Genomic DNA, 89579 nt, shown 5'->3' with positions numbered 1-89579 from the left:
AGAGCCAGAGCCAGAGCCAGAGCCAGAGCCAGAGCCAGAGCCAGAGCCAGAGCCACAACTTTCGAGCCATCATTCAAGCTATGCAGAAATACGCGCGGCTGAGTTTGAGGTTCCGAATCTTGAGGATGTTCAAAAACTCCTGAGTCGTTTAGAGGCAACTAATGTAGTAGAAGATCTGAATCTAGATGAATTGATGGATCAAAATACTCAGAAAATCGCCCAGCAAGAAGACATGCAGGTGTTTGACGTCGCGGTGGCATCTGCTCAATTGTTTGAAGAACCAGAAATTCAAGATTGGAACCTTCCAGAACCTGAATTATCCATTGCTGTCGAACCTCAAGTTGTATCACAGCAAATTGAACAGCAACAAGTTGAAGCTGAACAACCAGCAATTAAGCCTGAAGAGACTGAGCTTGAATCTCCTAAAATTGAGACGGTTGTTGAACTCGAAACTCAAGCTGGAGGTATTGACAAGTTTACTTCGTGGGAAAGCACGGCTCGAACGGAAGATTTCCAAGCCTTGTATTTTGAAGTTAATGGTGTGACCTTCGCTGTGCCGCTTGATGAGCTAGGTGGTATCCATCGCCTTGAAGAGTTAAGTCACATTATTGGTAAGCCAGCCTGGTATCTAGGGTTGCAAACCAACCGTGAAAATCAGCTAGATGTGGTCGATACCGCAAAATGGGTGATGCCTGAGAAACTATCGGGTGACGAATATAAAGAAAACTATCAATATATAGTGATGCTTGGAGATAGCTTATGGGGACTTGCGAGTACCGAGCTTAAAGGCACAGAGCTGTTGAACGCAGATAAAGTACGTTGGCGAGAAATGGCAGGAAAACGTCCATGGCTCGCCGGTATGGTTAAAGAAAAAATGTGTGCTTTGATCCATGTCGAAGCATTAGTCGCCATGTTAAACGCAGGGCTAGATGTAAAAGCATTGAGCTAGTACTACGATTGGTACAATAAACGCATCAAGTTAATAATAGTGGTCGGTAACGACGACAAGAGGATTATCTATGTCTCATATGAGTGAAGTTGAAGTAAGAAAAGATCCAACCAATGATGAAGTACTTCAATGGGTAACATTCCAGCTGGAAGAAGAAACTTACGGCATTAATGTAATGCAGGTTCGTGAAGTACTACGCTATAGCGAAATTGCCCCAGTACCAGGTGCTCCAGACTATGTTTTAGGTATTATCAACCTACGTGGCAATGTTGTTACCGTGATCGACACTCGTTCTCGCTTTGGTTTGATGCAAGGTGAAATCACAGATAACACTCGTATTATCGTTATTGAATCTGAGCGTCAAGTGATTGGTATTCTAGTGGATAGCGTTGCTGAAGTGGTTTACTTACGTTCTTCTGAGATCGATACGACACCAAGTGTTGGTACCGATGAAAGTGCTAAGTTTATCCAAGGTGTAAGCAACCGTGATGGCAAGCTGCTTATCTTAGTAGATCTTAATAAGCTACTAAGCGAAGACGAATGGGATGAGATGGCTCACCTGTAATGTTTGAAGCGCTTTCTTTAACCCCTGTTGCTCTTCTCTCTGGAGTTGGGGTTTTTACGTTATTTGTCATGCTTTTGATTAGCAAAGTAAAACGTGCGATTCAAAAACAACTCGAGCAATCACGTCTGCAAGTTCGTAACTTGGACAAGGAGCTTCAAAAATCGAGTAAGCAGTTACTTGAAGTTCGCTCTGTTGTGGTTGGCTTGGGCCAGAAAGTGACAGAACAGCAAGACCTGATAAAGCACTTGAATGAACGTATTGTTGAGTTGGAACATGCGGACAACGACGGACGTTTGTACACACGTGCAACGAAAATGGTTCAGCTTGGCGCTGGGATCAACGAACTTATTGAAGAGTGCGAATTACCAAAAGCTGAAGCTGAGCTGATGATGTCTCTGCAAAATAAGCTTGCAGGTAAAGAAAAAATTCCTTCTTTAAGAAGCGATCCTACATTGTTTGATGAAAAACCAGCAGACTCTCGCGATCGTAGAGATAGCCCCCGACGTCGTTAAATTGAGCGCTCATTGCGTATTTAACTGTTGATGTTTACCACGCACTCCTCTTAAAAAGAAGCTTCGGCTTCTTTTTTTATACCTAGTATTTATTTATAGAACGATGTTTATAAGTACTTGTATCTAAGAGGGTATCCGCCTGGTAAATAAAAATGTGTAAATTGTGATGCAGCGGTAACAGTTTCTTACGGAGTTTGTTCTATCGAAAACGCCTAGTCCTATTTTGTCACCATATTGGTGTGCTACTATAGCCCTCTCTTTACTCGACTAAATTTACCTATGCTAGAAGTCTCAAATTTAACTGCTATTCGTGACGACAGGGTTCTGTTTGAATCGTTGTCTTTTCAATTGAAACCAGGTGAACTGGTTCAAGTTGAAGGTCGTAACGGTACCGGGAAAACGACGCTCCTTAGGATTATTACTGGCTTAGGTGATCGTGATGAAGGCACCATCTCTTGGGATGGTGAGTCTATCGAAACGAGTCGAGATGCTTACCACCAAAATTTGCTTTTTCTTGGACACCAAACTGGCGTGAAGCGTGAGCTTAGTGCCTATGAGAACCTTAGTTTTTATCAAACGATTCACAGCGGTGGAATGAATAAGGAAGAGCTTTACCATGCGCTGACTCAAGTTGGCCTTGCTGGTAGGGAAGATGTCCCAGCAGGGCAACTGTCGGCTGGTCAACAGCGCCGCGTTGCATTGGCTCGTCTTTGGCTGAGTAAGCAAATGCTGTGGATTCTCGATGAGCCTCTAACTGCTATTGATAAGCAGGGCGTAAAAGTTCTGGAGTCTCTATTTTCTCAGCATGCAGACAACGGTGGCATTGTGCTGTTAACCACACACCAAGATATGTTTGCTGATAGCCCGAAACTAAGAAAAATAAAGTTGGGTGAATAATATGATCTCTTCAATGACCACGATTATCCGACGTGAACTGCTTATCGCATTCCGACGTCAAGCGGATATCTTCAACCCTCTGTGGTTCTTCATCATTGTTATAACTCTTTTCCCTTTGAGTATTGGTCCTGAGCCAAACCTACTTGCACGTATCGCGGCGGGGATTGTTTGGGTAGCTGCTTTACTCTCTGCATTGCTCTCTTTAGAGCGCCTTTTTCGGGATGATTTTCAAGATGGTGCCCTTGAGCAGATGATGCTGATGCCCATCCCGTTGCAGTTGGTAGTATTGTCCAAGGTCATAGCACACTGGTTATTGACCGGGTTACCATTAATTTTGATCAGTCCGTTATTGGCAGTGCTGCTGTCTTTGGATTTCGATACTTGGTTGTCGGTTGTTTTAACGTTATTGGTTGGTACTCCTGTATTGAGTTTTATTGGTGCGATTGGGGTCGCTTTAACAGTAGGGCTTCAAAAGGGGGGCGTACTTTTAAGTTTGCTTATTTTGCCGTTGTATATCCCAATTCTAATCTTTGCTACATCAGCGATTGATGCGGCAGCGCTGGGCATTGCGTATAACGGACAATTAGCAGTACTAGGGGCAATGCTAATGGGGGCAATGACGCTTACTCCTTTTGCTATTAGTGCCGCACTGAGAGTAAGTGTTAACTAAAGACCACTACCACTTTGTATATTCAAGGTGAACGATTTCAAACTTTCAAACTCAAAGAGTGACTGGAAGAAGCTCCAAACCAAATAAATTATAATAATTATAGCTGTGATAGCTGTAAGCAATATGAAGTAAGAGTGAGATTACAACATGTGGAAATGGCTCCATCCCTATGCCAAAGCAGAAACCTCATATCAGCTTGCTGGTAAACTTCTGCCATGGTTCTCTATCCTAGCGTTATTGTGTCTATCCGCCGGTACGGTATGGGGGCTAGCATTTGCGCCTTCCGACTACCAACAAGGTGATAGCTTCCGAATTATTTATATCCATGTTCCGTCAGCAATTTGGTCTATGGGCGCTTATATGTCTATGGCAATTGCGGCCTTTATTGGCTTGGTATGGCAAGTAAGGTTATCTGACATGGCGGCGTTGGCAATGGCACCTATTGGTGCTGTGTTTACTTTTATCGCTCTTTTGACTGGTGCGGTTTGGGGGAAACCAATGTGGGGTGCTTGGTGGGTTTGGGACGCACGTTTAACCTCGGAGCTTATTTTACTGTTCCTATATTTAGGTGTGATTGCATTGCACCACGCTTTTGATGATCAGAAAACAGCGGCAAAAGCGGCGGGTATTCTGGCTATCGTGGGTGTGGTTAACCTACCGATTATTCACTTCTCTGTTGAATGGTGGAATACACTTCACCAAGGTGCCACGATCACCAAGTTCGACAAGCCTTCTATTTCAAGTGACATGCTATGGCCGCTTCTTCTTAACACTTTCGGCTTCGCCTTTTTCTTTGGTGCTGTGACCATGATTCGTTTCCGAAACGAAATAATCAGCAAAGAAAGTCACCGTCCATGGGTTCGCAAGCTTGCGGCCGAAAAAGCGTAGTAGGGTAGGTAATTATGTATTTTGAATCTTTGAGTGATTTCCTTGCCATGGGTGGCTACGCCTCATATGTATGGAGTGCATTTGGAATCACATTCCTCGCGATGACCATTTTACTCGTAACAAGTATTCGTCGTGGTAAGCAATTACTAAATGAAGTACAAGCTAAGATTGATCGTCAAGCTCGTATCGATGCAGCAAAAAATATGGAGAACACTCTATGAACCCTAGACGCAAAAAGAGACTGGGCATTGTTTTAGCGATCTTTTTTGGTATCAGTGCGACTGTTGGATTGATGGTTTACGCACTCAACCAGAACATGGATCTGTTCTACACACCAACTGAGTTGGTCAACGGCAAAGACGGCAAAAAACCTGAAGTTGGTCAACGTCTACGTATTGGAGGCATGGTCGTAGTCGGCTCTGTAAGCCGTGATAATGAATCATTACGTGTAAGCTTCGATTTAGCTGATGTAGGCCCTAAAGTAACAATTCTATACGATGGTATCCTCCCTGATCTTTTTAGAGAAGGTCAAGGGATTGTTGCTCAGGGTGTTCTAAAAGATGCTACGACTATTGAAGCGTTCGAGGTGTTGGCAAAGCACGATGAAGAGTATATGCCTTCAGAGGTTGCCGAAGCCATGAAGAAAACCCATGAGCCTTTGCAATACACAACTGAACAAAAAGAAGGAAGTGTTCAATGATAGCCGAAATCGGCCATTTTGCCATGATCCTGTCTTTGGGGCTGGCATTGCTATTGAGTGTGCTCCCATTGTACGGAGCCTCTCGAAATAACACGTTATTGATGAATAGTGCACGACCGTTGTCGTGGGGCATGTTCGGATTCCTAGCTATTTCATTCGTTATTTTGTGCTACGCGTTCTACACCAATGATTTTACGATTCAATACGTCGCAAGTAACTCGAACAGCCAGCTGCCTTGGTACTACCGAATTACGGCGGTTTGGGGCGCTCACGAAGGTTCATTACTGCTTTGGGTTCTTATCCAAGCGGGCTGGACAGTTGCAGTAGCGACGTTTAGCCGTGGTATGCCTCAAGAGTCTGTGGCTCGCGTACTGGCTATCATGGGTTTGATTACTGTCGGCTTCTTGCTGTTCATTATCGTAACGTCTAACCCTTTCCTACGTACATTACCTTTCTTCCCTGTAGATGGCCGTGACTTGAACCCACTACTGCAAGACCCGGGTTTGATTATTCACCCGCCAATGCTTTACATGGGTTATGTAGGTTTCTCTGTTGCGTTCTCTTTCGCAATCGCTTCTCTAATGAGTGGTCGTCTTGATACGGCATGGGCTCGTTGGTCGCGTCCTTGGACAATCGCAGCTTGGTTATTCCTAACGGTAGGTATCGCACTAGGTTCATGGTGGGCTTACTACGAACTTGGCTGGGGTGGCTGGTGGTTCTGGGATCCAGTAGAAAACGCTTCATTCATGCCTTGGTTGGCTGGGACTGCTCTAATGCACTCACTAGCGGTAACCGAAAAGCGTGGCACATTCAAAGCTTGGACAGTATTGCTGGCTATCTCTGCATTCTCACTAAGCTTACTAGGTACATTCTTAGTTCGTTCGGGCATCTTGGTATCGGTTCACGCATTCGCGTCGGATCCTGCTCGTGGTATGTTTATTCTAGGTTTCCTAGTCTTTGTTATCGGTGGTTCACTGCTGTTATTCGCGGTTAAAGGCGCATCGGTTCGTGTTCGCGGCAACTTCGATCTGGTTTCTCGTGAAAACGCACTGCTTGGTAACAACATCTTATTGATTGCAGCGCTTGTGGTTGTGCTAGTCGGTACGCTACTGCCATTAGTTCACAAACAGTTAGGCTTGGGCTCGGTATCTATCGGTGCACCATTCTTTGATATGTTGTTCTTCTGGTTAATGATCCCGTTCTCGTTCTTGCTTGGTATCGGTCCTCTGATCCGCTGGAAACGCGACAATCTATCCAAGCTTGTTAAACCAATGCTGATTTCAGGTGCATTCTCACTAGGTTTGAGTGTACTAATGGTTACTCTATTGGCTGACCGCTTCAGTGGTACTGCGTTTGCTGGTTGGGTCATGGCGTTCTGGATCATCTTCATGCATGGTTTTGAGCTGCATGAGCGTGCGACTCACCGTCATACGTTTATGAAAGGTTTGACTAAGCTACCTCGTAGCCACTGGGCGATGATGTGTGGTCACATCGGTTTAGCCGTGACAGTGATTGGTATCGCGATGGTGCAAAACTACAGTATCGAACGCGATGTACGCTTAGCACCCGGCGAAAGCTATCAACTTGAAGAGTATAGCTTCCTGTTTACCGGCGTTCGTGACAAAGATGGTCCTAACTACGATGGTTACATTGCTGACTTTGAAATCACTAAAGAAGGCAAATACATCAACACGCTTCATGCGGAAAAACGTTTCTACACCACAGCTAAATCTATGATGACAGAAGCTGCGATCGACCGTGGTGTAACACGCGACCTATACATCGCAATGGGTGAGCGTTTGGACGACAATAAATCTTGGGCTGTTCGTATCTACTACAAACCGTTTGTACGTTGGATCTGGGCGGGTTCTTTGATCATGTCTCTTGGTGGTGTTATCGCTATCAGTGACCGTCGTTACCGTTTTCGTAAGCCAGTGAAAAAGTCGGCTAAAGAGCAGGAGGCTTAGTTCGAATGAACAAGAAGATTTTATTCATTCCATTGATTGCGTTCATGGTGCTAGCTGGAGTCTTTGCAACGCAATTGATGCGCAACCAGTCGGGCGATGATCCGACTAAACTGGAATCCGTATTGATTGGCAAAACGGTTCCTGAGTTTCGTCTAGAAGACTTAGAGCAACCGGGCAAGCTTCACGACCAAGTGATCTTTAAGGGCGAGCCATTACTTCTTAACGTGTGGGCAACGTGGTGTCCTACCTGTTATGCAGAGCACTCTTACCTGAACAAGCTTGCGGATCAAGGCGTTAAGATCATTGGTCTTAACTACAAAGATGACCGTAACAAGGCTGTCGGTTGGTTAAACGAGCTGGGTAACCCGTACTTGATCAGTCTATTTGATGGTAACGGTATGCTAGGTCTAGACCTAGGTGTGTATGGTGCGCCTGAGACCTTCTTGATTGATGCTAACGGCGTCGTTCGTTACCGCCATGTTGGTGATGTGAATCCAACTAACTGGGCGTCGACGCTTGAGCCGATGTATCAAGATTTGTTGGAGGAAGCGAAATGATTAAAAAGACATTGATTACTCTATTCGCGACGTTTGCAATTTCGGCAACGGCTTTTGCGGCACCTATCGAATTTCATGAGTTTGATAATGTAGACCAAGAGCAGCAATTCAAAGAGTTGAGTAACACGCTACGTTGTCCTAAATGTCAGAACAACACCATTGGTGATTCGAATGCTGAGTTAGCGGTCGATTTACGCCAAAAAGTGTACGAGATGACAAAAGACGGTAAGTCGAAGCAAGACATCATTGATTACATGATTGCTCGCTATGGTAACTTTGTTACTTACAATCCACCTCTGACACTAGCAACTTCAATCCTTTGGGTTGGTCCGTTTGCAGTGGTTGTTGTTGGATTTGGTTTGATCATTTTACGCAGCAGAAAGTCAAAATCGAAAGCGGCAGTAGAGTCAGATAAAGACTGGGATGCAGACAAAGAAGCACGTTTAAAAGCGTTACTCGACGAAGAGAACGACGGAGATAAACAGTAATGACTCTATTTTGGATTTCTACCATTATCCTTTCGCTAGCGGCAATTCTCTTAATTGTTCTACCCTTCATTAACAAGAAGGCGAACAACGACGAAATGCTTCGCGACGAGTTGAACAAAGCATTCTATAAAGACCGCCTCGTTGAGTTAGAGGTAGAAGCAGAAGAAGGCCTTGTTGATAACCAGCAGGAATTGATCGCTGATTTGAAACAGTCTCTGCTTGATGATGTTCCTGCACAAGAAGAGATGAAGAAGACTCAAATCTCTACGCTTGGCGTTGTTGTACCGTCGATAATTCTGGTTGTAGTTGTGACGTATGGTATGTACTTTAAGTTTGGTGCGCTAGACAAAGTTCAACACTGGCAAGAAGTGAGTTCGAACCTTCCTGAGTTGTCTAAAAAGTTGATGTCATCAGAAGGTGGCGCGTTAACGGATGATGAACTCGAAGATTTGACGCTAGCGCTTCGTACTCGTCTTCACTATCAACCTAAAGACTCAACGGGTTGGTTGCTTCTTGGTCGTATTGCACTGGCTAACCGCGATGCTGAAACAGCAAAAGATTCTATGGAACGAGCGTATAAGCTTGAGCCTAAGAATGAAGATGTTCAGTTAGGTTTCGCACAAGCACTGATGCTTTCGCCTGATGAAGCCGATCAGAACCAAGCTCGCTTGATTTTGAGCCGTTTGATTCAAAACGATTACGTTGATCTTCGTGTGTTCTCATTGCTAGCGTTCGATGCATTTGAGCGTCAAGATTACCCAGGTGCTGTGAAGTACTGGAGTATCATGCAGCAGATGATTGGTCCTCAAGACAGTCGCTACGAAATGTTGTCACGCAGTATTGAAAGTGCTCAGAAGAAAATGGGCAATGCCATGGGCGTTGACCAAGGTAAGAGTGTAGCGGTAACGCTTGAGATATCTGGTGAAGTGAATGCTGATCCTAATTCAGTGTTGGTAGTATCAATACACAGAGCGGATGGCTCGCCAATGCCGGTTGCTGCGGCTCGTTACCCACTGGGGACTTTCCCTCGTACTGTTGTGCTTGATGATGGTAACAGCATGTTGGAAGGCCAAAAATTGTCTAGCCTTGAAACTCTGATGGTTAGAGCTAGGCTTGATACCGATGGTAATGTTTCAACTCGCGATGGTGATTGGTACGGTGAGAGTGAAGTGGTTGAACTGGGTGCTCCAGTGACCATTGATATCAACAAACAATATTAATCATCACTTTGCATAGGTGTTAGCTATTCCGATTTGTTGATAAACGGTATAGACTTACGCAACAATTGAGGCCAGCGATTGCTGGCCTTTTTATTATTATATGAATTCCTTATGGAAAAGGTGATATGTCTAGCAGTGTTTTAAGACTCTCGAGTTTACTTTTTATCGCTAGCTTAACGGTGGGTTGTTCTAGCGCGCCAGATGAAAGCGCTTACGATAATAACCTTGAAACTTCTGAATACGTCGTAGAATCCCACCCTAATGATCCTTTTGAAGGGTTCAACAGAGCGATGTGGGATCTCAACTACGAGTATCTAGACCCTTACTTGGTTCGTCCTGTTTCTCTTGCCTATGTTGATTATACTCCTGTGCCCATTCGCTCTGGTATTTCCAATTTTCTAGCCAACTTAGACGAACCATCAAGCATGGTGAACAACCTCATTATGGGCCATGGTGAAAAAGCACTCGACCATTTCAATCGTTTTTGGATTAACTCAACGATTGGTTTGTTAGGCTTGATCGATATTGCCAGCGAAGCAGGGATCACTAAGTTTGATGACAAATCATTTTCTGATGCGATTGGTCATCATGGAGTAGGAAATGGCCCTTATTTTATGGTGCCAGGTTACGGCCCATTGACGACTCGTGAAGTAACGGACACCGTCGATGGTTTGTATGTGCCTCTCTCTTTCTTGAACTTCTGGGCGAGCTTGGGCAAGTGGGCATTTGAAGGTATGGAGACTCGGGCTCAATTAGTTTCTCAAGAAGCCCAATTGGATGACTCTCCGGATCCATACGCATTAACACGTGACGTCTACATTCAACGCCGTGACTTCAAAGCCGAAATCGAACCGGAAGAAGTCGATCTTGAAGAAGAAGACTTCATCGATGGTTATCTAGAAGATTACTAGAAACATGATTTAGAAAATCGATAAAAGAAAGGCTCGATGTTGAAAACAACATCGAGCCTTTTTAATGCTTATGACTTTAGATTAAGTCAAACAGATTAGAAGCGGTAGTTGGCTTGGATACCCACTAGCCAAACATTACCAGTTGTTGTACCAACAAATTGACCACCAACGGCTTCAGCAGTATCGTCAGATGCATAGCCACGTGATTCCGTGATTGGAGCATCCTTAGCAATAATGTATGTAAAGCCAGCATCAAATGACAATTGCTCAGACCATTGGTAACCAGCACCAACACTTAACCAAGTGCGGTCTGTTTCTGGGATAGTAATAGTACGGTTTTTGTCACTTACTGCTGAGGTATCGTAAGCAATACCGGTACGTAGCGCTAGCTTAGGATCAATTTGGTAAGTTGCACCTAAAGCAAAGCGGTAGTTATCCTCCCAATTTTCGACTTTAACTGTATGGCTGCCAGATGTGCCTAGCTCTGCTTGCAGTTTCTCGAATGAACTCCAATCCGTCCAGTTGAAACTAGCGTGAAGTGCTAAGGCTTTAGTCAGTTGATGGAAACTTGCGAGTTCTGCTGTTGCAGGAAGTGCTAACATCATATGGCCGTTGGCACGTTGACCTTGTGCCATCTTAAAGCCTATCCCCTCAGCGTGACCTTCCAATTTCAGTTCAACCTCAGATTTGTAGGCAAAACCTATACGGTGGTCTTCGTTGATCTGCCACGCTGTACCTACTTGCCAACCCCAAGCCGTGTCATCACCTTCCATATATTTTAGTGTTGTACCTGCAGGAACGGAGATTGGCATTTTATTTGAGTCTAGTGCGACTGCGTTTTTTGCTGGTGCAGTCGCACCGAAGCTACCTTCACCCATAACGTAACGAATGCCACCACCAATGCTAACTTGCTCAACAAGTTGATAAGCAAAGTTTAGGTTAGCTTCTTTAGTGATTACGCTTGCTTCGTTGCCGAAGTGAGAGGCGTTAAAGTCATCACCTAAATTAGTTTCCATGCCATAGTTCGTGCCAAATGCAAGACCAATAGCAAACTTTTCGTTGTAACGGTGAGAAATGTAAAGGTTAGGGATAATGGCATCATCTGCGAAATCGTTTGAAGATGCTTGGCTTGTACCTATCGCAGGGTGAGCGTGGTTTACTTCACCTTTAACATCAATGTTAGGGTTAACGTAGATAGCACCAACAGAAACTTGTGTACCTTCTAGGTAAGTCAACATTGCAGGGTTGCGCCATTGTGCGTCCGCACCGTCTGCGATTGCAGCTTCCCCCGCGTATGCACGGCCAAGGCCTGTAGCTGAGTATTCTGCTAATTGAAAACCTGCCGCTTGAGTCACGGTAGAAGTCGAAAGTAGTCCAACTGCCACTGCAGCAGATAGAAGAGTCTTATTCATTTTCATTGTGATGTTCGCTGAATCATAAGTATTTAGTGACATGATTCTACGTTTAGAGTTATTACTTTAAAAACGAAATTCGAATAAAACAGTGTTTTAGGGATTTAATTGTCAAATGTGCCGAATTATTAGGTAAATAGCCTGAATGTTTCGGCTGTGTTGCGAAATTTGAGCGTACAGGTGTAGGCATATTTTGCCTCTGCAGCCTACACCTGTAAGCCTAAATCGATGCCAGTCAGTGGTTTAAGTAACAAAAAAGGGTCGCGTGATGCGACCCTTTGGATATTTATAACCTAGCTTATATTAGAAGCTGCGGCTGTATTGTAGACCTAGTAGGATTGCATCAGCGTGTGTTGTCGCGTTGACACCAGTTGAAAGCCCTGTTCCTAACTGTGTGTTTTCTGATACATTTACATCATCACCCATTAAGTATGTGAAACCGAAGTCAACATTAGAAACTGTATCAATGTGGTATGTGAAACCTGCAGAGAACCACTGACGATCAGAGTCTGGTACAGAGATAGAAGTTAGATCGTCTTGTGCGCTCGTGTCATACATATAACCAGTACGTAGTGTCCAAGTATCGTTTAGGTAGTAAGTACCACCAATTGCGTAGTGCCAACCGTCTTGCCATTGGTATTGTTTTGCATACGTTGAACCAAGTGGTGAACCTTGTAGGTTGTCAAAGTCAATCTGATCGAATGCACCCCAACCAATCCACTGTACAGAATAGTGAACTGCGAATTTAGTATCTTCGATTTTGTGGTAACCAGAGAATTCAGCAATGTCGGGTAGAGGTAGAGTAATTTCCTGCCCTTTGTCATCTTTAGCTGTAATTTCAGGGCTGTAACGGTACGATAGACCAAAACGGTTGTTTTCATCTAGTTCATACACAGTACCCACGTTAAAGCCTACTGCCCAACCATCAGCTTCATCAACATCAACTAACGTTGTTCCAGCTGGGACTAAGCCACCACTAGCGACTCCTAGAGCCGCACTTGTTTCTCTTTTCATCGTGCCTTGGCCGTAAATCAGGTCTAAACCTGCACCGAAACTCCATTGTTCACTTAGGCGATATGACCCAGCAAGACCAAAGTTAATGCTCTTAACATCAGTTAGGCCGCCGTATTCAGCTGCAGTGTAGCTGTCATCAAACTCAGTCTTTGTAGCAAAATTTGAATATGCATTCACACCCCAAGCAAATTTATCATTTACTGGGACGATAAGGTGGATATTGGGTGCAATAGAAGTGTCACCGACATCATCAGTATTGGCAACTGGGATTGGGCTGCCGTTAATATTGTATTCAGCATCTTTGACTTCAATCATTGAAGTAATACTTTCAAAACCAAGAGAAAGCTCAGTTTTATCAAACAGTGCCATTGCTGCAGGGTTACGTGCCATTACTGACGCGTTATCTGCGATTACTGCATCACCAGCGAAAGCACGGCCGATGCCGGTTGCTGATTGTGCGTTGATTTGGAAACCTGCTGCCATCGCTTGCGAAGACGCCAGTGTAATTGTTACTGCTAAAAGAGACTTTTTAAACAGACGCGTGTTGTTGGTAGTCATTTATTTATTCCTTTATATATCCGCCTCTACAGGGCGATTAATTTGAGCAATTGCTCAATGGTGGCTGATCCTATTCGCAAGTATACGATATACAAATCCGACCATTGAAAAATTTGAGTGGAAAATTATGGAAATGACGCCTATCTGGCACGAAAATGGTGAGAAATGCTTATTTTTAGAGTTTTAACTCTAGTGGTATTGGCTCTGTGAATGGTTTTAGGGTTTGTTATAAATAAAGCCCAGCAATATCAAGAGTATAGTTGCTGGGCCTTTTATTACGGGGCTTTGAGAGCGAATTAGCTCATAGGTTTGATCATTTTGGTAAGCTTTTCGGCGATCTTAGAAATGTCCTCACCATTCTCACCTACAAGGATCAAACTGCTGCCATCCACGGGGGTTACCGAACCGGACATGCCTTTTTCATCAAAGTCGATAGGTTTGTCTGTCGGAATACCGGTTAAAAACAACGTTACTTTGCCTTTTGCGCCTTGGAAGACCATATGTACCGCGTTGGATTTACCAAAGCCACAGTGGTTTAGGTAATAGACGTGGTAAGGGAAAGCATCATCAAACTGAAAAGAAAATGGATTCATTTTTGCGTTGATCTGCTGCGATGTGACCTGTTCATCGATGCCACTAACAAAACTCTTTTCATCAACAACGTGCTTCATTGCTGTATCAGCCAAACTTGCTTGTGCGGGTGAAATGAATGCATTGCCCCAGTTAACTTGGCCAACTAATAAACCAGCAATGAATGCCACTGAAGCAGCCATCGCCATTGCTCGTCGAGCAAAAGTTGGCCTTACTACTTTACTTTCTTCGCTTGAGGTCTGATTGAACAGAATACGGTCAGCAAGATCGTCTGGCACATCTACGTTCATTGCAGCGTGGATCTGTTTATCAAGCGATAGTACATCGTCTAAGAAGTTACTATTGGCTTCGCTATTCGCGGCTGCATCAACAATATCTTGTGTACGCTGTTTAGGTTCCGACAATACACGACGACGAAATTCCAAATCATCCATTATGTTGCCCCCTTTCTGCCTCTTCTGTATCCAGCATCTCTTTCAATTGATTTCGAGCTCTGAATAAACGTGTCATTACCGTGTTTTTGTTGAGATCGAGAATGTCCGCTATCTCATCACCACTAAACCCACCAATGACTTGTAAGAAGAGCGGTTCACGGTAGTCAATTTCAAGTTTCATGATCTGAGCTTGCAACCACAGATGTTGATGGTGCGGGTCATCACTGACACTAGCATCGTTACCATGATCATCGATATCAACCAGATCAAATTGTTTACGTTCAAAACGTCGAGCGTTCTCGCGTCTCAAGATAGTAATCAGCCAAGATTTAGCAGCTTTTTCATCTTGTAGGCTATCGAGTGACTTCCATGCACGAAGGCAAGTCTCTTGCACTAAATCCTCGGCAATGCTTTTGTCTTTACATAACCAATAGGCGTAGCGAAAGAGGTCACGATGATAGGCACGCACGAGTGCTTCGTATTTTCTTTGTTTGTCCATATCAGAGTTGACCGGACGCTTGGCTGTTTTCTTTCCAAACATTTTTATTATTGACACACGAGCCTCCATAATTGCTCTGCGTATAGCTGTCTCTATACGTTGTGCTTCGTTTTTATATTCTGTTTCGTTTTCAGAGCGAACGATCGGCAGGAATTCGTAAAATCACATTAAAATTGATCTACTTCAAAATCTAAGGCCTCGAACAAGTTATAGTACACCTTGTCGTCTAGTTAGTCATTCGTGGCTAGCATGTTGAGCAAGACGACACTTCCTTTTGAAGGCTGACTTTACTTTCTCCTAATCAGGAAACTGATTATTTCAATTGGCGTCAAGTTAATTGCTTTATACACATTCCAACCACACAGCTTTGTGTGGTTTTTTTTTGCCTCAAGAAAACTATTCCCTACAAAGCGATAACAGTATTTGCTCACAATAGTTTAGTCTCTAACGACAACCTTCCTCCAAAAAAGATTCGCCTGAATGTGCTGTCATATTTTCAAGCAGTGAGATACTCGTATCACGTTTATTTAAACGCTCGTTTGATTTAATTAACAACTTCTTTACAATGATTCAGGTCAGACCTCTTAACTTTAAGGAGAAACCATGGGCAAACAGGAAGTCAAAACGCGTTCTGGAGAACGTGTTGCCGTTGTCGCTGGGTTACGAACCCCATTCGCTCGTCAGAGCACAGAATTTAGTCAAGTGCCTGCGGTCGACTTAGGCAAAATGGTTGTGAGCGAAATGCTTGCAAGAACTGATGTCGATCCTGCGCTTATCGAACAAGTTGTGTTCGGCCAAGTTGTTCAGATGCCGGAAGCGCCGAACATTGCGCGTGAAATCGTGTTGGGTACCGGCATGGACATCAATACTGATGCCTACAGTGTCACACGAGCATGTGCGACCAGCTTCCAAGCGGCAGTCAACGTGACCGAAAGCATTATGGCTGGCGCAATTGATGTCGGTATTGCGGGCGGTGCGGACTCTTCTTCTGTATTGCCTATCGGTGTTTCGAAAAAGTTAGCGGCAAATCTATTAGCGCTGAGTAAAACGAAAACTATGGGTCAAAAGCTGAAAATTCTTAAAACGCTTTCCGTAAAAGATTTGATGCCAGTACCACCTGCAGTTGCAGAGTACTCGACCGGTTTATCCATGGGACAAACGGCTGAGCAAATGGCTAAGACGCATGGTATTACTCGCGAAGCTCAAGACGCCCTTGCTCACCGTTCTCACTCTTTGGCTTCTCAGGCATGGAAAGAAGGCAAGATTAAAGGCGAAGTGATGACGGCCTTCCCGGCGCCTTACAAAAAGTATCTAGCGGAAGACAACAACATTCGCCACGACTCAACGGTTGAAGGTTACGCCAAGCTGCGCCCTGCATTTGATAGAAAGTACGGCAGTGTAACCGCTGCTAATGCAACGCCGCTGACTGATGGCGGTGCTGCAGTGATGTTGATGCGCGAAGGTAAAGCGAAGGAGCTAGGCCTAGAAGTACTTGGCTATATTCGTGGTTATGCGTTCTCAGCGATTGGTGTTGAAACAGATATGCTGATGGGCCCGACGTATGCGACCTCACAAGTATTGAAGAATACAGGTTTAGATTTGTCAGACTTAACACTGATCGAGATGCACGAAGCATTCGCTGCCCAAGTTTTGGCTAACGTTAAAATGTTTGCGAGCGATGAGTTTGCACAGAAGAATCTTGGCCGCGATAAAGCGATCGGTGAGATTGATATGGAGAAGTTCAACGTGCTGGGTAGCTCGATTGCTTACGGACACCCGTTTGCGGCGACTGGCGCGCGCATGATGACTCAAACACTACGTGAACTGAAACGTCGCGGTGGCGGCTTGGCACTGAACACAGCTTGCGCGGCTGGTGGTTTAGGTGCAGCAATGATCTTGGAGGTAGAATAATGTCTACGACTCTTGATGCAACAACAGAAAAAGAAACAGTCGCTCAACCAGATTCAACGTCTGCGACTGAATCAACCAAAAAGAAAGCGACAGCATTTACTCTTAATATCGATGAGCAAGATATTGCTTGGTTAGCGATTGATGTACCAAACGAGAAAATGAACACGCTGCAAGCGGCTTTTGCTGAAGAAATGAAAGCCATCTTCGAGCAGCTAAAAGAAAAGCAGAGCCGAGTTAAGGGCCTAATCGTTCATTCCCTTAAGCCAGATAACTTTATCGCTGGTGCCGATGTAAGAATGCTTGATGCGTGTAAAACGGCTGACGAAGCACAGTCTCTGGCTCGCCAAGGGCAGGAGATGTTTCAAACTCTGTCTGAACTGCCGTACCCAGTAGTCGCAGCGATTCACGGCCCATGTTTAGGCGGTGGTTTAGAGCTCGCACTGGCGTGTGATTACCGCGTATGTACCGATTCAGATAAGACTCGCCTTGGTCTGCCAGAAGTACAGTTAGGTCTGTTACCAGGCTCGGGCGGTACACAGCGTCTGCCTCGCCTTATCGGTTTGCTGCCATCTCTCGACCTAATCCTAACGGGCAAGCAACTGCGCGCTAAAAAAGCGAAATCGCTTGGTGTTGTGGATGCTTGTGTCCCAGATACGATTTTACTTGAAGTGGCGAAAAGCTTTGTTGAAAAGAATACGGGCAGCAAAAAAGGTAAGCGTCTTGCGTCTAAAAGCCAAGCTTCGACCAAAGAAAAGCTGATTTCACGTAACGGCCTTGGTCGCAAAGTAATTTTTGAACAAGCTTCTAAGAAGACCAATCAGAAAACACGCGGCAATTACCCAGCAGCAGATGCGATTCTAGACGTGATTCGTTATGGCCTTGAGAATGGCTTTGACAAAGGTCTTCAGTATGAAGCGAAGCGTTTCTCAGAACTGGTTATGACTTCAGAATCTAAAGCTCTTCGTTCGATTTTCTTTGCGACTACGGAAATGAAAAAAGAACACGGCGCAGACGCAGAACCAAAAGCGGTTAAGCGTGTTGGTGTGCTTGGCGGCGGTCTTATGGGGGCAGGCATCAGCCATGTCAGCGTTGCTAAAGCGAAAGTACCTGTGCGCATTAAAGACGTATCAAATGAAGGTGTGCTGAACGCGCTTAACTATAACTTCAAGTTGTTCGATAAGCAGCGTAAGCGTCGCATACTGAGCCGAGCGGGCCTCGAAAGTAAGATGCTTCAGCTTTCTGGTGGTATCGACTTTACCAGTTTTAATCACACTGATGTGGTGATTGAAGCGGTATTTGAAGACCTCGACCTTAAGCAGTCAATGGTTGCGGACATCGAAGCCAATGCCAAGCCAGAGACTATTTTCGCAACGAATACGTCTTCACTGCCAATCCATAAGATTGCAGAGAAGGCGCAGCGACCAGAAAACGTGGTCGGTCTTCACTACTTCAGCCCTGCAGAAAAAATGCCGCTGGTAGAAGTTATTCCACATGAAACAACCTCTGAAGAGACGATCTCGACGGTGGTTGCATTAGCGAAGAAGCAAGGTAAAACGCCGATTGTTGTGAAAGATACGGCTGGTTTTTATGTGAACCGTATTCTTGCTCCGTACATGAACGAAGCAGCGCACTTGCTACTAGCGAACGAGCCGATTGAAAAGCTCGACAGCACGTTACTGGACTTCGGTTTCCCGGTTGGCCCTATCACCTTACTAGATGAGGTGGGTGTTGATATCGGTGCGAAGATCATTCCGATTTTAGTGAATGAGCTTGGCGACCGTTTCCAAGGCCCTGATGTGTTCGATATTCTGTTGAATGACAACCGTAAAGGCCGTAAGAGTGGTAAAGGTTTCTACACTTACAAAGGGAAGAAGAAGGAAGTTGATAAGTCAGTTTACAAGCTGCTTAAGCTGCAACCAGATCCTAAGTTGAGCGATAACGATATCGCGATGCGCTGTGTGTTACCTATGCTTAACGAAGCGGTTCGTTGTTTGGACTATGGCATTATCCGCAGTCCTCGTGATGGCGATATTGGCGCTATTTTCGGTATCGGTTTCCCTCCATTCCTAGGTGGTCCGTTCCGTTATATGGATCAAATCGGCATTAAGTCACTGGTTGAGATGATGAATGACTTCGCTAAGAAGTACGGTGATCGTTTTGCGCCATGTGATGGCCTACTGACACGCGCTGGTTTGGATGAGTCTTTCTACAAGTAACTCTCTATAAAAGTAACTTTCAAGCACATTGATTATCAAGCCCGTATCAAGCAATTGATACGGGCTTTTTTAGTTTATTCTGGTTTGTATTCCAGTCTTATTAACCAAGCTGGCAGTCTTTAGGTCGTAACTGAAACTCATCAATCGAACCTATTTCCACACCCGCTGACAGCTTCTCTTCGTCCTGATGAGCATTACCGTGAGCGTGCATAATTAGACGATTGGCCGTGCGTGGCTTCAGTTGGCTAACCACAAAACGCATCATGTCCGAGCGAGTCAACTCTTTAAGCTCTTCCAATACACGCTCTCTTTGGTTGAACTCAATATCTTTATTACCTATAGCAACCCATAAGCGCTGAGCACGACCGCGCAAAGTCGTATCAGGCGTTGAAATCTGATTCCAAAGGCCACGTTTACTGCTGTGCCATTGGTAGTCATTCAGCTCCAACAGCACCATGTAAAAGGCATTGAGGAACTCATCTATTGAGGCTAACAAGTCTGCCGGAGCGGCATTTGGTGATTGCACGTACAACACAATACCTGGATGTCGGTTGAGCGGCATATTGCCAGTGCCGACCATATAGCCTAGCTGCTGCTTGGTACGAATCTCATGGAAGAAGGTGGCTGACATCAAATGGTTGGCCAATGAATACAGCGCAATATTTTTAGGTGAAATATCAGCACATTGGTAGTAAACCACGATGGCAGAATCATCCTGATTACACATGACTTCACGCTGGAAGCTACCATTTTCACCCAGCATGATTAGCGGTCGCAGTGACTCTTCATAAGCTTGATCTTGGACACGTAATGTATCTTTTAACGTTTCAGCCATCTTGAGAGCATCCGCTTGCCTCCAATCGCCATACACAAACATCTCAACATGAAGTTCGGCTAATATCGATTGAACAAATGAGGACAACTCATCGACTTCAATAGTATCTAGCGCTTCAATTAGAACCGAATAAGGAGGGTTATTTGGTTGCAGTATCCCAGTCATGGCATTAAACAGTTGTGAAAGAGGGCGATCTTGCGACGCATTGCTCCAACCCCTAAGCAGTTGGTGCTTAATGGTTTCGAAGCGGGCTGGACTAAATTCACGAGCTTGAAAGCGTTCAAGGATCATATTTAGCAATTGCGGTTGCTTTTCGCTAAATCCAGAAAGAGTCAGGGTTACCCCTCCTTGATGGGTATACATATTGTAACCCATACCCGCGATTTCAGCTTGATAGGTATCTTTCTCTAGAGAATCCAAAAACATCTCTACACATAAGCGTGTTTTGACGATGTTTCTAGGACTGGCTACTGAATGTGGGCTATCGATAGCGATATAAACGACACCTTTTGGTACTCGAAATTGATGGTCTTGCAGGTGCCACAGTTTAAATCCATCCAACTTTTCTAATAGTAGAGGATACTTAGCGTCACCTTCGAGCTCTGCCGGATCCAAGTCGTAGCAAATAAATGGGTTTTTGCTTGGAAGCTCAAACTGCCAACCAGGATTAATGCACATAAAGCTTTGAGTTTGCTCTGGGCTAAAAGGTGTCACTGAGTAGGGCGTGTAGTACCATTTTGCTTTTCTATCATACTCGAAGCCTTGAGCCACAATGGTCGCGCGCATGTTGTCGGCGGTTAAGTAGGGGAGTAAAGAACGCTGTAATTCGTCATCGAAATGTGACATTTTATAGTCGCCATACACCACATCTTGTTTTTGATAGTGTTGCATGTTGAGCACCAAATGGCTGACTAAATCAAGTGGCCTTGCTGGCTCTTGAAAGCGGAACGCTGATTCTAACACAGCGCGTTTTTCTAGATAACGCCACTCTTCAATGCCCTGCTGTTTAATCAACTTGATGTATTGAAACACTGCTTGGATGATGTTATCGGTTTTGGTTAAACCTTCGATGGTCAACGAGCAACTGACGGTGAAATCACGATAGTTACTGCCACTTGCGCCACCACCGGCTGAGAGAGAAGTGATCCAACCTTTCTCTTTCAACTGCATCATTAAACTGCCTTCACCTTCGTAACCTAAAAGGTGAGCAAAGAACGACAAGGGCTTAACGCCGTAGTGTTCGTCCATGCTTGGCATAGGAAAGGTGAGTATGAGTTTGCGTACTTCTTTTATTGGTTCGACGTGTACTTGAACGCCTGTGCTTAACTCGCCAATAATTGGTTCTTGAACTTTTTTACCTTGCAGGTTGTGATTGGTAATTGAGCTAAAGCGTTCCTCAACCCAGCCTTGCATTTTATCTAATGATTGATCGCCAGACAGTGTCAGCGTCATTAGGTCTGCAGAATATTGTTGCTGGTGGAACGATAAGATCTCTTGGCGAATCGTCTCACCGTCTCTGTCTCCTAACGTATCGATATTACCGACAGAAAACTTCGAGAATGGATGATTGTGATTCACCAGCTCTTTGGTCACTTGGTACAAGCGTCGTGAATCGTCGTTGAGTTTCATTTTATATTCTGAATCAACCGCTTGACGTTCTTTATCTAATGCTTCTTCATTGAACAGGGGAGCAGTAAAAAATTGGCTGAAGCGATCGAGTGCGGTTTCAAATGCATTCAATTCAACATCAAAAAAGAAGCAGGTGTGCTCTGTGCCCGTCCATGCATTGTTGCTACCGCCATGTTGGCTGATAAAGCTTTGGAACTCTCCGACCTTTGGGTACTTTTCAGTTCCCAAAAATAGCATATGCTCTAAGTAGTGAGCTAAACCCTCTCGGTCTGTAGGGTCATCAAAGTGCCCCACATTAACGGCGAGTGCGGCTGCGGCTTTTTGAGCATTTGGGTCCTGAACTAACAGTACGCGTAACCCGTTATTTAAGGTTATGTAACGGTATTGATGTTCATCATTGGGGCTTAAGTGCACAGGAGCATCTCCAGAGAAGGTGGTTTTTAAATTATGTACCCGATGATTCGGCGTGCAAACGTTGTGATCATTTTTTGGGATATGAAGAGATTTTTAGCGGCTTAAAAATCATCTTTTATCGATTTTTATCAGTAATTTATTTTCTTTTAATAAGATTGTTAAGAAAGTCGAACTCTTTAGCAAGTGACTTGATATAATTATTTATATAGACTGCGTTTTCTCTGGACTGAGAGCCAAACGCTAAGTAGCGTATCGTTGATATAGGATATATCAACTCTCGAAATGTTACGTAGACAGGATTGAGCATGAAAGTATTCATAATGCGTCACGGTGAAGCAGAACATTTTGCAAACTCTGATGCAGAACGAGCGTTAACTCAGCGCGGTAAAATGGCGTCTCTTGCGGTTGCTCAAGCGGCAAATGAGCAAGGCATAAGTCAATTTGATAAAGTACTTGTAAGCCCCTACTTAAGAGCACAAGAAACGTGGTTAGAGATCTCTCAGGTGTTTTCTGCAAAGAAAGTTGAAACCTGTGATGATATTACTCCTTATGGAATGTCCAACGACGTGTTTGATTTTACCTTAGCGATGGCGGAGGTGGAAAAGCTAGAGACCATTTTATTTGTGTCTCATTTACCTTTAGTGGGCTACTTAACTGCGGAGTTCGCAACGGGTATGGCGCCACCTATGTTTCCGACTTCAGGTTTGGCCTGTATCGATTTTGAGCTAGAGACACAAAGAGGCGAGTTACTTTGGAATATTAATCCATAGGCGAGGCTTTAGAGAAGCTGCATGCTGAAAGGTAACAAAGAAAAGGGTATCCCAATTATTTGAGATACCCTTTGCTGTATTTGACGTTGGAATTCTTAACAGGCCAACAGATCATTTCTCAGGGATCGAAATTAAAACCAACAGTGCACCATGGCCACCAAACTCTAATGGCGCTTGATGAAAAGCCATTATGTCCGGGTGCTGCGCTAACCACAAAGGCACCTTTTGTTTAAGGATGTGTTTACCAATACCATGTTGAACGCAGGCACACGCCACGCTCTCTTTTACGCAGTGGGCAATCATTGCACCTAATTCGCGTTTCGCTTCTTGTTGAGTCATACCGTGCATATCGAGATACACATCTGGTACGTAGACACCACGACGCAGGCGCTTCACCTCATATTTAGAGACATCATCACGCGCATAACGTGTTGGGCCGTCTTCGCTAAGGTGCGGAATAAATTCATCCGAGAAATAAAACTCGCTGTCACTGGCTTGTCTCGCCGTTCGCGTAATTTCTTTTTGCTTGGCATTTCTTTTTGGCTGCTGGACTATGGTATCCTGTCGCAACTTTTTAACGCCCTTTACTGCATCATTGAATAGGGCGAAATCGTCATCGAAGTCGGTGTCTTTTTTGCTCATCAGGTTATGAATTCTAATTAGAAACGTAATTAGCGGTATTGTAGCGCTTTTCGGAGACAATTTTGGATAAGATTTTTGTAGAAGAAGCGGTATCAGAACTACACACGCTTCAAGATGTGATTCGTTGGACTGTTAGCCGCTTTAATGCAGCGGGCCTATTTTATGGTCACGGCACTGATAACGCGTGGGATGAGGCGGTACAACTTATTTTACCTACTCTTTATCTGCCGATTGATGTTCCTTCGCATGTGATGAACTCTCGTTTAACAAGCAGCGAACGTCTGCGTATTGTTGAGCGCGTGATCAAGCGTATCAATGATCGTACACCAACGGCTTACCTAACCAACAAAGCTTGGTTCTGTGGCCTTGAGTTCTTTGTTGACGAGCGTGTTCTTGTGCCTCGTTCTCCAATTGGTGAGCTGATCGAAGCTCAATTTCAACCTTGGTTAACTGAAGAACCTGTTCGTATCATGGATATGTGTACGGGTAGTGGCTGTATTGCGATTGCATGTGCTCATGCTTTCCCTGATGCAGAAGTGGATGCGATTGATATCTCTACTGACGCACTTCAAGTTGCAGAGCAGAACGTTCAAGATCACGGCATGGAGCAACAAGTGTTCCCAATCCGTTCAGATCTTTTCCGTGATTTGCCAAAAGAAAAATACAACCTGATCGTATCGAATCCACCTTACGTGGACGAAGAAGATATGAACAGCCTGCCAGATGAGTTCACACACGAACCAGAACTTGGCCTAGCTGCAGGTACAGACGGACTTAAATTGGTTCGCCGCATCTTAGCAAACGCACCAGACTACCTAACTGATGATGGTATTCTGATCTGTGAAGTTGGCAACTCAATGGTTCATATGATGGATCAGTACCCGGAGCTTCCATTCACTTGGATTGAATTCTCAAACGGTGGTCACGGTGTATTCATGATCACTCGCGAGCAGTTAGTGGCTTGCGCAGATGAGTTCTCTATCTACAAAGACTAAGCTTTGTATCGAAAAAGCTTTTTTGATTAGATTCGGGTTACCTTCGTTATTAGAGAAACCCGCTCTGTATTAATTTAAACGCCATGCAGCAATGCATGGCGTTTTTTATTGCCTACATTTTGGATATCGGGGCTTAGCGTTGAGGATTCGTTGCATATTATTTAGTTGCTTAATATGAATAACTATCACATATTAACGGTCAATGTTTAGTCGTTTTAGTGAGTTAAGGAGAATTCGCGATGAGCTTTGATACATGGATTTATTATTTATTAGCGGTGCTGATCTTAACGGCTTCGCCCGGGCCAAGCTCTTTATTATGCATGACCAAAGGTGTGCAATCTGGCTTTAAATTATCGATATTTACCGCGCTGGGTAGCTTAACTGCGATTACTGGAATTCTAACCTTATCGTTTACCGGGCTAGGGGTGATTATTGCTTCGTCTGAAATGGTATTTAATGTCATAAAATGGACTGGTGCGGCTTATCTTATTTATCTCGGTTGGAAGTCGCTACGGTCAAGTCAGCAAGATTATGACAACCTGTCGACTCAACAATCCGATTCTAATTCTGTTAAAGAAAGTGCTGCGCAGCATTACTTAAGTGGTTTCATTGTTGGTGCGAGCAATCCCAAAGCTATCCTATTTTTTACCGCACTTTTCCCTCAATTTATTGACCCATCGATAGCGCTATTTCCTCAATTTGTGGTGTTCGCTTTGACCTTCGTTGTCATGGAATTGTCTTGGTTATTGGTCTACGCCTACCTAGGTGCAAAATCATCAACTTGGTTATTTGCCAAGGGTCGAGCCAAGGTATTTAACCGTGTTACAGGGGGCGTGTTTATTGGTGCAGGAGCGCTACTTTCGACGACAAGCCGAGCATAACTTTTCGATTTATCAAAGGGCTGAATAGTTACAGAAAATTCTTAATGCTGTCATAAAAGGTTAATATTAATATGCTTGCTGATTTTATCGAAAAGCCGATATATTGTAGTTACACCATCACGTTCTCAAGGAGAGACATATGCAGCATCAAGAAATGATTCAACACAGTAACTTTGGCGTTATCAGCCGCACTTGGCTTTTCTCTACCCTGTCTCTAGTGGGTATTCTTGCTCTAATGTAGTCAGCTTTATGGCTCTATATTTTTAGTTTTTATTATGGACACACTTGTTAAAAAGTCTTCAAAGTTAGAACTCTTCCTCTCTTAAATGTGGCTCTTCTCATCAGGCTAGCCACTTAACCTTTTCTTAGCTGTATCTTTCTCTCAGTAACCTTTTTCTCTGAATAATCTCTTTGTCTGATTAACCCCTTACCTGAAAAGACTCACTGCATAACCTGATCTGAAGTTGTTATTAAACTGTGATAATCTTAAGTTATCTTTTATCTACAGTGTATCTCTCATGTCTGTCTGGGATTCTATTTCATTTAACAATCGATTTACTGCATTACCTCGACTGTTCTATACCCCAATTCAACCTACACCGCTCAGCAATGTCCAATGGCTCGCATGGAACCATAACCTTGCGGATGAACTCGGCTTTCCGTCATTTGATGTTGCTTCAGAGGAATTGCTTGAGACATTGTCGGGCAAGGTTGAACCTGAGCAGTTTTCGCCTGTAGCAATGAAATACGCAGGTCACCAGTTTGGTTCTTATAACCCGGACTTAGGTGATGGAAGAGGGCTGTTATTAGCTCAAGTTGTCGCTAAAAGTGGCGAAACGTTCGATTTACACCTCAAAGGGGCAGGTAAAACGCCTTATTCTCGTATGGGGGATGGACGCGCTGTTATTCGATCAACGGTTCGCGAGTACTTATGTAGCGAAGCAATGGCGGGGCTTAATATCCCAACCACACGTGCATTAGCCATGATGACCAGTGACACGCCAGTTTATCGTGAGAAGCAAGAGTGGGGCGCATTGTTGGTGCGTGCTGCTGAGTCACATATCCGTTTCGGTCACTTTGAACACCTGTTTTATACCAATCAGTTGGCAGAACATAAATTATTGGCCGATAAAGTCATCGAATGGCACTTTCCAGAATGCCTCGATGAAGAGAAGCCCTACGCTGCCATGTTTAATGAGATTGTTGATCGCACTGCGGAAATGGTCGCGTTGTGGCAAGCGAATGGTTTTGCTCATGGCGTGATGAACACCGATAACATGTCGATTATCGGGCAAACATTCGATTACGGGCCATTCGCCTTCCTTGACGAATACGACCCTCGCTTGATCTGTAATCACTCGGATTACCAAGGGCGCTATGCCTTTAATCAGCAACCAAGAATAGGGCTTTGGAACCTGTCGGCACTGGCTCACTCACTTTCTCCGCTGGTTGATAAGGCCGACTTAGAGGCGGCTTTAGAGCAGTACGAACCGCAAATGAACGGTTATTTCAGCCAGATGATGCGTCGTAAATTGGGGCTGCTTTCGAAACAAGAAGGCGACAGTCGTTTGTTCGAATCTATGTTCGAGCTGATGTCACAAAATAAAGCCGACTACCCAAGGTTCTTTAGAACGCTGTCTAACCTAGACACCTTGTCGCCACAAGAAGTGATTGATTTGGTTATCGACCGAGAGGCCGCAAAACTGTGGGTAGATAACTACTTACAACGCTGCGAACTGGAAGAGGGTTCAGTCGCCGAGCGCTGCGAAAAGATGAGGCAAGTAAACCCTAAATTCATCCTTAGAAACTACCTAGCTCAGCTAGCTATCGACAAAGCAGAGCGCGGTGATAGCAGCGACATTGACGCTTTGATGGTGGTACTGGCAGATCCTTATGCGGAACACCCTGACTACGAACATCTTGCCGCGTTACCACCAGAGTGGGGCAAAGCGATGGAGATAAGCTGCTCGTCATAATCAGCTACTCATGACAATCGACTGCTCTTGATAGCCAACTGTACGTGATAACTAACTAGCAGCGGGTTAAGTCGTTAAGATTCAGATAGAGGTCATCAAGTTGTGATCTCTATCTGTTCGTTCTTCTAACTTTACAAACATGTCAATAATCAAACAATCGGCCAGCCTATACACTATGTGAATAAGTTGTAAATTTAATAGGTTTGGGCGATGCCAACAAATACTCGAATTCTCGTGGTGGATGATGATCAAGAAATCCGCGAGCTGCTGGAAGAGTACCTCACAAAATCTGGTTTCGATGTTTCTTCTGTGGGAGACGGTGTTGAACTAGAAGCTCATCTGCAAAACCAAGGTTATCCAGACCTGATTCTGCTTGATGTGATGCTACCCGGTGACGACGGTTTTACCTTGTGTAAACGCGTCCGTAAGCAATCGAATGTGCCCATCATCATGCTGACTGCGGTATCGGATGAAACCGACCAGATTATCGGATTAGAAATTGGTGCAGATGATTATATTGCAAAACCGTTTAGCCCTCGCCAGTTAATGGCACGTATCAAAGCGTTATTGCGCCGCGTTCAAGTGGTGGATGACAAGCCAAGTGATGCACTGCCAAAGCAGATTGTTTTTGGTGATTGGACGCTTGATACATTAGCGCATCGAATTTCCCACAATGAAAACTCGGAAGAGATGGATTTGTCGGGCAGTGATTTTTCTCTGTTGATGTTGTTCTTAACTCGCCCTAACGAAGTTCTCGACCGCGACACCATCTCTTTCGCCACCAGAGGCCGGGAAGCGTTGCCTTTTGAACGTGGCATTGATGTGCAGCTTAGTCGCCTGAGAAGCCGATTGGGCGACAGTGGTAAATACCCTCACTACATCAAAACCATGCGCGGCAATGGCTATATCCTCGCTGTGCCTGTTCAGTATGAACACTGATAATCAAGCGCTGTTAATGAACACCTTGCCAATGAAGTATTTTCTATGAACTGGATGAGTCGATTAAAACCAAACTCCTTGGTTGCAAGAACATTGCTACTGACCTTGTTAGCCGTGGTGATTGCTCAGGGGATCGCAACGTCTATTTGGTATAGCGAATCCAAACACAAAGAGTTGGAAGGGATTCGTTCTGCCTCCGAGAGCATGGCTAATATGTTCGCCTCGACAGTGACTTTCTTTCAGTCTCTACCCGTCAAATATCGTCATATCGTATTAGATCAGATCCGCAATATGGGCGGTACGCGCTTCTTCGTCTCTTTCAATAAAGAGGCTTTGATTGTCGAACCGATCCCTGATACCCGTTTAAAAACCGCCTCGATTGAAGCGATAGAGAGTGTTTTGAGTAGCAAGCTCAATAAAGTGGAATCAGTTCGGGTTGATTTCTCTCGCCCTGAACATCTTCGTTTGCTTAAAAATGACATCTACTTGAGCGATCTCCCGCGATCGTGGGCACATCACACACTAACCTTAGAGCCTCTTAATCCGCCGATTTTGGTTGTTCAGATAGAATTAGCCAGTCATGAATGGGTGTATATAGCCGCGTTGTTACCGGCGCCTTACGTCAAACTCGACGATACGATTCTCGGTCGTGAACAGGTGATTTTCTTAGTTTCTTCAACGCTTATTCTGCTGGTTCTAACTTACTTGATGATTCGTCGCCAAGTGCGTCCTCTTAAAAAGTTAGCAAGAGCCGCCAATGAGATGAGTATGGATATTCAGCAGCCGCCACTTAATGAAGAAGGGGCAACGGAACTGGTCACCGCGACTCGGGCCTTTAATCGTATGCAGCAACGTATTCGCCGCTATGTTGCTGACCGAGAACACCTTTTTTCAGCTATCTCCCATGACTTAAAGACTCCGATAACCCGTCTTAGGTTACGTGCTGAGTTATTGGAGAGTGAAGTAAAGAAAGATAAGTTCAACAAAGATCTGGATGAGCTTGAGATGATGGTGAAGGGCGCTTTGCAGGCGGTAAGAGACACCGACTTGCACGAAAATAATGCCGTTATTGATCTCAACGAGATGGTGCTTTCAGTGATTGAATCGCATAACCAGTATCAGACAACGGTTGAGTTTGAGCATGCTTCTGTAGAGCCATTGGTCGCGAAACCACTGGCGATAAAGCGTGTACTGACCAACTTAATCGACAACGCGGTTAAGTATGGCTCATCAGCAGTTGTTGAAATCAGCGGCGATGATCTTTGGGTGGTCGTGACCATTCAAGACCGTGGTCTCGGTATTCCAGAAGATAAGTTAGAGCTAGTCTTTGAGCCTTACTTTAGGTTAGCAACGGATGATCAAGGACACGGTCTTGGCCTCGGGATCTGCCGAAATATCCTGCATGGACACGGCGGAGATCTCATTATTCGCAACTCCTCTCAAGGTGGCTTAGAAGCCAAAGTCTATATCCCGACAGGCTTAGAAGTGTAATGTAACAATTGTGTTACATAAGGCTTACCTTTTGTTTCAATCCTAAAAATCAAAATAAGTAGACTCTTTATTGAACCGGACGTCGAGTCCGCTAAACATGGAAGATTATAATGAAAATCAATAAAACCCTACTTACTCTATCTCTTCTTGCTGCCTCAACATTTTCTCAAGCTGGTGAAGTGGAAGTGCTTCACTGGTGGACTGCCGGTGGCGAAGCGAAATCCGCAGCGGTACTGAAAGAGATGATTGAAGAACAAGGCCATACTTGGAAAGATTTCGCTGTTGCTGGTGGCGGTGGTGAAAGTGCGATGACTGTTTTGAAAACTCGAGCAGTGTCGGGCAACCCGCCATCTGCCGCGCAGATCAAAGGTCATGATATTCAAGAGTGGGGTGGTTTAGGTTTTCTAACGTCTCTCGATGCAACTGCGAAACAAGAAAAATGGGATGAGCTACTGCCAGAAGTTGTCACTAAAGTGATGAAGTGGGATGGCGAATATGTGGCGGTTCCTGTCAACGTTCACCGTGTTAACTGGCTATGGGCGAACCCTGTTGTTTTAGAAAAATCAGGAGTGACGGTTCCAACTACGTTAGATGAGTTCTTTGTTGCCGCAGACAAGATTAAAGCGGCTGGCTTCATTCCACTGGCTCACGGTGGTCAACCTTGGCAAGACGCGACCGTATTCGAAGCGGTGGCTCTTGATGTTCTAGGCAGTGAAGATTACAACAAAGCGTTCGTTGATCTGGATATGGACGTGTTATCTGGCGACAAAATGGTGGAAGTGTTCACCAAGTTCAAAAAGATGCGTGACTACATCGACAGCAACTCTCCAGGTCGTGATTGGAACGTAGCAACTTCAATGGTTATCAATGGCGAAGCCGCGATGCAGATCATGGGTGACTGGGCGAAAGGCGAATTTACTGCGGCAGGCAAAGTACCGGGTAAAGACTACATCTGTGCTCCGGCTCCAGGTACTGATGGTCAATTCACTTTCAACATCGATAGCTTTGCGTTCTTTGAGCTGAATGACAAAGAGAACCAAGAAGCGCAGCAAGATTTAGCGAAAACCATTCTTACTAAAGATTTCCAAGAAGTCTTCAACCTTAACAAGGGTTCTATCCCTGTACGTCTAGATATGGACATGTCTAAGTTTGACCAATGTGCGTTGGATTCAATGGCAACCTTCAAAGCGAGTGCGGAGTCTGGCGATCTTGTTCCGAGTATGGCTCACGGCCTAGCGACAACAAGCTACGCTCAAGGCGCGATTTACGACGTGGTAACCAACTTCTTCAACGAGAAAGATGCCGATCCAAAAGAAGCGGCGGCTAAGTTAGCGAAAGCTGTGAAAGCGGCTATCTAATCTAACTTGATAAGCGACACACAACGCACGTCAGTGACGGGTTGTGTTGCTTTACCAAACCCCCAGGGTGGGTAGGCTCGTAGGGAGCCTATCTACTCTTCACTCCCAATTCTGATATGCGTGATGCTGATGTGGTGCCGAAAGGTAAGCCATCGGCTCGATTGTGCAACAAGGATAAGTTATGGAGCATGTTTTGACTGAGTCGACTCCAAAACCCACAAGGAGCCAGCCTGCACCGAAACCGAGTTTTGCTGACAGGTTGCAACATTGGTTACCTAAAATAGTACTGGCGCCGACCGCGTTAGTGACCGTGGTGTGTATCTACGGCTATATATTTTGGACGGCAGCGCTGTCGTTCACTAACTCTCGATTTCTGCCAAGTTTTAACTTCGTTGGTTTAACCCAATATGAAAAGCTGATGGATAACGATCGCTGGATCACCTCAATCACCAACCTCGGTGTGTTTGGTTTTCTATTTATGGCGATTGCCATCTTACTTGGTGTTGGTTTAGCGGTATTGCTTGACCAGAACATCCGCCAAGAAGGGGCGATTCGTACTATCTATCTCTACCCAATGGCGTTGTCATTCATTGTGACAGGTACGGCGTGGAAATGGATTCTTAATCCAGGTCTTGGTATTGAAAAGCTGATGCAAGATTGGGGATTCACTGACTTCAAATTTGATTGGCTAGTCGACTCTGAAATGTCGGTCTATACCTTGGTTATCGCGGCACTGTGGCAGTCTTCAGGCTTCGTGATGGCGATGTTCTTAGCGGGTCTTCGCGGCATCGATTCATCAATCATCAAAGCGGCACAAATTGATGGAGCAAGCTTACCCACTATCTATCTCAAAATCATTCTGCCTTGCTTGCGCCCTGTGGTTTTCAGCGCGGTGATCATCACGTCACACATTGCGATTAAGAGCTTCGACCTTGTGACCGCAATGACGGCGGGTGGCCCGGGCTATTCATCGGATCTACCTGCACTATTCATGTACGCCCACTCTTTTACTCGTGGTCAAATCGGCCTTGGTGCTGCCAGTGCCATGATGATGCTTGCTGGTATTTTAGCGATTCTCGTGCCTTATCTTTACTCTGAACTTAGGGAGAAAAAGTCATGATGAATAACGTCAACTTTGCTCGAATCTTTATCTATTCAGCACTGCTTTTCTTCTGTTTAGTGTATCTAATGCCATTGTTCGTGATGGTGCTGACCTCATTCAAAACTCTGCCAGATATCAAGGCAGGTAACTTGATGAGTTTGCCAAAAGAGTGGGTGTTCGACGCTTGGTATAAAGCGTGGGACACCGCTTGTACGGGCGTGAAATGTGAAGGTATCAAAGGCTACTTCTGGAACTCGTTCCAAATGGTGATTCCTGCGGTTGCGATTTCAACATTGCTCGGCGCATTCAATGGTTATGTGGTGACGAAGTGGCAATTTAGAGGTTCAAACCTGTTCTTTAGTTTGTTGCTTTTTGGCTGCTTCATTCCATTCCAAGTGGTGCTACTACCAATGGCAACTATGCTCGGCAAGATGGGGCTAGCGAACACAACCATCGGCTTGGTGATTGTGCACGTTATCTACGGTATGGCATTTACCACGCTGTTTTTCCGTAACTTCTATATCTCGATTCCTGATGAATTGATCAAGGCGGCAAAGCTCGATGGTGCTGGCTTCTTTACCATCTTCTTCAAGATCTTATTACCGATCTCAACGCCGATCATCATGGTGACGGTGATCTGGCAGTTCACCGCCATCTGGAACGACTTCTTGTTCGGGGTGGTGTACTCAGGTTCAGAAACTCAGCCAATCACCGTGGCATTAAACAACTTAGTCAACACCAGTACGGGCGTTAAAGAATACAACGTCGATATGGCTGCCGCGATCATCGCCGCCTTGCCAACGCTGTTGGTGTACGTCTTCGCAGGAAAATATTTTGTTCGTGGCCTAACGGCAGGATCAGTAAAAGGATAATTACCCATGGCAACATTAGATTTAAAACAGATCCGTAAAACCTATCGCAACGCGGACAACGAAACGTTAAAGGGCATCGACATTAGTATCGATTCGGGGGAATTTTTGATACTTGTCGGCCCTTCGGGGTGTGGAAAATCCACCCTAATGAACACCATCGCTGGGCTCGAAAATATTAGCTCGGGTGAGATTGTGATTGATGGTGTAGATGTAGCGCAGGTTGAACCTAAAGATCGCGATATCGCGATGGTATTTCAGTCTTACGCGCTTTATCCAAACATGACGGTACGCGGTAATATCGCTTTCGGTTTGAAGATTCGTAAGATGCCTCAGGATGAGATCGATGCAGAAGTGAATCGTGTCGCTGAAATGCTGCAAATAGAACAGTTGCTTGATCGTAAACCGTCGCAACTTTCTGGTGGTCAGCGTCAACGTGTCGCGATGGGACGCGCTCTGGCTCGTCGTCCTAAGCTGTACCTATTTGATGAGCCGCTTTCTAACTTGGATGCCAAGCTACGTGTTGAGATGCGTCATCAGATAAAACGTCTGCACCAGAAGCTGAATACCACGATTGTTTATGTAACCCATGATCAGATTGAGGCAATGACACTGGCGGATCGCATCGCAGTAATGAAAGATGGTGAGCTGCAGCAGCTCGGCACGCCACAAGAGATCTACACCAAACCCAACAATATGTTCGTGGCTGGCTTTATGGGTTCACCGTCAATGAACTTCATTAAAACCATGGTGGACTTGGATGAGGAACAGAATCCGATTATTAAAGTGGTTGGTACCGCAGATCAAGAACACCATATTCGTTTGCCACAAAGTATGCGTGACCAAGATGGCAAAGAGTTGGTGATTGGGCTGCGTCCAGAGCACATTACCGAACAGGAAGGTGATGATGTTTCTGCCTCCACAAAGCTAGACTTACAGCTGGAGGTATTGGAACCGACAGGGCCAGATACCATCGCGATGGTCAAAGTGAATGACCAAGAAGTCGCGTGTCGATTATCGCCGGAATTTGAGGTGTCGGTTGGGCAAATGGCCCCACTGCATTTTGACCTATCCAAAGCCGTATTCTTCGATGCTCAGACGGAAGCGAGAATCGATTTCTAGTCATTGAGTCGGCTTCTGGCTAAACGACAGCTTAAAAATGAAAGGCAGTATCACCAATTAGTCATAACTAACGTGATGCTGCCTTTTTTGTTGTTTTAGCTGCTTTTTATTCCTCACAAAAACAGAGGGATAACCAAGTTAAATGCTTTAACGGCAATAATATCGCGATTTAGTATCTCTTAGCTCTATAAAGCTGACGTAGAACAGCGTAGGATCGACTCAACTTTAGACCAAATACTAGGTTGCACTTTGGTGCATAAACAGAAGAATACATGAAACTAACAGCAAAACCCTCAGCTAGTAACGCTTTACTTATTTCTATAACGACACCGGACTTCAAAGGTGACGAAGCAAAAGAGTCTCTTGCCGAACTTGCTCGCTTAGTAACAACCCTAGGGTTTAAAGTGGTTGGTACTCAATCGCAGCACCACAGTTCAGCTCAACGACAAAACGTGTTGGGTGCTGGTAAGCTTGCGGAAATCGCTCATCTAACTGGTTACCAAGGTTCGATTGAAGAAGCAGAAGATGAAGACTTCCTTGATGAATCAGGTCTATTTGATTCAGAAATCGACGAGCTAGATTTTGATGATCTTCCAACGGGCAATTTCCAATACGGCGCCGCTGATGTTGTGGTCTTTGACTGTGATTTAAGCCCATCTCAACTGCGCACTGTTGAGGCGAGTTTGGGTGTGGAAGTATTTGACCGTACTGGCATCATCATCGAAATCTTCAGCCGTCACGCTCGTACTCGTACTGCTCGTCTGCAAGTTGATATCGCTCGTCTAAACTACTTAGTGCCGCGACTTCGTGAAACGGCTGAGGGTGATAAAGAGCGTCAAATGGGTCAGGGCGCCGGTGAAACTTCACTAGAGCTAGACCGTCGTAACGTACGTGACCAAATTGCTGCGCTTAAGCGTGAGCTAGTAAGCGTACAAGATGAAATGAAGACCCGACGCACAAGGCGCGCGGAGCTTTTCACTGTTGCTTTAGTTGGCTACACCAATGCTGGTAAATCTTCGATGATGCGTGCAATGACCGCAACCGAAGTGGTGGGTGAAGATAAACTGTTCGCAACGCTAGACACCACGGTTCGTGCGCTTCAGCCAATCACTCAACCGCGTATCCTTGTTTCAGATACAGTGGGTTTCATCAAGAAACTGCCACATGATCTGGTTGCATCATTCCACTCAACGCTAGCAGAAGCGCATGATGCTTCACTGCTTTTGTATGTGGTTGATGCTTCTGATGTTTCATTCCGCGCACAACTTGATGTGGTACACGACGTATTAGCACAAGTGGGCGTTGAAGGAAGTGAAAAGCTATTAGTGCTGAATAAGTGCGATAGATTGACTGAAGAACAGCAATTAGAGCTGATCGAAGAATTCCCAGATGCGATGCTAACGTCGACTCGTGATCCGCTAGATATTACGAAGCTGCACAAGTACATCGTTGGTGTTGCTGAAGAAGGCATGATCGAAGAAGAGATCACGATCCCTTATTCTGGCCAAGGCATCATCGGTGAGATTCGCTCAAACATGAGTGTGGTTAAAGAAGAGTACGACTATGAGTGTATTAAGTTGACCGTTCGCTCTAGTGAAATTGACTTAGCTCGACTGAAAAAGCGTATGCAGAAATCTTGATCGTCTATCTAATTTAGATAAGAACGTCCAAAGAAAAAGCGACCTAAGTGGTCGCTTTTTTATTGGTTGAGCTTAATTAACGCTGTATTGAAATGCCTATGCCATTCTTTGAGTTGGCTTCCAACGTGCTAGTTCTGGGTCAAGCTTGATACCTTGAGAGGTCAGCAGGTTAACACGTGCTAAGTAAGCCGCACCGTGCATCAAGTGCTTAGCAAGGTCGACTGCATTACGCTGTTGGTAATCGTCTAGGTAGCTGTCTTTCGCCCATGCGTTGAATGCGCCAAGTGCTGGGCCTGCCCATACTTGGTAATCCATCTCACGACCTTGTTCACCTGTGTTTGACCAACGGCTCGAAAGACCCAAGTACCAGCGGAAGATCAACGCCATTTTACGTTTTGGATTGCCTTCTGCACGTTCGATCTGTTTAGGGTCGCGCTCGTTAAAGTGCGCCACAGTACCAGCCCAAATATCATCCAGTGTTGAACGGAATACTTGCTTCTCTAGCTTTTGACGTTCTTCTACTGGAATCGCTTCAATCGAGTCGTAACGTGTGTAGATCTCGTACAGCTTGTTCGCACGCATTGGGAACAAGGTGCCACGTTTAACCACTTGCAGTTTCACGCCCATTTCGAACATGTCTGCCGCCGGAGCCATAGTCACATCAGCCATTTCGGTTGTCGAAAGCAGCTTACGTGTGTGCTCGCTCGCGCCAGCCTCAACACACGCTTGGTTGATAGAACCGGTAACAATGTATGCCGCACCCATGTTAAACGTTGCTAGAGCAGCGTCAGGCGTACCTACGCCACCACCACAACCGACACGTAGCGGTGTTTTGAATTGGTACTGAGCTTGGATTTGTTCTTTTAGTGCCAGAATCGTTGGCAGTAAGGTAACCAGCGGACGGTTATCGGTGTGACCACCAGAATCGGCTTCTGCAGTAATGTCGTCCGCCATAGGAACAAGCTGTGCTAGCTCCATCTGTTCTGCTGTGATTCTGCCTTCATCAACCAAAGCTTGCAGCATTTTCACAGGAGCAGGCTGCATGAACTTACTTGCGACTTCAGTACGGCTTACCTTAGCAATAACCTTGTTGCCAATCTGAATCTCACCTTGTGCATCGCGGCTAAGGCCCGCAGCACGGTAGTGAACGATTTGCGGTGTTAAACCTAAGAATGCTGAAGCTTCAACTGTTTTCACTTTGTGCTTCAAAAACAGCTCAACACTGCCGCGCTCTAGTGCGGGTTCGCTTGGGCTGTGAATCAGGTTAAACGCGTAAGGACCGTTTGGCAGTGCTGCTTGAATACGGTTAATCGCTTGCTCAACACGAGACGGGATTAAGCCCGCCGCGCCAAATGAACAAAGAATGCCAGCTTGGCCAAGCGCAATCACCAACTCTTCAGATGAAATGCCATTTGCCATTGCGCCAGCGTAGTAAGCGTATTTCACGCCGTGGCAGCGACGAAAATCTTCGTCGCCTAGGCTTTGTGTACCAAGAGCGGGAGCAAAGGCGCTAACAGGTTGGCTGTTAGCCGAGCTTGCTGAATCGCCTGATGCAATCTCAGCTTGTTGGCTTACGCCTAAGCCTTTTTCTGGGTGGTTCACTACGTAACAAGCAAGGCTTAAATCTTTCAAAATTGTCGACATTGCTGCGTTATCGAAATGTGTAGTGTTCTCTTCGATCTGCCAAGGCCACGGAGATAGCTTTTCGTTATTAATTGTAGTTTGAGTTGTCATAATTAATTCTTTCCTAGTTCTCTGTCACTAATGGCGGCTTATGCTTTATCGATAGAAGGAGCTTCTTCTATACAAATCGCAATGTCTTTCACTTCGTAAATACGCAGACCATCTTTGCTCAGGTTTGCGTCGCCAACGATGATGCGTTTGCCGTCTTCGTCTTTAATCGCAGTGATATGTACATCCAGAGACATCTGTTTGTTCAGAGGGTTAATCTGACCACGATATTTCCATTTCACTTCAGATTGGATTTGACCAAACTTAGGATTACGGAAGCCAGCGCCAAGGTCTTTGTTTAGCGCGTAGGTTTGCATCAGTTCGATGATCGCTTCGACACCGAGAGAACCTGGCATTACTGGGTCTTGATGGAAGTGGAACTGGAAGAACCAATCACTTGGGTCAATCGTACGCTCAGCGTATAGGTAACCTAGGCCATCTTTACCACCATCGCTGGTGATCTGCACGGTATCGATAAAGTTCAAGCGACCGCCAGCCAGTTGGTAGTGCTCTTGCACTTCACCAGTAGCAGAAACGGGTGCATTGAAGTAACGCGTCGTTTTGTCTAGTAGGTTGATGTTTACATCCGGCGTGCGGTTGTTATCAACGTGCCAAGGGTGAGTTACTTTACCGTTGTCCAAACCAAGCTGATCTTTCAGTGCTGCGCCCTTGAAGTAACCAAATACCGCTGTACCTTGGTAGAAAGGCACGCCGTCAGTGCTCAGTTCGAAGCTGAAGCTCTGTACGATGTTGGTGCCCATCATAACGGTTGAAAGCAGACGAGAATCGTTGGTGATCGTTTTGCCACGCAAGTCGACGTTACGCAGCATTTTGCCGCTGCCGTCTAGGTTACGGAAAAACAGTTCTTCACCTGGGAAGCCCAATGTTGTTCCCATGTAGCCAGAGATAAAGCCGTTTGGCTGCAGTGAAATCTCCATCAATACCGAGTAAGGCATTAGGGTCTGGTGGCTGTTTTCATCAAAGTACCATGCGTTTTCTGGCACTTCGTACTCTGCGATACACGATGAAGGCTTCTTGAAGTCTCCACGCTTACCGTCGATCTCAACGACACGAGTGGTTAGCTGCAAGTCGCCACACGGAGTACGTGGTGGAATCATGCCACGGTAGATAGAGAAATCAGGACCGAAACATTTCTCGATATCGCCGGTTGCGAATTCGAACATGTGATATGGCGTGAATGGAACTGTATCGGGTGTGCGGTTCGGGTAATCTGGAGTCACCGGTGCTTCAACGTGTTGAAGAGGAATCACGCCTTTGTTTGGAGCTGTTTCTAGGTCTTCAATTTGTGCCATCAACGGCGCATTTGCTGAAGCCTGTTGACTAACGGCTGGTGTATGGCCCAATTTTTCGATAACAGGGGTCGCAACAGCTGTTTCTAAAGAAGGCAGGTAACGAGTACATTCGTCATCTTCTTTGATCATCACACCTAAGTTCTGGAAATCAACAATCACTTTACCGTCCAGCAAAATATCGATGTTGGCTTTCGCGTATGGGCGAGGGCTTAGACCAATCTCGGTCACTTCCATGCGGTACGTCAGTTCTGCCGATTGCGGGAGAACTTGGCCACGACAACGTACTTGTTGAGGGGCATTTTCAAGCGGTTGGAAACGACCATTTTGAACAAGTGTGTGCATGCCAAGGTGCATCATGAAGAATTGCAGCAGTTGACCACAACCTTCTGCCATCAAAGAGCCAGCCATTACTGAGTCATCTTTGAAGTGACACGGGAAGTACCAGTGCTCAGGCTCTAACTGCTTGTGACCTTCAATCAGACCAAGTCCCCATGTGCCGCCTTGCGGTTCAACACGGCTAACCTTTTCGATCATCATGAACTTCTCTGAGCTGAAGCATAGAGAAGACTGGTGGCTATTGGATTGGTGAGTTGGGCCAAAACACTCTGTAATGTTAGCAGTCAGTAGATGACGTAATTCTTGGTGGTTAAACTGCGTTTTAGGGCAGTGCAGCATAGGGTCGAAGCGGTGCTTAGTTGCAAGTTTACGAGCCTTGATTTCATCTTCAGTGTGAATCACACCTTTGCCGTCTGCTAGCTCTTCATCAGTGAAGAAGCCCGCACAGCCGTTATCCATTTTCAGGATCATCTTGTCGCCAACGAAACACTCGTACGAGAAGAAGAACAGCAGCGTGTCGCCATTGCGAGCAAAGTTATTGATTGAGATATCGTAACGCAGCGTATCGCCACCACGAGGCAAGTCGCCAAGGAAGGTCAGCGTACAGTCAAGCAAGCGGTAAACACGCTCGCCTTTGTTTTCGAAATCAATGCCTAGGTAGCTGATCAGCATTAGATCGCATTGACCAGATTCTACCGCCACTGCCCAAGGGATCTGACCATCAACAAGATACGGCGCATCAACTGGGATGTCGTATTCAGTGGTCATTGTGCTTGGCTTGTATTCGTTCACTGTCGCGTTGAGCTTGGTTACACGAGATACCAATAGGTAGTCTGTGGTTGGTAGGCGAACGCGGCGCGAGTAGCTATCGATGATCGCGTAGTCAGGGCCAAATACATTGGCGATGTCGCCTTCAGCGTATTCAACCAAATCATCGTAATCCCAGATACATGGTTTACGGATAGGTTTTACTGGTGCAGGTGTCGCAAGTACGTTGACTGGCGCTGACTGAACCGGAGCCGGTTGAGCTTGAACAGGCTGAGCTAATGTTTGCTGACCGGTTGTTTGTTGGCTAGTCGTTTGTTGAATCAGGGCATTGCTATCTAAACCAGACGTCACTGCGTTTAACTGTGCTTTTAATAGTGCATCAGCCATTTGCATGCCTTGGGCACGAGTGTGTAAGAATGTTTTGTGTACTTGCTGAGCCGCTTGCTGATTTTGAGCAAAAGCTTGGTTGTATGGTGTTACAGACGGCTGTGATGCTGCGTCCGTATTAGCGTCGATATTCGATACGCCATTTTTAGCGGATAGGACATGAGTCATATTGCTGTGGTTACCTGTTAGCTGACTGTGGCGAGTTGGCGCCAGAGTCGGGGATACTGATGTAGGAGTTTCGATGACTGGCTCTACCGCGTTCTGCGCTAATGCTTTCTTCTCTAACTCTTTTTGAGCAAGGGCTGCTTGAATGCTTGCTGTCGTTGGAATCGATGCCACTCTTGCTGCTTGTTTGCCAGAAGCTTTCTGCTGAATCGTTGCCAAGTTAGTTACTGGGGTTTCGGCAATATGTTGATAAATATCGCGTCCACCAAGAGTCACTTGCTTAACCAATTGACGCTTAGCATCACTCGCCAGTTCATTGCTTAAACGAACAGAAAGTGATTGAGATTCAACACTCGATTGGCTTAGTAGCAGCTGTGAACATTGTCCTTCGCTGATGTTGGCAACAATCGCGTTCTTAGAACTGACATTCGGATTCAGAGACTCAAGGTTCAAGTAGAGTAGGCCGTGTAGCAGGCTTGCCATACCAGAGGCTGCAGAGCAGTGACCAACACGCTGACTCGCTTGAGTGGTCTTGGTAACCCCTAAGTTGAGAGATACAAGCTCGCGTGATGAAGATTCAGGTGCATGGTTAAGCTCAAGCAGAGAAACATCGTTTGAGCTCATACCGACCTGAGTCAGTAACTCATCAGCAACGGCATTGTTACGCTCGCTTGAACCAAAGGCCAATGCGTTGATGCTGCCGTAAGCTGTATCTTGGTTGCTCGCCACTCGACTCTCTTCAACAAGAACAATTGCACCAGCGCCTTCGCCCACATTCCAACTGCCGTCTTGCGGTTGTCCGAATTTTGGAGCAAGTGACACTCGGCTCACGCTGTTCTTCAGAATCACATGTTCTGCACTGCCACTAAGGTCAACGGCTGCAATCACGACTGCGTCCATGGATTCTTGCGACATCAGGTTTTGTGCGACATCGATACAACGCGCAACTGACTGTTCAGCGGCTGAAATCGTAAAGGCAGGTCCGTTAAAGTCCCACAATGAAGAGATACGCGAAGCCATGATATTGCCGATGAAACTGGTGTATTGGTTCAGCTTGGCTGCGTCCATCACACTGTCCATCGCGATGGTTTCTAGCGATTGGTATTCATCTTGTGTTAGCTCAATCCCCATGTTGGCAAAGCTGTCAGCCAGTTGGCTATGCAGGTTTACGCGTCCACGGAATTGGTGCATCTCAAGCTCAGTTTCCATCGCTACCAGTACAGCAACCTTTTGGCCTGCTACAAGCTTGGCATCTTTGATCGCTTCGTCTGCAACTTTCATCAGTAGCAACTGCTGAGAGATCAAACGGTCATCTTCATTTGGCGGCACTTTGAAGCGTAGGAAATCGAGATCGAATTGATCGATGTATGCTCCGTTTGGAATGCCGTGTAAACCAAACTGATTCAGTAGTTCTGGATGTTGGTCTAAGCCTTTCCAGCGTTTCTTAGGCAAAGCAATGAAAGCATCGTTGTTGGTTTCAATCGCAGTACTCAGCGCATTGATACTTTGTAGAGAACCGAAGTGAGATGCGAGACCAGTAATACTTAAATTAGACGGTTGTAGGCTTGGAGATGCCGACTCTAGAGTCTGGTTTACATGACTGGTGTCTGAATACGCTTCAAGCAGTAAGTAAGCGTTACAACCACCGAAACCAAATACAGAAACACCCGCGCAGCGCTCTGGGTTACCCGCTTTACTTGGCCAAGGTTGAACCTGGGTTGGTAGAGTCTGTGAGCCGAATAAACCTTCTGGCGACGATAGTGGCTTGTCCAAATTAATACTTGGAGGAAGCACACCTTCTTTCATCGCAAAGATCATCTTCATGATCCCCGGCATACCCGCCGCAGTCAGTAAGTGACCGAGGTTGGACTTCGCAGAGCCAATCAATGGCGGGTTAGAACCATTCAATTTGTCAGCAAAGAAACGCTCCATTGAGGTTAACTCAACCTTGTCACCTAATGGCGTGCCGGTTGCGTGACACTCAATCACTTCAATGCTGTCTGGTGATAGGTTTGAAGCCTCGTAAGCGCGTTCAAAGGCTTGTACTTGTCCTTTGCTATTTGGGCTTAATACGAACTGACCACGGCCATCGTTCGACAAGCCAATACCACTGACGACTGCGTAGATTTTGTCGCCATCACGCTCTGCATCAGCTAAGCGTTTTAGCACTAACACACCAGCGCCTTCGCCAGCAAACAAGCCTTTACTGTTGCTATCAAACGGAACCGAAACACCGTGGTCTGGGTAAGCGTGGAAAATGGAGAAACCCATGTTGATGAAGAATGGGTCAGCACCGGATACCGCGCCTGCCAACATCATGTCGGCTTTGCCTGTGTTCAGGTAATCACACGCTAATTTCAATGAATACACTGAACTTGCACATGCCGCATCTAGGCTAAGTTGCACGTTGCCTAAACCCAATGCATCAGCGACTAACTTAGAGGCGTTGTGTGCTGCTGCACCGTTGATCGGGTTGAGGTCTTGCGCGGTTTCATTGGTTGGTAGCAGTGAAAATTGGTCATTAGCCAATTTATCTTTGAGTGCTTTCTCGACCACCGAGTGATACATCGGCAGGAACAAGTCGTTTGAACGTGTGGTTGGGAACGAAAGGGCACCCATGATCACGCCTGTACGCTCTAAAACATCGGCATTCAGATCAATGCCTGCGTCGACTAACGCCTTACGACTCGTGTCCAAAGCCCATAGGAAACTCTGGTCAACACCGTTGAACGATTCTGCTGTTAAGCGGTAGCCATTGCTATCGAAATTGAAGTTTTCGATGTAGCCGCCTTTATCACAGTAAAAGCGGTCTGACTCACCTTGCACACCCTGATAGCGTTCAGGTTTAGCACCTAACTTTTCAGCGCTTAATGTGGTTCGAGAGTCTTTTTTATTCAGCAAGTTTTGCCAAAAGTCTTTTGGCGTATCGGCTTCAGGGTATTGGTTAGCAATACCGACAATCGCGATCTTATTGCACTTCACTTGCTGTTTGTTCTGAGCCTGATACTGGTTTGATTGAGAACTCATACTAGCTCTCCTTGATGATTCACTGCGCTGCCTTGAGACACACCACTTAATTGCTTAGCGGCGGTGATCTGTTGTTCTAGCCCTTGAATAAGAGGCTCGACAGAGAGTGGAATTTGATGAGTAATGAGCTGACCAATGCATTTGATGAGCGTGACAATATCGTCACCACCCTTGGCATTGGAAGCGATTGTGCAGTATTGGTCGGCTACGTTGTCGCTACGATTGATCTTGTCGATCAATGTGCTGGTTTGACGATCGGCACCTACTTCGACAAACAGACGCGCACCTTGTTGACGTGCACTCTGAATCAACGCAGTGAAATCCAGCGTCGAACAGAAGGTGTCGGCAATCGAAAGGGCGATGCTGTCGCTGTCGATATTGATTGGTGCGCCAGTCGGTAGACCTGCTGCGCTGATAAAGCGGATATGCTTTGGCAATTCGTCGAACAGTGGTTGTGTGTAAAACTCACGCACTTGGCTATGTTGGCTCAATGCTGGTGTAGTGTGCATTGCGGTAACACGGTTAGCGGCAATGCCACGTTTACCCAGTTTCTTGAGCAATGCACGACAGGTGCTTTCACAACCTGCCAGTACGCAAGTATCACCTTGGATGATAGCGAGATAAGCGCGCGGAAACTCTGGTAACAGAGCCTCAATCGCTTGCGCATCACTGCGAACCACAAAGCTATTCCATTGGATGCTTTCGTCGCTGTTTAGCTGCCAATCTTGACGTACTGCGGTGAGTTCGCCAGAAATAGCCGTGGTGAAGATAGGACTGGTTTGAGTCATCTCAATCAGCGCATGTGGGTTTTTCCAAACATTTAAGCTGGCCCACATGGAAGCTTCACCCTTGGAGTAACCCAAGGCGAAGTCTGGCTGCACTTTGAATTCATCACATAGCAGTTGTGTTAACAGATAACTACTGCCGACGCCTGCAATTGCCAATTCACTGAGCGATATTTCTTGCGCGTCTTCAGCATAGATTTTTTCAGCCTGCAGCATCTCTTTCAAGTTACCTTCACGTTCTAAACGAGCAAATAACTGTGGGAAATGGTGGTGAAATTCGCGCAACATGCCGGGATAAACCGTGCCAACACCAGGGTAAACAAATGCAACACCACCTTTGCTTTGAGGCATTGGTGAGAAACAACTGCCCGCAGGAGTCTTGTATTGGCTATTTTCAGCCATTACTTTTGGCAACGCATTTTCTAGCGCTGTGATCTCTTGTAGTACAGCCTCAATTGAAGCCGCTTGAATCACGATGTTCGCACCACGGCCAGCATTGTGTTGAACGCTTTGAAAGTGGCTTAGGTTTGAATGCATCAAGGTGGCGATAGCAAGTTCGCTGTCCGTCGAATCACTAACGCATTTTAGCTCTTCTCTTAACGAGGTTAGCTGAGAAACCAATTCAGCTTGGTCATTGCCAGAAACCACAAACATCAAACGTTCGCTCGATAGCAAGGACTTTGGTTCTTGCAAACCGGTCGCTTGAGTCAATATCAGGCTGGTGGCTTTTTGGCTATCGTCACTGAAAGTTAACGCAGCAACACGTGCTTTGTTCGGCTCAGTGAACCAGTAATGGTTAGGTAATGAACGGCTCGATATCGCATTAACCAAATTCAACAATTCATTAAACTGCTGCGAAGCAGATAGGGCTGAGTATTGCTGTTGATGGCTTAAGTCTGAAGCGGGGCGGCGTGACATATCCAGAGCTAGCTGAATGCTATCTCCGGTAGCTGTATCTACAAAACCCGCTAAATTCGCGTGTGGGTGAATCTTATTCTTAGCCGCGGTCAGTGCACTCAACATCACCAATGATGGTGAGTGAGAATCCAAACAAAGCTTAACAACATTACCTTGATTGACTGTCTCGATGGCGTGAGTAAGTGCTTGATTAAAATTGCCATCAACCACAACCGTTACCATCTCTGGAAGCGAAAGGAATAAGTCGGCAGAAAGCTCAGCCGCGTTTGCTGGCTGAGCTAAAAGAGCGATGCGCAATGGCATCGCTTTATTCGTAGGAACAGTCACTATGACAATTGCTCCTTTTCTGCGTTCTTAGTCGCCTCTTTCTTTGATACTGCTGAGCTAGACTTCGGCAAAAATGCGTCGTTTAAGCTCTTGCTGATGGTGACTTTGGCACCTTTCATTACTGCGCTTAAACGACCATCTTGGTGGTAAAGCGAGATATCAGCTTGCAGCGAACGAGCCGTGCTTTTTATCACGTTCAGCTCTAGCCAACCTTGGTCACCATTGTGCATTGGTGCGTAACAAATAAACTCACCGATTGCAGACGGTAGGCTTGCCGCGCCGTATTTCAATCGAGCCCATACCAGCATTGCTTGCAACAGATAATCTTCAGCAAATGGTTGGCTAGCGCCAAAGCCTTGCTTAGGAATAAATGATCCGCAGTCGCTGTTTTCAATCTGAGGCAACTGGCATTGAGCCAATAAGCCTAAGCCGTCAAAGCGTTCGACTGAGGTAATACCTTGTAGTCTGGGTCCATGAAACAGAGTGCCGTCACTGTATAGAGCTTGTGCCGTTGTTACAGGTGCTGAAGTGTTGGCTTCAAAGCGCTTTGTCGACGCTTGTTGAACATATTCAGACACTTGCACAGAGGCAACTTGCAACTGAGCTTGATACTGTGGCCGCCCTTGGCAGCTGATTACTGCTTTTAGCTGATCTTTTGATTTAGCGTCTGAAGACAAGACAAGTGTTAGCTCTTGCACTTCATCAGTATCAAAAATCACACCCTTAAGCAGTTTGTAGTTGTGAACGCTAACGTTCACCCCTAACAGTTGCTCTGCCACTTCACGCATCCATTGGATGGCACACACTGTCGGTAACACTGGGTTACCGGCAATGCAGTGATCTTGAATGAAAGGCAAAGCTTTAGGATCAAGATGACGTGTCACAGTGATGCTTGTATTCAGCGGACTCTTTGCAAGATGCACAGACTCCGCATTAAGCTTTTTTACAGCAGCTTCCTTGTTGTCAGTACCTTGCATGCTCGTACCAACCAGCAGTTGAATGCCAGTTTCGTTCAGTAGTTGAGAACTAAACAGCTCTGCACCTGCCTGAAGAGGAATTACGTACACGCCGCGCTCTGTGAACATACGTTTCAGTGCCGCGTTGACCATGCCGCCGTCCCACGGTCCCCAGTTGAAGCTCATCACTTTCGCTTGAGGGTTACGCGCAGACAATTGTAGAGCCGCTTTGTTTAGGATCTCGTTAGACATCGAGTAATCGCTTTGGCCTGTGTTTCCGTAGAAGCCCGCCGCCGAAGAGAACATCGCAATCAACTTAAGCTTGCTGCTATCAAGATCACCAAGAACCGCTTCTAGCCCGCCCACTTTCGTGCCGTAAACCATGTTCAGTTCATCAAGCGTTTTATCTTGAATGTGCTTGTCAGCCAGTACGCCTGCACCGTGGATAAGACCTGTGATGCTTTCGAAATTCGCCAGCGTTTTCGCTACTGACTCATGGTTCGATACATCTAGGCTTAGGTATTCAGCGCTCGCGCCAATCTCGTTGAAAGCGGCAAGTGCTGCGTTGATTTCAAGGCTGCTCAATACAGGTTTTAGCAAGGTATCAACTTTCTTTGGCGTTGGTTTGTTACCTGTTGCTTGTAGGTGAGCAATAGCCGCTGGTTTTAGCTCTTTCTCTTGCTTGCCTTGTGCCCACTGAGGTAGCTCAGCTGAAGTAATATGCTTACTACGACCTGCAAGAATGAAGTGAGACTTACATTGTTTAGCAAGCGTCAGTGCACATTCAAACGTCACGCCTTTAGCGCCACCAGTTACGAGAACTTTGTCGCTCTTGGTGAGTTGAGCGCCTGTGTTTTTGGTTTGTGCAGTACCTGGTGTTGCCGCAATTAATGTTGCACGACCAGATTCACTGTTTTCCGCATGGCTAAGGCCGATTTCAACCGTGTTGGTATCGATATCGAATAGTTCGCCTGTGATTGCTTCAGCTAGGTGACGAGCATCAATCGAAGCGTCAGCATCCAATGCGCGGCAGAACACGTTTGACCATTCATGGCTCAGTGTCTTAGTTAGACCAGATAGAGCCGCTTGGTTAAGTTCTGCATTCGCTAATTGCTTAGTATCTAGGTAACCAAAGCCACCATCAATACGGCTCAGTGTGAAGAACACGCTACGACCAGAAACGGCATTCAGCTGACCATTTAGGTGCTTGGCGAATAAGAACGCTGTGGTTAGTGAAGCTCTTGAGTCTGCATTCAAGTTAACCGCTTGCTCGTTGCTTTGTTTCGTATCAACGATAGCTTGTAAATGAATGAAGCCAGCAATCACTTTGTTCGACGTTTTAAGGTCTGCTTCGATGTCGTTAATAACCGCAGTCACACCCGCATCATCGACGCTGTTGAGTGTGTAGCTTGCGATTTCACTGTTTAAAGGTGACGCGGCAGAAAGAGCACTACGCACTACAGCAACTTGAATGCCGTTAGCGGTCAACTTTTCTGCTAGAACACCGGCGTTGTGACCATCATCTGTGATCACGACACAAGCGTCTTTTGAGAAACAATCGACGAGTTTATCTGCCGCTGGTAGCTTTTTTAGCGCCACCTCATTGTGTGGAGGAAGTTCCGCTGTCGCTGTTTCCGCGATAGGCGTTACTGATTCAGCTTTTGGAGTCGCTATGGGTGCAGCTGCGGATAGCTTGCTTTGCATATAAGTAACGATTTCACCAAGCGTACGACACTCAGCTAGGTCTTCAGGGTTCAGTTCTGGCAGCGTTGGTAGCTGGTCTTGAACTGTACCTAGGATCTCAACGCGTTTGATTGAGTCGATACCAAGGTCTGCTTCCATGTCCATCGCTAGGTCGAGCATTTCTGCTGGGTAGCCAGTTTTGTCGGCAACCACTTCCATCATTGTTGATTGAACGTGAGCAGGGTTTAGGTCGTTGCTCGCACTTTCTACAGCGGCTGTAGCTGCTTCTGGAGCAGGTGCTGCGTTAGGAGCTTCATTAGCGCCTAGCTTGCTGTTCATGTAAGCAACGATTTCGCCTAGTGTACGACACTCAGCTAGATCTTCAGGGTTTAGCTCTGGCAATGTTGGTAGCTGGTCTTGAACTGTACCAAGGATCTCAACACGTTTGATTGAGTCGATGCCAAGGTCAGCTTCCATATCCATTGCTAGGTCTAGCATTTCTGTTGGGTAGCCAGTTTTATCCGCTACTACGCTCAGCATTGTGCCTTGAACTTGCTCGGCGTTTAAACCGTTTGAGACTGCTTGCGCTGGTGCAGATACTTGAGCTGCTGCTGGAGCAGAAGCCGGAAGCTTGCTGTTCATGTAGGCTACGATTTCGCCTAGAGTGCGACATTCAGCCAAGTCTTCAGGGTTTAGCTCTGGAAGAGTCGGTAGTTCGTCTTGAACCGTACCTAGAATTTCAACACGCTTGATTGAGTCGATACCAAGGTCAGCTTCCATGTCCATTGCAAGGTCTAGCATTTCAGTCGGGTAGCCCGTCTTCTCTGCGACTACTTCTAACATGGTTTTCTGAACGACAGCTGCATCTAGGCCATTGCTAGCTGTTGCTGGAGCAACTACTGCTGCTTGTGAAGACATGGGAGCAGAAGCTGGAAGCTTGCTGTTCATGTAAGCAACGATTTCGCCAAGAGTACGACACTCTGCTAAGTCTTCAGGATTTAGCTCTGGAAGAGTAGGCAGTTCATCTTGAACCGTACCAAGAATCTCAACACGTTTGATTGAGTCGATACCAAGGTCTGCTTCCATATCCATTTCTAGATCAAGCATTTCCGTTGGGTAACCTGTCTTCTCAGCAACCACTTCTAGCATCACTTTTTCAGCATCGGCTGATTGTACTGCTACTGGTGCAGCCACAGGAGCTGGTTGCGCTTTAACTGGCACAGGTTGAGCTGCAACAGACGCTGCCGCTTGAGCCGCTACTTGTGGTGTAGGAGCTGCTTTCTGTACTGGTGTAACTTGAACAGACTGAGCTTGAACTGGCGCGGCTTGTACAGGAGTCGCTTGTACTTGAGCTACAGGCTGTTGAACGATAGTTGTTGGAGTCGCTTGAATCGCTGGCTGAGCATTTACAGAAGCAACGAAGGTTGGTTGTGCCGTTTGTACTGAACCTTGCGTCAGCATATTAAGTGCTGAGTTGTTGCTGTGCGCTTGCATTTCTAGGTAATGAGCGTGAGCTTTTAGCGTTTCAGCTTGGTGCTGGTGGAACATCTCCATAGAACGCTGTAGGTTCTCAGGAATTGCTACGCCTGCTGTTGCCATTTTCGCTTGCTCAGACATTAGGGTGTTGAACGTGTCACCGTATTGCTGAGGAATCGCAAGGAACTGCTGATGTACTTCTGCTGCTTGTTGTTGAGCATTGAAGAACGACTGCAATGAAGACTCATCTACTGTTACTTGGGCTGTTGGCTGACTAGTCGCTGGGGCAGTTTGAACCACTTGTGATTGCGGAGCTGCTGTTGCCACTTGTGCACTTGGTGCTGGAGCAGCTGACTGTTGTACATTTGAAGCTTGAGGAGCAGCCACAGGTACTTCAACGATTTCTGTTTTAATCACTTCTTTTTCCACGATTTTCTCGACTTCAACTTTCACTTCAACAATCTCAGCCTTTTCGGTGACGTTGCCCGAAGCCAATGATTGAGCCATTTTCTTACGAGTAGCAGGGCTGATGTAGTTGGTTGCATTCAGCTTGATGTTCATTGGTGATGCCTTTGCAGGTTCAGCAATGTCAGCTTGGTAAGGGTCAATGTTGTCTAATGAGACACCTGCCACGCACAGTTGAACCGCAGCTAAACGAAGCTGTTGGTCACTGTCGCCTTTAGGGCTTGGGTTGATACTGATTGCGTAAAGCTCTTCGTTCTTATCAGCCAATGTTTTCTCAACCAGCTTTTGAAGAATGTTCTTAGGACCGAACTCAACGAATACACGCGCACCGGCTTCATACATCGCTTCAATTTGCTCGCTGAAACGAACCGATTGCAGCATGTGTTGCTTGAACGCTTTCTTGATCGCTTTCGCGTCTTTGCTGTGCAGTTTGCCCGTTGCGTTTGAGTAAAGCGGTAGCGTTGGAGCGCTGAATGAAGCTTTATCAATTGCAGCAGCAAATGGTTTTTGAGCGTGAGCAACAAGCGGTGTGTGGAAAGCACCAGACACTGGCAGAGCAATCGCTTTGAAGCCTTGTTCAGTTAGCGCTTGTGCTGCTTGTTGAACCGTCGCCGTTGGACCTGCAATAACCAATTGAGTCGGAGCGTTGTAGTTGGCAATGCTCACACCTTCGAATTGGCTGATGCAGCTTTCAACGGCTGGAAGCTTGTCTGCGTCTAGGATGACCGCAAACATAGTACCGCTGTCGCCTTGTTCTGGTGTCGCCGCCATCGCATCGCCACGAGCGAAAGCTAGCTGGTAGTAATCGTCTTGCGAGATAACACCCGATGCACATAGTGCGCTTAGCTCACCAAAGCTGTGGCCTGCGACCATGTCGGCTTTGAAGCCAGCTTGAGTCATGATGTCGAACTGACCCATAGACACAGTACCAATCGCACTTTGCGCATTGGCCGTGTTGGTTAGCACCGCTTCTTGAGCTTTGGTTGCTTCTGGTGTGAAGGTTGGAATTGGGAACAGAATTTGCGATAGAGCCGTTTTCTTGTGTTGACCAAATACCTGATCCGCTTGAGCAAGCTGTTGACGCATCTCAGGGTAATGACAAGCAAGCTCGCGACCCATGTTTAGGTATTGCGAACCTTGACCTGCAAATAATGCAGCCACTTTACCAGCACCGTTTTCAGCAATCAGTGCTGATTCACGGTAGCTAGTACCGTTTGGCATCTGCCAATGTGTTTTGGTTTGGCTCTCAAGCATAGAAACCGCTTGAGTCAGTTGCGCTTGAAGGTCTGCTTGGTCAGTGACAACTAAACCAATACGAGCATGCTTAGCATCAACTTCGCGTAGAGCGTGTTGTTCAGCAAGCGCTTCCAGTTTGAACGCAGCGTCTGCAGCTTGAGTTGAAACCTGCTTGAGCTCATTGATCAGTGCTTGACGAGATTCTGCGCTGAATAACAGCGTTTGCGGCACTTGGCGCTGACGGTATTTGTCACCGCGAGCGTGCTCTGGTGTGTACTCTTCCAATACAACGTGGAAGTTAGTGCCACCAAAACCGAATGAGCTGATACCTGCACGGCGTGGTGTGCCGTCGACACGTTTCATCCAAGGACGCGTTTGTGTGTTTAGGTAGAACGGCGAGTTTTCGATATCCAGTTTAGGATTCGGAGCCGATACGTTAATCGTTGGCGGCAGTACTTTGTGGTGCAGTGCTAAGGCAGCTTTGATTAAACCTGCAGTACCCGCGGTTGATTTGGTGTGACCAATCTGAGATTTCACAGAGCCTAACGCAATGTGTTGCTTCTCTTCATTGTTCTCACTGAATACCGAGTTTAAGCCACCAAATTCAGCAACATCGCCAGCTGCTGTACCTGTGCCGTGCGCTTCTAGTAGGCCAAGCGTGTGCGGTGCGAAACCAGCATCATCGTAAGCACGTTTCAGTGCCTTTGCTTGTCCTTCAGGGCGAGGTGCGTAAATACTCTTGAACTTACCATCCGAAGAAGAACCGACACCTTTAATCACTGAGTAGATTCTGTCGCCGTCACGTTCAGCATCTTCAAGGCGCTTAAGAGCAACCATGCCGATGCCTTCACCAATCATCATGCCTTTTGAATCGATGTCGAAAGGTTGAATGGTTTCGTTTGTAGTGAATGCTGGGGTTTTAGAGAAGCTCATGTACATGGTTGGTGAGTTATCAGTACACACACCACCAGTGATCATCATTTCACTGCGGCCTTCAACTAGCTCGCTCAGTGCCATGCGCATTGCGGCTAGAGAACCTGCACACGCAGCATCTACCACACAGTTGATGCCACCAAGGTCAAAGCGGTTAGCAATACGACCTGAAATTACGTTACCCAATGAACCAGGGAATGAGTTTTCTTCCCAGTGGATATATTGGTCTTGGAACTTTTTGATCAGCATTTCGCTGTCTTCGTCGTTGATGCCACTGCTCTTGAAGACTTTTTTCAAAACAGGGTATTGAAGACGAGCATTTAGGCTTTGAGCGATCTTCTGACCACCACCAACACCGAGCGTGATACCGATCTTATCGCGATCGTAGCCTTCAGGCAGCTTGGCATCTTCAAGTACTTCTTTTGCCACGATCAAAGAAAGTAGCTGTGAAGTGTCTGTCAGTTCTAGGATATTTGGCGGAAGACCGAACTCCAGAGGGTTGAAGTCTACTTCAGGGATGAAACCGCCGCGCTTACAGTAAGACTTGTCTGGCGTAGTACGATCTGAATCGTAGTAATCTTCTGGACGCCAGTGCGTATCTGGTACTTCGGTAATTGCATCGATCTTTTCACTGATCAAATCCCAGAACTTGTTTAAGTAACGAGAGTTCGCAAACATGCTTGCCATACCAACGATAGCAATAGGCATGTCTTTAAGACGTTTATTAAGTCGAGTGTCGTCGACTGATTCCGGTGTATTTTTTTCGGGTTGGCTCATTATGAGTCTCCACTAGAAATCACAGAAAGTGATGTCGTGTTTTGATGCTGCGCTTTTAAAGCTATAGGAAGAAAATCTGAAGCAGATTTAGGGAAGCGCAGCTGAAAATTCAGGTTGCTGAGTGGCGGCAACCAGATAGAAGTTAGGCCTTCAAAGTGCGTTGACTTACGGAAATTGAGAACGTGTTTCATGCGCGGGAGAGGCATTCGAATGTGAGGGTAGTGTCCATTAAAATCCTGTCCAAAGTACTGCTTTTGTTAAAGCAGATATCCGCAATAAAAACATGTGAATTTGTTTAATGGTTGAGCAGGCTACCCGAGGTACGTAATCGATACAATGCTCCTAAAGGCCGCCACGATCTGTTCAGACCAGATGAATTGAGTGTGTTTTTATATTTTGTGTTTTAATTAAATTTAACTTATTGATATTTAAGGAGTATAGGTGGTTTTTTAGTTTTTATACTCTATTTTATGGGTTGATGAGATCTACGTCAGGTTTTTGTAAGTAATATTTAATAGGTAATTGTTCAGTAAGGCTCAGTGTGATCTATGTTTCAATTTGTTATTATTTGAAAAATGAGTTTTAAATCCGCATATGAAGGGAGTTTCCTGGCCAAACTCTCTATGTTTACCTCAAAACATAGGTGGGTTAAATTTGTTCGTTTTGATGTTTTACTGATGGCTTTATGGTGAGTGATTTTTAAGAAATGAGTGCTAGAAAGATGGAAACGTCAGTCATTGATTTGTGGTTTTGTTCTCTAAGTGATTTGGATGAAGGTAGTGATCATGTGTCGCGCCTAAAACAGAAACTTACTGCCGATGAAGTAGCCAAAGTTGAGCGCTATCGAATGCCTTCATCTCAGACTCAAGCTCTGTATGTGCGAAGCTGTTTGAGAGCGATCTTATCTCGTTACTTTTGTTTTCAGCCTGAAGAGTGGCGCTTTGAATATGGTGAAAAAGGCAAACCAAGCTTAGTTGAGAAGCAACAGATAGAAACTGGCCTGAATTTTAATATCAGTCATAGCAAAGAATATTTGTTAATCGCGGTATGCCAAACGAAAGGGCAACCACTTCAGCTTGGGGTGGATATTGAACATGCAAGAATCTCGACCAATATTGCTGCGATCATGAAGCATTACTTTTCGGAATCCGAGATTAGCGACTTTCTCGATCTGGATGACGCATCCCAAAGAGAACGTTTTTTCGATTTGTGGGCGCTGAAAGAGTCGTATATAAAAGCGACAGGCAAGGGGCTAGCCACATCGTTGAAAAGTTTTTCGTTCAATTTCTCCAATCTGACTAAGCAAACGCTGCCATTTAGTTCTTCTGATTTCCAATCGGTGTTGAATGGAGAGATTCGGTTGTACAGTGGAATTGGGTTGGATTTGGACGCTACTGAAATTGACGATGCTTCTACAAGCTGGCAATGTCGTTTAGGACGGCTGGATGACCAGTTCCGATTTGCCGTGACGCTTGGCGGTGCAACGCTTCCGATGCACTTAGAGATGAAATGTTTCCCAGTAGCTAAGCTACTTGGCTGAGTGTGAGCTTGTTATACTAGAAACTTAAACCTCTAATCTTGAAAAAAGCACACCATCAGCCACTCGCACTTTCAGCCACTCGTAATATTGGTTAAATCGTCTCGCCAAGCATCGCTTTTAATACTTCAGCGGGTACAGGCTGAAGTTGTTTGTCTTTATCAAGGCAGACCATTTCAATATCACCAATCACAGCAGGCTTAGTAGCATCTTTACGCCATACCTCTTGTCGCCATAAGGTTTTGTATTTTCCATCGAGTTCAAAAGAGGTTCGGATGTCGCAGATCTCAGCGAACTCAACCCCATCTTGAAAAGTCATGTTGGCTTTATAGACCGCAAAACCTAGTCCGTGTTCATTCCACAATTCCGCCAGTTTATCGCTACCCAAGACATGCTCGCGAGCACGCTCGAAGTATTTAAGAAAGTTAGGGTGATAAACCACGCCTGAGTGATCGGTATCTTCGTAGTAAATTTGTACTGGGTGATGGTAGATCTGACTCATGGGTAGCAACTCTTATTAAGTGTAAATCTGACTAAGTTGTGCTGCACTCTACAGGATAGATCGAAATTACTTCAAGGCATCACCGGTAATGTGGCTTTTGGTCAGACCTCATTCATTACTAATACAATGGTCAGCTTCCACCCATTTACAAATATTCTATGTGTCATTTTCCACCCATTAATTTATGCAGCGAGTTGGCGACGATTACTGGCAGATCTGACGAAGCCTTATGGTTAAAGGGTTGTTAATGGATTGTGTCAATATGGCGCGCAAATTGCCTTAGTTAATGCACGCAGTTCCCATTGAAGGGCTGCTTTGTTTACTAAGGAGAATAATAATGTTTAAGCCTCTTACCCTGCTGTCTGTCTCTGCTCTGGCGCTCACCAGTTTTAATGCTGCTGCAAACTGTGATCCAGGCGAAATCGTGATTAAATTCAGTCACGTAACCAATACTGATAAGCACCCGAAAGGCATCGCCGCTTCTTTACTGGAAGAGCGAGTAAACACGGAAATGAATGGCAAAGCTTGTATGCAAGTTTTCCCTAACTCGACGCTATATGATGATAATAAGGTACTGGAAGCCCTGTTAAATGGTGATGTTCAAATGGCGGCGCCATCGCTGTCTAAATTTGAGAAGTTCACTAAGAAATACCGCATTTTTGACCTTCCTTTCCTATTTGAAGACGTAGAAGCCGTTGACCGTTTCCAAAACTCAGAATCTGGTGAAAAGCTGAAGAACGCGATGAAACGTCGTGGCCTACAAGGTCTTGCGTTTTGGCATAATGGCATGAAACAGATGTCGGCGAACAAACCTCTAATCAGCCCTGAAGATGCAAAAGGTTTGAAATTCCGTGTTCAAGCATCGGATGTATTGGTGGCTCAGTTTGAACAACTAGGCGCTAACCCACAGAAGATGTCTTTCAAAGAAGTGTACGGTGGCTTGCAAACTAAGGTTATCGATGGCCAAGAGAACACATGGTCAAACATCTACGGTAAAAAGTTCTTTGAAGTACAAGACGGCGTGACTGAAACCAATCACGGTATCTTGGATTACCTAGTGGTTACGTCAAACGACTTCTGGAAGGACCTACCTGAAGATGTACGCACACAGCTTGGCACTATCGTTAAAGAAGTGTCTGAGACGCGTAATGCTGAATCTTCAAAAGTTAACCTAGCGAACAAAAATAATATCATCGAAGCCGGTGGTGAGGTTCGTACACTTACGCCTGAACAGCGTCAAGCATGGGTAACTGCACTTCAACCAGTATGGAAGAAGTTTGAAAAAGACATCGGTTCAGATCTTATCGATGCAGCATTAGCTTCAAACCAATAACACCGCTAGAGAAGTGGCGAGCGTTTTCGCCACTTCTTATTAAAACAATTATAAGCGGAGTCAATTATGGAAAAGCCTCAAATGGAACAACCAAATTCTAGCGAATCAGCACTGGAACCCTCTCTTTTTTCCAAAGTTGGAAGAGTTACGGATGCGATTGAAGAGTCATTAATCGCATTTTTCCTTGGCGCAATGACGCTACTTACTTTTGCCAATGTGGTATTTCGATACGCATTCAATGGCAATATCTTGTGGGCACTAGAACTGACGGTGTTCATGTTCGCTTGGATGGTGTTAGTGGGCGCATCTTATGGCGTTAAAAAACACTTCCACATTGGCGTTGATGTGATCATCAACCTTGCCCCAGAAAAGCTACGTAAAGTGTATGCGTTAATAGCCGTCACAAGCTGCCTAGCATTCTCAATCTTACTTCTTATCGGTTCTTGGAATTACTGGTACCCGTTCGCGACTGAGCGCGCATGGTATGAAACCGATGATATTCCAATGCCCGAGATGCTTCAGTTTCTTTCCGATTGGATGAATGAAGGCGAGCGATACGAGAAACTGCCACGTTTTATTCCTTATATGGCATTGCCGATTGGTATGGCAATGCTGACGTTCCGTTTTGCCCAAGTCGCTTACCAAGTAGTTACAGGCAAGCTTGACCGTATGATTGCAGGTCATGAAGCCGAAGAAGAGCTGGATGCATTGAAAGCTGATGTGTTAGCGGGTTCTGATGAAGACGCGACAGCGGTATTGGATTCGACTAAGCAGAACAAGGCGAATGAGTCGGGTACAAAATCTAACGGAAAGGAAGACTAATCATGGCAATGTTATTTCTATTCTTAATGGTAATTGCTTTCATGTTGGTCGGTGTACCAATTGCGATTTCCCTAGGTTTATCGAGCATCATATTCTTGTTAATGCACTCTGATGCTTCTTTGGCATCCGTTGCACAAACGTTGTTTAATGCTTTTGCAGGCCACTACACACTCTTAGCGATACCTTTCTTTATTTTGGCCTCTAGTTTCATGTCCACAGGCGGTGTGGCGAAACGTATTATTCGTTTTGCTATCGCAATGGTCGGCTGGTTCCGTGGCGGGTTAGCGATGGCTTCGGTTGTGGCATGTATGATGTTCGCAGCGTTATCTGGATCGTCTCCAGCAACGGTAGTGGCAATCGGTAGTATTGTTATCGCAGGTATGATCAAAAACGGCTACACAAAAGAATTCGCAGCAGGGGTTATCTGTAATGCGGGCACTTTGGGTATCTTGATTCCACCGTCAATCGTGATGGTGGTTTACGCAGCGGCGACCGATGTGTCGGTAGGTCGTATGTTCCTTGGTGGCGTTATTCCTGGCCTGCTAGCGGGTGTGATGTTGATGATTGCTATCTACATTGCTGCACGTATTAAAAAGATTCCAGCACAGCCATTTGTGGGTTGGGGCGAAATGTTCGCGGCAGCAAAAGACGCGAGTTGGGGCCTGCTATTGATTGTCATCATTTTGGGGGGGATCTACGGCGGTATCTTCACTCCGACAGAAGCGGCGGCAGTCGCAGCGGTGTATGCGTTCTTTATTGCCAACTTTATCTATAAAGATATGGGTCCATTTGCTGACAGGAACAACACTAAACCGGCTCTGGTTAAAGCGTTCCAAACTTTATTTCACAAAGACACTAAAGACACGCTTTACGATGCAGGCAAGCTGACGATTATGTTGCTGTTTATCATTGCTAATGCTCTGATTCTTAAGCACGTACTGACAGAAGAACGTATCCCTCAAATGATCACTGAGTCTATGCTTTCTGCGGGCTTAGGTCCGATTACCTTCTTGATTGTGGTGAACGTTCTACTCTTGATTGGTGGACAGTTTATGGAACCTTCAGGCTTGCTGATCATCGTAGCACCTTTGGTATTCCCAATTGCTATTGCACTCGGTATCGACCCAATCCACCTTGGTATCATGATGGTAGTGAACATGGAGATAGGGATGATAACGCCGCCTGTCGGGCTCAATTTGTTTGTGACCGCAGGTGTCGCCAAGATGTCGATGATGAACGTAGTGAAAGCGGCACTGCCTTGGGTAGGAGTAATGTTCCTGTTCTTGATTATCGTAACTTACGTGCCGTGGGTATCTACATGGTTACCGACCACATTGATGGGACCGGAAATTATCACTAAGTAAGTGTGGACATTATTTGCGTAAAATAGAAAAAGAACAATTAGAATGGAAAAAAGGAGGTCGTTAGACCTCCTCATCAATATTTTTACCGAAGTTCAAATGATGGTCGCTCTGTTGATAGAGGGACCTTTTTGCTTCTAACTCCGGTGTGTTTAAGTCGACATGCTGATCAATGTAATAAACACCATCTATTTCAAGTGTGTCAGTAATGGATGGCACTCTCGTTTTCTCACCCATAACCATCTCCTCACTGTTCTGATCGTAGAACATCCTATGACCGAAATAAGTATAGGTGATCTTGCTCACACAAATAGCTTAGTTTTCTCTTTGTCGATATGATTCTTTTACAAGCTGGTATTTTTGCATCTTGTCGTAAAGGGTTTTGCGTGGAAGTTGAAGCCTTTCCATGGTCTCTTTTATACTGCCATTACACTCAATAAGTGCTTGCTTTAGTGCACTTTTCTCAAAGTCAGAGACCAGCTCAGCTAGCGATAAGTGTTGGTTTGATTCAACGGTGTTGTCTGATAAATGAGAAAGCTTACCTAAAAGTACAAAACGCTCTGCAGTATTACGTAGTTCTCGTACATTTCCGGGCCAATCATGAGCTAAAAGCGCGTGCAGTTCTGTTTGTGGCAGTGCGGGGGCTGTTTTACCATAACGAGCTGCTGCGACGAGCAAGAAATGGTGAAAGAGTGCAGGGATGTCTTCTTGGCGACCTCTTAATGGCGGTAACTCTAAAGTGACAACATTAAGTCGATAATAGAGATCTTGGCGGAAAGTTCCTTCTTCAGCAGCCTTCTTTAAGTCCACTTTGGTTGCGGCAATCACCCGGATGTCGAGAGGCACTAAACCGTTTGAGCCAACCCTTTCAATGACACGCTCTTGTAATACGCGTAACAGACGGATCTGCGCTTGCATCGGCATGGATTCTATTTCATCCAAGAACAGGGTGCCGCCTTGTGCAAACTCAAATTTACCTACGCGTTTGTTATCAGCACCCGTGAAAGCGCCTTTTTCATGGCCATAGAGCTCGCTTTCAATCAGATTTTCAGGGACTGCACCACAATTGACTGCGACAAAATTTTGCTCTCGACGGCTGCTTTGTTCATGTAGGGAACGTGCGACTAGTTCTTTACCTGTTCCCGTTTCGCCAAACAATAAAATATCGGCGTTGGTATCGGCGACGTGAGTGATGATCGAACGAAGCTCAGTCATCGATTGCGTGTCACCAATGATTCTTGGACCCAGTGCTTTACTCGCTTTCAACGAACGCTTCAGTTCTTGGTTTTCAAGGGTCAATTGGCGTTTTTCGATTGCCCGTTTGGTGGTTTCGATCAAACGCTCATTGGCAAATGGTTTTTCAATGAAATCATAGGCACCATCATGGATAGCTTGCACGGCCATTGATATATCACCATGCCCGGTGATCATGATGACCGGAATCTCTTTATCTTTGTGCATGGCAGTGTTGAGTAGATCATGTCCAGAAATACCCGGTAAACAGATATCTGTGATGATCACATGGGGAAGACCATTTTTTTGGATCGCAAGTAGTGCTGATTCCGCATCATGAAAGAATTCAGCATTAATGCCAGCAAGCTCAAAGCTCTGCTCAATTGCCATCCTTAAATCGGATTCATCATCAATGAAATAGACGTGACACATAGTTATTCCTTTACTCTTTGATAGTGAATATTGCTGAAATTTTTGTTTTGCTTCAGTCCGTTTTGTTCTTTTTGGAACGTTGCTCGTCGGACACTATCGGGAGTTCAATACTAAAACGAGCACCGCCTTGCGGACTGACTCCTGTCACTAGTTTGCCGTTAATTCCGCTGATTATTTGTTGAGAAATCGACAGCCCAAGTCCAAGTCCGTTTTTCTTGGTGGTATGGAAGGGTTCAAAAAAGTGTCCCGTCGTAGGCGAGACAAAACCAGGGCCATTGTCATCGACATGAATCAACAGAGCTTTTGATTGTTCATTATCTGATTCCCTAATCTCTAACAGGATAGCCAATTGTTTATCTTCTTGATTTTCCATAGCTTGAACAGCATTGGTCAGTAGGTTAATGATCACCTGTTCCAATTGAATGGCATTAGCGAGTACGCAGACGTCGAAGATTTCAGGGAGCTCATTTACTTTGACTCGTTCAGTCTTTAACTGCGGTTTCATCAGTTCTTTTGAGGAATGAAGAATAGGCAGTATCTGCAATGTGTGTAGCTCTTCCGCCGTGGATTTCTTAGCGAAGGAACGGAGTTGATGGCTTATTTTTGCCATACGATCCGTCAGTGCTGAAATACGAGAGAGGTTGTCATCGACTCGGTCTGTCTTATCTTTTTCAAGAAAGAGTCGGCCATTGTCGGCATAACTGCGAATGGCCGCCAATGGGTTATTCAGTTCATGGCTGATGCTTGCTGACATCTGACCTAATACTGCCAGCTTTGCTGCTTGTATTAGCTCGTCTTGGGTCTGTCTGAGTATCTGTTCTGTTTCGATACGGTGCTTGATCTCGACGTGCAGTTCTGATGTGCGCTCAAGAACTTGAAATTCTAGCTTTTGTTTGGCTTCAGATTGCAGCCTATCGATCTGGGCGCGTCTTTGTTGGCGATGGTTGTTGAGTTGTATAGTGAGATAAATAATCGCAAATACCAAGCTCAACACTACCATATAGGCGATCAGATCCCACCAAACTAAGTGTGTCGGAGAGAATACCCGGACGGTTAATTTGGGGTCATCTAAAAAACGTGAGGAAGTAAAAAAGTGTTCTTGAACGAGTTTATGCGTTGACTTAATACTGCTGGTAGAGCTCTCCAAATCACCTGAAAAATGCAGACTCTCGATTTTTGTATCTAGATACTGCCTACTTTCTTGAATTCGAGCCTGTTGGGCCTTATTGAGTGGTTGGAGGCTTTTGAGTAACCATTCTGGATTACTTGACATAAAAACAATCAGGTCTTTATCGTCAGCAACAAAATAACTCTGTTTACCTTTCCAACTTGTTTCAATCAGTGATAAATCCATTTTTACGACAATCACGCCAATGATTTCAGCTGCGTAGGAGACAGGAAAGGAATAATAATAGCCCCGCTTCCCTGAAGTAGAACCTAAAGCAAAGTACTGATTTTCATTGCCGAGAATCGCTTGTTGATAGTAAGGACGAAACGCAAAATTACGTCCAACAAACGAGTGTTTAAGGTTCCAGTTACTGGCCGCGATGGTAGTGCCAATGCTGTCCAATAAGTAGGTGTCAGAGGCTTGAATCACAGTGTTGACGTGTTCTAGATAGCGATTGGTCAGTTCAATTTGTGCGGAGTTATCTGGTGAATGTAAGGCATCGACCAGTTCTATATCCTTTGAAAGCAGCTCTGGAATGTGCGCGAACTTGTCCAATTGACTGGAAATGTGAACCGAAAAACGGTCCAGCTTAGATTGATGATCATTTAACAAACTTTCATGGCTTGTGCTCCACACCCAATGACCGCCAAACACCATCAGTAAACTGTATGTGACCATTAATAGTATTGGGATTCTAAAAGCTTGAAACATGAAGGCTCTCCGCTAATTTTTTTGGTAAACAATCAAGCCTGTCTCCTCTCGTTTATGGTAGCAAATAGCGGTAGTTTTTGCTGGAAGCAGAGAGTGAACAGATGGTTGTAGGTTAAGGCTTTGTAACGGAGATTGTTGAAAAACTTATCGACTCTGAGGGGTAAAACAAGAGCAAGATCTCTTTTTAAGGTTTTTAGCAAAAAAAGGCCTCGATTCCCTTGAAAAAGTCGCTATTGTCCCCATTTCTGTTGTGCTAAGTGATGTTTTGACCGTTTTTGTATCATTTAGTTGAACGAATTTAGAGCATTCATCATTAAGCAGAGGTGAACGGCTCGACAGAGATTAAACAGATCGCTAGAATGTCGCGTCTAAAATCTCTGTCCTGAGGCTAATCGGAGATACCTTTCTTGTTTCTGAAAACAAGCTTTGTTGCGTTTTAATCGGCGCGTGAAGAACGAAGATATCGCTGATTAGTCTGGTGTTTAGTTGAATAATCAATTCAAACATCAATGCTCGATTTTAAATTAGGTGTTCGGATAGAGCACTACACAAGGATGCAGCCAACAACGTCGGCTTTTGAATTAAAGCTAAGTTACGGCTCATATGCTCAGATTACTGAGCCAGTTTTGAGGTTTATATAATGCAAGTTACTGTTGAAACGCTAGAAGGCCTAGAGCGCCGTCTTAATATTACTGTTCCTGCTGCTAACATCGAAGATGCAGTTACAGCTGAACTACGCAACATCGCGAAAAATCGTCGTTTCGATGGTTTCCGTAAAGGCAAAGTGCCAATGAAGATGGTTGCTAAAATGTACGGCAAAGCAGTACGTCAAGACGTGATGGGCGAAGTAATGCAACGTCACTTCATCGAAGCGATCGTGAAAGAGAAAATCAACCCAGCTGGCGCACCTACTTTCGCACCAGTTGAAAACAGCGAAGGCGCAGACCTAGTATTCAACGCAACTTTTGAAGTTTACCCAGAAGTTGAACTGAAAGGTCTAGAAAACATCACTGTTGAGAAACCTGCAGTAGAAGTTAAAGAAGCTGACGTTGAAGAGATGATCGAAACTCTACGTAAGCAACAAGCAACTTGGACTGAAGTTGACACTGCAGCTGACGCTAGCTCTCGTGCAACTATCGACTTCGTTGGTTCTATCGACGGTGAAGAGTTCGAAGGCGGTAAAGCTGAGAACTTCCCACTAGAGATGGGTGCTGGTCGCATGATTCCTGGTTTTGAAGACGGTATCGTTGGTAAAACAGCAGGCATGGAATTCGAAATTGACGTAAACTTCCCAGAAGATTACCACGCTGAAAACCTAAAAGGTAAATCAGCTAAGTTCTCTATCAAGTTGAACAAAGTTGAAGCTCGTGAACTTCCAGAACTAAACGAAGAGTTCGTTTCTAAGTTCGGCGCTGCTGACGGCGTTGAAGGTCTTAAAGCTGAAGTTCGTAAGAACATGGAGCGTGAGCTTAAGCAAGCTGTTAAGAACCGCATCAAAGAGCAAGCTATCGATGGTCTAGTTAACGAAAACAACATCGACGTACCTTCTGCTCTTATCGATCAAGAGATCGGTGTTCTACGTCAACAAGCTGCTCAACGTTTCGGTGGCAACACTGAAGCTGCTGACCAACTTCCACGTGAGCTGTTCGAAGAGCAAGCGAAACGTCGCGTAGTTGTAGGTCTTCTTCTTGGTGAAGTAATCAAGACTGAAGAGCTAGAAGCTGACGACGAGAAAGTTAAAGCTATCATCGAAGAGATGGCTACAGCATACGAAGATCCAACAGAAGTTATTGCTTACTACGAGCAAAACGAGCAAATGATGAACAACATGCGTAACGTTGCTTTAGAAGAGCAAGCAGTTGATGCAATCATCGCTAAAGCTCAAGTTTCTGATAAAGAAGTTAGCTTCAGCGAGCTAATGAATCAGCAACCTGCATAATATAGTAATATCTGATGTAGAAGGTTGACGTACGGTCAACAATTCTGCTAACAATGGTCCGTATGATTTAATCATTCGGGCCATTTATTTTAGGGACATAAGAATATGAGCTACCAAGAAAAAAATACAATGCCATCGATTATGGACGCGTTAGTTCCTATGGTGGTTGAACAAACTTCCCGTGGTGAACGCTCTTACGATATCTATTCTCGTCTGTTAAAAGAACGTATCATTTTCTTAACCGGTCAAGTTGAAGACCACATGGCAAACCTTGTCGTGGCTCAAATGCTTTTCTTGGAATCAGAAAACCCAGACAAAGATATCTATCTTTACATCAACTCACCAGGCGGTAGCGTAACTGCAGGTATGTCTATTTACGACACAATGCAGTTCATCAAGCCAAACGTGAGTACAGTATGTATGGGTCAAGCGTGCTCTATGGGAGCATTCTTACTAGCCGGTGGTGCTCCTGGTAAGCGTCACGCGCTTCCAAATTCACGTGTGATGATTCACCAGCCACTTGGCGGCTTCCAAGGTCAAGCGTCTGATATTCAAATTCATGCGCAAGAGATCCTAACGATCAAACAAAAGCTAAATAAGCTATTGGCGGAGCACACCGGTCAGCCTCTAGAAGTTATTGAGCAACATACAGATCGTGACAATTTCATGTCTGCTGAGCAATCAGTAGAATACGGTTTGGTGGATTCAGTTCTTAATCATCGCGGCCAATAATTGCAAGGCAATTGTTTAACGCAAAGTGATTCAAATTGATATACACTCAAACATAGAGAGTACAGGCTAAGAGGTTAGCGAATGACAGACAAAAGCAAAGAGGGTGGTAGCAGTAAACTGCTTTACTGCTCTTTCTGTGGCAAAAGCCAACACGAAGTTCGCAAGTTAATCGCAGGTCCTTCTGTTTACATTTGTGATGAATGTGTCGATCTTTGTAACGACATTATTCGTGAAGAAATTAAAGATGTTCTTCCTAAGAAAGAATCTGAATCGCTGCCTACGCCGCGTGAGATTCGTGAGCATCTTGACGACTATGTAATCGGTCAGGAATACGCGAAAAAAGTGCTAGCAGTTGCGGTATATAACCACTACAAGCGTTTACGTAATGGTGATACAACGGCTGAAGGCGTAGAGTTAGGTAAGAGTAACATTCTTCTTATCGGTCCTACTGGTAGTGGCAAAACACTACTTGCTGAAACACTGGCTCGTTTCCTAGACGTTCCATTCACAATGGCAGACGCAACAACACTAACCGAAGCGGGTTACGTGGGCGAAGATGTTGAAAACATCATCCAGAAGTTGCTTCAGAAATGCGATTACGACGTAGCGAAAGCGGAACGCGGCATTGTTTACATCGATGAAATCGACAAGATTTCTCGTAAAGCTGAAAACCCATCAATCACTCGTGATGTGTCTGGTGAAGGTGTACAGCAAGCTCTACTAAAACTTGTTGAAGGTACAGTGGCTTCAGTTCCACCTCAAGGTGGTCGTAAGCATCCACAGCAAGAATTCTTGCAAGTGGACACGTCTAAGATCCTATTTATCTGTGGTGGTGCGTTTGCAGGCCTAGATAAAGTGATTGAGCAACGTGTAGAAACAGGTTCAAGTATCGGCTTCGGCGCAGAAGTGCGTTCAAAAGACGAAACCAAAACTATCGGTGAATTGTTCACTCAAGTAGAACCTGAAGATCTAGTGAAGTATGGTTTAATTCCAGAATTCATCGGTCGTCTACCTGTTACAACAACACTGACAGAGCTTGATGAAGAAGCGTTAATCCAAATCCTTTGTGAGCCAAAGAATGCACTGACAAAACAGTATGCTGCATTATTTGAACTTGAGGATACAGAGCTAGAATTCCGCGAAGACGCTTTACGCGCTATTGCTAAGAAAGCAATGAACCGTAAAACAGGTGCTCGTGGTCTACGCTCTATTTTGGAAGGGGTTCTACTAGAAACTATGTATGAACTGCCATCTTCTACAGATGTAAGCAAGGTTGTGATTGATGAGTCGGTAATTAATGGTGAGTCAGAACCACTATTAATTTACAGTAACTCAGATAACCAAGCAGCTGTTGCAGAGTAAGTCTTTTTTAGACTACACGCTCAAATTGAAAAAGGAGGTAAGCAATTACCTCCTTTTTTTTATTCTTCCATTGAATCCAGTCGTTTAAGCCCCATATACTGCTTTATAAGTTTAAAGCGGAAGAGAGAAATATATGAACTTGGAACGTTCCGAGCGTATCGAAATCCCCGTGCTACCTCTACGTGATGTAGTGGTCTACCCACATATGGTTATTCCATTGTTTGTTGGTCGTGAAAAATCGATTACTTGCCTTGAATCGGCAATGGAAGCTAACAAACAAGTACTACTTGTAGCACAGAAAGAAGCGGACACTGATGAACCTTCAATAGAAGACCTATTTGATGTAGGTACCGTCGCTACCATTCTTCAATTGCTTAAGCTTCCCGACGGTACTGTAAAAGTACTTGTTGAAGGTCAGCAGCGTGCAAAAATTAATCAATTTAAAGAAAGTGAATTTTTCTTAGCAGATGCAGAATACGTTGTAACTTCCGAGCTTGACGAAAAAGAACAAGAAGTGGTTGTTCGTAGTGCGATCAATCAATTCGAAGGCTTTATTAAGCTAAACAAAAAGATTCCACCAGAAGTTCTAACGTCGCTAAATGGTATTGACGAGGCAGCACGCCTAGCCGATACCATTGCAGCACACATGCCCCTTAAATTGGTAGACAAGCAGCACGTTCTAGAAATTTCAGATGTAACTGAGCGTTTGGAATTCTTGATGGGCCAAATGGAGTCAGAGATTGACATCCTGCAAGTTGAAAAACGTATTCGTGGCCGCGTTAAGAAACAGATGGAGAAATCTCAGCGCGAGTATTATCTGAATGAGCAAATGAAAGCGATTCAGAAAGAACTGGGCGAGATGGATGACGCACCTGATGAATTCGAAACTCTGAAGAAGAAGATCGAAGATTCAAAAATGCCTAAAGAAGCTCGCGAGAAAACCGAGCAAGAACTGCAAAAATTGAAAATGATGTCGCCAATGTCGGCTGAAGCGACAGTAGTACGTAGCTACATTGATTGGATGGTGGGTGTTCCTTGGGCCAAGCGTTCAAAAGTTAAAAAGAATTTAGCGAAAGCGGAAGAGGTTTTAAACGAAGACCACTACGGCTTAGAGCGTGTTAAAGAACGTATTCTTGAATACTTGGCAGTACAAAATCGAATTAACAAGCTAAAAGGTCCAATCCTTTGTCTTGTTGGTCCTCCTGGTGTAGGTAAAACCTCGCTAGGCCGTTCGATTGCAGCGGCAACGGGCCGTAAGTACACTCGTATGGCACTAGGCGGCGTCCGTGATGAAGCTGAGATTCGTGGTCACCGTCGTACGTATATTGGCTCTCTTCCAGGTAAGCTAATCCAGAAGATGTCTAAAGTTGGTGTTAAAAACCCTCTATTCTTATTAGATGAGATCGATAAGATGTCATCTGATATGCGCGGAGACCCATCCTCGGCGCTATTGGAAGTTCTTGACCCTGAACAAAACGTTTCATTCAACGATCACTACTTAGAAGTAGATTACGATCTGTCAGATGTAATGTTTGTTGCAACGTCTAACTCGATGGATATTCCTGGCCCGTTACTAGACCGTATGGAAGTGATTCGCCTATCTGGTTACACAGAAGACGAAAAGCTGAACATTGCTAAGAGTCACTTACTGGACAAGCAAGTTCAGCGCAACGGTCTTAAGCCTCATGAAATTGAGATTGAAGACTCTGCAATCATCGGCATCATTCGTTACTACACACGTGAAGCGGGTGTACGTAGCCTAGAGCGTGAAATCTCTAAGATCTGTCGTAAAGCAGTGAAGAACATCTTGCTAGACAGCGACCTTAAGTCTGTAACGGTTAATATTGATAACCTGAAAGAGTACTTAGGCGTTCAACGTCATGACTTCGGTAAAGCGGATGAAAGTAACCGTATTGGTCAGGTAACTGGTCTAGCTTGGACTCAAGTTGGTGGCGATCTACTGACTATCGAAACTGAAGCAATGCCGGGTAAAGGTAAGCTAACGCAAACGGGTTCACTTGGCGATGTGATGAAAGAATCGATTCAAGCGGCAATGACCGTTGTTCGTTCTCGTGCTGAAAAGCTGGGTATTAACTCAGATTTCTACGAAAAGCGCGATATTCACGTTCACGTACCGGAAGGTGCTACACCGAAAGATGGCCCGAGTGCGGGTATCGCAATGTGTACTGCATTAGTGTCTAGCTTGACGGGGAACCCTGTTAAAGCAGAGGTCGGTATGACAGGTGAAATTACCCTTCGTGGTGAAGTTTTACCTATCGGTGGCTTGAAAGAAAAATTGCTTGCAGCACACCGTGGCGGCATCAAAACTGTACTGATTCCTAAAGACAACGAGCGTGATTTGGAAGAGATTCCAGGCAACGTAATCGCTGACTTGAAGGTGATCCCGGTTCAGTGGATTGATGAAGTACTCAAAGTAGCGCTAGAACGAGATCCGTCAGGGGTCGAGTTTGACGTGAAAAAATAGTGATGCATAGCAAAAATAAGTAAAGAATTACGCTGATAGGCCCGAAAAGGCTTGTCAGCGTTTTTTTTGGACGCTAAGTTATTGCTCAAAGCGGCAGCCCTTTTGCAATAAGGCTTGCGGCTAAATTAAAACCAAAATGGAACGTACAGTCATCAAGAAGTAGTCACAGATGACACATAGGGGAAAAACAGTGAATAAAACACAACTAGTAGAATCAATCGCAGAAAACGCAGACATCTCTAAAGCTTCAGCTGGCCGCGCTCTAGACGCATTCATCGAAGCAGTTGGCACAACGCTACAATCAGGCGACCAAGTTGCACTTGTTGGCTTTGGTACTTTCAGTGTTCGTACTCGTGCTGCTCGTACAGGTCGTAACCCAAAAACTGGTGAAGAGATCCAAATCGCAGAAGCTAAAGTACCTGGCTTCAAAGCGGGTAAAGCACTTAAAGACGCATGTAACTAATTTTCACTGCTGAAATCTCCATTTAAGAGAGGAAGGCAGTAAAATGCGTTTACTGTTTGAAAAATGATGTTTCATTCTTAAACAGTATGTGTACAAAGCACATTGAACTTATTTAAATTATGCGCATCCTACTGATGCGCATTTCTTTTTCTGATAATATCGCGTGAATAGATTTTTATTTTGAAGCCAATGCTTCATATCCGGAGAGCACTTAAATTATGATGGATCGATTACGCGAAGGCGTGAATAGCATCGCGGTAAAAATTATCCTTGGGTTGATTATCCTGTCATTCGTATTCGCAGGTGTAGGCAGCTACATCACCGGTGGCGGTAACAACGCAGCAGCTAAAGTTGGAAGCACAGAAATTGCTCGTGGTGAGTTCGAACAGGCTTACCAAAACGAACGTAACCGTATGCAGTCTCAACTTGGCGATTACTTCTCTCAAATGCTTGCAGACCCTGCTTACGTAGAATCTTTCCGTAAATCAGTACTTGATCGCATGATCAATGACGTACTGCTTGAGCAGCAAGCTGAGTCTCTAGGCCTACGAATCAGTGATTCTCAAATCCGTACCATGATTCTAGAAATGCCTCAGTTTCAAACGGCGGGTCAATTCGACCAAGAAGTTTACCAAGCAGCACTACGTCGTGCAGGTTTCAGCGCAGAAAGCTTCGCAGAATACATGCGTCGTGACCTAATGCGCAACCAGCTTGTGACTGCACTTCAAGGCAGTGAATTCGTTCTTCAAGGCGAAATCGATACTCAGAGCAAGCTTATCGCACAAACTCGTGACATTCGCACAGTGACACTGTCTGTTGCTGACCTAGCAAAAGACATCGAGTTAACTGACGAGCAAATCGAACAGTACTACCAAGAGAACCCAGCAGCTTATACTCGTCCAGAGCAAGCTAAGGTATCTTACATTGAGCTTTCTGCTGAAGCGCTTAAGTCTCAGCTTGAAGTAAGCGATGAAGAAGCACAGAAATACTACCAAGAGCACCTAGACAAGTACTCAACTGAAGAGCAACGTAAAGTTAGCCACATCCTAGTTCAAGGCGATGACGAAGCGAAAGCTCAGTCAATCCTAGACGAGCTAAATGCAGGCGCTGATTTTACTACGCTAGCGGAAGAGAAATCTGACGACTTCGGTAGTGCAGACGTTGGCGGTGACCTAGGTTGGATTGAACGCGACGTTATGGACCCAGCGTTTGAAGATGCAGCTTTTGCTCTTGAAACTATTGGCGACATAACTGGTTTAGTTAAGTCTGATTTTGGCTACCACATCATCAAGTTAGACGAGCTAAAAGCGTCTCAAGCTCAGTCTTACCAAGAAGTAGCGGCTGAGATTAAGCAAGAGCTTATAGACCAGCATGCTGTCGACCAGTTCTACGAGAAGCAAACTGAACTAGAGAAAGTGGCATTTGAATTCCCAGATTCTTTGGACGATTCAGCTGAAGCTATTAACGCTAAGATCACAACAACGGGTTTCATTTCGCAAGTTGATGCTCCAGAACTCCTCATGACACCTGCAGTTATGCAAGCGATCTTGAGTCCTGAAGTGAAAGAAGATGGTTTAAACTCTGAAGTTATCGAAGTTGCACCTGAGCATGTGATTGTTGTTCGTGTAGAAGAAACTCGTGACGAAACCGTTCTTCCGCTAGCTGAAGTGAAAGAGCAAGTTGTGGCTGCATTGTCTGCTGTTCAAGCTGAGCAACAAGCGATTGAACTAGGTGTTTCTCTAGTGAACGAACTTAAGCAAGGCAATGAAGCAGTACTGGCGGATAATAATCTTGAGTTCACTGAACTTGAAACGATAGACCGTAACTCTCCATTAGCATCTTCTGTATTCGCTTTCGCGAAACCAGAAGACGGTCAATCTGTATTCGGTCAGTCTAAAGACCAAGACGGTAATATTGTTGTTGTTGAGCTTTCAAAAGTAACGGCTGAAATCAACCCAGCTTACAGTACTCAAATTGGCGCTCAACTGGAACGAGTTGGCAACCAGCAAGATCTTACTAATGTATTAAACGTACTTCGCAAGAACGCGGATGTTGAATATTACGTAGTTGGCCAAGATCAGTAAACTTTGATTCACTCGATGATTTAGTATTGTTAATCAAAGTATGACTGTTGCTCTATAAATCAAATTTGTGAGCGAACAAACAAGCTAATGAAAACGAGATGTATAACAAAGCGGGTCACTAAGGTGGCCCGCTTTATTTTTATTTAGTTACTGTGTCATTTATAATGGTAAATGCATAAATTACGTTTTTTATACAAAGGAACGGTTTATGCGCACAATATATTCAACACTACTTCTTTCATTTCTTATTACCCTTAGCTCCGCAGCGTTTGCAGACAGCCCAACTAAGGCTGAGCTTTACGAAGGTATTGAGATAACGGTAAACATCAACACAGCGACAGCAGAAGAACTCTCAGCGCTATTAGTTGGCGTCGGGGACAAGAAAGCCCAAGATATCGTCGATTACAGAGATCAAAATGGTGCGTTTGCGACTGCTGATGATTTGGTGAGTGTGAAAGGAATCGGTGAAGTGACGGTAGAAAAGAACCGCGAAAGAATTCAGCTTTGATCCGCTTTTTTATCCGCTAGCAAAAATATTACAGCCATGAAGCCTCCTGCTATTGACCCTGCTAGGTGGGCTTCAATTGCGACACGAGCGTTAATTAGTTCGCCAGTCGTACTAGAAGGGCCAATAAGCTGCTCCCAAACGATCTTAGCGATTAATCCCAACACTAACAGCCAACTAGATTTCCTGCCGTTTATAGTCTCTCTGAGCGCGCATAAACCAAACAACCCATGCAAAGTGCCCGATAGGCCAACGTAGATCTGAATACTTGAAAATAACAGAGCGACCCCAGTCACTAAACTGATCACAAGCAAAGCAAGAACAAGCTGTTTTTTACTCGGTTGAAACAGATAGCTGATGATCCACAAGCCTGCTAGATTCATCAGAAGATGCGAGTAGTTGGTATGTGAAAAATTTCCTGTTAGGATTCGCCACCATTGCCCATCGGCAATCGCATTGCTATCCCAAACGACCCAAGCTTGTATTGGTTCAAATTGGAATAAGACGCATAAAAGTGAAGTGAAAATTAAAACAGGGTACACATTAAATCCATGTCTCGTTATTGCCCCCAATGCAGCAAGGCTTTGAAAGCTTGTATTTGTCAGTGGATTACACCACTCGAATCGAATGTTGAGCTTATCATTCTTCAGCACCTATCAGAAGAGCATCGCCCAATGGGAACGGCGCGCATCCTCTCGTTATCTCTAAATAATAGCGTGACGCTTGTCGGCGAAGACTTTTCAGACAATGAACAACTGAACGCATTGCTGGCCGATGAACAGTACCAACATGTGATTTTATACCCAAGCGAAAACTCTGTTCCTGTTGAGTCGGTAACCTGTTCAAATAAAAAGCTACGTGTGATTTTATTGGATGGGACGTGGAAGAAGGCGTTTAAAATGTGGCAGGTATCGAGTAACTTGCATGCGTTAAAAACGGTTTACTTGCCGAAAGACCTCAAGGGTAACTATCGAATTCGCAAAGCACCTAGTGACAACAGTCTATCCACAGTAGAAGCGGGTTATCATTTATTGAGCTTACTAGAGACTGACGGTGATTTTCGCCCACTGTTAACGGCATTTGACCAAATGATTCAGTTTCAAATCAGTCAAATGCCACCAGGTGTCTTCGAGAAAAACTATTTAGATTAAGCCGTTACACGATATTTAAGCTATTGAACTCTTAAAACTCTGTATGAGCTGAGAACAATTGCTGATGCATTTTCTGTGCAAGATCATCAGTCATTGATGAAATGTAATCTGCAATCACTCGCATCTTTCTTGAATCGTCTTGATGTTGTAGCCATTGCTTCTTGATTGGCAGTGGCAATAAGCGTTCAGGGTCAGCACTGAATGCCTCAAACATATCCATGATTATTTGCTGTCCTTTGTATTCAATAACCTGAACTTGAGGGACTTGGATAACAAACTCACTCACGAAGTGCTTCAGTTTATCGAGTGTGCCATCCATACTCGGCTCAAGTACGGCATTGTAGGAGAGCAACACATTCTCAAAGTTCTCATCAACGCGCTTAATCGAAATACTGGTCAATAGTGCGTTGACTATTCCGCCAATTGCGTCCTTGCGGCGATACTGCTCGCCGGAAAACAGCATTTCAGTTATTGAGTCAAGGTGTTCACAAATCCATGGGTCCGCCATTTCTTGTAGCTGCGGGTAAGCCGATTCTACCCATTGTGTCTTAGTCACGGAGCCCAGCACAATTGCATCTTCCAAATCGTGTACGCCATACGCGATATCATCAGCCAGCTCCATAATAGAACAGTCAAGTGACTTGTATTTGGTCTTGTTGTGTTCAAGTGGTTCGGTGTGCGACTTTCTTTTCTTTTTTAGCCGTTGTTGGTCGCTGCTTGAAAGCGGCTCCAGTACCCAGTTAAACAGCTCTTTATCGTGATCGTAGATGCCTTTTGCTGGCATCCAATCTTTGGCACGGAGTTGTCGTTGATGCTTAACTGGCTCAGACTGCAATTTAGCTTGAACTTCACTAAGCAGAGAAGGGTACTTAATCAGACCTAACAAAGTGCGTCGAGATAGGTTCATCCCGTGATGCTCAGTGTAAGCTTCTAGCTGTGTGACAATGCGAAACGTTTGAGCGTTGCCTTCAAAGCCGCCATAATCGCGCATCATGTAATTCAGGGCGACTTCACCGCCATGCCCATAAGCTGGGTGACCAATGTCGTGAGCCAAACATAGTGAATCTATCAAGCTGTCTGAGGGCAATAGGTCGCGGAATTCGGGCTGCTTCTTTTTCAATTGAGCGACGATACCTGTACCAAGCTGCGCGGCTTCTAGAGAGTGTGTTAATCGGGTTCGGTGAAAATCGTTAACAGTGGTGCCATGCACTTGAGTTTTAGCTTGAAGGCGGCGGAAGGCCGCAGAGTGAAGTACACGTGCACGATCACGTTGATACGGGCTACGGTGGTCATCACGTCTTATTTTATGTTCATCGTCATTTCGATGTTGCCATTCTTGTTCGAGTGCAAATGTCGGTTCGAGTTGGACTGTCAAAATAGCGCCTATCAAATTGATTTATTTAACTAATTATATTCAAGGTATACCCAGTTAGCTTATCTCGTCTAGTGATAATTCAAAACTCGGTGCAAAGGTAGTGAGAAAGTAATCCATTTCTGGACTTTTACGCTGTTCGAGTGTTTCTTCAAGTCTACGTTTTGCTTGCTCGTACTCATGATTTCCAGCGCTGAGTTCTTCCAAACATTTTAAATAAGCACAGATAGTGTCTGCTTGTTTAACAATGCCTTGCTCTTCTTTACTTGCTGTCCCTGAAATTAAAAATGGTGCGAAGTCTTCTTGAAACTCTTCCGGCAACATGGACAGTAGCCTTTTCTCGGCTGCTGCTTCTATCTTTTTGTACTCTTGTGCAATGTCTGGGTTGTAGTATTTGACTGGAGTTGGTAAATCACCGGTAAGCACCTCACTAGTGTCATGGTACATACCTAACAATGCGATGTGCTCAGGGTTGAGTTGACCATCAAATTTCTTGTTTTTGATAAGCGCCAAAGCGTGCGCGACGAAGGCAACTTGTAAACTATGCTCTGAAATATTCTCGCTTGAGACTGAGCGCATCAGTGGCCAACGTTGGATCAGTTTCATGCGTGCTAGATGGGCAAAGAAATGGCTTTGTTTCATAAGTGTCCTTGCTTAACAATGCTCTACTTGTGTCTTGTAAACAATACAAGTAGTACGAGATAGGAGATATAAAAAAGGCCCCTAAACAGGAGCCTTTTAAGCATATAAGTGAATGAATACAAGTTAAAGTATTTTAAAACAGTAAATTATAGCCATCGTTAGTGGACTAGTTGATAGCAGGTTGATTGTGGGCGAACTACTCTTGGCTGTAAGTTGACAAGAAGCGCTCAAGACGACCAATTGCTATTTCTAGATCTTCGATATGTGGCAAAGTCACGATGCGGAAGTGATCGGGTTTTGGCCAATTAAAGCCAGTACCTTGAACCAATAATACTTTTTCTTGTTTAAGGAAATCGAGTACAAATTTTTGATCATCTTTGATGTTGTACATTTTAGTATCGATTTTAGGGAACAGGTACATCGCGCCTTTTGGTTTCACACAAGACACTCCCGGGATCTTGTTGATCAATTCCCATGCTCGGTCACGTTGTTCAAGCAATCTACCACCAGGTAGTATTAGTTCATTAATACTCTGATAGCCACCGAGTGCGGTTTGTATTGCGTGCTGCATTGGCACGTTGGCACACAGGCGCATAGAAGCGAGCATTTCTAGGCCTTCCACATAGCCTTTCGCTAAGTGTTTTGGACCAGTCAAGAACATCCAACCACCACGAAAGCCACATACACGATAAGCTTTCGATAAGCCATTGAAGGTTACCATTAAAACGTCTTCAGCCAAGGTTGATACGGAAGTGTGCACTGCGCCGTCGTAAAGTACTTTGTCGTATATTTCATCAGCGAAGATGATCAAACCATGCTCACGAGCAATGTCCACAACTTTCAACAGGAAATCACGACTATATACAGCACCCGTTGGGTTGTTTGGATTAATCAAAACGATCCCGCGAGTCTTTGGTGAAATCTTCGCGAGTATGTCATCGAGATCTGGATACCAATCGGCGTCTTCATCACACATGTAGTGAACCGGTGTGCCTCCAGAAAGCGCTACAGATGCTGTCCAAAGTGGGTAGTCTGGTGCGGGCACTAAGATTTCATCACCATTATCCAACAGTGCCTGCATAGACATCACGATAAGCTCTGATGCACCATTTCCAATGTAAACGTCTTCTACATCAAGGTTGCGAAGACCTTTTTTCTGATAGTGCTGGACAACCGCTTTTCGGGCTGAATAAATACCTTTTGAGTCACAGTACCCTTGAGATGTTGGTAGATTGCGGATTACGTCAACAAGGATCTCATCAGGGGCGTCAAAACCAAAGGGGGCGGGGTTACCAATATTTAGCTTTAGTATTTTATGCCCTTCTTCTTCCATGCGCTTAGCATGTTTGAGTACAGGCCCCCTGATTTCGTAGCATACATTGTTGAGTTTTGACGACATCCCGATATTTTGCATTGCCGGTTTCCTGGAATTAATTTAAATACTTTATTAAAGTACCGCAAAATGGGGTTTGATAGAATAAAAATCTGCTGAATGTCGCATTTCCGTGTAACGTCTGGTCTTTTTACTATCACTATTTTATGAGTTTTAATTCTTAGCGTTGTTGATTTTAGCGAAGGGAAGAAAGGGGGCGAGATTGCTTAAAATCACAGGAATGTTGAAAAGATATAGTACATTCTTGATCTCAGTGGGTGCTACCCATAAAGTATCAACCTAATATAATAATAATTTAGGTGTGGACGAGGTCGATTTGTCACATTTCCAGCAAACTCTCTCCGCTTTGATTGAGAGAGTACACAATGCCCCAGCAAGCGAAGTTCGTTGTGTTGAAGTTCTAACGCAAAAACCATCGTTTGCATTTATAGAATGGCTTCATGCTCAACCTCTCTTTCCCAAATTTTACTGGCAGTCACGCGACACTCGTGAAGAGGTCGTTGCACTCGGTCAGTTACATACTTTTTCAGACCCAGCACCCGCATATGCAATTCTTGGGGAAGACCAGCGAATTTGGGGGGGACGTTCATTTGACGGGCACACCGCTAAGAATCGTCGTTGCATGGAATCGTTTTTCTTCCTTCCTCAGGTTGAATTGATTCGCTTTGATAATACTTGGTCGCTAGCGGTTAATTTATCTCCTGATCGCGTTGCTTCGATTAATGCCTTAAATAAGCTATCTGTTGAAGCGGCGATTTTAGCGCCGTTGTCTGCTCATATTGAACAAATAACCCACGTGCCGGAAAAGGAACAGTGGGGTAGTTTGGTGAATAAAGTGCTTCAGGGGATCAGTGACGAAGAGTATAAGAAAGTGGTTTTGGCTCGTAAAACCACGCTACAGCTCGATGCGCCTATCTGTGCAGCACAATTACTTAAGGCAAGCTATCAACAAAATCATCATAGCTTTCACTTTATGTTGGTGTTGGATTCTAAACACAGCTTTATTGGCTCGACGCCAGAGCGCTTGTATAGCCGACATGGTATAGAGCTTGATACCGAAGCGCTTGCTGGAACGATTGGTCGCGGGGAGAACGCAACCGAGGATATGGAGTTAGCAAACTGGCTTTCTCAAGACAGCAAAAACCTCAATGAGAACCAGTATGTGGTCGACGATATCATTGAGCGACTCACTCCTCACTCACAAATGGTTCATGTTGAAAAGGATGCGCGCCTTGTACGTTTGCGTAAAGTGCAGCATTTGAAACGTAATATCCATGCTCAGCTTAATGCAGGCATTAACGGTGTGCAGTTACTTGCCGCGTTGCAGCCGACTGCTGCAGTTGCAGGATTACCTCGTAAAGAAGCGATGGATTTCATACTTGAACATGAACCATTTGCTCGAGGTTGGTATGCAGGCTCTGTTGGCTATATTAGCCACCAACGCGCTGAGCTCTGTGTAGCGATTCGCAGTGCTTTAGTTGTAAACGATCAAGTGCAGCTGTTTGCGGGCGCGGGGATCGTGCCAGGATCGGTTGCCGAACATGAGTGGCAAGAGTTGAACAAGAAGATGTCGACTCTGCTCAGCCTCATTTCTGATCACCCGCCATTGGGTGTAGCGTCATGAACCACGACCAAGCCGTATTAAATCGAGTTTGGTGTCAAACGTTACTTGAAGAGCTAACACGCAACTGTGTTGAACATGTTTGTGTTGCACCGGGCTCTCGCTCAACGCCATTAACGCTCGAAGCTGAAGCTAACCCCGAGTTAACCTTACACACGCATTTTGATGAGCGTGGTCTTGGCTTTCTTGCTTTAGGTTTGGCGAAGGCGAGCGACAAACCCGTTGCAGTGATTGTAACCTCTGGAACTGCTGTTGCGAATCTTCTACCTGCCACGGCTGAATCTGGGCTGACACGAGAGAAACTGATTTTACTGACCTCAGATCGACCTATTGATTTAGTCGACTGTGGTGCTAACCAAGCAATTCAGCAGCAGGGTATCTTTTCGTCCCATGTTGAAACGGCGCTAAACCTACCAAGCCCAACCACGCAAGTTTCTTTGAACTGGCTTCTGACATCGGTTGATAACGCACTCGCGAAACAACGCAGTGTCGGCGGAGCCATTCATATCAATTGCCCGTTCCCTGAGCCGCTTTATTCATCAAATAACACTGAAATGTATGCAGAGTACACATCCAGTGTCGCTGGGTGGAAATCGGGAGCAGGTTGTTACAGCCAAACGTTTTTACCTAATCAAGTGAGCACACAACCTATTGCTCCAGGTGAGTACCTTGGACGTAAGGGTGTGGTTATTCTCGGTTCGTTAGATATTGAACAAGCGACAAAAGCTCAGCAGTTTGCCACTACATTAGGCTGGCCAGTTTTTTGTGACCCTCAATCAGGTGTCACAAGTGATTGGAAACATTATGATCTGTGGATGCAGAGTAACGTAGCGAAAGAACAACTCAACCAATGTGATTTTATCTTTCAGTTTGGTGAGCGCATTGTTTCTAAGCGCCTTAATCATTGGATAAAATCACAAGCATCATCATTCAGCTCATTACAATATATTGTTGTGTCACCTGATTTACATCGTATCAACCAAGACCACCTGCCTCAAACTCATATTGTTGCCGATATCGAGTTATGGATATCAGAACAACACTTGCCAACGTTTTTTGGCCCGCATGCTGGTTGGGCGGCGCCTTTAATCGAGGTGGCAAATACCGTTCAGCAACTCGCACTTGCGCAAATATCTAATAATGACCAACTCACAGAGTTGAGTGTTGCCGTTGACTTGTCGTCTAGACTTAAAGACAGAGAGTTGTTTGTGGGAAACAGCTTGATGGTAAGGCTGGTGGATATGTTGTCATCAATATCTGCGAATCGAGTTTACAGCAATCGTGGTGCATCGGGCATTGATGGCTTGGTGGCGACGGCTGCGGGTGTAGTGAAAGCCAACCAGAATCCTTTGTTGATGTTGATTGGCGATACCTCTTTGCTGTACGACCTGAACTCACTGGCTCTGCTGACTCATAATTTAACGCCGATGGTTATTGTTGTGACCAACAATGATGGTGGTGCGATCTTTGATTTGTTGCCGGTACCAGAACAACAGAAACAGTCTCTTTATCAAATGCCTCATGGTTTCAGTTTTGAACACGCTGCTGCGCAATTCCAGTTGGGATACGCTGCGCCAGAAACCTTGAATTGCTATCAAACCATTATCGAACAACATTTCGAACAGGGTCAGGGTACCTTGCTCGTTGAAGTTAAGACCCCTCCCGAGCAAGCGTCTACTTTACTAAAACAATTCAGTTCAATGCTTACCGAGGCATTAGCCTAAGGACTTTGTATGCTTTACTCCAATTATTTCCCTGCTTCAAAAGTATCTTCTGACAAACCTTTGCTTGTTTTTTTACATGGTTTACTCGGAAGCGGGGATGATTGGAGTGCATGTCATCCATTCCTCGAGGATTTTTCTCGTCTTTGCATAGATTTACCCGGACACGGACAAAGTTGTTTTATCGATCCGGTAGGGTTTGATCATTGCTGCAATAAAATTGTCCAGTGCATTACTTCTCAATTGGCACGCAACAATCTGCCAGCAGACTATCCTATCGTGATTATTGGTTACTCGTTGGGCGGAAGGCTTGCGATGTATGGGGTGACAAGCCCTTGTTTTGAGACGCTTAACCTAGAGAAAGTGATTATTGAAGGCGGCAACTTTGGCTTAGAGTGTGATGAAGAAAGAGCACAGAGGTTAGTACATGATACGCAGTGGGCGGTTCGCTTTGCGCAGCAGTCGATTGAAGATGTTTTAGACGATTGGTATCAACAAAGCGTCTTTTCTTCACTAAATCATGAGCAAAGACAAACTTTGGTCATAAAGCGTAGTGGTAACCTTGGAGTATCCGTAGCAAATATGTTGTTATCTACTTCGTTAGCTAAGCAACCGGATTTACGTGCCACATTAAAATCTCATGAGCATTTATTGCATTATGTGTGCGGTGAAAAAGATCGTAAATTCATGGAGCTAGCTGAGAATAGTGGCTTTGAATATAGTCAAGTGAATTACGCTGGTCATAATGTTCACTTTGAACAACCAGAGCTGTTTTCAAACTTGATCATCCAATGTATCGCCAGCCGTAGTTAGGCTGATTGAGCGACTCTCTCGTATTCAGCACTATCAAAAAGCAGAGCAACACCGTCACGACTATTCGTTAGTCGTGGTCTCTAATAGAACAATGGGAATCACCATGGCTAAAACAGTAGGCATCACAGAAGAAGAACTTTACGCAGCCGTTAACTGGCGCGATGAAAGCAGTCAATATGAAGATATTCAGTACCACAAGTCTGATGATGGTATTGCAAAAATCACGATTGCGCGTCCTCAAGTCCACAATGCGTTTCGTCCACAAACCGTAAAAGAGATGATCAATGCACTGGCTGACGCTCGTTACGACGAGAAAGTAGGCGTGATCATTTTGACGGGTCTTGGTGAGAAGGCGTTCTGTTCTGGTGGTGACCAAAGTATTCGTGGCGACTACGGCGGCTACCAAGATGATTCAGGTACACACCACCTGAACGTACTTGATTTCCAGCGTCAAATTCGTACTTGTCCAAAACCAGTTATCGCAGCGGTATCGGGTTGGGCAGTAGGCGGCGGTCATGTACTTCACATGATGGCTGACCTTACTATTGCCGCTGAAAACGCGCAGTTCGGTCAGACGGGTCCTAAAGTGGGTTCATTTGATGGCGGTTGGGGTGCTTCTTACATGGCTCGTATCGTTGGTCAAAAGAAAGCGCGTGAAATCTGGTTCCTGTGCCGCTTCTACGATGCACAAGAAGCACTGGGCATGGGCCTTGTAAACACCGTTGTTCCTGTCGCTGACCTAGAAAAAGAAACCGTTCGTTGGTGTCGTGAAGTGCTGCAGCACAGCCCAATGGCTCTGCGTTGCTTGAAAGCAGCCCTTAATGCTGACTGTGATGGTCAAGCCGGTCTGCAAGAGCTCGCTGGTAACGCAACCATGATGTTCTACATGACAGAGGAAGGCCAAGAAGGCCGCAACGCATTCAACGAGAAACGTCGACCTGACTTCGACAAGTTCCCGCGTAATCCATAGCTTTATCCTCTTCAGAATGAGTCGCTAAATTGCGGCTCATTTTCTTTTGATGTTCCCCGTTTTTTAGGAAACTTTATGAACTCAGCGAATTCTCAGCGCTACGCTAAACTCTACCGCTATCAATTACCTATGGATAGTGGCGTGGTTCTTCGTGACAATAAGTTGAACGAACGCGTTGGCTATATAATCCAACTTGAGTGTAATGGTAAAACTGGTTTTGGTGAAGTCGCGCCTTTGCCAGGTTTTAGCCAAGAAGATGCCGAACAAGCTGGCATTCAGCTTCAACACGAATTAGAACTTTGGAGCCACAATAACCCTCAAACGCCTTTTGATGAGCTATATCCTTCTGTCGCGTTTGGCTTTTCGATGGCGATGATGGAATTACGAGGCGATCTTAACGCTGAAGGTAACTACCAAGCTGCGCCTTTGTGTACAGGCGATCCTGATGAACTGATCCCTGTACTTAACCAGATGGAAGGCGAGAAGGTTGCTAAGGTAAAAGTTGGCCTTTATGAAGCGATCCGTGACGGTATGCTGGTGAGCTTATTCCTTGAGTCGATTCCTGATTTAACCTTAAGACTTGATGCTAACCGTGCATGGAAGCCTGAAAAGGCTAAGCAGTTCATTAAGTACATTGCGCCCTCATTACGTCAGCGTATTAGCTTTATTGAAGAGCCTTGCCAAAAGCCAGAAGATAGCTTGGCCTTTGCCATTGACCATGGTGTGGCGATTGCGTGGGACGAGACATTGCAAGAAGCGGTGCGCAGTCCAGAGTTTGATCTTAGCGACCTTACTGGTGTTAAAGCTGTCGTGATCAAGCCAACTCTTATTGGTTCTGTCGAGCGTTGTGTGGCAATCATTGAGCGTGCACAGAAGCTTGGAATTAAACCTGTATTGAGCTCGAGTATTGAGTCGAGCCTAGGTCTGACTCAGATTGCTCGTCTGGCGCAGCAATATTTGCCAAATGAAGTGCCGGGGCTGGATACGATTGGCTTGTTCAAGCTGCAGCTAGAAGTTTCTTGGCCGGGCTGTCAGCTGCCTGTCTCTACGCTTGAACAGCAGCAACTGATTTGGTCTTGTTAGACCGAGCTATTTGAATGGCTATGTAATTATCTCAGTAAGTTCTTAATCTATTTTTGGTTATCATATGATGCGCCCACAATCTAATCATCACCCGCTCTGGTTACAGTGGGCGCAGCAAAACCCACTTCAACCAACGCTAGTGACTACTCACCGCACTTATACTTGGCAGCAAGTGTTTGTGTTGGTTAGTGAGTACCAACAACAGCTATCTCTTCAAGGCCTATCTGAAGGTGATGTACTGACGATTGTCGGTAAGAACCAAGCTGAAGTGATTCCTGCTTATCTTGCCGCACTTAATTTGGGTGTTATTTGCGCTTTCACCATACCTCAACCTCGCTTACGCCTGAAGCAAAAGCTCGATTCCTTATATCAAGCGGGTCAACAAAGCTACCTTTGGCTTTTGGACAGTAGCGGGATAGAGCAATCAGAGACTGTCGATTTAAATACTCAGTTGGTGACCTTGTCTTGCTTAAATGAAGTGAAGGTCGATGGTGATGATAATCGGATAACGACATCTCAAGACTCCAACTTCAATCCGCAAAATCTAGCAAGCATCGTATTCACTTCAGGCTCTACCGGAAATCCCAAAGCAGTGGCTCACACGCTTGAGCAGCATTTATGCTCGGCGGCCGGCTTACTTGAGGTGTTTCGTTATCAACAAGGTGACACTTGGTTACTGAGTTTACCTATGTACCATGTGTCGGGGCTGGCGATAGTTCATCGTTGGTTAGCGGCTGGTGGCTGCATCAAGATAGGCACAGGTCAGCTTGAAACTGATATAGAAGAATGCAGTCACGCATCATTGGTCGCTACTCAGCTACATCGCTTACTAAAGAGTAAGCAAGCACTTACTTTAACGCATGTGCTTTTGGGCGGAAGTCATATTCCAGAAGAACTTGCTCTTCAAGCTCAACAGGTGGGCATCGAAACTTGGCTGGGGTACGGCATGACCGAAGCGGCTTCAACGGTGACTGCAAAACTTGTTGATGCAAGCAGCACTGCTGGTTTCGTGCTTAATCATCGTCAATTGAAAATTGAAAACCAACGTATCTATATTGGAGGTGACACCCTCGCTTCCGGTTATTACCATCAAGGTAAATTAACGCCTTTGGTGGATGAGAGCGGTTGGTTTGATAGTAAAGATCTTGGCCAATGGGACGGCGAACAAGTGTCGATAATTGGCCGCGCAGATAACCAGTTTATTTCCGGCGGTGAGAACATTCACTGCGAAGAGATAGAGCGAGCATTAACTCAATTGTCTAGTGTTAAACAAGCTTTTGTGGTCCCTGTAGAAGATAGTGAATTTGGATTTAGACCTGTAGCGATTGTCGACAGTGACGAACTACCGACCAAAGAGTGGTTTGCAGAACAGTTACAAGGGAACCTAGAGCGATTCAAATTTCCTATCGAGTATTATGAAATGCCTGAGCAAGAACAGCAGGGGATTAAAGTATCGAGAGCAGGTTTGGCAGCTTGGTTGTTTCAACGTAGGAACTAAAAAGCCGCACAGATCCGGAAGTTGTTGTGTCGTTTGCTAGATTGGAAGGCGGTTAGTTAATTTAGCAATTAGATAGTTCAAAACAGAATTTATTATCTTTATAACCATCCATCATAATAAGCCATATAAATAACGGATTATAGAATAAGGTCTTATTATGAAAATTGCCCTCATCATTGCGGTTTTACTGCAGATAGGCCAAGCGGTCATCTCATCAGGGTTGACTCGTTCGTTGGCTGAGCTCACCGCATTTGTGTTGGTTGTGGTACTTGTTTTAATGAAAAGAGAGAGCAAGAAGAGTGATAAGCCCCTGTTTGATTCGTGATTGTTGCAACACAGAATATCTTTACCACATACGATAAAGGCAAAACCCATTTGAGCTTTGCCTTTTTTGTTTTGTTGCTCGCTAACCTGAATGTCTAGGTAACCGAACAACCGTCTAAAACGTTTCTATGTCGGTTAGGCGAGAGTTAACCACGCCAATGAACCCGTTGAGATCATGACCCACATCGTAATACCAAACATCAATGGTTTCGGCCCCGCTGCTTTTAACTTCTCAACTGAAATACCACAGCCAATTAAGAACAAACACACCACCAGTGCTCGCTTAGACACATCAAAGATTCCTTGATAGACCATCTCAAATTGTGGCAGTAAGTCACTCACCGCGATAGCGGCGCAATAGAAGAAAATGAAATAGGGAACCGTAATCTTCTTTTGGCCATTTTTGAAGATCATTGCACTGACTAACGCGATTGGGATGATCCAAAGCGCGCGAGCGAGCTTCAATGTTGTCGCTGTCGTCAGTGCTTCTTCGCCATACGCTGAAGCTGCACCTACTACAGAAGAGGTATCGTGAATCGCAATAGCTGCCCAAGTACCAAATGTTTGTTGGCTGAGTTCAAGCGCGTGACCAATCATCGGGAACAAAAATAGAGCAACCGAGTTCAACACGAATACAGTGGCTAATGCCAAGCCAATCTGTTCATCGTCTGCTTTGATCGCGGGTGCCACAGCTGCTATCGCGCTACCACCACAAATCGCGGTACCAGATGAGATAAGGTAGCCCGTTGTGCGGTCTAGCCCCATTCGCTTAGCCAAGAACCAACCAATAACTAATGTACCGATAATCGTCGTTACAATGAGCCCAATACCATCGCCTGTTACTGCTAATGCTTTTTCAAACTGAATACCAAAACCCAAACCAACAATAGAGTAGGCCAGTAGCTTTTTGGTAAGTTTGCCGACTTCCAAGTGTTCAGGGACTAATCCTAAACTAGCAAGTAGGAAACCGATAACCAGGGCTGTCGGTGAGCTAACCCAAGGCGTTAAGCAAAACAGTGCAGCAAGATAAAATGGAACGGACTTTTTTAGGTTCATTGTATTTAGAGTCTTGTTTTGTTGTGGCGTTATTGTGATGAGACCACTATACGTTCAATAAAATGATAAGTAAGTCTAAATGAATTGAACAAACGTTAAGGAAAACTTAACGCTTGTTCAGCTGATATGAATAAAGGGCTGGCTAGCTAGCGTAGTGATCCGCGAAGGTCAGAGACTGACTGTCGAAGAGTTTCACAAGAGGCTTCTTTAGGTGAAATAGGCTCACCAGCTTCTATCTCTAACTTAGTCCAGAAGCGAGTTGGTAATCCTTTGCAGGCACGGCCTTTGTAACGACTAAAGTAGCTGCCCCATAATCCTTTGAGAGCCATAGGAATCACAGGGACAGGAGAACGTTTGATGATCAGCTCCATACCACGCATGAACTCAGCCACTTCACCATCAGAGGTGAGTTTTCCTTCTGGAAAAATACATACGATGTGGCCTTCATGTAGGGCACGTTCTACTTCTTTGAAAGCGTTTCGAATCGAATTGCGGTTCGTTGCGGAAATTGGAATCACTCCCGCTCTTTTCAAGAAGCGTCGAATAGGTGGCAACTTGGTGTAATCCTCTTCCATCACAAAACGGATAAGGCGAGGGCAAACCGCGCTCAGCAACAGTGCATCCATATAACTCACATGGTTGCAGACAATCAACGCGCCGCCTTTTTCTGGCAGGTGATGTAAGTTCTTATGTTTAACTCGGTACATGGTGTGAGTCACCACCCAAGTGAAAAAACGGAACGCATAGATAGGCACCTGATAAAACAGGGAGAACATCACTAAGGTGTTGAATAGTGCCAGCAACACAAACAGTTGTGGGATCGAAAGCTTTAGAACACTGAGGCAAACAATACCCAAAACTGCACTTCCTACCATGAATAGTGAGTTATAAATATTGAGCCCAGCAATCACTTGTGCACGCTCATCTGGCTTGGCACGTAACTGCATTAGTGAATACAGAGGAACAATAAAGATACCTCCAGAGATACCCAGAAGCAGAAGGTAAGCGAATAGCGGCCAAAGCTCTGAATAGGTTACGAATTGATAGAAAGAACTAAAGTCAGGCAAAGACTCCGGAATGGATATCGCCATCAAAAGGCCGAAGATCGAGATACCTAAGCTGCCCATTGGCACGATGCCGATTTCAATTCGGTGATTAGATAACTTATCGCAAGCCAAAGAGCCGATCGCGATGCCTACCGAGAACAGTGCCAGTAAAAAGGCGACTGAGCTTTCAGTGCCGTTTAGATGCAGTTTGGTGAAGTTGGGAAACTGAGTTAGGTAAGCTGCACCAAGGAACCAAAACCAGCTGATAGACATCAGCGCTTGGAAAGTAGGTCGGTCTTTCTTCGCAATCGCCAGTGTGCTGCGGGTCAGTTTAACGGGCTGCCAATTCACTTTTAGGCTTGGGGCGTTGCTTGGTGCTTCAGGAATAAAACAGCTTGAGACATATCCGAGAATCGCGAATAAAATGATACTGATAGCAGCGATCAGTTTAGCGCTTTCTTCTGATGCAATAATACCAGCACCGAGAGTGCCGATCAGGATTGCTAGGAATGTGCCTGTCTCAACTAAGGCATTTCCAGAAACAAGCTCTTTCGTTTCTAATTGTTGTGGTAATAGCGCATATTTAACCGGGCCAAAGAAGGCACTTTGTGTTCCCATGAGAAACAGAAGTAGAAGTAATACTCCGTAACTTTCGTAGATAAAACCGATCGCACCCAGTGACATAATAACGACTTCAATAAGCTTAATCTTACGAATAAACCAAGATTTTTCATATTTATCAGCCAGTACACCAGCCAACGCCGAAAATAGGAAGAAGGGCAGAATAAAAAGGCCAGCGGCCAAATTTATGAATAAATTACTGGAGATAGGCAGCGTGTCTACGCTTGCGAAAGCTACAAACAGCAACAGAACATTTTTGAATATGTTGTCATTAAAGGCCCCCAGAAATTGGGTAATAAAGTAGGGTAGGAACCTTTTTTGCGTTAACAGCGAAGATTGGCTGCTGTTGTTCATTCTCTTTCCTTGGATACTTACCAGTTAGTTAAGTAGTTTGAGACTAGGTTATCGATCAACTCTTTACCATCAATAGGTTCTGATGCGAAAAATTTATCGTCGACACTTAATAAAGTAATACCATGCACACCAGACCATAATACTCGGCTTGCTTTAACCACTTCACTTTCCGTGTGCTCAGGTGCAATGGCTAATAGGAGTTGCTCAAGCATATCTATCATTTTATCGATGCGGTTCGACTGCCATTCAGGAAGGTTTTCACCATTCATGTTGTGCTCAAAAATAAGCTGCCAACGGTGAGGGTGTCTTTGTGCAAAATCGTGGTAGCAGTAGGCTAGATTGAATAGAGCTTGTTGAGGACTACTCGATTGTTCGACTGCGGTCGCTGATTCAGACGTCAGTTCATCTAATGTTTGGGCAACAACGTGCAAAAGTAGTAGGTTGTAGTTCCCAAATACATTCACCAATGTGCTAGGGACGTAACCAATCATATTGGCAATTTTACGTAGACTTAACTCGTGATAAGAGTGCTGATCTAAAAAGTTTGTCACTGTCTTTAAGGTCAGCTGAACTAATTGCTCTCGAGTATGATCGTTTCTTCGTGCCATGATTCGTTTCTAGTAAATGAACATCGTTCAATATTTTAATGATGCCCTCGATAGTCGTCAATCTTTTCGCTAATTAAGCAACCAATTAATAGCCGCAATATTATGATACATGTGTAAATGCCGTGAATATTTCATTGTTCTTTGTTAACGAGTATGATGAAAGGGTCGAAAGATAAAAAACCTATAAAGGATAATAATGAAACGATTTTTCTCACTAGTCGCGATCCTGTTGGTAACAGTCGCGGTGACGCCAATCGCAGAAGCGAAAAAATTTGGTGGTGGTAAGTCATTTGGCAAAAGCTTTAAAACGGCTCCAGCACCAAAACAACAAAACACGAATTCGATCCGACAAGATCAAACCGGTAAGAAAGCAGCAGCTAACTCTAGCAAGAAAGGCCTTATGGGCGGTCTGCTAGGTGGTTTACTGGCTGGTGGTCTTTTAGCTGCATTCTTTGGTGGCGCATTTGAAGGTATCCAGTTTATGGATATTTTGATCATGGGTCTGATTGCTTTCCTAGCGTTTAAATTCCTACGTGGAATGTTGGGCGCGAAGCAGGGCTCAATGAATCAGCAGAATGCACGTGGCCAACAGCCAGCATTCGGCGGCATGGGTCAGAACAAGTTTGAACAACCTAAGCAACAACCAAATGTTCATAACTTCGAGCAAGCACAACCTCAATCACAAGGTACTGCTGGTGGTTTCGGTTTTGGTGCACAAAGCGATGTTCCACATAACTACCCGCCGGGCTTTGATCAAGCGGCATTCATCAACGGTTCTCGTGAGCACTACCGTACACTGCAAGGTGCATGGAATCACAACGAACTAAACACAATTGAAGAATACGTATCTCCAAGCCTATTTGAAGACCTAAAAGCTGAGCGTAATAAGCTAGACGGTGATCAGCATACAGACGTAATGTACGTTGATGCTGAAATCGTTCGCGCAGACCACGATGGTAGCAAAGCACAGCTAAGCCTTCAGTTTAGCGGTCGTTACCGTGACACAGCGGATGGCATTGAAGAAGATATCACTGATATCTGGCACTTAGAGCGTGACCTAACAACTAACAATGCGCCTTGGCTAATTGTTGGTATTCAAGGTTAATCTCGATAGTTAACTAAAAATGAGTTAGCTAGACATTACTTTGATTATTGAAAGCCCCTACGGAGAAATCTGTAGGGGCTTTTTTATGTCTGGTTGTATAGAACTGTAAGTTTTCAGAAGAGAGTTTTTCTAGGGCTTACGATAATGCGGCTCTCTGGATTCTCCTCATTTGTAGAAAAACAGTATCATCACGACAATTATTTAGAGTGATACTTTGTGCCAACGGTGAGTTAGGCTGAACCAAGTTATTCATTTTATTTAGATATTCAATCGGGGTATCTAACCAAGATAGAGGTGTTAATCGTGACGACTGAGTTTTCGAACCGATAATAGAACCTGAAATATCATTGCATCAGAAACAACAAATAGTTGAAGAGTATGAGTAGCTTATTTCTACCAATGGCTTAGGTTGCGCCTCTTCTTTAGCTTGTGGACGTCACTGGGAAGTATGGGAAATGATTTCCGAGAGATTACAATCTTGCAGTGAGAGCTGCGGGTAGGTGTCCGAAGTGTTGAACTTAGAAACGAAAAAAGCCAACTCAACGAGTTGGCTTTTCGATTTTCCAATTAAGGAAGAATATGGTGGAGGGAGACGGATTCGAACCATCGAAGGCAGTGCCGGCAGAT

General features: G+C 45.1%; 67 protein-coding genes. 46 read left to right on the top strand and 21 right to left on the bottom strand.

Annotated features, from left to right (window positions below; all coding sequences use genetic code 11):
• The 13 genes from ACED48_RS15215 to ACED48_RS15155 form a co-directional block, all read left to right on the top strand.
• Positions 1 to 949, top strand: a 949-nt coding sequence (locus ACED48_RS15215; RefSeq protein WP_371692197.1) for a chemotaxis protein CheW, incomplete at its 5' end; no start/stop codon positions are given.
• A 70-nt stretch (positions 950 to 1019) separates the two neighbouring features.
• Positions 1020 to 1514, top strand: coding sequence for a chemotaxis protein CheW (locus tag ACED48_RS15210; RefSeq protein ID WP_017056895.1), 495 nt, complete (start codon positions 1020 to 1022; stop codon positions 1512 to 1514).
• Positions 1514 to 2026: a DUF2802 domain-containing protein gene (locus tag ACED48_RS15205; protein ID WP_017056896.1), complete on the top strand. Its 513-nt coding sequence runs from the start codon at positions 1514 to 1516 to the stop codon at positions 2024 to 2026. The genes ACED48_RS15210 and ACED48_RS15205 overlap by 1 nt, the downstream gene beginning before the upstream one ends.
• A gap of 279 nt (positions 2027 to 2305) precedes the next feature.
• The gene (gene ccmA, locus ACED48_RS15200; protein WP_017056897.1) at positions 2306 to 2923 is read left to right on the top strand and encodes a cytochrome c biogenesis heme-transporting ATPase CcmA; all 618 of its coding nucleotides are present in this window, start codon (positions 2306 to 2308) and stop codon (positions 2921 to 2923) included.
• A gap of 1 nt (position 2924) precedes the next feature.
• On the top strand, positions 2925 to 3593 hold the full coding sequence (ccmB, locus tag ACED48_RS15195; RefSeq protein WP_017056898.1) for a heme exporter protein CcmB: 669 nt from the start codon (positions 2925 to 2927) through the stop codon (positions 3591 to 3593).
• Positions 3594 to 3740: 147 nt separating this feature from the next.
• The gene (locus ACED48_RS15190; RefSeq protein WP_017056899.1) at positions 3741 to 4481 is read left to right on the top strand and encodes a heme ABC transporter permease; all 741 of its coding nucleotides are present in this window, start codon (positions 3741 to 3743) and stop codon (positions 4479 to 4481) included.
• Positions 4482 to 4495: 14 nt separating this feature from the next.
• Positions 4496 to 4702 carry a heme exporter protein CcmD gene (gene ccmD, locus ACED48_RS15185; protein WP_017056900.1) on the top strand — a complete coding sequence of 69 codons (207 nt, stop codon included), beginning with the start codon at positions 4496 to 4498 and terminating at the stop codon, positions 4700 to 4702.
• A complete protein-coding gene (gene ccmE / locus ACED48_RS15180; RefSeq protein ID WP_017056901.1) occupies positions 4699 to 5181 on the top strand; it encodes a cytochrome c maturation protein CcmE in 483 nt (160 codons plus the stop codon). The genes ccmD and ccmE overlap by 4 nt, the downstream gene beginning before the upstream one ends.
• Positions 5178 to 7148, top strand: a complete 1971-nt coding sequence (locus ACED48_RS15175) for a heme lyase CcmF/NrfE family subunit (RefSeq protein WP_017056902.1) — start codon at positions 5178 to 5180, stop codon at positions 7146 to 7148. Before ccmE ends, ACED48_RS15175 begins: the two co-directional genes overlap by 4 nt.
• A 5-nt stretch (positions 7149 to 7153) precedes the next feature.
• Positions 7154 to 7705 (top strand): DsbE family thiol:disulfide interchange protein, encoded by a 552-nt coding sequence (locus tag ACED48_RS15170; RefSeq protein WP_017056903.1) that lies wholly within the window; start codon positions 7154 to 7156, stop codon positions 7703 to 7705.
• Complete coding sequence (locus ACED48_RS15165; RefSeq protein WP_017056904.1) at positions 7702 to 8193, top strand: cytochrome c-type biogenesis protein; 492 nt, start codon at positions 7702 to 7704, stop codon at positions 8191 to 8193. Before ACED48_RS15170 ends, ACED48_RS15165 begins: the two co-directional genes overlap by 4 nt.
• Positions 8193 to 9413, top strand: a complete 1221-nt coding sequence (ccmI, locus tag ACED48_RS15160; protein ID WP_017056905.1) for a c-type cytochrome biogenesis protein CcmI — start codon at positions 8193 to 8195, stop codon at positions 9411 to 9413. The genes ACED48_RS15165 and ccmI overlap by 1 nt, the downstream gene beginning before the upstream one ends.
• A gap of 125 nt (positions 9414 to 9538) precedes the next feature.
• On the top strand, positions 9539 to 10324 hold the full coding sequence (locus ACED48_RS15155; RefSeq protein WP_017056906.1) for a VacJ family lipoprotein: 786 nt from the start codon (positions 9539 to 9541) through the stop codon (positions 10322 to 10324).
• 95 nt (positions 10325 to 10419) lie between these two features.
• Here ACED48_RS15155 and ACED48_RS15150 read toward each other — a convergent pair whose 3' ends face one another.
• The 4 genes from ACED48_RS15150 to ACED48_RS15135 form a co-directional block, all read right to left on the bottom strand.
• Entirely contained in the window at positions 10420 to 11742 is a 1323-nt protein-coding gene (locus ACED48_RS15150) for an outer membrane protein transport protein (RefSeq protein WP_029627055.1), read from the bottom strand.
• 297 nt (positions 11743 to 12039) lie between these two features.
• Positions 12040 to 13308 carry an outer membrane protein transport protein gene (locus ACED48_RS15145; RefSeq protein WP_017056908.1) on the bottom strand — a complete coding sequence of 423 codons (1269 nt, stop codon included), beginning with the start codon at positions 13306 to 13308 and terminating at the stop codon, positions 12040 to 12042.
• A 296-nt stretch (positions 13309 to 13604) separates the two neighbouring features.
• A complete protein-coding gene (locus ACED48_RS15140; RefSeq protein ID WP_017056909.1) occupies positions 13605 to 14333 on the bottom strand; it encodes a DUF3379 domain-containing protein in 729 nt (242 codons plus the stop codon).
• Positions 14326 to 14874, bottom strand: coding sequence for a sigma-70 family RNA polymerase sigma factor (locus tag ACED48_RS15135; RefSeq protein ID WP_004736042.1), 549 nt, complete (start codon positions 14872 to 14874; stop codon positions 14326 to 14328). Before ACED48_RS15135 ends, ACED48_RS15140 begins: the two co-directional genes overlap by 8 nt.
• Before the next feature lie 561 nt (positions 14875 to 15435).
• On the opposite strand from ACED48_RS15135, the gene fadI reads away from it, so the two are divergent.
• Both fadI and fadJ read left to right on the top strand, forming a co-directional pair.
• Positions 15436 to 16743, top strand: a complete 1308-nt coding sequence (gene fadI, locus ACED48_RS15130) for an acetyl-CoA C-acyltransferase FadI (protein ID WP_017056910.1) — start codon at positions 15436 to 15438, stop codon at positions 16741 to 16743.
• Complete coding sequence (gene fadJ / locus ACED48_RS15125; protein ID WP_017056911.1) at positions 16743 to 18959, top strand: fatty acid oxidation complex subunit alpha FadJ; 2217 nt, start codon at positions 16743 to 16745, stop codon at positions 18957 to 18959. The genes fadI and fadJ overlap by 1 nt, the downstream gene beginning before the upstream one ends.
• A gap of 100 nt (positions 18960 to 19059) precedes the next feature.
• On the opposite strand, the gene ACED48_RS15120 is transcribed toward fadJ, so the two are convergent.
• Positions 19060 to 21837, bottom strand: coding sequence for an insulinase family protein (locus tag ACED48_RS15120; RefSeq protein WP_017056912.1), 2778 nt, complete (start codon positions 21835 to 21837; stop codon positions 19060 to 19062).
• 305 nt (positions 21838 to 22142) lie between these two features.
• On the opposite strand from ACED48_RS15120, the gene sixA reads away from it, so the two are divergent.
• Positions 22143 to 22607: a phosphohistidine phosphatase SixA gene (gene sixA / locus ACED48_RS15115; protein WP_029627056.1), complete on the top strand. Its 465-nt coding sequence runs from the start codon at positions 22143 to 22145 to the stop codon at positions 22605 to 22607.
• A 111-nt stretch (positions 22608 to 22718) separates the two neighbouring features.
• On the opposite strand, the gene smrB is transcribed toward sixA, so the two are convergent.
• Entirely contained in the window at positions 22719 to 23249 is a 531-nt protein-coding gene (gene smrB, locus ACED48_RS15110; protein ID WP_017056914.1) for an endonuclease SmrB, read from the bottom strand.
• A gap of 62 nt (positions 23250 to 23311) precedes the next feature.
• Between smrB and prmB the strand changes: the two genes are divergently transcribed.
• The 10 genes from prmB to hflX all read left to right on the top strand — a co-directional run bounded on the left by prmB (position 23312) and on the right by hflX (position 35622).
• On the top strand, positions 23312 to 24244 hold the full coding sequence (prmB, locus tag ACED48_RS15105) for a 50S ribosomal protein L3 N(5)-glutamine methyltransferase (RefSeq protein WP_017056915.1): 933 nt from the start codon (positions 23312 to 23314) through the stop codon (positions 24242 to 24244).
• 239 nt (positions 24245 to 24483) lie between these two features.
• On the top strand, positions 24484 to 25125 hold the full coding sequence (locus tag ACED48_RS15100; RefSeq protein ID WP_017056916.1) for a LysE family translocator: 642 nt from the start codon (positions 24484 to 24486) through the stop codon (positions 25123 to 25125).
• Between the two features lie 518 nt (positions 25126 to 25643).
• Positions 25644 to 27101, top strand: coding sequence for a protein adenylyltransferase SelO (locus tag ACED48_RS15095; RefSeq protein ID WP_017056918.1), 1458 nt, complete (start codon positions 25644 to 25646; stop codon positions 27099 to 27101).
• 210 nt (positions 27102 to 27311) lie between these two features.
• A complete protein-coding gene (locus ACED48_RS15090; RefSeq protein ID WP_017056919.1) occupies positions 27312 to 28040 on the top strand; it encodes a response regulator in 729 nt (242 codons plus the stop codon).
• 45 nt (positions 28041 to 28085) lie between these two features.
• Positions 28086 to 29531, top strand: coding sequence for an ATP-binding protein (locus ACED48_RS15085; RefSeq protein ID WP_017056920.1), 1446 nt, complete (start codon positions 28086 to 28088; stop codon positions 29529 to 29531).
• Positions 29532 to 29641: 110 nt separating this feature from the next.
• Positions 29642 to 30889: an ABC transporter substrate-binding protein gene (locus ACED48_RS15080; protein WP_017056921.1), complete on the top strand. Its 1248-nt coding sequence runs from the start codon at positions 29642 to 29644 to the stop codon at positions 30887 to 30889.
• A gap of 181 nt (positions 30890 to 31070) precedes the next feature.
• A complete protein-coding gene (locus ACED48_RS15075; protein WP_009848503.1) occupies positions 31071 to 32009 on the top strand; it encodes a carbohydrate ABC transporter permease in 939 nt (312 codons plus the stop codon).
• Positions 32006 to 32863 carry a carbohydrate ABC transporter permease gene (locus ACED48_RS15070; protein WP_017056922.1) on the top strand — a complete coding sequence of 286 codons (858 nt, stop codon included), beginning with the start codon at positions 32006 to 32008 and terminating at the stop codon, positions 32861 to 32863. Before ACED48_RS15075 ends, ACED48_RS15070 begins: the two co-directional genes overlap by 4 nt.
• 6 nt (positions 32864 to 32869) lie before the next feature.
• Positions 32870 to 33982 (top strand): ABC transporter ATP-binding protein, encoded by a 1113-nt coding sequence (locus ACED48_RS15065; RefSeq protein WP_017056923.1) that lies wholly within the window; start codon positions 32870 to 32872, stop codon positions 33980 to 33982.
• 272 nt (positions 33983 to 34254) lie between these two features.
• Positions 34255 to 35622: a GTPase HflX gene (gene hflX / locus ACED48_RS15060; RefSeq protein WP_017056924.1), complete on the top strand. Its 1368-nt coding sequence runs from the start codon at positions 34255 to 34257 to the stop codon at positions 35620 to 35622.
• Positions 35623 to 35718: 96 nt separating this feature from the next.
• On the opposite strand, the gene pfaD is transcribed toward hflX, so the two are convergent.
• Genes pfaD through ACED48_RS15040 form a run of 4 tightly spaced genes read right to left on the bottom strand, consistent with a single transcriptional unit; the run spans position 35719 to position 52905 of the window.
• Positions 35719 to 37356 (bottom strand): eicosapentaenoate synthase subunit PfaD, encoded by a 1638-nt coding sequence (pfaD, locus tag ACED48_RS15055; RefSeq protein WP_017056925.1) that lies wholly within the window; start codon positions 37354 to 37356, stop codon positions 35719 to 35721.
• 38 nt (positions 37357 to 37394) lie between these two features.
• The gene (locus tag ACED48_RS15050) at positions 37395 to 43349 is read right to left on the bottom strand and encodes a beta-ketoacyl synthase N-terminal-like domain-containing protein (protein ID WP_017056926.1); all 5955 of its coding nucleotides are present in this window, start codon (positions 43347 to 43349) and stop codon (positions 37395 to 37397) included.
• Positions 43346 to 45379, bottom strand: coding sequence for a PfaB family protein (locus ACED48_RS15045; protein WP_017056927.1), 2034 nt, complete (start codon positions 45377 to 45379; stop codon positions 43346 to 43348). The genes ACED48_RS15050 and ACED48_RS15045 overlap by 4 nt, the downstream gene beginning before the upstream one ends.
• Positions 45379 to 52905, bottom strand: a complete 7527-nt coding sequence (locus ACED48_RS15040; RefSeq protein WP_017056928.1) for a type I polyketide synthase — start codon at positions 52903 to 52905, stop codon at positions 45379 to 45381. The genes ACED48_RS15045 and ACED48_RS15040 overlap by 1 nt, the downstream gene beginning before the upstream one ends.
• 721 nt (positions 52906 to 53626) lie before the next feature.
• Here ACED48_RS15040 and ACED48_RS15035 point away from each other — a divergent pair.
• Positions 53627 to 54445, top strand: a complete 819-nt coding sequence (locus tag ACED48_RS15035; protein ID WP_017056930.1) for a 4'-phosphopantetheinyl transferase superfamily protein — start codon at positions 53627 to 53629, stop codon at positions 54443 to 54445.
• A 91-nt stretch (positions 54446 to 54536) separates the two neighbouring features.
• On the opposite strand, the gene ACED48_RS15030 is transcribed toward ACED48_RS15035, so the two are convergent.
• Entirely contained in the window at positions 54537 to 54944 is a 408-nt protein-coding gene (locus ACED48_RS15030) for a thioesterase family protein (protein WP_017056931.1), read from the bottom strand.
• Positions 54945 to 55281: 337 nt separating this feature from the next.
• Between ACED48_RS15030 and ACED48_RS15025 the strand changes: the two genes are divergently transcribed.
• From ACED48_RS15025 to ACED48_RS15015, 3 genes are all read left to right on the top strand, one after another.
• Positions 55282 to 56277, top strand: coding sequence for a TRAP transporter substrate-binding protein (locus ACED48_RS15025; protein ID WP_017056932.1), 996 nt, complete (start codon positions 55282 to 55284; stop codon positions 56275 to 56277).
• A gap of 66 nt (positions 56278 to 56343) precedes the next feature.
• Complete coding sequence (locus ACED48_RS15020) at positions 56344 to 57099, top strand: TRAP transporter small permease (RefSeq protein WP_017056933.1); 756 nt, start codon at positions 56344 to 56346, stop codon at positions 57097 to 57099.
• Positions 57100 to 57101: 2 nt separating this feature from the next.
• Positions 57102 to 58463: a TRAP transporter large permease gene (locus tag ACED48_RS15015; protein ID WP_017056934.1), complete on the top strand. Its 1362-nt coding sequence runs from the start codon at positions 57102 to 57104 to the stop codon at positions 58461 to 58463.
• Between the two features lie 60 nt (positions 58464 to 58523).
• Here ACED48_RS15015 and ACED48_RS15010 read toward each other — a convergent pair whose 3' ends face one another.
• From ACED48_RS15010 to ACED48_RS15000, 3 genes are all read right to left on the bottom strand, one after another.
• On the bottom strand, positions 58524 to 58697 hold the full coding sequence (locus tag ACED48_RS15010; RefSeq protein WP_167346764.1) for a hypothetical protein: 174 nt from the start codon (positions 58695 to 58697) through the stop codon (positions 58524 to 58526).
• 78 nt (positions 58698 to 58775) lie between these two features.
• The gene (locus ACED48_RS15005) at positions 58776 to 60125 is read right to left on the bottom strand and encodes a sigma-54 dependent transcriptional regulator (RefSeq protein ID WP_017056936.1); all 1350 of its coding nucleotides are present in this window, start codon (positions 60123 to 60125) and stop codon (positions 58776 to 58778) included.
• A 52-nt stretch (positions 60126 to 60177) separates the two neighbouring features.
• Positions 60178 to 62004, bottom strand: a complete 1827-nt coding sequence (locus tag ACED48_RS15000; protein ID WP_017056937.1) for an ATP-binding protein — start codon at positions 62002 to 62004, stop codon at positions 60178 to 60180.
• A 640-nt stretch (positions 62005 to 62644) separates the two neighbouring features.
• Between ACED48_RS15000 and tig the strand changes: the two genes are divergently transcribed.
• From tig to ACED48_RS14965, 7 genes are all read left to right on the top strand, one after another.
• On the top strand, positions 62645 to 63943 hold the full coding sequence (tig, locus tag ACED48_RS14995; protein WP_017056938.1) for a trigger factor: 1299 nt from the start codon (positions 62645 to 62647) through the stop codon (positions 63941 to 63943).
• 105 nt (positions 63944 to 64048) lie between these two features.
• Positions 64049 to 64675, top strand: coding sequence for an ATP-dependent Clp endopeptidase proteolytic subunit ClpP (gene clpP / locus ACED48_RS14990; RefSeq protein ID WP_017056939.1), 627 nt, complete (start codon positions 64049 to 64051; stop codon positions 64673 to 64675).
• Positions 64676 to 64756: 81 nt separating this feature from the next.
• Positions 64757 to 66037 (top strand): ATP-dependent protease ATP-binding subunit ClpX, encoded by a 1281-nt coding sequence (gene clpX, locus ACED48_RS14985; protein ID WP_017056940.1) that lies wholly within the window; start codon positions 64757 to 64759, stop codon positions 66035 to 66037.
• A gap of 133 nt (positions 66038 to 66170) precedes the next feature.
• Positions 66171 to 68522: an endopeptidase La gene (lon, locus tag ACED48_RS14980; RefSeq protein ID WP_017056941.1), complete on the top strand. Its 2352-nt coding sequence runs from the start codon at positions 66171 to 66173 to the stop codon at positions 68520 to 68522.
• A 169-nt stretch (positions 68523 to 68691) separates the two neighbouring features.
• On the top strand, positions 68692 to 68985 hold the full coding sequence (locus ACED48_RS14975; RefSeq protein ID WP_012604504.1) for an HU family DNA-binding protein: 294 nt from the start codon (positions 68692 to 68694) through the stop codon (positions 68983 to 68985).
• A gap of 218 nt (positions 68986 to 69203) precedes the next feature.
• Complete coding sequence (ppiD, locus tag ACED48_RS14970) at positions 69204 to 71069, top strand: peptidylprolyl isomerase (RefSeq protein ID WP_017056942.1); 1866 nt, start codon at positions 69204 to 69206, stop codon at positions 71067 to 71069.
• A gap of 208 nt (positions 71070 to 71277) precedes the next feature.
• Positions 71278 to 71577 carry a ComEA family DNA-binding protein gene (locus ACED48_RS14965; RefSeq protein ID WP_017056943.1) on the top strand — a complete coding sequence of 100 codons (300 nt, stop codon included), beginning with the start codon at positions 71278 to 71280 and terminating at the stop codon, positions 71575 to 71577.
• Here ACED48_RS14965 and rrtA read toward each other — a convergent pair.
• Positions 71568 to 72116 carry a rhombosortase gene (gene rrtA / locus ACED48_RS14960; RefSeq protein ID WP_017056944.1) on the bottom strand — a complete coding sequence of 183 codons (549 nt, stop codon included), beginning with the start codon at positions 72114 to 72116 and terminating at the stop codon, positions 71568 to 71570. The two genes, ACED48_RS14965 and rrtA, sit on opposite strands and share 10 nt — an antisense overlap.
• A gap of 9 nt (positions 72117 to 72125) precedes the next feature.
• Here rrtA and ACED48_RS14955 point away from each other — a divergent pair, with 9 nt between their 5' ends.
• Positions 72126 to 72725, top strand: coding sequence for a tRNA-uridine aminocarboxypropyltransferase (locus tag ACED48_RS14955; protein WP_017056945.1), 600 nt, complete (start codon positions 72126 to 72128; stop codon positions 72723 to 72725).
• Between the two features lie 31 nt (positions 72726 to 72756).
• Here ACED48_RS14955 and ACED48_RS14950 read toward each other — a convergent pair whose 3' ends face one another.
• The 3 genes from ACED48_RS14950 to ACED48_RS14940 form a co-directional block, all read right to left on the bottom strand.
• Positions 72757 to 74100: an anti-phage deoxyguanosine triphosphatase gene (locus ACED48_RS14950; RefSeq protein WP_017056946.1), complete on the bottom strand. Its 1344-nt coding sequence runs from the start codon at positions 74098 to 74100 to the stop codon at positions 72757 to 72759.
• Between the two features lie 54 nt (positions 74101 to 74154).
• The gene (gene yfbR / locus ACED48_RS14945) at positions 74155 to 74739 is read right to left on the bottom strand and encodes a 5'-deoxynucleotidase (protein WP_017056947.1); all 585 of its coding nucleotides are present in this window, start codon (positions 74737 to 74739) and stop codon (positions 74155 to 74157) included.
• A gap of 196 nt (positions 74740 to 74935) precedes the next feature.
• Positions 74936 to 76153 carry a pyridoxal phosphate-dependent aminotransferase gene (locus ACED48_RS14940; RefSeq protein WP_017056948.1) on the bottom strand — a complete coding sequence of 406 codons (1218 nt, stop codon included), beginning with the start codon at positions 76151 to 76153 and terminating at the stop codon, positions 74936 to 74938.
• A 295-nt stretch (positions 76154 to 76448) separates the two neighbouring features.
• Here ACED48_RS14940 and ACED48_RS14935 point away from each other — a divergent pair, with 295 nt between their 5' ends.
• The 7 genes from ACED48_RS14935 to ACED48_RS14905 all read left to right on the top strand — a co-directional run bounded on the left by ACED48_RS14935 (position 76449) and on the right by ACED48_RS14905 (position 84163).
• Entirely contained in the window at positions 76449 to 77756 is a 1308-nt protein-coding gene (locus tag ACED48_RS14935; RefSeq protein WP_029627060.1) for an isochorismate synthase MenF, read from the top strand.
• Positions 77753 to 79477 carry a 2-succinyl-5-enolpyruvyl-6-hydroxy-3-cyclohexene-1-carboxylic-acid synthase gene (gene menD, locus ACED48_RS14930; RefSeq protein ID WP_017056950.1) on the top strand — a complete coding sequence of 575 codons (1725 nt, stop codon included), beginning with the start codon at positions 77753 to 77755 and terminating at the stop codon, positions 79475 to 79477. The genes ACED48_RS14935 and menD overlap by 4 nt, the downstream gene beginning before the upstream one ends.
• Before the next feature lie 9 nt (positions 79478 to 79486).
• Entirely contained in the window at positions 79487 to 80287 is an 801-nt protein-coding gene (gene menH, locus ACED48_RS14925; RefSeq protein ID WP_029627062.1) for a 2-succinyl-6-hydroxy-2,4-cyclohexadiene-1-carboxylate synthase, read from the top strand.
• A 103-nt stretch (positions 80288 to 80390) separates the two neighbouring features.
• Positions 80391 to 81257: a 1,4-dihydroxy-2-naphthoyl-CoA synthase gene (gene menB, locus ACED48_RS14920; protein WP_017056952.1), complete on the top strand. Its 867-nt coding sequence runs from the start codon at positions 80391 to 80393 to the stop codon at positions 81255 to 81257.
• 75 nt (positions 81258 to 81332) lie between these two features.
• Complete coding sequence (gene menC, locus ACED48_RS14915) at positions 81333 to 82340, top strand: o-succinylbenzoate synthase (RefSeq protein WP_017056953.1); 1008 nt, start codon at positions 81333 to 81335, stop codon at positions 82338 to 82340.
• A 64-nt stretch (positions 82341 to 82404) separates the two neighbouring features.
• A complete protein-coding gene (gene menE / locus ACED48_RS14910; protein WP_017056954.1) occupies positions 82405 to 83838 on the top strand; it encodes an o-succinylbenzoate--CoA ligase in 1434 nt (477 codons plus the stop codon).
• 157 nt (positions 83839 to 83995) lie between these two features.
• Complete coding sequence (locus ACED48_RS14905) at positions 83996 to 84163, top strand: hypothetical protein (protein WP_017056955.1); 168 nt, start codon at positions 83996 to 83998, stop codon at positions 84161 to 84163.
• Positions 84164 to 84297: 134 nt separating this feature from the next.
• Here ACED48_RS14905 and ACED48_RS14900 read toward each other — a convergent pair whose 3' ends face one another.
• The 3 genes from ACED48_RS14900 to ACED48_RS14890 all read right to left on the bottom strand — a co-directional run bounded on the left by ACED48_RS14900 (position 84298) and on the right by ACED48_RS14890 (position 87847).
• A complete protein-coding gene (locus ACED48_RS14900; protein WP_017056956.1) occupies positions 84298 to 85218 on the bottom strand; it encodes a YeiH family protein in 921 nt (306 codons plus the stop codon).
• A gap of 146 nt (positions 85219 to 85364) precedes the next feature.
• Entirely contained in the window at positions 85365 to 87239 is a 1875-nt protein-coding gene (locus ACED48_RS14895; protein WP_017056957.1) for an MFS transporter, read from the bottom strand.
• A 17-nt stretch (positions 87240 to 87256) separates the two neighbouring features.
• A complete protein-coding gene (locus ACED48_RS14890) occupies positions 87257 to 87847 on the bottom strand; it encodes a TetR/AcrR family transcriptional regulator (protein WP_017056958.1) in 591 nt (196 codons plus the stop codon).
• A 196-nt stretch (positions 87848 to 88043) separates the two neighbouring features.
• On the opposite strand from ACED48_RS14890, the gene ACED48_RS14885 reads away from it, so the two are divergent.
• Positions 88044 to 88952 carry a Tim44 domain-containing protein gene (locus ACED48_RS14885; RefSeq protein WP_017056959.1) on the top strand — a complete coding sequence of 303 codons (909 nt, stop codon included), beginning with the start codon at positions 88044 to 88046 and terminating at the stop codon, positions 88950 to 88952.
• Positions 88953 to 89579 lie beyond the last annotated feature (627 nt).

The organism is Vibrio sp. 5S239, from assembly GCF_041439575.1.
In the GTDB taxonomy this organism is placed as follows: Bacteria; Pseudomonadota; Gammaproteobacteria; order Enterobacterales; family Vibrionaceae; genus Vibrio; species Vibrio kanaloae.
Note: the sequence above shows the minus strand (reverse complement) of the source record. Positions and strands in the feature narration are given on the sequence as shown.

Bases quoted from the DNA above. Each gene is read 5' to 3' on its own strand.
- yfbR (WP_017056947.1), bottom strand. From the start codon at position 74,739: ATGAAACAAAGCCATTTCTTTGCCCATCTAGCACGCATGAAACTGATC.
- pfaD (WP_017056925.1), bottom strand. From the start codon at position 37,356: ATGACAACTCAAACTACAATTAATAACGAAAAGCTATCTCCGTGGCCT.
- ACED48_RS15065 (WP_017056923.1), top strand. From the start codon at position 32,870: ATGGCAACATTAGATTTAAAACAGATCCGTAAAACCTATCGCAACGCG.
- ACED48_RS15050 (WP_017056926.1), bottom strand. From the start codon at position 43,349: ATGAGTTCTCAATCAAACCAGTATCAGGCTCAGAACAAACAGCAAGTG.
- smrB (WP_017056914.1), bottom strand. From the start codon at position 23,249: ATGAGCAAAAAAGACACCGACTTCGATGACGATTTCGCCCTATTCAAT.
- ACED48_RS15020 (WP_017056933.1), top strand. From the start codon at position 56,344: ATGGAAAAGCCTCAAATGGAACAACCAAATTCTAGCGAATCAGCACTG.
- ACED48_RS15090 (WP_017056919.1), top strand. From the start codon at position 27,312: ATGCCAACAAATACTCGAATTCTCGTGGTGGATGATGATCAAGAAATC.
- ACED48_RS15150 (WP_029627055.1), bottom strand. From the start codon at position 11,742: ATGAAAATGAATAAGACTCTTCTATCTGCTGCAGTGGCAGTTGGACTA.
- ACED48_RS15190 (WP_017056899.1), top strand. From the start codon at position 3,741: ATGTGGAAATGGCTCCATCCCTATGCCAAAGCAGAAACCTCATATCAG.
- clpP (WP_017056939.1), top strand. From the start codon at position 64,049: ATGAGCTACCAAGAAAAAAATACAATGCCATCGATTATGGACGCGTTA.
- ccmI (WP_017056905.1), top strand. From the start codon at position 8,193: ATGACTCTATTTTGGATTTCTACCATTATCCTTTCGCTAGCGGCAATT.
- ACED48_RS14975 (WP_012604504.1), top strand. From the start codon at position 68,692: ATGACACATAGGGGAAAAACAGTGAATAAAACACAACTAGTAGAATCA.
- lon (WP_017056941.1), top strand. From the start codon at position 66,171: ATGAACTTGGAACGTTCCGAGCGTATCGAAATCCCCGTGCTACCTCTA.
- ACED48_RS14900 (WP_017056956.1), bottom strand. From the start codon at position 85,218: ATGAACCTAAAAAAGTCCGTTCCATTTTATCTTGCTGCACTGTTTTGC.
- ACED48_RS15170 (WP_017056903.1), top strand. From the start codon at position 7,154: ATGAACAAGAAGATTTTATTCATTCCATTGATTGCGTTCATGGTGCTA.
- ACED48_RS15025 (WP_017056932.1), top strand. From the start codon at position 55,282: ATGTTTAAGCCTCTTACCCTGCTGTCTGTCTCTGCTCTGGCGCTCACC.
- ACED48_RS14955 (WP_017056945.1), top strand. From the start codon at position 72,126: ATGTCTCGTTATTGCCCCCAATGCAGCAAGGCTTTGAAAGCTTGTATT.
- ACED48_RS15000 (WP_017056937.1), bottom strand. From the start codon at position 62,004: ATGTTTCAAGCTTTTAGAATCCCAATACTATTAATGGTCACATACAGT.
- ACED48_RS15210 (WP_017056895.1), top strand. From the start codon at position 1,020: ATGTCTCATATGAGTGAAGTTGAAGTAAGAAAAGATCCAACCAATGAT.
- menB (WP_017056952.1), top strand. From the start codon at position 80,391: ATGGCTAAAACAGTAGGCATCACAGAAGAAGAACTTTACGCAGCCGTT.
- ACED48_RS15035 (WP_017056930.1), top strand. From the start codon at position 53,627: ATGGAAACGTCAGTCATTGATTTGTGGTTTTGTTCTCTAAGTGATTTG.
- menH (WP_029627062.1), top strand. From the start codon at position 79,487: ATGCTTTACTCCAATTATTTCCCTGCTTCAAAAGTATCTTCTGACAAA.
- menE (WP_017056954.1), top strand. From the start codon at position 82,405: ATGATGCGCCCACAATCTAATCATCACCCGCTCTGGTTACAGTGGGCG.
- ACED48_RS15030 (WP_017056931.1), bottom strand. From the start codon at position 54,944: ATGAGTCAGATCTACCATCACCCAGTACAAATTTACTACGAAGATACC.
- ACED48_RS15070 (WP_017056922.1), top strand. From the start codon at position 32,006: ATGATGAATAACGTCAACTTTGCTCGAATCTTTATCTATTCAGCACTG.
- ACED48_RS15140 (WP_017056909.1), bottom strand. From the start codon at position 14,333: ATGGATGATTTGGAATTTCGTCGTCGTGTATTGTCGGAACCTAAACAG.
- ACED48_RS15015 (WP_017056934.1), top strand. From the start codon at position 57,102: ATGGCAATGTTATTTCTATTCTTAATGGTAATTGCTTTCATGTTGGTC.
- ACED48_RS15040 (WP_017056928.1), bottom strand. From the start codon at position 52,905: ATGAGCCAACCCGAAAAAAATACACCGGAATCAGTCGACGACACTCGA.
- ACED48_RS15155 (WP_017056906.1), top strand. From the start codon at position 9,539: ATGTCTAGCAGTGTTTTAAGACTCTCGAGTTTACTTTTTATCGCTAGC.
- ACED48_RS15005 (WP_017056936.1), bottom strand. From the start codon at position 60,125: ATGTGTCACGTCTATTTCATTGATGATGAATCCGATTTAAGGATGGCA.
- ACED48_RS15010 (WP_167346764.1), bottom strand. From the start codon at position 58,697: ATGGGTGAGAAAACGAGAGTGCCATCCATTACTGACACACTTGAAATA.
- ACED48_RS14890 (WP_017056958.1), bottom strand. From the start codon at position 87,847: ATGGCACGAAGAAACGATCATACTCGAGAGCAATTAGTTCAGCTGACC.
- ACED48_RS14905 (WP_017056955.1), top strand. From the start codon at position 83,996: ATGAAAATTGCCCTCATCATTGCGGTTTTACTGCAGATAGGCCAAGCG.
- ACED48_RS14895 (WP_017056957.1), bottom strand. From the start codon at position 87,239: ATGAACAACAGCAGCCAATCTTCGCTGTTAACGCAAAAAAGGTTCCTA.
- ACED48_RS14965 (WP_017056943.1), top strand. From the start codon at position 71,278: ATGCGCACAATATATTCAACACTACTTCTTTCATTTCTTATTACCCTT.
- ACED48_RS15145 (WP_017056908.1), bottom strand. From the start codon at position 13,308: ATGACTACCAACAACACGCGTCTGTTTAAAAAGTCTCTTTTAGCAGTA.
- ccmB (WP_017056898.1), top strand. From the start codon at position 2,925: ATGATCTCTTCAATGACCACGATTATCCGACGTGAACTGCTTATCGCA.
- ccmD (WP_017056900.1), top strand. From the start codon at position 4,496: ATGTATTTTGAATCTTTGAGTGATTTCCTTGCCATGGGTGGCTACGCC.
- clpX (WP_017056940.1), top strand. From the start codon at position 64,757: ATGACAGACAAAAGCAAAGAGGGTGGTAGCAGTAAACTGCTTTACTGC.
- menD (WP_017056950.1), top strand. From the start codon at position 77,753: ATGAACCACGACCAAGCCGTATTAAATCGAGTTTGGTGTCAAACGTTA.
- ACED48_RS15205 (WP_017056896.1), top strand. From the start codon at position 1,514: ATGTTTGAAGCGCTTTCTTTAACCCCTGTTGCTCTTCTCTCTGGAGTT.
- ACED48_RS15100 (WP_017056916.1), top strand. From the start codon at position 24,484: ATGAGCTTTGATACATGGATTTATTATTTATTAGCGGTGCTGATCTTA.
- ACED48_RS15080 (WP_017056921.1), top strand. From the start codon at position 29,642: ATGAAAATCAATAAAACCCTACTTACTCTATCTCTTCTTGCTGCCTCA.
- hflX (WP_017056924.1), top strand. From the start codon at position 34,255: ATGAAACTAACAGCAAAACCCTCAGCTAGTAACGCTTTACTTATTTCT.
- sixA (WP_029627056.1), top strand. From the start codon at position 22,143: ATGAAAGTATTCATAATGCGTCACGGTGAAGCAGAACATTTTGCAAAC.
- ACED48_RS15075 (WP_009848503.1), top strand. From the start codon at position 31,071: ATGGAGCATGTTTTGACTGAGTCGACTCCAAAACCCACAAGGAGCCAG.
- ACED48_RS14940 (WP_017056948.1), bottom strand. From the start codon at position 76,153: ATGCAAAATATCGGGATGTCGTCAAAACTCAACAATGTATGCTACGAA.
- fadJ (WP_017056911.1), top strand. From the start codon at position 16,743: ATGTCTACGACTCTTGATGCAACAACAGAAAAAGAAACAGTCGCTCAA.
- ccmA (WP_017056897.1), top strand. From the start codon at position 2,306: ATGCTAGAAGTCTCAAATTTAACTGCTATTCGTGACGACAGGGTTCTG.
- tig (WP_017056938.1), top strand. From the start codon at position 62,645: ATGCAAGTTACTGTTGAAACGCTAGAAGGCCTAGAGCGCCGTCTTAAT.
- fadI (WP_017056910.1), top strand. From the start codon at position 15,436: ATGGGCAAACAGGAAGTCAAAACGCGTTCTGGAGAACGTGTTGCCGTT.
- ACED48_RS15135 (WP_004736042.1), bottom strand. From the start codon at position 14,874: ATGTTTGGAAAGAAAACAGCCAAGCGTCCGGTCAACTCTGATATGGAC.
- ACED48_RS15175 (WP_017056902.1), top strand. From the start codon at position 5,178: ATGATAGCCGAAATCGGCCATTTTGCCATGATCCTGTCTTTGGGGCTG.
- ppiD (WP_017056942.1), top strand. From the start codon at position 69,204: ATGATGGATCGATTACGCGAAGGCGTGAATAGCATCGCGGTAAAAATT.
- menC (WP_017056953.1), top strand. From the start codon at position 81,333: ATGAACTCAGCGAATTCTCAGCGCTACGCTAAACTCTACCGCTATCAA.
- ACED48_RS15165 (WP_017056904.1), top strand. From the start codon at position 7,702: ATGATTAAAAAGACATTGATTACTCTATTCGCGACGTTTGCAATTTCG.
- ACED48_RS14885 (WP_017056959.1), top strand. From the start codon at position 88,044: ATGAAACGATTTTTCTCACTAGTCGCGATCCTGTTGGTAACAGTCGCG.
- ccmE (WP_017056901.1), top strand. From the start codon at position 4,699: ATGAACCCTAGACGCAAAAAGAGACTGGGCATTGTTTTAGCGATCTTT.
- ACED48_RS15085 (WP_017056920.1), top strand. From the start codon at position 28,086: ATGAACTGGATGAGTCGATTAAAACCAAACTCCTTGGTTGCAAGAACA.
- ACED48_RS15095 (WP_017056918.1), top strand. From the start codon at position 25,644: ATGTCTGTCTGGGATTCTATTTCATTTAACAATCGATTTACTGCATTA.